We start from the raw sequence: 94,512 nt of genomic DNA, 5'->3' as shown, positions 1-94,512 counted from the left end.
TTCCAGTCCGCCGTCCAGATACAGGTCCGCTCTGTCTCCATTCAAGGTTCCGTAGCCGGTTGTAAACATACCGCTCGACACGCGGACTTGTCTTGCTATGCGGCCATCCAGGGCCTCACGTACAATGACGTCCCCCGTTCCCCACTGCACCGGTTCGTTAAACGTCATGCTCAGCCCTGAAACTAACATCGCTCCGCTGCCTTCCGGACTCTTGCTCACCATCTGCGGGGCCGTTTGGTCCGCCGTCCGGAAGCTCCACAATCCGGGTCCATAGATGCCGCCAAACCCTTGCCCCGCTCCATCCCGGAACATCCCCGAGCTCACTTGGACGTAATACGAAGTGTCATCCGCCAGCGGACCATTCAAACTGATCATCGCCACGCTTCCGCTCAGACGCACGTTCCCGCCGCTCAGACGTTCCACCACCTGGTTGTCCGATTTCCGGTTCACCGTAATCTCTCCGCTCCCAAGCCGAATCGCTTCGCTAAAGAGAATGGTCAGTTCCGGCTGTAATGTCGCACCGCTGCTTTGCGGCGACAGGCTCGTATAATACGGGGCCTCATCCCAGGTCGTAAACGTCCACTCGCTCGACCCCAGGATGCCCGCAAACGGGTTGCCGCTGTGGTCCATAAGCGTTCCCGGCGTCACTTCCACGTAGTACGATGTTCCGCTTTCCAGTCCGCCGTCCAGATACAGGTCCGCTCTGTCTCCATTCAAGGTTCCGTAGCCGGTTGTAAACATACCGCTCGACACGCGGACTTGTCTTGCTATGCGGCCATCCAGGGCCTCACGTACAATGACGTCCCCCGTTCCCCACTGCACCGGTTCGTTAAACGTCATGCTCAGCCCTGAAACTAACATCGCTCCGCTGCCTTCCGGACTCTTGCTCACCATCTGCGGGGCCGTTTGGTCCGCCGTCCGGAAGCTCCACAATCCGGGTCCATAGATGCCGCCAAACCCTTGCCCCGCTCCATCCCGGAACATCCCCGAGCTCACTTGGACGTAATACGAAGTGTCATCCGCCAGCGGACCATTCAAACTGATCATCGCCACGCTTCCGCTCAGACGCACGTTCCCGCCGCTCAGACGTTCCACCACCTGGTTGTCCGATTTCCGGTTCACCGTAATCTCTCCGCTCCCAAGCCGAATCGCTTCGCTAAAGAGAATGGTCAGTTCCGGCTGTAATGTCGCACCGCTGCTTTGCGGCGACAGGCTCGTATAATACGGGGCCTCATCCCAGGTCGTAAACGTCCACTCGCTCGACCCCAGGATGCCCGCAAACGGGTTGCCGCTGTGGTCCATAAGCGTTCCCGGCGTCACTTCCACGTAGTACGATGTTCCGCTTTCCAGTCCGCCGTCCAGATACAGGTCCGCTCTGTCTCCATTCAAGGTTCCGTAGCCGGTTGTAAACATACCGCTCGACACGCGGACTTGTCTTGCTATACGGCCATCCAAGGCTTCATGTACAATGACGTCACCCGTTCCCCACTGCACCGGTTCGTTAAACGTCATGCTCAGCCCTGAAAGTGAAATCGCTCCACTGCCTTCCGGACTCTTGCTCACCATCTGCGGGGCCGTTTGGTCCGCCGTCCGGAAGCTCCACAATCCGGGTCCATAGATGCCGCCAAACCCTTGCCCCGCTCCATCCTGGAACATCCCCGAGCTCACTTGGACGTAATACGAAGTGTCGTCCGCCAGCGGATGAGTCAGACTGATCATCGCCACGCTTCCGCTCAAGCGCACGTTCCCGCCGCTCAGACGTTCCACCACCTGGTCGTCCGATAGCCGGTATACCGTAATCTCTCCGGTTCCAAGCCGCAGTTCCTGATCGAACAACAAACTAAGCAAGGGGGTCAATGAAACCCCGCTTCCGTGTGGGAGTGTTTGCAAAAGCTCCATCGGATCGCTCGACATCATATAAAAAGTTTGAGGGATGTCATGAGGTAAATCATACGTCGAGTCCGTAACAGTTAATGCGCGGTCCGAGTAAGATTGATTTGCTTGATCTTGTTCTATCTTCCCACTCGCGCTGGCATAAAATGGGCTTGTCAAATTTATCACTTGAGTAGTCAACAAAGTAACTTTTATAATATGGTCTACTTTCTCCAGCTTTCTTTTTCTTCCGGCCATTACTATGTCTCCTAACCCCTATTGGAAATATGAAAACGACTTATAATATCTTTGGACTGCGCATAGTCCTGCTGACAGCTCCACACGAAATCCCCGAAATGTAAAACAACTTTTTGAGCCCTACTTAAAGCTTGGCGCTCATTTCTAATAGAATTCATCTTGCTGTATAAAAACTCGTAACCCGACCGATTTCTCGGTAATATGTATAACTTGAAGTACGGATTGCCTATCATCTCCGCAAATAGATCGTCGAACTCAGCCAAAGCCACATTCACCTTCTCATCCAGCCCAAACTTAACCCAATTAGCCAATTCCATCAACTTCTGCTGCAGTTGTCCAAAAATCTGCTGAAACAGCTCCCCCTCCCGCTGTAGTTTATCTAAGCTTCTCTTAAACTGAGCTATATCGTAACCGGAAGAAGCGTTGTCGAACATCCATGCGGCATCGACTGTTTTTGCTTGGAGCCTCAGTTTGATAACCTCATCCAGATGAAGGAATTTTGTTCCTGTAATTTGAGCGCCATCCCGGGTTGTATTAATAAACTCAATCCCCGGACTAGAATGAATGTAAAACTCCATTTCTCTCTTCATTTTTATAAAAGACGGGTTGCTGATGACCTCCCCCCCGTTTACGCCTTCCATTTGGGTCATTCCTTCCCCGTAGGGAATGCCTGTTGAATTCGTTATTCCGGATGCATAGTACTTCCGGTTGCGGTAAGCCAAGTTTTGCCCAACCAGAATAATCAGTCCCGCCTTCATACGAATCATACATTGTAACGCAATCACTGCGACTGAAGGAGCATCATTGATAAGAGGAGGCGTTTCGCCGGATTTGCTGCGAAGCAATTGCATCGATACTTCATCCTGGGTAATAATAACGTGCATTTTGGGGCCCGGATAAGAATCCAGCGTATTTCTGCCTACCGTACTTCCAAAAACGATAGGGATCTTATCTATCCGTTTATCAATTATTTTCTTAATTACATCAACATTATAAGGATTTGGATCGTAGCTGAAAGTAGCATGCGGGTAAATCCCATGTTCTATTAATGCATTCACGGCCGAACCTACCGAAAAAATATAGGCAAGCCCTTTCTCCTTAATCGTTCGGAGATGCTCTATTTCATCATTCAGTGAAGGCCCGGCGGAAACGATGACTACGGGCTTGCCTTCAAGGTGAGACTCACCCTTTTTCAGAAAATTGGGGGTATTCAATACAAAAGGCATATTATGTAAGCTGTTTAAGGCCCATTCTTTTTCATAGAACTGATTGACCTTGATTCTATGTTGCTTATAATTCACCAGTTGTCGAAGAGTATTATTAAATTGCTCGAGTTCTTTCGGAAACATCCGCATATAGGCGGGCCAAACGACAACCAGGATTCTGGAAACGCGGTCGATCAGCCCTGCAAGCGCCGGCGCGGCTTTCTCAAACGGGTCACCCAACATGATTTCATCAACCGATGATAAAATCTCCCACTCATTTGGAGAACTATGCTCTAAGAAAGCAGACATAATACCTGGACATGGCTCAAACACGGAAAAGGGAATCTCAGGATGCTTTCGTCGAAATGCCGAGATATGACCTCCAAGACCTACACCAAAAAATAGGACATGCGATTCCTTCATCACATGTTCAAATTGGGTCATCCAATTCGCTATTTCTACCTTGGGACTCACTTGGTCGTACATATAGTTTTCGACACCCTTATGAACCATCATCAAATTGCAGTCTCCCTTGCCCGCAGGGAGAATTTGAATTTCATCATTAGATTTCAACTGTAATAAGTGTGGAAACCTCTGCTGAATTATGTATTTAGGTTTAATTTCCATCGTCCGTGATTCTCCTTTGTATTCCATAAAAACAGTAAAACTGACTCACTCGCTGAATTTGACTTTACCCCATTTGGTAATTTCGACCTATTTCGAAAAAATCCCTTCTTTTTCGCGCTTATTTTTAACGACTCATTTTACAGAAAGCGATAAGAGACTATTTCCCTGAAAGCCTAGTGTCTTTAGTGATCATTTTGGCGAGTCAGTTGGCAATGGACTGCTGCCTGAATGGTCTTTCTCGCCCCCCAAACAAAAAAACCTCCTCTCCCTCCCGCAAAGTGCGGGACGAAAAAGAAGGTTGCGGTTTTCCGGGCGAGGCCTTTTGGATCACCGTCAGATTTTTAACTCCCCAAGCTTGATCAGCTCGACTACCGCTTGCGCACGACCCTTGACGTTAAGCTTTTGCATAACATTGGAAATATGGTTCCGGACGGTTTTCTCGCTGATAAACAGCTGGCCCGCAATGTCGCGCGTCGTTTTATCCTGCACGAGGAGTTCGAAAACCTCCCGTTCACGATGTGTTAACAGATTGCTGTTCCGATCGCTGCTCTTCAAAATGCGTCACCCCTCCTTGCTCGGGTTTTATGGTTTAACAAGGTTAAGGGATACAGTCAACACATCTTATGAAGAAACGGAGGCAACGGTGCCGTAACCGGATAAAATGGGCGGAGCACTGCGGAAATCCGCGCTGCTCGGAATGGACGATCTCCCCTTTGCTTCCTTCTCCACCCGACGAATGACGAAATCGCTGCCTGCACTACTCTTTTTCCGGCCGGGCCTGGGAATAGGTCTTCCGGAGAAAATCAACCGATTGGCGAATCAAAGCCTCCAGAATCTCTATACGAATATCCGCCACCTTACTAATATAAACGCATCCTTTCCCCGCGGTATGCTTGCCGAATTGCTGCAAGAGCCGTTCCCGCTCCGGATCCCCGGTCGCAAAATACAGGCTGATCTTGGACTTCCTGGGCGAGAAGCCGACGAGCGGCGCGTCTCCTTCATGTCCCGATGCGTACTTGTAATGATAGGAGCCGAATCCGATGATGGAAGGCCCCCACATTTTGGCCGGATACCCGGTCGTTTCCGAAAAAATAGCCAACAGCTTCAGGGCGTCCTCACGTTTACCCGGATGCTCCACATTTTCAATAAACTCCAGCACATCCTGGTCGGTTTCCTTCGTCTTTGGTTCATACATTCGCGATGTCCTCCTCCGGAACAATAGGCATGCCGATCTCCGGCATGAAAAAAGCTTGCCGAAAGCCAGGCAAGCCGCTCTATTCCGTTTGTGGTTTACGCCTCTTCGCCGTCCGGTTCGTCTCCTCCGGCAAATTTCTCTATCACGCCGATCAGCACTTCGAGCTCATGAGGCTCCAGGCCCGAAAGATACGATTTGAGCACATTACGCGACCGTTTTCTCGCCTCTTCGTATACCTCGTCACCGAGTTCGGTCACTGACAGCAGCACCGCTCGCCGGTCCTGGTCATCATGCCTGCGCTCCACGTATCCGCTCTGAACGAGACGGTCCGCCATCACCGTAATCGCGCTGGGCTTGACCTCCAGCTTGTCCGACAAATAGCTGACATTGCAGTTTTTGTTCTTGGCGATCAACGCGAGCATATGAAATTGAGGTCCGGTCAGCCCCAATTCCCGGTGGTGCATAATCTGGCTTTGCATTTTGCGGAACGTTTTGGACCACGCGGACAAGAGCCGCTCAATATATTCATCAAGATTAGAATCCACTATCCCTTTCACCTCTTCGGTTCATTGATGCTTACACTCAGTGTAGTATGCACCCGATGAAATGACAAGAAAATCTGTGAGTTTCCAGGAAAATCTTGCTTTCCGCCAGAGAAACGATTATGATGAAATCGAAATAATTTTCATTGATTTATAATAATAACCAAAAATAATTTTCATATCCGAAAAGAGGCGACGCCTTTTGCAGACACCCATCCTGCACGCGCTCTCCAACCATTTGGAAACGCTGCCTCCCCAGGAAAGACGGCTGGGGGAATATATTTTAAAATCACCGGCCTCCGTCATCCACCTCGGCATCACTGAGCTGGCTTATACCTGTGGAATCAGCCCCTCAACGGTGACCCGATTCTGCAAAACATTTCATTTTAAAGGATTTCCCGATTTTAAAATGAAGTTGGCCGGGGAACTGGCGCATCAGCCTTCGCAGGCCCAGTATCAGGATGTGATCGCGGGAAACGACCTGCACAAAATCGTGCAGGCGATGGAAGCCAACCATCTGGCCTCCATCACAGATACGACGCGCCTTCTCGACATGAACGAGCTGCGCCGCGCCATCGACGCCCTTTGCCGGGCCGGACGCATCGACCTTTACGGCGTCGCTACCTCATCGATCATCGCTCAGGATTTTTATCAGAAGCTGGTGCGGATCGGGAAGCACGCCACGGCGTTCGCCGATTCCCATATGCAGATTACCTCCGCTTCCTCACTCGGGAGCGGCGATATCGCTTTTGCCGTCTCCTACAGCGGCGAAACGCCGGAGACGATCGATGCCCTTCGCTGCGCCAAAGACAGCGGGGCTTTGACGGTATCGCTGACCCAGTATGGGAGCAATCCGCTCGCCTCCCTGGCCGACATATCGTTATTCTCCTCATCTTTGGAAGAAGGTATGCGCCGGGGAGACATGGCTTCGCGAATCGCGCAGCTGCATGTGATTGATATTTTATTTACGGGAATGGTAAGCATGGAATTTGAAGATTTCATTCCGAAGCTGGAAACTTCTTACCAGAACGTGCAAATATACAGAAAACAAAGGGAGGGCAATACGCATGCTTAACATTATCAAGGTAAAAGACGAACTGCAGTTCAATGAAACCGGGGCCGGCATTATCGCCAGTCTGCTTCAATCGAATCCCCGGGCCATTCTGGGACTCGCTACAGGGAGCACCCCGGTCGGAGTGTACGGCAAATTGATCGAGCTTTACCGGGAGGGCGTGGTCAGCTTCAAGCAGGCCAGCAGTTTTAACCTGGATGAATATATCGGGCTCGATGAGCAGCATCCGGAAAGCTATCGCCGGTTTATGAACGAAAAGCTGTTCAATCACATCGATATCCTGCCGGAAAATACCCATGTTCCCTCCGGAAGCTCGTCCGATCCCGAACAGGCGGCCGCAGGGTATAACCGGCTGCTGGAACAGGCCGGGCAAATCGATCTTCAACTGCTCGGCTTGGGGCATAACGGCCATATCGGCTTTAACGAACCTGCCGAGGAATTGACCGGGCCGACGCATATCGTCAAGCTGGAGGAAAGAACCCGCCAGGCCAATGCCCGGTATTTTCCTTCGATCGATGAAGTACCGACCCATGCGATCACGATGGGGATCGGTACCATTTTGCAGGCCAAGCAAATTTTGCTGATGGCCAAGGGAGCCGATAAAGCGGAGGTCGTGGCCCGGGCGCTGCGCGGACCGATCACCACCAAATGCCCCGCCTCGCTGCTCCAGACACACCCCAATGTCGTCGTGGTGCTTGACCAAGCTGCGGGAGGGCTGCTCTGATGCGGCCGGGAGCGGTGCAAATCATCCATGCTAACATCGTAACGCCCCGAGGGCGCATATCCGATGGAGCCGTCACCGTCAAGGACGGCGTCATCACCTACGTCGGCTCGACCGCCGGCGCGCCCGCGGAAACCCCCGGCTCCGTGGAAGTGGTCGATGCCCAAGGCGGCTTCGTCCTGCCCGGCTTCATAGACGTCCATGTCCACGGCGGCATGCTGCATGATTTTTCCGAACCGGGACAAGAAGCCTTCGACGCGATCACCAAGCTTCATTGCAGCCAGGGAACGACCTCGATGCTGGCCACGACGATGACGTTACCGAAGCCGGTCATCGAACAGGTGCTGGAGGAGGTTCAGCGCTACATCGAAAACGGAATGCCTTATGCCAAACTGGCAGGCGTCCATTTGGAAGGCCCCTTTATCAGTCCGAAATGGCCGGGGGCGCAAAATCCCGCACATATCGTTCCGCCAAACGCCGAGTGGATCGAGGCCTGGGAGGAGCGGTACCCGGGATTGATCAAACAGGTTACTTTTGCTCCGGAGCGTGAGGGAGCCCATGACTTGATCCGGTTTTTACGCAAAAAAGGAATCGTCGCGGCGGCGGGTCATACTGACGCGACCTACGAGGAAATGATGGCTGCCGTTGAAGTCGGACTGCATCACGCCGTGCACACGTTCAATGCGATGACGCCGCTGCATCACCGCAAACCCGGCGTAGTCGGGGCGATCCTCAGCTCTCCCGCCATCAGCGGGGAGATCATCGCCGATGGTATTCATGTGCATAAAGCCGGAATCCAACTGCTTGCCAGCGTAAAAAAGAACCATAATCTGATCCTGATTACGGACGCGATGTCCGCGGCAGGTCTCGGCGACGGCGAATATAAACTGGGCGATTTGCCCGTTGTCGTCAAGGATCATGTTTGTACGCTGCGTGACAGCGAGGGAACGCTGGCCGGCAGCACCTTGACGATGATCCGCGGGTTCCGGCATCTCGTCCGGGAAATCGGGCTTTCCGTTGAGGAAGCCTCGGAAGCCGCCAGTTTTAACCCGGCCAAACTGATTCGAATCGACCACCTTACCGGGTCGATCGAAACCGGAAAGCTCGGCGATCTGCTTCTGCTGGACCGGGAGCTTGAACTTCAACAGGTCTGGGTCGAGGGACGTAAGTTCAAAGAATAAGTTTAAAAGCGTGGCCGCAAGGGATATCTTTTCCCGCAGGCCACGCTTTTGCTTTAAATCGCCAGTTACCTTGTGACCCCGCCGGAGAAGCCGCCCGTATTCATCCCGCCGCGGTTCGCACCGCCGGTAAATCCGTTAGGCGTCGTAGGCGCATACCCGTTCGGCCCGGTCATCGTGCCGGCACGTCCCGGAAAGATCCGGTTGATCATGTTCTCAAAATCAGCAATATATCCTCTCAGCGTATCTCCCGTTCCCCCGTCGCGGGATTGGGTGGCGTAATTCCCGACCTGCGTCACGAAATCGGAGTTGCCCGAAACGTAGACGTTGCGGATATGAGGGGCTGTTCTTTTGACGGTTTCCGATATTTTGTCTTTGAGGCGCTGCGGTACATTGTCCGTCACCTGGCCGGCTTCGGTACCGTTGCCCAACCCGTTAAACGTACCGGTACCGGTTCCCGTTCCGAATCCGCTCATCCGGCCAGCCCCCGATCCGTATCCGCCCATCCCCATACTTCCATATCCTCCGGTCCCCGCCGTTCCAGGCGTACCCGCTCCGTTCATGTCGTTCAATCCCATGTTTCCGTTCGTGCCGCGCATCCCGGTTCCGGTAGTGCCGTCCATCAATCCGTTGCCCCGGGTCATATCGAACAGGCTGCCGGCGGTCCCCGAACGGCCCGTCAATCCCAAAGCCAGGCCATTGTCCCCGGCGCCGCGGGTTCCGTAATCGGCACCGTAAGGCCCGCCCATATTCGCGGTTCCCCGGTTGCCGCCGATACCGGTCGACATGCCCGTGGACATGCCGGTCATGTTGCCGCCAAGGCCGCCGGCGTTACTTGCACCGTGCATTGTAAGCGCCACATACGCATCACGGTCGGTGACTACAACGTGGGCCGTCTGCACGTCCCGAAGCTGGGCTACCTTGTTGCTCAAAGCAGGACTGTATCGGAGCGATTTAATCCGCTCACTCTGACCGTTACCGGCGCTGCGGGAAAAGTTTCGGTTGCCCTCAGGCAGGGAGTTCACGTCAAAGTTGCGCGCATTTTGCTGACGCAGGCCCTGAGTCCGGACATTGTTATTGTCCGTTCGGTTCCCGCAGCCCGTTATCCCCACCATACCGGCGATCATTGCAGCGGATAATGACAAGCTTACGATTTTGGCTCCTCGCATGAAGTCATCCCCTATCCATATAAAATTATGATGAACAGGACTTAGGATGCACCTCCGGGTTCTCCGGAATACAGGTAAACTTACCCGATCTCCTCTGTTGTCCCATGCCAAATTTAACCTTCGTTCATACGATACGTATTATGCGCTCATTCAAGGGAGGCCATGGGAATTGAAGACCGCAGTCGTTACCGGCGGAGCGGGATTTATCGGTTCGCATCTCGTCAACCGGCTAATCCGCCAAAACTTGAAGGTCATTGTCATCGATAACTTAAGCACGGGGCAAAGGAAAAACGTGCCGGAGCAGGCAACGCTTCATGTCGCGGATATCCAAAGCGAACGCACCCGGGAAATCATCCGGGAATCAAAGCCGGATTTGCTGGTCCACCTGGCGGCCCAGATTGATGTCCGGCAATCCATCGACCGGCCGTTTTTCGATGCCGATGTTAATGTGGCCGGCACCTTGAACCTGTTGGAGGCTTGCCGGGAAAACAAGGTGAGCAAGTTCATTTTCGCTTCCACTTCCGGTGTATACGGAGACCTTGCCAAAGAGGTGCTGACCGAACTCGATCCGGTGAAGCCGATTTCTTTTTACGGGCTGTCCAAATGGACCGCGGAACAATACATCAGGCTCTATGACAAATTTTACGGCATCCCCTACACCATCTTGAGGTTTGCCAATGTGTACGGGCCCGGACAAACCATAAAGGGAGAGGGCGGTGTGGTTGCCATATTTATGGACCGGCTTAAAAAAGGGCTTCCTCTTCCCATTTTCGGAGACGGAGAACAAACGAGGGACTTCGTTTATGTTCGGGATGTCGCGGAGGCCATTCTCGCTGCGGCGGAACACGGGTCGCGGGACACCATCCATGTGAGCACCGGAAAAAAGACTTCGCTGAATCAACTGATTGCGTATCTGCATGAGCTGCATCCCGAAGAAGTCGAGGTGCTGTACCAAGCGGGGAAACCGGGAGATATCCGGCACAGCTGCCTATCCAATCTTAAGGCACGCAACGACTTACACTGGAAGCCCTCATACGCGATTGAGGAAGGCCTCGCGGAAACCTACGCGAACTGGCCCGCTTTGCCCTCTTTATAATCCGTAAACATACCAAAAGGCTGACTGTCGCGATTCTGCGGGAGTCAGCCTTTTGGTATCAGCTTACGGGGAATACCGACCCTTGAAGCGAGTACGGCCCTGTAATGATGGCCCTGCTGTCCGGGGAACACGCGGTCAAATAGAAGTGCTGAACCGGGACGCTCCCGGTTTCCGTCACTATCTCCATCGTGTAGGCTTTTTCAAGACAAGTTTCCAGCGTCCGATAGATCACGGAACCATCGTGGGTATCCTTGCGAATCCTCAGCTCGATTTCCCCCTTATCCCATTGAACCGGCTTCTTCCACCCCACATCCAGCCTTAGAGTAACCCGGTCGCCGGGCGAGATGCTCATCAAAGTCACCGAAGTTAACACAATTTCCTCCTTGCCCACCAAAAAGGGCGGAAAGGTTCCGGCTGCCGTCCCTACTTTATGCGTATATTTCAAAGACCGTTCCCCTCCTTCCTTAAAGAATTTGGTCGAGCATACCGATAAAATTCCGGCAGTATACCTCCGCGTTAAACTCCGTCTGCACATGCAGCAACGCGGCCGCTTGGATATTTTGACGAAGCGGGCCGTTATCCATCAGTTCGATGGCTTCCCTGACCGCATGGTCGACATCCCCCAGTTTATAGTTCTTGCCGGTGACATTGTGAACAACGGAGGCAAACACGCCGTCACAATCCGCCGCCAGGACGGGGCACCTGCAGCTCATCGCTTCCAAAATGGCCAACGGGGAGCCTTCCGCTTTCGAGGTAGAGCACAGGAATCCGCCGGAATCTCCGATCTGTGAAAAGTAATGCATCATATGATCATTAGGCACATTGGAGCGGAGGATCAACCGGGGACTCAATTGCAAAAGCTCCACAATGCGGTCGAACTGTCCCCTTTCCTCCGGATTGGCTAAATTGGAATCTTCGAACATCCAAAGCTTGAGCTTGGGATAATGCTTCAGGAGTGAATACCCGATATACAAAAATTCCCGCCAGTTTTTGTTGTCTTCAATTCGACCCAGCCAGGCCATGATCGGCGAATCCATATGACGACCCGCCTGCTCCCGATAAGTGAACCGCTCATAATCAAAGCAGTTGTTAAATTGGAACAACGGGATTGCCGGATACATTTCCTGCAATAAAAAAGCGATATGAGGCGTATTGGGGTTGATCAGGGCGGAAGCATGGGGCTGGATCGACGAAGCTCCCTCCGTCAGCCTGTGACGAGCCAGCTCCGGCGGGCCGTATCCTTGAATTTCCAGCGCCATTTTCCCGTTGTAACCCAATTTTCTGAAACGCTCAAAACAAGTATAGTCCGAAGTCACGACGATAAAGTCATAGTTTCTTGACCGAAGAATATGCGCGGTTTCTTGGTCATCCCGGGTCAAGTAGACCGGAAAATCCTCCAGGCTTTGAAATCCCGCCCCCCAGTCGTAATACAGGCAGTCCGCCTGGATCCCGTTTCGACGCAGGGCGAGGCAACGCTGACGGTTTAAGGAATGGACGCCGCCGCTGGGTACGTAAAAAACGAACAGCACCTTCACCATCCCACCTCCCTGATGTTAAGTTTCCCGTATCGCATCATCCTGAGTAAAGATGGCCACGGTTTCTTGCTGGTTTCGGGCGAACATGGTCAAAGCGGTCGTGTGATAATCCAACGCGTTGGTGACCACGAGGATTTCAAAGGGAGCATATCGGGTCTTGATCGTCGGAATCGTCACGGTATCTCCCTGCCCCAAATGATAAAGCCCACGGTGAATCAGCCCTTGCGGCGCATATCCCAACAGTAAAAATTCAAAGCTGTCCCCTCCCAAATTGGTCAAAGATATGTCAACAGCTTGAATATATCGAGAATCGATTTTTCCGTTTTCCATCGCCTTGATTCTTAAAGTAGACATGCCAGCCCTCCAATGCAGATGTGCTTCTATAAGCCATGTTATGCTTTTCCTCTTCAAAGGGAAGGGCTCCGTCCCGCCCGGGTACAACCTTTTCTTCAGAGGCGTAACTCTTCTTCGGATGCGGGGATTTAATAGAACGACTTCGGAGTGCCAGTGGAAAGTAAACCCCCAGGCTGTCCCTGATGACGGGTTCAGACTGGGGTTTTTCGCTCAAAGATTTAGCGGGTGAGCTCCAAAACCTCCGAATCGTAGAGTGTATACTTTTGTGGAAGATTCTCCAGGATCCGGTTCCACACCGCGGAATCGACCAAAATTTCAGGATGAGCGGAGGGGACCGCAAAAATCCGGTTGTATAGATCGCCGCTTACTTTATGAGAATTGATAGGAGGGCTTGCAGCTTTCTCCGTCCGCTTATGGATAGGTTCAATTAGCGCCAAATGATAGACGGACAGCAGTCTTTGAATCATTTCATTCATCGACCAATGGACATTCCCCCAGGTCTGTGCGTTTCTTCCAAGTTCCCTGCGGAGGGCTTCATTTTCCAGCAGAAGCGACAACTGGGAGGCCAGGTTAGCGGGATCGTTTACCGGCGAGATCAAGCCGGTCTTCCCGTGTTCCACCATCTCCGGCAGTCCCCCTGCGTCCGAAACGCACACCGCCAGTCCCGCCATCTGCGCCTCCATTACCGAAAACGGCTGATTATCCTGGATGCACGAATGGACAAATATATCGGAGATCGCAAGCAGTGCGGGCACATCATCCCGTTCTCCCAGAAAACGGACGTCTTCCCGCAACTGCAGCGCGGCGACTTGCTCCTCCAATTCCTTGCGCTTCTCCCCTTCTCCCACGATCCAGCAAACCCAATCTCTCCGTGCGGACTTCAGGATTCCCAGCGCCGAAATGAGCACGTCGATGCCTTTTACCGCGGTCAGACGCGCCGGAAAAATAATCACTTTCTTTCTTTCGGGGCGTCTGATGGAGGTTCCGCGCATCACACTCTGCCGGAAAGCCTCGGCATCCAGTCCGTATTGAAAGGCGGCGATTCGTGAAGCGGGGACCCAGTATTCATGGATCAACTTGTTTCGCTGCACATGGTTGGCGGTAATCGCCAGATCTCCGGACATCGCTCCATAATGCTCCATGATCTCAAAATACCTCCAGGCCGGCGAGCCTGCATTCACATTCAAATGCGGGTTCTGAATGAAATGGTTTTTTAATTCCGCGGCTACCGACCCATGAAGATGAGCGATCAGGGGAATGTGCGGCGGCTTGACCCTGGCAAGCGCCCTGGCGGAAAATATATCCTGAGTATGAATCACATCGTATTGGTCCAAGCCAAAGTAGGCAGCCGACAGCTCCATCATATAGCGATCCAGCTCATAGAAATCGATGGGACTTTGCGCATGAAGCAAGGGGGCTTTGTTTTTGTCCAGCTTGGCAACCAACAGAGGGCGGAGTTCCGATTTGGAGAGCTCTTTGCCCCGGTTCCAAACATGGTATTTGCTATAATCCGGGCTGTTCCCCATTAAATCGACTTCATGGCCAAGCTCCTCCAGGTGCTGCTTGACCTGCATCATAAATTTCCAGACTCCGCCCACATGCGGGACGAGCCAATAAGTTGCAAGCAGGATTCTCATGCCTTCTCCTTCCCGGGCGATCAGCCTTCCGGCAGAGCGCGACTTAAGTGAATTTATGCGATAGTACAATATATTTCCCACCGTGAACCCACGGTCACGTCATTGGCCTTCCCCGGCGAAAAATCGCAGAAAAAACCGGCCCCCTTGATAGGGACCGGCATAAGAGAAAGTCGGGAATTGGACAAGAGGTTAAGCAGCGGGCTCGGAATAAGCGGCGGCGATCAGACTTTCCGGACCTACGCGAGTCGGCGTAGCCGTCGTGCTATCCACGGAAACAACCGCCTGGTAAATCAGGAATCCATCGGGATTCGGCGGCTGGTAATCGGCTCCGGTAATCGTGAAGGCAAATTGCCCGCCTTCGGCTGTGATATTCGGGAAGCCTTCCGTAACCGTGTAAATCGGCACTGTTCCCAGCGACGAAATCCGGTTAATCGTAATTGTTACATCGGTGGGTGCGGCACTTGCAACGGAGATCGTCACCATGGCGGAGAACTGGATTTCCAGGTCGGGACCCGCGTCGGAAGTATCCAAACCGAGAGTACCGAAAATGGCCGGTGTCGTAGTGACTGCGGTACCGCCCGTTGAGTTGACAGCTACCTTTGCATCGAGAAATTGATTTGGCATTAACATTCTACCTCCTTTCATAATGCTATATTATGCTGATAGAGAGACGATGCTTGGACGACTTTCCGTATAGCGAAAAAGAGGCTGTTTAATAGAATAGATTCGCGATTCCTTCCCTAATTAAACGGAGAACCGCCGGGATCAAGATCCCGGCGGTTCTTTGGGGAATGCGTTAAACAGGGGTCGGCAAGTCGGAATAGGCCACAGCCTGGAAGCTTTCCGGACCAACCCGGTTCGGGATGACGGCCAAGCCCGCTGGAATGCTGACAAAAGCTCGATAGCTAATGAAATCAGCAGCCGGCGGGATGTCGATACCACTAATCGTAATGACATCCGTCGTCAGCAGCAGCGTTCCGACCGGCAACGTTTTGGTGGCCGTATAGACCGTTGTCGAAACACCACCTATAACTCGGTTGATCGTGATCGTTACAGGGACAAGAATGGCGATGGTGGCGCTCAGCGTAACGGTAGCGCTGAAATGGACACGCAGGTTGGGGCCTGCCTCCGACGTGTCCAACCCGAGCGTGCCGAACAGCGCCGGCGTCGTTGACGCCGGTTCTGAAATGGCATTCGCGAACGAAGCGTTCTGAGAAAGCTGACTGTCTACTAAAAAGTTTGGCATTTGTTTTCTACCTCCTTTCTAGTCCTATTCTATGCAGTGTGCTAGAAAAGGGTTGGACGAATTCTCTAAGAATAGCAAAAGGGGCGAAAGGAGGTAGATTAACTTCTTGATTTGATAGACTGCTATATATCCGTTCGTGACAATAGCTGAATTATCGCTTCTCTAAAACGGCTTTGCGTGCTCAAGTACTCCGGCATGACCTTCTCTTGATGCCGCAGCGTCCCCATAGCATCGTGCCAGCGGTAGGCTGTCAGCGTTTCGTTCAAGAACGGAAAGCACGTGCCGCTCTTAATCGCCCTAATCCAAAAATCAAGGTCATGCGTATAAGGAAGCCCTTCGTCAAACAAGCCGATCGCCTGAAACAACTCCTTCTTCACCATCACCGTGCATCCGTTAACAGGATTCGCATTCAAAAAACTGCGGTAGAAATCGGTCATAGCCTTGAAACCCGGAGAAACATGATACTCAGTCACTTTTCCGGCTTGATCGATATAATTAAAATTCGTATGTGAAATTCGTGCGCGCTGCTCTCTCATAAATGCTACTTGACGAGCAACTTTATCCGGGTAGAACAAATCATCCGAGCTGAGCCAGGCGATATATTCGCCTGAAGCATGCCGGATGCCGTGGTTCAGCGCCGTGGCCGTGCCACCATTCGCTTTCCCCAAATAACTGATGGAAGAAAGATAGGGGGCAAGACGGTCGACATGCCGGGTGGAACCGTCATCCACCACGATGATTTCCAAAGGCTTATAAGTTTGGTTCAGCGCGCTCTGTATAGCCTGATCGATATAGGCACAATTGTAGAAAGGAATGACGATGGTAACTACGGGAAGCATCTCATTCTCCTCCTTCCTCCGTATCCCGGCAGTATTGGATTATATCTTCCAGGGAAGTCCGGAGGGAGAAGAGGGGGGCCCATCCTATCCTTTCCAGATACTCCGGCTTGATCGCCTCGGCCGTGGAATCGGCCGTCGGGCTATCCCCCCATTCCACCGCCATCCCGCTGCCTGAAAGGCTTATCATCATGTTCGTCACTTCTTCGAGCGTTCTGGGCTTTCCCGAGCAAACCTGATAGATTTCCCCGCTTGAACCATGAGCCAGCAAAAAGGCATAGGCCCTTACGGCGTCCCGGACATCCAGGAAATCCCTGCGTTCTTGCCGGGAGGAGACGCGAAAAGGGGGATTCCCCCCTCCTCTTTCCTCCTGCGCGATGCGGCCGCCCAGCAGCGAGCAGAAGCCCGTCGAACGGCCGGGGCCCATCAAATTGCCGGGTTCGGCCAGAATGACGTTCTGGCCGAACAGCTCTTTCCAGGACAGCGCGACCAGCTTCTGCAAACTTTTGCTCAGCCCGTAAGGATGGTGGGGACGATAGGAAGAAGAAATCGGCGGCCCGGATAACCGCGATCCCACCAAAAGCGTACGGCAATCGGGATGATCCCGCAGCGCGTCGAGTAAATACAAAACGGGGAGCACGTTGGATTCCATGTAAAGAATCGGGTCTTTCCATGACTCCGGCACGGAATTTTTGCCTCCCAAATGCAAAACGTAATCCGGCCCGATCCGGCTCACCGTTTCCCGAACCTGTTCGGACGATAGCAGGTCGCAGCGGTGGTAGGTGACCCCGCCCTGGTTCGCCTGCCCGGGATCCTCCCGCACCACCGCGGCCACCCTCATGCCTATGGAAGAAAAGTAGCGGCAGGCATGTTGTCCGGTAAATCCCGAGGCGCCCGTGATGAGAATCAGCTTGCCGCGCAGTACTTGCGTTCTCTCATCCATCTCTCCAACTCCTTCAGCATCTCCCGGTAAGGAGGGACTTGGTAGGTCCAATCGGTGCGGGTCGATACCAGCGTCCGATCCTGGACGGGCGTATCGCTTGGAACGACGGTGATATGCTTAAGATTCCAGGTCTCCCGGATCAACAAAAGCAGATCATGCTTGCTGACCGGGGCCGGTTGGGCCAGGTGAATCAGCCCGGAGAGGGACGAATCCATCACCGCATCGACCGCCTTCGCCAGCTCCAGTGTGGTAACCCCGTTCCACATGACACGCGTATACCCGGACACCTCGCCGCTTGAACTCATGAACCAGTTCATGAGCCCGATGCGCCGGGTCCGGATTTCCGGACCGATAATCGAGGTCCGGATCGTTAAATGGCCGGGCGCCCGGATTTCCCCGAGCGCTTTCGTTACGGCATACACGCTGCGGCCGTCCGGCTCATCCTCCTCGTTGTAGGCGCCCCGCGTTCCCTCAAAAACGCAATCGGTGCTGATATGAATCAGCCGGGCGCCCGTCAAGTCCGCCGCCCGCTGCAGGCGGTGCGGCAGAAAACCGTTGATATGGTAGGCGTTGATTTTATCCCGCTCGGCAAACTGGTTGAGCACCCCTACCGCATTAATTACGATATCCGGACGGACGGTTTCGACTACTTTTTCCACCATAAAGCTGTCGGCCGCATCCAGGTAGAGCCCTTGGGGATCCTTCGGATCCCGGCTCGTATAAAACACGTGGTGTCGTCCCTGGCGCCGGAAATAGTCTACCAGCACGTGGCCGGCCATTCCGTTCCCCCCGACAACAAGCAGCTTCATGACAGGAACCCCCCGCGCCGCAAAATGCCCCGGATATCCTCTTTGGACATGAGATTATGCTCCGAGCTGAAGCTGCTGAAAGAAACCGGAGAACAATGGCGGTAATGCTCCCGCAAGCCCGGGATGTTCAGCGTCGGCAAAATGACCAGATAGGCGTCATCGTAAACAACAGTCGTCATACTTTCGAAATCGCTCATCAGAATCTCATGAATTTTCTCCCCGGGCCGAATGCCGCTTTCCGTAATCTTCACACCCAGCACACCCGAATCCTCGATCAGTACCTCCGCCAGGTCCACAATCCGGCAAGTCGGCATCGTCATCACGAAAATCTCGCCGCCGACGCTTTCCACGGAAGCTTTAAACAAGAGCGATATCGCGTCGCGGAGCGTCAGGAAGAAGCGGGTCATTTTCATATCCGTAATCGTGACCTGCCCCTTTTGACGGATCTGACTCTTGAACAGATGGACCACGCTGCCGTTCGTACCGAGCACGTTGCCGCCGCGTACGGTGACAAAGCGGGTTTTGCTGCGGAGCAGGTTGGCGTAAACGATCAGCTTCTCCCCGATCGCTTTGGTCATTCCGTAAAAGTTGGACGGATTCGCCGCCTTATCCGTAGAGATGTAGATCACCTTATCCACTTCATTGGCAATCGCGGCTTCAATCACGTTTTGCGTCCCGATGACATTCGTTTTCAAGGCTTCGTAAGGCTGATCCTCGCACACCGGCACATGCTTCAAGGCCGCGAGATGAAACACGTAATCCACGCCCTGGGAGGCCTGGATGAGCGCCTCTTTGTCGCGAATATCCCCGATGCAGAACTTCAACCGGTCATCTTCAAATTGGCGGCTCATCGCTACTTGAGTGGACTCGTTCCGGGAAAAGACGATCACCTCCCGGGGCTGCTGCGGAAGCAGTTGCGTAATTAACTCATGTCCCCAGGAACCGGTACCCCCGGTTACCAAAATACGTTTATTCTCAAACATGCCGTTTCCCTCCAAGCAGAAATTTAACAACCTTCTCCGACACCTTTTCCGCCAGGTATCCCTCCGGACATTCCCACTTCCGATCCATCTCCGTCATGAGCGCCACCGACCGGGCGATACGCTCGGCATCCAGACCGGAAACGATGTTGCTTCCGCAGTCCACGGTCTCGGGACGTTCGGTCGTCCTGCGCAAGGTGACCGTCGGAACCTGCATGATGCAGCATTCCTCCTGCACCGTGCCGCTGTCGGTCAAAGCGCAGGAAGCCTGCTCCTCCAGCCGGACGAAGTCAAAAAAGCCGAAGGGCTCGTGAAATTCAACGAGCGGATGCATTTCCATCCGCAAATCGCTTGCGATTTTGGAGCGGGTGCGGGGATGGATGCTGCATATAAGCCTCCGCCCGTAAGTCTCGGCCACCTTATTTAAGCCGGACATGATTTCGCGTAAATGCTCCGGCCGATCCACGTTCTCCGCCCGGTGGGTCGTCACCAGGAAGTAGTCGCCGGGCCTGAGGTTCAAAAGCTCCAAAATGTCGCTGCTTGCGATTTTTTTCTCGTAATGGCGCATCACTTCGTAAATCGGATTGCCGGTCAGTACGATGTTTCGGCTCGGATAGCCCTCGGCGATCAAATGGCTTTTGCTTTGGGCTGTATATGGCATATTTATAGAGGAGATCGCATCGATAATTTTCCGGTTCTTCTCCTCCGGCACTTCCAAATCAAAGCAGCGGTTGCCCGCCTCCATATGCACGACAGGATAGCCCATCCGTTCCGCAAGGATGGCGCACAAGGCGCTGTTCGTATCGCCCAGGACCAGCACACGGTCCGGCTGCTCCTGCTGCAAAATGCGTTCCACTTGGGAGAACATCGCCGCCAGTTGCCCGCCGAGCGAAGCCTGGCGGTCCTGCAAAACATAATCGGGCGAACGGAGACCGAGCTGCTCAAAAAAAATACCGCTCAGGCTGGCCGTAAAGTTTTGGCCCGTATGAACCAGAACATGTTTGCTCGCATACCGGTCCAGCAAGGGAATAATCAGGCTTAAGCGGATGATTTCCGGACGCGTCCCCAGGATCGTCAAGACCTTCACCTTAATTCCCACCCCCTGAAGTTAAATGGTTTAGTCTGCCTTTACGGTTACCTTTTGGCCGACGCTTTGCGCCGGGAACGCCGCCGCCTCACCGCGCGGCGGCTCCGTCGCGGTTTTCGTCTTGCCCTCCGGATTGCGGAGGAACGGGCCCTTCTCCTTCGCAGCCATCCGGCGCGTCTCCCCCTCCGGCGCCGCCGATTTCGCGGCGCCGGCTCCGGTGCTGACGGTACGGGCCCGATCGGCTCAGGCAAAGGCGGAGAATCCTCCGGAGCAGTATATAAAACTTCCTCGATCGGAACGATTTGCCCGGAGAGGGTCGAAATATGTCCCAATATGCTGAGCAACCGGTTCTCATAAGCCACCGAGCCGAATATCGACTCCACTCGCCTTTGATTTTCCAAACCGACTTGCTGCAATGCATCCGGCAGTTCCAGCAGTTCCGAAATCTTGGCCGTTAACCCTTCTTTATCCCCGGTCGGTACAAGGTACCGCTCATTTCCCGTAAATTGGAGAATTTCCCGAAGCCCTCCGGAGGCATAAGCCACCACCGGTTTGCCGAAGATCATCGCTTCCATCGCCGTCATACCGAACCCTTCGCTGAGCAGGCTCGGGATGACCACGATATCCATCGCGGAATAGGCTCCTTCGATATCCTTCTCGTAATCAATGAAGATAAACTGAGCGCTCCGTCCCGAATCGGCGGCGGTCTTCCGGAGGGAGACGTAGTAGGTCCGGTCCACCTCGCCTCCGATTACGACAAAATACAACTCCGGGTGAAGCTTCGCCAGCCGCGACGCCGCTTCGACGAAATGATCCGCACCTTTCTCGGCGATCAGAAACGAAGAGATATAGCCGATCACCTTCGCATCGGCGGAGATGCCCCAAGCCTTCCGTTTGGCCAGCCGTTTGAGGGGCCATTGGTCCGGATGGAACTCCTCTCCCCAGGAGGGGTACAGCAGACTTACTTTGGATTCCGCGGGCTTACCTTGAAAAGGGCGGACCGCGGTTTCCGAAATCCCGATAATCCAGTCGCTGTATCGATCGATAATCGCCACGGCCCCATCCGTATGGGCATTCTCCCGGATGATCTCCGTAATGTGCCAGATGACCGGGATTCCCTGGGATTTTGCGGCCATCGTCGGCACAATGTTCACGCTCGTATTGACGAACACGTAAGCGGGAGCTTCCTGAACGAGCAGGCCCGCCAGTCCCGCCGTGGCCGGATGGCTCTTCAATCGCTGGGCATCCCGGTTCAGAAGGGCGTCGGGGGCGCACATGGTATAAAGCATAGGCGTCTCATAATAAAGGACCCGGATGCCGTATTCCCCGGCGAGTTTTGACAAGATACCCTCCTGCGGAACTACGATGACGCAATCGAAATGGAGCGACAGCTTCCTGGCCAGAAACAAGAGCAGTTTTTCCGCGCCCGTAATACTCCGGGTATTGCATACATGTGAAAAAAGCATCAGCTTTTTTCGTTCCGACATCTTCGATCACCTCTGAATCGTTGTGAGGATCTGCCGCCCCCTGATCAGGTCCGTCTTCGCGCAAAGTTACCCGAAGATTATGCGAAGCATCTCGTCGATCCGGTTGCCGTACGTGTGCTCCCGATACGTTCGCTCCAGGGCCCGGAGGGCGATTTCCTGTCTCTCCTTTTCATGGGTCAGGTAAAAATCCACTTTCTCAAGCAGTTCTTGCGGCGACGTGAACGTCTCGATTTCCACGCCGGGCACATAGAAGGAGGCCAGATCGTCCCGGGCATCCACCATTTGCAGCGTCGCGCAAGCCGATATTTCAAAGGTTCGGGGATTCGGAGATACCGCGGTAATGCCGGCCGCGTTCTTATTCGTATCATCTTCAAAAGGAGAGCGATGGAGATTGATCATGATTTTCGTGCTGCCATATACTCCCGACGTCTCTAACGGCCCCATCCATTTGCCAAGCTCGATCCGGTCGGAATACGCTTCGTATTCCGGAAGACGGTCCCACCAGATCCCGTTGATATTCAACCCCCGATCCATCAGCGGCCCGATGATCGGCTGAAAGAAGTTCACCCGGTTCCAATAAGCGGAGCCGATGAAGCCGACGTTCCGAGTATCGGGCACCCGCGTTACAATCGGCCGGTAATGATCGGGAAACGCTCCAAACGGCAAATAATGTACATTAGGGCATCCCATGGAGCGGTATAAGTCGATACAGTTGCGTTCCAGGGTGAACACATAATCATAATGGGGAGCCATCGAAAAAGTGATGTCGGTGTAATATGGATCGTCGGTCATCCATACGGCCGTCCGGATGCCGAGCGAACGCACCTGATCGATTTGCTCCAGCGATTGCTCCATTCCGTCCAGGACGAGCACCAGATCCGGCCGGGTTGAAGCCGCAAGCTCGGGCAGGGGAACGCCCGAATCGCAGATGATCGTCTCCGCGGTCAGCTGGCGCAGAGTGGATATTACGGCCTCATCGATCGGCGAGTAAGGAAAGCCCTTGCCGGAACCGACATATAGCACTCGGACCGGACGGAACGGAAATTGCGGTTTGACCTTCTCCACAATCGCATTGGAGCGCCCCCGCAAGTATCCTTCGAAGTATCCGTCTCTCAACCCGTTTTGTCTTCCCCGCTCCTGGGAGGTCAGAAGTTCCCCGCCCGCAGGCGAATAAACTATTGTGGTCATTTCGTCACTCCTTCTGTTATTTTTGCCAAAGCTTCCGCCCTCAGGCTAGCACCGCCCCGAGCAGCCGGTGGAGGCGGTCGGTGAACGTATGATATCTTCTCGTCGTCCAGAGAGACCGCCAAGCGATCTGAAGCCGTTCGTGCTCGTGGGTCAAATAGTACTCGATTTTGTTCCGAAGTTCGTCCGCGTCCTGAAACGTCTCGATGTCATATCCGGGCCGGTAATAGGTGGTCAGATCCTGGCGGATATCGGTGATCTGAAGCGTTCCGCATCCGCTGATCTCATAGGTTCTTGGATTGATTGAGGAACCCGGCACATTGTGGGAGTTGCGGTTGTCGTGACCGGCGTCGGTTGGCCGGTGCATATTGATCACGATCTTGGCTCCGTTATAGAACGACACCGTTTCTTCCACGGGAATCCACCCGTTGCGAATAAAAGGAGACAGCGGCTCATAATTAGGAAGACGATCCCAATGTCCTCCGGCGATCAATACTCTCTTGCCCTGCAAGTACGGCGCCAATTGGTCAAACAGCTCCACCCGGTTCCAAAACGCGTTGCCGATAAAACAGATGTCATACTGATGCTCCCGGGAAACCTGCAAGGGGCGAAAGAGTGCAGGGTCCGCGGCGAGCGGCAGATAGTGCACGTGCCCGCACCCGGCTTTCCGGTATAACGGGACGCACTCCAGTTCGTGGGTGAATACGGCGTCGTAATATTGCGACAGACGTACCGTATCTTCGGTGAAATAAGGATCGTCCACGAACCAAACCGCCGTCCGGATCCCCATTTGACGAATTTGCACAATCTGATCGGCATGGTTCTCCGGGAATACATGCAGCGCGTTCATGACAAGCACCAGATCGGGACGGTGGCTGGCGGCGGCCTGAAGCATCGTATCGGGGGAAGCCACTATGCATTCTTCCGTAATCGTTCGAAGCGCCTCGGCCACACCACCGTCGATCGCATCAAACCCTTGCTGAACATAGAGCACGCGGAGGTTCCGTTTGAGAATGGGGGAATACGGAATGCGGGCGAGAACCGCCTTGCATCCCCCGAAGCGGTAGCCTTCGGTATAACCGGCCCGGTATTCGTCTCCGGATCTCTCATCCATTACGTTGTTCAAGGCATTCATCCTATCCTTTTTTATTTCCTGGGTCCCTATAAATATATGCTCCACGGACACGTGCATCATGGACGACTACCCGGTAGCCTGAGAAATTGGCGAATGCCTGAATAGGCCAAAAATAAAGAACCCCCTATCCCGAAATGATCGGAATAGAGGGCTCCCTGACGGAACGCTGCCGATAGCCGGACTAAACGCGCTCGGTATAAGCCAGCGTATGCCCGTCTTCATATCCTTTGGCAAAGCCGGAATTGAATCCTTCCTGGTACGCTTCGTTGTAGGCCTGTTCATAAGCGGCCGGATCTTCCGGAACGGCGGTCGGCGTCGGCGGGGGCGGTTCCGGAGCGGCGGGCACGCTCTGGGGCAATGGCTGCTCCGGAACGGGCGGAAGTGCGACAGGAGCGGGGGCGGGAGCGGGAGCCGAATACTGGCGGCGTTTGCGCCGAAGCTGTCTTTTGCGTACCCGCTGCAGGCCAAGCCTCCGGCTGCGCCGCACAAGCCGTTTACGCTTGGGCACCCGTCCCTTAACCAGCTTTCTTGTTTTAAGCCGGCGTCTCCGCCGCAATTTCGTCATCGTTGTCATGTTTTCACTGATCCTCCTGTTCTCCTCGGGTAGCGGATGCTGCTGGATAGCACAAGTTCATAATCCATGGCGATGAAGGAGTTCCGTAATTTACCCGATGCACGCGGATGCCGCATACCGTCCGCGCCATCGCGTCTTGGTATTTTGCCAGAATGGAGATATTGGCGGCCAAATGCCGGGCCGTTTCCCCGGAGTGGACGGAGACATCGGCCAAGCTATCCAGAATGCGGGCCATCGCCATCTGGCTTTTCGCAATCGACTCGATTAATTTGAGTTTCACTGCTTCTTCTTCCTGAAGGTTCCAGGTCATTTGTCCGAATCCTCCAGGTCAAAGTTGCCGCTGAACAAGCCGCCAAAACCGCCTTCGTCCCCCCCGGATTCCTCTTCTTCCGGAGGAAGAACCGTCTTTAAATTGCTGCACAATCCGTTCTGCAGCTTGGTGAGCCCCTCGATCACCTCCACGAGCTGTTCATGGACATCCAGCGGGTCGGATAACTGCTTCTCATGCGTTTCGAAGCTGTGCGCGTGCACATGATTCAATATCCAGTTGCGAACCTTCTCCGCCTCCACCGCCTTCGCTTCCAAAATCATCGCGACATTCCACTGGATTTTGGAGGCGGCGTCCAGTATTTGCAAATACGCCTGTTCTCTGCTCATCCCATCATCCCCGCAATCCTCATCCTACTCTTCCTCCTGCCCCCGAATCTCCTTCAGAACGAGGCCGAGATTTTCGGCCATGGCCTCCTGAAGATCCGCAATGGCATTCAAATAGGAGATCACGCTCTTGTTTACGCGACCCGTATTTTCCAGCAAGCCCGGCGTTCCATCGAAAGCCGGTTCCCCATCAGGAATGGCATGCACAATCTGAGCCATGCGGACGGCGACTTCCCGTTCGGCATCGATGATTCGCGCCATTTGCTGGTGGGAATTTGACATATGAACGATGATCTCCGATATTTTTTGCTCCATCCTGATTCCTCCAACTAAGAGCTCGGATTTCCCCGCAGGAACCATGACCTTCCGCCGGTACGATCCTTTTTTAACATATGCCGAAAAGAACGGGGCCGTTCCTTCGCCCTTCTGGGTTACAGCACATCCGATGCCAGAACGACGGGAGGCAAAACCGGATGGCCTTCGGGTAACTCGGACAACCCGGGGCCGGTAACCGGTGAAGGCGAAGACGGCAGCGGCAGCCCCCAGACCCGGCTGGTATAGGCCGAAACTATTTCCCGGCGCGTTCCCCGGTCGTTTATATAGAGTCGCTCTTCCGCATCCTGAAATACCGCCAGTTGCTCCCTTTGCTTCCGCTGCAAGCCAAACAGTTCCTCCGGGGTTGAAATTTCGGGCCCGACGGGAATCTGCAGCAGATCAACGACGGACAACCGCACGGCCTGCTCTCGGATGCTCCCTGTCATCAATTGCGGGGCCAGAAGTCTGCGGGTACCGGCTTCAAGCCAGTAAATCCGTCCCGTAGCGCTCCGGACCCAGCAGAATGGCGGATAAAAATCGGGCATGCGCAGGAAACTTCCGCCTGACCTCAGCCCCTCTTCCCGGCTTGACAAATACGCATGGATTCGGCCCCACTTTTCCTCGAAAAAACCGCCGTTCTTGACGTTCACCTCGGCAAACTTCCGTTCGCCCAGTTCCTTCATCGTCATGCTCCCATAGTGGTGAACGAAGGTGTCCCCGGCGATTTTCAGCTTTTTCCCTTGAAGCCGCAGCCGGAGAATCCAGTCGTCGTCCTCGAAATTACCGAGTTCATAACCCTCGTCAAAATACCCGATTTGTTCAAAAGTACTCCGCGGAAAAAGCAGGCAAAATCCAACTAGCCGGTCCGCATCACGCCACTTTCCCGGATCGCTCCGGTTATGGGCGGCCGCGAAGGCGCGCATTCCCGTGATATCGCCGTACGCCGTCTCAATCTGCTGTTCGCCGCTAATGTAATTTGTAACCGGACCGACGGCGGCGGCATCCGGGGATTCCCGCAGGCATCTTAACAGTTGGACGATCCATCGCTCCGTAACCAGCACATCATTGTTCAGCAGAACCAGATAGCGCCCCTTGGCCATCATCAGGCCGATATTGACCGCGCGGGCAAATCCCAGGTTGGCCTGGTTAACGGCAAGGCGAAGCGGACCGCGCCGCCTCCGCAGTTCCTCCGCCGTACCGTCCCGTGACCCGTTATCAACGACGATAAGCTCGTAGGGGTAATCGGTAAACGCCTCGATGCTGTCCAGGCATTCCAGCAGCATTTCTTTCTTGTTGAAAGTGGGGATAATGATGCTGACCCCGTCAAAACGCTCGCCGAAGCCTTGCCTCCCTGCCGCGACCCCTTTGGCGTACCCCGCTTCATATCCTCTGTGAAAATCAGCCTGTCGATCCGGCATCCGGCCCTCCACCTCCATTCATCAATTCAACGGGACCTCCCCGCTCACGAGTTTGTCGGCCAGATGGCCGAAATCCAGCGCGGTCTTTCCACACTCGGCGGCGATGCCGACGCACACGCTCACGGCGGCGATGCCGGCGGCCACGAGGGCAAGATCGAATTCGATCCCCGCCGCCTGACTGACGACCCGGTTTGCGTCATGGACCCCGTTGACCGGGGAGATCACGCCACTGATCCGGAAGCCTTCGCCCGACAGCCGCTCGGCCAAAGCCGGCGCGGTGTTGCCGACGAGGAGCAAGCCGCGCCCGGCAATCAGTCTTCGGAGCCAGCCTTCCTCATTCAGCGCATAATTGATCGTTGATGACGTCATCATCAGCGTTCGATAATTCAGGCCGTAATGCCGGAGAACCGGAAACAGCAGACCTTGAAAAAAAGGGTGCCTCGACTCCGGCACACCGATCACATCGGCTCGGCGCAGCGCGCCGGCAAGCGCCTCCCGAGCCGCAGGATCCGGCAAATGAACCCCGGCATAGGGGAGAAACGAACCGTACCGCTTGACCAGTTCGGCCGGGAGGACGGTATCGTGAGCCAATGTGAGCAGTTCTCCGTCGCCCAAGCGGACGAGGGAAAGCGGTTTTCGCGCGAGCAAAGCCCGATCGAAGGCGTCATACACTTCGGAAGGTGATTTGAGCCGTACCAACAAGGAAGACAGCGCTCCCAGCCCCGCGTAAATTACGTCATCCAGTCCAAGCTCGGGCAGGATCATATGACGGGGAAGCTGACGTCCCACCCGCGCTTCGCCGCCGTCGAACAGTCCCTGACGGTAACCTTCATCATAGGCTTCGGCCCTGACCGACTCCAGCAGGGCAAACTTCTTGCCGTTAGCCGATGCGGAAGACCCGTCCGGCGGCAGGCCGGCGGTTATGCCGGAGGGCGGATCGGAGGGCGGTGGCGGCCCGGCGCCGCCAGCTCCTGCTCCCCCCTCGCGGTTTGCCGCTTCCGTTAAAGCGCCGCCCTCCTGCTCTTTCCTCCGGCCCCAGGCCCCGCTTCCTTGCCGCGAGCCGGCCCGGAGACTCCCGTTCCGGTTCCGTCCGGACCTGCGGCTTGCGGCGCGGCGATGTTTGCGCCACGCTGCGGTCAGGCCGGGCTTCCTTCGTCCCGGGCGGCGCCGCGAGCCGAGCCTGGGTAGCCCCCTGGGGTGTCTGGCTCGCATCCACATCCTCCTCCCTTCCTTTGTTAGGGCAGTACCCCTTTCATATGCTCGGCGGCCTCCTTCAGCGATTCGAAGGTCCCGGCATCTCCCCACCACAGCTGCAATACGTCGTATTCCAGCTTTCCGTCACGGGCATACCGATTGTTTACATCCGTAATTTCCAATTCTCCCCGCGCGGACCGGCTAATTCCCTGAATCCACCCGAATACCGCGTCGTCATACATATAAATACCGGTGACCGAATAATTCGATTTCGGGTTCTGGGGCTTTTCCTCGATATAGGAGATCAGATCCGGACGGTCCGGGTCAAAAACCGGAACCCCATACCGCTGAGGATCCTTTACCGGTTTAAGCAAAACCCTGGCGCTGCCCGGCGGCTGCCGTTTAAATTTATCCACGTAGGACGTCAAGTCGTCCAGAAACAGGTTGTCGCCCAGGAGAACCACGAATTTTTCGCCCGAAGCGATGAATCCTTTCGCCAGTTCCAGCGCCTCCGCGATGCCCCCCGCCGATTCCTGTACCCGGTAAGTCAAGTTCACTCCAAAATGTTCCCCGCTCCCGAAATATTGGGTGTACAATCCACCCGACTGCTTTCCGATCACCATGAGAATATCGGTGATTCCGGCTTGACGCAGCCGTTCTATCCCGTAACTAACCATGGGATGATTCCCGACAGGAAGCAGATGCTTGTTGATCAGCCGGGTTAGCGGGTATAGACGTGTACCGGTGCCTCCCGCCAAAATCACACCTTTCATGAGTTTCCCTCCCAGTGAAGTTCCTTGATATGGGGGCGGGTTTCCCCAGGATTTCGGACTACATGAGCTCCCACGGATCCACTCCCCATTTATCGATAAACAGCTTTCGGTTTCTCCTGATCAGGTTGTTCCAGCTCTCCGGATTCTCGTTTTTAAAGCTGGCGCTCCCCGCATGGTAGACCAAGGTATCCCCGCATACGAGCAGCTTGTAACCATACTGTCTTGCCCTGTAGCTGTAATCATCATCTTCATAATGCCCCGGTGAAAAGCGTTCGTCCAAATAGCCGACTCTTTCGAGCACCTCCCGCTTCATTAAAAGACACATGCCGATAAGACGGCGGACCTCCTGCCATTTCGTAGAATCCGGCCGGTTCAGCCGCTCCGCGAGCGCTGTAAAATCCGCTTCTCCGGACCACGGCAGATCGATTTGCTGCTGGCCGCTGGCGAAATTGGTGACCGGGCCGACAAGTCCCACCTTCCCGGAGCTCCAGAGCGCCGCCAACATGTTGGAGAGCCAGCGCGGCTGCACCTGCACATCGTTATTGAGCAGGAGCAGTTGATCCCCTGAGGCGATCGACATTCCCCGGTTGCAGGCCTCGGGAAATCCCTTGTTCCCGGGAAGTGCAAACAGCGCCAATTTCTCCTGCACCGCGTAAGCCACCGTTTCATCGGAGGAGCCGTTGTCCACGATGATGATTTCATAAGGAACTTCCGTGTGGCGCCTGATCGACTCCACGCAGGAACGAAGCAGATGGAGCCCGTTATAGGAAGGAATGATAATGCTGGTCAGACCGAACTCACTCATCTAAAATTCCTCGCTTTCGCCAGCTCGCTTCGCGACAGCCGCGTTGTATCGAGCCGGATTCCCTTCCATTGCATCACCGTCCCCAACGCCTCGATATGGTCGCCCACGATCAGCTTCGCCACAGCGTTCCCGGCGCCCGTATTCCCGGCGCGTATCCGGTTTTTGCGCAGGACGTTGACCGCGGCGGGAGCCGTTACCTCAAAGCCGCCGGCTATCGCCAGAGCCTGGGCTTTCGGGGGAACGGCCAAGGCCGAGGTTCCGATGGCGTCGAGCAGCTTTCGGGAAAGGGCATGAGGCACCGCCGTCAGCGAATTGGCCTTCAAATCCGGGCGACCCAGCGACAGATTGAGAAACGTTTTGCTTCGGGTTACCTCATCATGTTGGGAAAAGGGCGGGAGAAAGGGTGAAATATCGTTCAACGCCATATCCGCCCCACGGTCGACAGCCAGCAGAAACGATGCCAGTTCCTCGGCCTGGACGGGAAGATCACCGTCGACGAACAGAATCGTTTCCCCTCGAACCGCCTTGGCTCCGACCGCCCGGCCGACGTCATGGCCGAGACGCATCGGAAAGTTGAGCCTCAGCACCCCAGGATGGCGGGAAACGGCTTCGAAGCTCCTGTCGGTGCAGCCATTGAGCACCACAACAATCTCCTGAAGCGGCAGCTTTTCCAGTTCGGAGAGCACGAGAGACAATGTCTTCTCCTCATTGCTTGCGGTGACGACCGCCGAAGCGGGGTTTTTCAGCGGAAGCGGGACCTCCTTCCAAAGAATGCCCGAGCCTTGGGAATACCCCTGACGAAAAGCAAGAGCACAGTCCGTGGTTTCCCGGGCCCATCCGCTCCCCTCCCGCGGCTCGGCCGCTGTGGAAAACCAATCGTTAAAGGCCTCCTGGAGCGATCGTCCGCAGCTTTCCGGAGCGGCGCTGCGGGAGCCTGCCATAAAACCTGCTTTTCTCGCGGCTGCTTCCATCCGTCCCCGCCGTCCGGTTTCATCGGGCGCCGCGCGTTTTTTTTGCAGCGGAGTTCGGCCGGGTCCTTTCCGATTCCGTCCCGTGCCATGGGCACGGTATGCCGGCGGGGTCCGGCGAAATCCCTTGCGGTTCATGTGATCACCTAACCTTATCGCGCAATCGTCCAAGATCGTCATAACCGCCCCTTGGGCCCTTTTCCCGAATCAGCCCGTGGATGGCCTGCAAGTGATCCCCCAAAACCAGCGAGGTCAGCAGATCGCGTCGGCCCTTCCGGCGGCGGCGGGGGTTTAATTTGCCCACCTGAACCGTATGCATCGCCCGGACCTCCAACCCGCGGGTCACCGCCAGCGCCAGCGCCAGAGGCGGCACATCCAGTGCGGATAAACCGATCGTCTCCAGCGCTTTCCGGCTTAGCGCGTGGGGGACCGCGGTCAACGAGGCGCCCCGGAGGTCCGGGCGGGCAAGCCAGGCGTTCAGCACATGCTTGGCGATGACCACCGGGTGGGGTTCCCGCCGGTCCGTCGGCCCGGAATACCCGTTAAGTGCCACGTCTACACCGCCTTCAAGCACGGCGTCCACGAAGGGGCGCAGCTGCCCGGCGGGAATGACCATATCGGCGTCAATGAAAAGGAGCGCACGGCCTTTGGCCGCCTCCGCCCCCACCCGACGCCCCACGTCATGGCCGAGCGGGTCAGGACTCCAGATGACCTTGGCGCCGAGCCTCTGCGCCACACCCGGCGTTCCGTCGGTCGACCCGTTCGCCACCACAATCGTCTCGCTTCTCGGATGAACCCGTCCCGCTTCACGCAGGACAGCAGGAAGCGTGGCCTTCTCGTTCAAGGCCGGAATAATGATAGAAACCAGGGGCTCGGGATGATTGACGAGCGGCTTCCGCTTTTTTGGACGAATCGTTTTTTTCCGGATCGTTCGGATGCGGGATGTTCGCTTACGAATCAAACCTGTCACCTCCCAGTCCTGTTTATACTGAGCATATACCTCAGTGTATGTCGCTTCCGAGGGGTTGCAACGGCAAACGTACAGCCGCACGGCTACCTTTCTGCACAAGAAAGACGCGGGGGACATCCCCGCGCCTTAAACCTCCAGACTCCTGTAGAAGGCAGGAATCCCGTTATATTCAGCTCTCGCGAATCAGTTGGACCCAACGCTCCGCGGTATGATCCCAGCGAAAATGCTCCCTGGCAAGCTCCCTGCCGAAGCAGCCCATTCTTCTTCGTAAATCCCGGTCTTCGAGCAGGTGCGCTACGCGTTCGCTCAATTGCTCTCTCCAGGCTGCCGGCGAATAAAGCAATCCGGATTTCCCGTCGGCCACGACTTCGGGAATGCCCCCGACCCGGGCCGCCACCACCGGAACGGCCGAAGCCATGGCTTCAACATTGACCAGACCGAACGCCTCGTCCTCCCCCGAGGGGACGACGAGAACATCGGCCAGATTGTACCAGTCGGCCACTTTCGGATACGGGACGAACGGCAGAAAACGGACCGAACCGCCATAGGTCGCAGCCATCGCCTTTAGCCTCTTCGTATATCCCGTCTCCCGGTCATCCCCGTAAAATGCACTGCCGATAATAAGCAAAATAGCTTCAGGCACCGCCTTCACGATCTCCTCCCAGGCCATGAGCAGGTGATGTCCCCCTTTGGAAGGAATGAGCCTGCCGACGAACAAAACGATTTTGGCGCCTTCCCAGCCGAAATCCTTCAACCTGGCCTCCCGCAGCGCTTCTCCCGCCGGGGTCCAGCGGGGAACGAAATCATCGAGACTGACTCCCAGCGGGTTGACATTAATTTCCCTGGCGAGGGAAGGGAACCTCAGGCGGACCTCCCGCTTCAGATAATCGCTGTTCACGATCAGGCCGTCCAGCGCTTCCAAATAACGTAAAGCCCGGTCGGACCGAAGGCGGGGCGGCGAAATGAAAGTCGTCGAATGGAGTGTGAGAAGAACCCGGGTGTGCGGAAGTTTTGCCTTTAACCGGTAAGCCAGCGCGGGGCGGTTGTGGACTTCCACCGTATCCGGCCGCCATATTCTCAAGTGGTGTAATATGGAAGGGATATACCGTGATCCTCCCGGCAGCCGCCAGCATGGGACACCGGCTACCTCTCCTCTCGTCGGAAGCCCCGAGCCGGCCACTCCGTAGATCCGCACATCAAGCAGCCCGGCCGCCAGAGGCGCCACCTTTTCCACCACCCGCTCCACCGAGCTGCTGCGCCCGGAAGGAATGACGAAGGACCCCGGGGTAACGATCGCCACCTTTCGATTTGCCATTTTCATCCCCCTTTTGAGATCCTTTATCCATAAACCCGCGCCCCCGCCACGGACCGCACATATGAAAACAGGCTGCCGCCGGAGTACAGTCGTCCACGCTTTCCGGCCCATACCACATATAGTAAAAAAAGAAGCCGTATCGAGGAGGAGACACCTATGGGACAGAACCATGTCGGTATTCTGCTTAATTCCAGCATGTACAGGGGGATCCCCCGGCGAAAGACCGGTCAGGAGTCGCTTAGCAACTATGAAGAAGCCGCACGGAGATACGGACTAATCCCCTGTTTTCTTCGTCTCGGGGATATGGACTTAAGACAAAACAAATGCATCGCCTATGTCTGGAACGGCCGGGACTATGCCAAAACCGTCATGCCCATCCCGTCCGTCATTCATAACCGGGCGCTGTACAGCGAACAGATCGCCTTTCGCAAATTGGCGGCGTTAAGCGCTCGGGGAAAAATCGTATTCAACACGAATAATCGTTACGGGAAAGACGTTATTCACCGGATTTTATGGAACGATCCCGATCTGCGCCCCTACCTGCCCGAAACGGTAACCGCGTCGGCCGGTTCGCTGCAGACGATGATGAGAGGGTATTCCGACCTTATTTTGAAACCGGTCCGCGGATCGGTCGGCCGGGGAATCATGAGGCTGCGGGACGCCGGCGGCGTGTGGGAGGTTCTGTATTCCTCCTCCAAAAAGGCAGCCTTTCCGCAGCCGTCCACCCGCCTGAAGCGGGAGGATGCCGCAGCCTGGTTCAGACGCCAGAGGCTCCCGGTTCCTTACCTGATCCAGGAGCGCATCCCGCTGGCGGAGGTGGAACGCCGTCCCGTCGATCTTCGCGTAACCGTGCAGCGCGGGCTTCGGGGCACCTGGACGGTCACCGGCCTCTTCGCCAAAGCCGCGCCGCCGGGCAGCTTCGTCTCCAACATCGCCAGAGGCGGCGGCGCTTATCCCGCGACGGAACTGCTGCCCTCGGTACTCCCGGCGCATCTCGTGCCCGCCATCATCAACCATGTGGAGGCGCTGGCCTTGGCGGTGGCTCGACGCCTATCCTCCAGTCTGCCGCTGCTAGGAGACCTTGGGATGGATATCGGGATCACCTCCAAAGGCCATCCTTACTTTATAGAATGCAATGGTCGAGACCAGCGTTACGGTTTCCGCAAAGCCGGGATGGAAAAAACCTGGAAGGAGACTTACATTCAGCCCATGGCATTTGCCGGCTACTTGCTGGAGCAGCGGGGCTTATGACCCCCGTTTTCCCCGCGGTGACCGGGAGCCCGGACAGCAAAATGGCTGCCTCCTGTAATGGGGCAGCCGTTTTATATTTCGGGATGAAGCAAATGACGAAGAAGTTGGACCATGTCCCGCCAGCTTGGGATAATCCCGATTACTGCGGATAGAAGCTTCTGATATCCGCAATATGGAAAACCGGCAGCATGCCGCCGAGCAGCAGCGCCAGGCCTAAAGCGCCGAGCAAAAGCGCGGCGATCAACAGATCGAACCGCGTGAAGACCGAGGGATAATAGTAGGTTCTTCCTCCTTGGCCGTCGAACGCTTTGGCTTCCATCGCCACGGCCACCCGGTGGGCCCGGCGGATGCTTTGGGAGAGCAGCGGCACCGCGTACAGCTGGATCGCCGCCATCCATCCGCGGGGGCCCCGCAGCCGCTGTGCTCCCCGGATTCGCAGCGCATTTTTGCGGATAAGGAGCTCCTCCCAAACCATGGGAAGAAGACGGATGGACGCCATGAAGCTGTATGCGAATTTGGATGGAAGCTTTGCATTTTGCATCAAAGCGTAGAATAAGCGCACCGAGGATGTGGTCAAAACAAAGAGCAATCCCTCCGCAGCCAAAGTGACCGACTTGAGCCCGATATGGATCCCCCGGTAAAAGCTTTCTTCCGTGACCCGGATAAGTCCCCATTCCCACCACAGCGTCTCCCCCTTGCCGAACAACATCATGGTGGAGGAAGACGAGACAAACACCAGCAAGAACGACAGGACCACCAAAAGGATTTTCCAGAACACATATCCGCTTTGCCAAAACAACAGCAAAATGAACACGACGGCCTGGTACAGCATAAAATCGGGGCGATGCGTAAACAGGGCGACAAAGAACAGCAAAATCGATCCTCCCAGCTTCAGAACCGGATTGGCGCGATGCATCCAGGTCCGGTACGAAGGGGTAAACAGGCCTTTCATCATACGCTCACCCTTTCGCCCTTCGGGATGTCCGTTCCCAGAGCGGAAGCCGGATCGGCGTCGTCCAGCCACATCCCCATCCGCATCCCGCTCCGCTCCGTCAATCCGCAGTCGGTCAGCACCCCGTCTCTCACTTCCCACTTCCGGGTGGCGACCGTCTCCGCGATTTTTTCTTCGTGCGTGACCATGAGGATAGCCGTCCCCTCACGCCGAAGCTCTTCGCATAGATCCAAAATCGCAAAGGTATTCACCGCATCCTGCCCAAAAGTAGGTTCATCGAGCAGCAGCACCGGTCTTTGCAGCACGGCGGCGCCCGCCACGCTCAGCCTCCGCTTCTGCCCGAGCGACAGCTGATACGGATGGCGCATCTCCAAACCGGCGAGTCCGAATCGGATCAGCGCCTCATCGACCCGGCGCGATACTTCTTCCGCACCAGTCTTCTCTTCCTGCAAGGAAAAGGCGATTTCCTTGGCTACCTGGTTCTCGACAAACTGAAACTCCGGATTTTGGAACACAAAACCGATCTCCCGGGCGGCGGCTTGAACAAACTTTTTGCGGAGCTTGCTCCAGCTCATGTCTCTGCCGGACAGCCGATAGCTCCCTTCCGAGGGGAGCAGTCCCATCAGGCTAAGCAACAAGGAGCTTTTCCCCGCCCCGTTCGGCCCCGTCACCGCGATAAAATCCCCAGGGTATACGCTAGCCTGCCCGGCATGGATGACCGGCCGACCTTGGCGAAATCCGCGAAAGTCCGACAGGACGATGACGGGTTGCTCCACGGCTGCCCTCCGCATCAACGGAACGGCTTGCCCCTGCTTTTCCGCGACTTGCCCCGGCCCCCGGACGACTATCGCTTGCTCATGCGGGTTCGCCACCCGCTCACACTCCTTCGGGATGCAGCGCCCATGTGCTTCCGGGAAAGCGGAAATATAGCCGTTCCATACCCCCGGATGCCAGATCCCGTACGCCAGCAGCTCCTGGCGGTAATGGCGGAACAGCTCTTCCGGGGTTCCCTGTCCCAACAGACGGCCCTCCGGACCAAACAAGGCGACCCGGTCGACGAGCTCCAGCTCCAGCAGTTCTTCAATCCGATGCTCGACGATGATCAGCGTCCGCGCTTCGGCCACCTCCCGCACCGCCTGCCAGATCTGCCTCCGTCCATCCGGATCGAGCAGGGCGGACGGCTCGTCGAGAAACAGCACCTCCGGCTCCATCAGCAGAATGGACGCCAGGGCCAGCCGCTGCTTCATCCCTTGGGACAGCGTGTCGATCGGCACATGCAGCTCTTTCAGCCGGAGTCCCACCTTCCTCAGGACATCCAGCATCCGCGGCACCATTTCTTCACGCGGCACACGCCGGTTTTCCAACACAAACGCCAGCTCCTCATCGACATAAGGCATGCAAAACTGGGTGTCCGGGTCCTGGAACAGCATGCCCCAGGAAGAGGGAAGCACCCGTTCCGAATACCGCAAAGGGACATCGACAAGCTCGGGGATCATGCCGGAAAGCACCTGCAGGAGGGTGGATTTCCCGCTGCCGCTTGGTCCGAGCAGCAGCAGCTTCTCGCCGCGCCGCACCCGAAACGTTAGATCTTTGAAGACAAACGCTTCTTCGCCGGGGAACTTTAACCGGAGGTCCCTTACCTCTACTGCCGTCGGCTCGGAAACCGGCGTTTCCGCTTCATCCGCCGGCAGGAGATCCACCTTCAGGCCGGCCATCTCAATCGTCCAATGCCGCCACGTCTTTGGCGGTAACGGGACGGAGCAGCGACGTAACCCCGGTGGCCTCGACCGCCTTGGCCAGCGCATAAGCCAGATACCCGGCAAACAACATGGAGCTTATGGCGCGCATGCCATATTTGGCGAACAGCATCCAGGTTTCATAGTCTGCCACATAACCGTAGTAGATATCGGGAATGAGCGAACCTATGGCCGATCCGACCCCGGCTATGGCCGCCACCGTCCCCGAATAGTTGCGGTAGCGGAACAAAGCGAAGACCAGTTCGGCTCCAAGTCCTTGCAAAACGCTGTAGAGAACGAGTTGGATTCCCCACTCGCTGCCGAACAAAATCTCCACATGGGCGGCCGCCACCTCCGCCAGCAAAGCGACCCCGGGTTTGCGAATCAGCAGAAACACAAGCGTCGCCGCAATAAACCACATGCCGTAAACAAGCTCATCCGCTTGAAAAAATACCGGAGGCACCAGGCTGTAAACGGAACTCCAAAAATGATAGACGACCCCGATCACCAAAGAAACGAGCACGGTGACCAGAATATCGCTCAGCTTCAAACCTTTTTTTGCTGCCGTACCCCCCGGGGTCGATTGAATGCTTTCTTTTCCATTTTGATTCATGCTCTACCTCTCTCCTTTTTCGTAAACATATCGTTCGGGATAAAACAAAAAAGCCGCCTGAATAAGCTCAGGCGGCTGCTAAGTCACAGGGAAATACATCCTAAAGCATGCATTTCGGACGACAGATTCTCTACGCTGGCATTATCCAGTTCAGATTAACGGTCCGCAGCGGAATATGCTGCCATCTCAGCCTGATTCACTCAAGCCCCCGTATCCCTTATGCGATTGCCAATAATATACTCCAGATGTTTCCGCTTAGGCAAGGAAAATTTTAAGCAACCGCTTCCATGGTTGATTTCGAGCCTATTCTGTGTCAATATAAGCGGAAGTGGAAACGGGGTCCCGGCGACCCCGTTGAACCTGATTTTTAGGAGGAAACAACTTGGCTGCACACTGGATGAAATGGATGACTGAACTAACCTCCCGGAAGTGGATCTCCGGGCTAATGGGCAGGTTCTCGCATTCCGGGGCGAGCCGCCACATGATCCCGTGGTTCGCCAAATCCTATCGGATTCCGCTGCATGAAGCGGAAAAGGAACTGAAAGAATACCGGACGTTAAACGAATTTTTTACGCGCAAGCTCAAGAGCGGGATGCGCCCGATCCACCCGGAACCCGGGGGACTGATCAGCCCGGTCGATGCACTCATCACGTTTATGGGCGAGATTCAATCCGGCACGATCTTTAATGTAAAAGGGCAGGATTACACCCTGGACGATTTGTTGAATCATTCTCCCCGAACAGAAGCCTACGCGCACGGATATGCCTTCGTGCTCTATTTAAGCCCGACCGACTACCACCGGATTCACGCGCCGGTAGCAGGTACCCGGCTGGAAAGCGAGCACATCAAAGGAAGAGTCTATCCGGTTAACGACTTCGGGATGAAGCATATGAAAGGCGTGCTCAGCCGGAATGAAAGACTGATTACTTATCTGTCCCATGAACGCGGCGAGATCGCCTTGGTCAAGGTCGGGGCGATGAACGTCAGCAGTATCCGCTACAGCGACGAAACCGCCTCGGCCTGGAATCAGGGCGATGATCTGGCCTATTTTGAATTCGGCTCCACCGTCGTCCTGTTGATGGAAACCGGCACTTTCGAACCGCTGCCCGGCAGGGCCGTCGGCCAAAAGGTCCGGATGGGCGAACCGCTGGGACGGTTTTTCGCGCCCTCGACCAACCAACCCTAATGGGGCTGTAAAAGGGGAAGAGCCATTACTGTACCGTAATGGCTCCCACGGAAGCGTTCAGCGACAACAGCGGTCCGCCGCTGCCCCGCCGGCTCCGGCCATCCGAAACCCCGCTGATTCCGCCCAATTCGGCCTTGGCCTCGACCTCGCAGTTCAAGGAATCGGCCAGCTTCGCTTCGATGCTGCCGATTTCCGCCTCGACCTGCAAATCCGCCGTTTTGTCCATCCGTGCAATTCCGAGCTCAATGCTTCCCGTGGAAGCGTTGATAGCGGAAGCTCCCGTAATTCCCGCTTCCGCCAATTGCACGGAGCCTACTTCACTCTTGATGCGGTAACTTCCTTCAAGCCCGGTCATGGTCACATCGCCAACCTGGCTTGTAATATCGTAGGAGACGATGTTCTCCGGAAGCTCAAGCGTATAATCGATGCTGAAATCCGAGAACCCGTATTTCTTTTCGGCCCATTTCCACAGATTCATACCGGGGTCTTCCTTGGCTTGTACGGCGATATACAGGTCTTGGCCTTCGGAAGTCACCGTAATCTCCGCCTGGTCGAACACCTTAGTCAACACATCCTGGTTAGCCGGCTTGTTCGCCGACCAGATTTGTGCCTCGATTTTGAGGTCGCTGCCTTCCGCGGCCCGGATCGCGATATCTCCCACCTCATTCTCCATCCGGATTCCGGTCGCCCCGCCCGGTTGTGCGGTTGAGGACAAGGACAGAGAAGCACCGTCCTCTTTCAGTTTTCCCACATGGGCGTCCACCGTATTGCTGACGGCTTGCTCCAAGCTTCCCGCCGTCTGGCTTACGATTTGCTTCACATGCTCCTCCACTTTCGCGGATTCCGTACATCCGGCCAACAAAAGCAGTACGGCTGCTGCTCCCGCCAAAGCCGCGGGCTTGTATTTCGTTTTCATTTTTGTCCTCCTAACCAGGATAAGGTCGGGTCCGATGCGTCCACGATTTTCCGGCCCCGCCGTTATGTATTTCCTCTCACAAAACCGATACCCCTATCATAATTGTTCTCTAGCCCGCCGGACACAGCCTGCGGACCGGAATCCACCTGGACTTAAGTCGGAACCCGTGCCTAACTTGCTAGACTAGAAAAAATCATGCAGACGTCTACCTCAACACTGGCATTGCATTAAGCAACTTGAACGCCTTGCAGATAAGGGCATGATGCGGCGCGATTTTGTCAAATTCGGCTGAGCGGCGTGAAATAGAGGCTTTTCAGGTCTTTTCAGGTCTTTTCAGGTCTTTTCAGGGCCTAATTTCTGGGGAAAAGCGAACCAAACCTGATTTTGGGGTCCACACCGGGGCAATAACGGCCATTCTGACCGCTAAGATTCCCCCGCAGCCGAATCGGGTCAAAATAACGCCCCAAAACGCACTGAAGTTGCATCAAACCTGACAGGGCGCTGCTTATTTTGAAACTTGTCGCCTCGGTGTGGCGAGTTGGTTCCGGCGTGCCCCATTTCCCTAACCGCCGTCGCATGAGCAGCCTTGCAAGAAAGACGAAAATTGACGCTAACGGTTGCCACAGCCGTTATTTGTCCTGAAAACGCCGATCTCCCATTCTAACGGTCGCCACGGCGCTTATTTTCGCATAAACAGGCTGTTAAGGCGAGAATCCAAGAGAATAACGGCGCTCACGACCGTTAGATTTTCGAAAGGGCTACTTTTCGTTAAATAGCGGCTGCTACAGCCGTTAGAGTCCTCTCAGACGTTAGTACCAGCCGGAAAGCCTGACCTTTTACAGGAATTCATACTCGATTACATCAATGCAGGTAAGTCTTGGAAGGCAAAAGGAAATTCCCCGAAAAAAAGAAAGGCTACGCCACGCGTAAGATAGGGCTCCCATTTTTAACCACACTCTTCTTTCATGTTAGAGTTAGTGCATCGCTAGTGCCCAAAACGCCGCTATTTCGGCGGGAGGCTGAGGAAATTGCGATTGCGGGACGCCGCAGTAACCAACCGGCCCCCTGCTCATAACTCACCGTTCGTTATACAAATAAAGACGGCCGGCAGGTCCCCCCGCACGGCCGTTTCTTTCGGTTTATTACTTATATGAAGACCGGGAAATACGTCCCCGACTTAATATTAAACTGTATTAAAACCAGGTTTCTTCTTCCCGTTCGGGACGTCTCCAATGCCGGAAACGATATCTGAATATGCTGCTGCCCGGCACCGAAATTCCCCGGTTGCGCATCCGCCGTCTTTTCCCCATAATGTAACACCTCCTCCCAGACTCCGGCTATAAAATGGATTTACCCGCCAAGAATTGGGGTGAAACAGCCCGGGAGAAATTTTTTTGCGAATCAGCGAATTTCGGAGGGACTTTTGCCGGTGTACTGCTTGAATTGGCGGCTGAAGAAGAAGATATCCCGGTACCCGAGCGCATCCGCCACCTCGGTTACATTCATGCCCGCATGCAGCAGGAGATGCTGCGCCCGGTCGATCCGCGTCTTGATGATATAAGACTGGACGGATTGCCCGATGATTTCCTTGAATTTTATGGAAAAATACCGCGGGGACAAGCCGGCCCGGGCCGCCAGGTCTTCCACTTTATGCGGTAATCCGGGATGCTGGAGGCAATAATTGGCTACCTCTTGAATCACTTCATTCAACTGGTTGCTGACCTTCTTCTCTTTCGGCGTTTCCCGTTCGGCACGCAACAGGTAAATGAGCAGCTGCTTCAGAATCAGCCGGGCCTCTTCCTCGGCGCCATACGCTTTGACCAGAAACAAACGCACGTACCGGGAAAGCATATATTCAAAATCAAGCGTCTCCTCCAGCTTGCGATAAGGGCCGGGAATTTCATGAACCGGTTCGTCGATATCAAAATGGATGTACGTTAACACCAGCGGACGCTGAGGATTATGCGTGGCGCTGGTATGGTCCCCTTTCCGGAACAAAAAGCAGCTGCCCGGGCCGACCGGAATCGGTTGATCGTTCAACACCACCGTGCCTTCTCCGCTCCATACATAAAACAAATCGTAGTTTTGCAGCGGCTTTTCCCGCTTATGCCATTTCCAGCCGGGCTCGCACACGATTTTGGCAAAGGCCGGCTTCAGAATAAATGAAGACGGGGATATGTGAAGCATCTCCTCACCTCCTTGGATTTAAACGAAAGAGTTCATTACCTGGTCTTAAAACCGGATTAAGCCGATTATACTCTTATTTTTTCATTTCATAAATATCTTTCCACGCTTGGCCCATGCGGTATACCCCCTCGACCAAAGATGCGTCGTCCAGGTGGGAAAGACTGAAACAGGCCGCGGGGGGTCCCGGAGTCAGCCTGTACAGCTCACCGTCGCGAAATGTCACTCCCCGCCGTCTGGCCGCTTCCCGGAACGCTCTGTACTCCGGCGGGGACTGCTTCCAGTCGGCATAGACGAGCAAGCCGGCTTCGGCCATCCGCAGCCCAAACAGTTCCGGGATGACCTCGGCCAGCGTTTGACGGAACAGCTCGTGCTTGGCGCTGTAGATCCGGCGCATCCGGCGCAGATGGCGCTCGTAATCGCCCCGGCGCATAAAGCAGGCGAGCGCGCGCTGCTCCAGCCGCGCGGGGGAAACCGGCTCGTACAGGGCTTTGGCCCGTACGGCCGGGCCGACCAGGCCGCGCGGCAGCACGGCATATCCAATCCGCAGCGAGGCGAACATCGTCTTGGAGAAAGACCCGATGTACACGACCCGATCCTCGCGGTCCAGCGCCTTGAGCGGCTCCAGCGGGCGGCCGCGCCAGCGGAACTCGGTGTCGTAATCGTCCTCGACGATGACCGCGTTCCGCTTGGCCGCCCAGGCCAGCAGCTCCTGCCGCCGCGCCGGCGACAGCACCGCCCCGGTCGGGAACTGCCGGCCGGGCGTGACGTACAGCACCCGCGCGTCCCAGTCGCGCGGGATGATGCCGTCCCCGTCCACGGGGGCGGGGACGGCCACCCCTCCGCAGGCGGCAACCGCCCTGGAGATCCCGTGGTAGCACGGGTCCTCCAGCACGGCCGGCTCGCCCTCCCCCAGCAGCAGCTGGGTGAGCAGCATAATCGCCTGCATCGAGCCCTGGAACAGGCAGATTTGCTCCGCCTCTGCCGCAATGCCCCGGCTGCGCCGCAGATGCGCGGCAATGGCGGCGCGCAGCTCCGGGTCGCCGGCGGCTTCCGCCGCGCCGGCCGCGCCCGGGGCCGCGGGCGCGGCAGCCCGCTCCCGCGCGGCCCAGGCGAGCGCGCTCTTCCAAGCCGCCTGTGGGAACCCGGCGGCGGGCGGCCCCGCATCCTTGAACGAGATGGTCCCGGCCGGGTCCGGACCATGCGGCGGAGCGGATGCGGCCAGCGCCTCCGGCGGCCCCGCCGGCTCCATCACCCTTTGTCCCCAGGGGGACAAAGGAATGGCCGCGGCGGCCCGCCCGGGCAACGTCCGCCGGGGCTCGGCGCGGGTCACGAAGGTCCCGCTCCCCAAGACGGAACGGACGTAGCCTTCCGCATGAAGCAGGTCGTAGGCATGCGCCACACTTCCGCGGGATAAGCCATAGGCTGCCGCCAAATCGCGGGAAGAGGGGAGGCGGGTGCCTTCCCGCAGCGTCCCGTCCAGGATCGCCGCCCGGATCGCATGATAGAGCGCCTCGTATTTGTAGCGGTATTTCCGGCCTTGCGTTTCCAGCGGAATCGAAAAATTCAACGGATGGTCCTCCATTCCTTAATTATGTTGCTATATAGGTTAAACAAAAAATTGGCGTTAGATAAGGATGTGAATTGGTTTCGGAGATACAGATACGTTGCTAACATCCACAATTGTAGATAAAAAGCGCCAGCGTCGGGGTATACACACTAACGGGAAAACCTCCCGTTAATATACCACTCTTGACCCTTGGATCGGATTTAGCTGGAAAAGCTCCATCTATATCGCGGCCCAATGGCAGATATACACAATTTCAAGCGGATTAGCGGGAGGTTTTCCAGCTAAATCGCCTCTGCCGCCGCATAGGCACCGAATTAACGGGAAGATTTCCCTTTAATTTGAACCAAACCATGGGCTGTAGGGCCAAGAGGGTGAAAAGAACCCTATACACCGCTGTCTAATATGCAATAGCTCAACCTATATAATTGGACTATTAAAAATAGTGTAGATTGGTTCTTTTTTTATGTCAATTAAACGACTAGACTGGTAAAAAACCTATAAACAACCAGCCAGGAACCGGATCAGGTTCAAAATCAGGAGGAACTACAGATGAGAAGAAAAGAATTTGCCGTGGAAGATGACAGGGAGGTCGAACAATTTTTACGCGAGATGAGCTTCGGGTTTCTTGGCACCGTAGGCGCGGACGGCTGGAGTCGGGTCACGCCGCTTAATTTCGTTTATGACGGCCGCTGTTTTTATTTTCACGGCAGCCTGTCCGGCGAAAAAATGAAGCACCTGAAGCAGGATCCCCGGGTCAGTTTCACGGTTGCCAAGGAGTATGCGATTATCCCCTCTTATTTCACCGATCCGCAGCTCGCTTGTCCGGCTACGGCTTTTTTTAAGAGCGTTATGGTCCGAGGGCTCGCGGAGCCTGTGCAAAGCCCGGAGGAGAAGGCCGCCGCGCTCACGCTCTTCATGCAGAAGCTGCAACCGGAAGGGGAATACGATCCCATCACCGTCGAAGACCCTAAGTATATCGGCCAGCTCAAGGCGGTTTCCCTCTACAAAATCGTTCCCGAGGAGATCAGCGCCAAGTTTAAATTCGGACAAAATCTGAACGAGGACCGTTTTTCAAATATCGTGGCCGGGCTGGAACACCGAAATCTGGAGTTGGATTCCGAAACCGCCGCGCTGATGAAGCGGTTTTGTCCGAAGCACGCCGGCGGCGCCCCCGGGAATACGTGAATTGACCGTGACGGTGGAGGGACGAAATGATATAATGTTGGCAGTCAAAACGGCATTGTCCCTTAAAAACCGATTGGAAGGATGAACACGTGATGAACCCACTTGCGGAGCAGTTAAACGAGAATCTGAAAGCCGGCAATATCCATGTGTACGAAATGCTGTCCACCCTGGGGAAGGAAATTTATTTTCCGAAGGAAGGCATTTTGAGCCAATCCGCCGAAGCGGCGGCCGGAGCGAAAAAGTACAATGCGACGATCGGGATCGCCACCGAGAACGGCGGACCGATGCATTTGGCGGCCATTCAGGAAACCTTGTCCGCATACAAACCCCAGGATTTGTACCCGTATGCGCCGCCGGCCGGAAAACCGGAACTCCGCAGCGTCTGGCGCGAGAAAATGGTCGCGGAAAATCCTTCGATCGCGGATAAAAGCTTCGGCAACCCGGTGGTTACGAACGCGCTGACCCACGGCCTCAGCATCGTAGCCGATCTGTTCGTGGATGAAGGCGACGCGGTTATTTTTCCGGACAAGAACTGGGAAAATTATGAACTGACCTTCGGCATCCGCCGCCATGGCGCGATCATCAACTATCCGCTTTTCACGGAGGACATGAAGTTTAACAGCCAAGGGCTTCGTGAAGCTCTGCTGTCCCAAAAGGACAAAGGAAAGGCCATTGTCATCCTTAACTTCCCGAACAATCCGACAGGCTATACGCCGGGAGCGAAGGAAGGCGATGAGATCGTCGCTGCGGTAACGGAAGCCGCCGAAGCGGGCATCAATGTTGTCGTGGTCACGGATGACGCTTATTTCGGTCTGTTCTTTGAAGATTCCTTGTCCGAATCGCTCTTTGGCAAACTGGCCGGACGCCATCCGCGGATCCTCCCGGTGAAAGTCGACGGCGCGACCAAGGAAGAATATGTCTGGGGCTTCCGGGTCGGGTTCATCACTTATGCCGCCGAAGATGCGGCCGTGCTCTCCGCGCTTGAGCAAAAGACGATCGGCATCATCCGGGCTACCGTATCGAGCGGCGCCCATCCTTCCCAAACCTTTGTGCTGCATGCCTTGAAATCCCCGGATTTCGATGCCCAGAAGGCGGAAAAGTTCCGGGTCATGAAAGGCCGGGCCAACAAAGTCAAAGCGCTGCTGGACAGCGGCAAGTACGGGAATGTATGGGAATACTATCCGTTTAATTCGGGATATTTTATGTGTCTGAAGCTGAAGACCGTAAACGCTGAGGCACTGCGTCAACACCTGATCCGCGAGTACGGCGTGGGAACGATCGCTTTGGGCGATACCGACCTGCGGATCGCCTTCTCCTGCATTGCCGAAGAGAATCTGGAGGATCTGTTCGATCTGGTGTACCGCGGCGTCCAGGATCTCCAGGCGTAAACCCAATTGTGGGAGAACGTTATGTACGCCCAAGCATGCTTTACCCCCGGCTCATAGAATACTGTGTACTAAATGATCACAGTGAGAAAGGGGAATTGTGCAATGAGCGGTATTGGAGAAGACAGAGGTGGATACGGCGGCGGCGGCTTATGGACCAGCACTGCTGTTATTCTGGTGCTCTTCATCCTGCTGGTTATCGTCAGCCGTTCGATTTTGTACTAATTGATATGCCGAAAACCGTCGGAGCTTCGTGCTCCGGCGGTTTTTTTAGGTTCGGGAGTAGTTGGTTTCCTCCGAGCATCTGAACTGGAAACTGCACAAACTCTAGGGGATTTGCCCGTCTTGAATACCGCATGGCGGGGTAAATATAACGGGATTTCCTCCCGTTAATTTGGTGCGTATGCGGCTGCAGAGGCGATTTAGCTGGAAAACCTCTCGCTAATTCGCCTGAAATTGTGTATATCGGAAATTGGGGCGCGAAATAGATGGAGCTTTTCCAGTTAAATCCGATCCAAGAGCCAAGAGCGGTACATTAACGGGAGGTTTTCCCGTTAGTGTGTAGACTCCGACGGTGGCGCTTTATATCTCCCGTTAATGGTTGCCCGCTCCCTCACTCTTCCTCTTCCTCCTGCCATTTGCGTTTCCAGGTGGAGTGGAGGCCAAAAACAAAGGCGACTCCCAGGCCGAGGCTGCCGAGCAGATACGTTAGGTTACTGCCGGGGCCGAAGATCATCGGAATCCACAGGATCACGGTAATTCCTGAGAGGACGCGGGTCGCGAGATTCACGATTTCCTTCGGGCGGGAGCCGGTCGGAATCGGGTAGTAGGCGTCCGCGGGAGTATCGCTATGAACATGCCGCAGCGCGCTTAGCTGGGCTCCGATAAGAAAGATGAAGAACAAATAAATCGTCGCGCCTAGCCAGGTCTGTCCGTTCCAGCCCACAATCAGCATCCCCAGCAGGGTCAAGCGGGCGATGATGCCCAGCAGTTCGCTGCGCAGGAACGTCTTGGTCAAAAGGTACCGGTAAGCCCCGGTCCGATTCCACGGGATGCGGTTCCCGATCCCGGAGAGCCAGCGGCGGCGAATGACTTTTTGCCCTTCCGCGGGCACCTCCACAAACCAGCCGAGCAGCAGCATGACCCGGGCGGCTCCCGCTTTTTCCGCGGCGATGAGATTTTCCCACGGCACGTTGTGCTTCATCGGGAATCGTAAAGCCAGGATATAGTTGACCCCCACCAGCACCGTAAACAAGGCGCTTTTCCACGCCGGCTGCCATAACCAGGCGGCCAGCATCAGCCACAGGAAACACCAGCGCAGCAGCTTGTAGCCCATGCGGGCACGGGCGGTCGAGATCCGTAGCTCCTGCCAGGCGCCGTAGGCGCTGAGCAGCTTCAACCCAAACAATACCAGCATGATCAGCCAGAGCGGATGCCGCATTTCGAGTTCCGACCGTACATAAAGCGGCCACAGGATCAAGAGAAGGATATAAAGGCCGATTAGTTTATATACGATTCCGTTGCGGTAAGCAGGCTTGAAGTATTCGCCCATCTCCGTTTCCCGAGGCCGCAGAAAGATTACATCGGCCGGCTGCATGTAGGTCCGGAAACTGGAATACACCGTCAGCGGCCCAAGCAGAATCAGCAGAATCCAGAGTGCGGGAAGATCCGGCGGCAAATTCCGTAAAAAATTCGTATACCAGGCGGAGAAAACAATCAGCAGCAGCAGGAACAGGACCGCCACTCCGCTCTGGAATATATAAGGCACAAACGGGAGCACTTTGCTCCAAAAAGACGATTTACGCTGCCTGTACAGATCTTGAAGCTTCATTTTCTAATCTCCGCCTTTAACTAAGCTATAGAAAATATCTTCAAGCGCGGCCCCGGGCATCCCGGCCTGCTGTGCGATCTCTTCCAGGGTTCCCCGGGCGATAACCGCCCCCCGGTGAAGCACGATAAACCGGTCACAGTAATTTTCGATCGTGGACAAAATATGCGAGCTGAGCAGAATCGAAGCCCCGCTCTCTTTCATCTCCAGCATGAAATCAAGCAGGGAGCGGATTCCCAGCGGATCAAGGCCCAAAAAGGGCTCGTCGATGACGTATAGCGAAGGCCGGGCCACAAAGGCGCACATGATCATGACCTTCTGTTTCATCCCTTTGGACAGATGGATGGAGAGGCTGTCGGCCTTTTCCTCCATATGGAACAGTTTAAGGAGCCGCTCCGCTCTTTCCCGGTAATCCTCGGGATTGACCCCGTAGGCGCGGGCGGCGAATTCAAGATGCTCCCGAACCGTCAATTCCTCGTACAAAAGCGGTGATTCCGGGACGAACGCCAGGGAAGACTGATAGCCTTCCGGGTCCTCCACCCTCGTCTTCCCCCGGACGGCCACCCCGCCGCGATGCGGTGTCATCAGTCCGAGGATATGCTTCATCGTCGTGCTTTTGCCGGCACCGTTCAGGCCGATCAGGCCGACCATTTCGCCCGGCATCACCTCGAAGTTGATATCGTGAAGGACCGGACGTCCGAGACTGTACCCCCCGGTTAACTCTTCTATTTGCAAAACGGGCGTTTCACTCAACACAGGCTCCCCCTCTAACCAAACTCGTACTACCGCCGGAAGCGGCGTCTAGCGTCCTCAGCCGACTAGCTCCGCGACTGCTTTTCTTTCAGCCATCTTGGAGCCCCTTTGTTCTTTCCGTCCTTTTTCCGGTCGTTCTTGCGGGAAACCGGAGGTTTCGGCGCGGCTTTGCCCGAACGGGCGGACAGGCCGGGCTTTCCGCGTCCCGGTGAAACTCCCGCCGTCCGGTCGGAGGCCAGAATGCCTTCTCCCGCCTCACCGGCTTTAAGCGTTTCTCCGCCACCGGGCTTCCCGCTTCCGCCGTCTCTCCGCTTCTTCCCGGCCGCCGCCGGTGCCGGACTGCTCCGTCGCGCTCCGTGCGAAGCTTGCGGATCCACCACTTGTCCGCCGTACATGCCGCGCTGCCGGATTTCTATACCGAGCTCCTTCGAGAATTTGCGCATGATGAACTCTTCCTTCGGCGCGATAATGGAGACGGCAAGACCGCTTCGTCCCATCCGCCCGGTCCGTCCCACCCGGTGGACATAATGCTCCGCATCGATCGGCGGATCGAGATTGACCACGAGCGATAAATCCTCGATATCGAGCCCGCGTGCCGCCACATCCGTAGCGACCAGCACCCGGATTTTCCCTTCGCGGAATTTACGGAGCGTCACGCTTCTTACGGTTTTGTCCGCATCGCCATAGAGAGCTCCCGCACTTAGGCCCATAAAGTTCATCTTCGCCTCCACCTCGGCAATATCCGAGGTATTGTTGATAAACACGATCGACCGCGCAGGTTCATAATGACGAAGAACGCGGCGAAGCAAATCGATTTTGTCCCGCTCGCTGATGAAGTAAACATGCTCCACCGTTTTGGAGGTCCGCTGCTCCGGCTCGATGCCGATCTCCACCGCGTCCTTCATCTCCTGTCCAGCCAGTTTGCGGATTTCCGGGTTGATGGTCGCGGAGAGAAACATCAGCTGCCGCTCGCGCAGCGTACCGCGCAAAATATGTTCCAGGTCGGCGGTTCCCCCCAGTTGGAACATCTGGTCCACCTCGTCAACGACAACGGTACGGAGCGTGTGGAGCTTTAATTTGCGCAGCGCAAGCACCTCCCGGATCCGGCCCGGCGTGCCGACGATGAGCTGCGGATGCTGTTTCAGCCGCTCCAGTTGGCGCTTGATGGCAGCGCCTCCGATCAAGGCCTGTACCCGGATGCCCAGCGGCTCGCCGTATTTCTCCGCCTCCCGGACGATTTGCATCGCCAGTTCCTGGGTCGGCGCCAGAATCAGCCCCTGCAATTTTTTTTCGTCGGGGATGATGTGTTGCAGCAGCGGGAGAAGGTAGGCCAGCGTCTTGCCTGTCCCGGTTTGCGATTGCGCCAAAATATTCCGGCCTTCCAGAGCGGCGGGTATGCACTCGGCCTGCACCGGGGACGGTTGTGTAATTCCGAAGTCGGCTAATCTCGCAGTCAGCGCCTCGTCAAGGCCCAGACCGGTAAACGTAGTTATCGTCATGTAAGTTCATCCTTTATCAATTCAATCATTATTCTCATTATATGCGAAAAAACCGCACCAACCAAATCCATCCAACCTTTCGAGGCTTGCCCGACCGAAAAATAAAGGGACGCTGCGCAATTAACGCGCAGCGTCCCTTTCCATCGGCACTATTTTATTGGATTAGTGATCTGGCGTGTACGGACGAACCACCCATACGCTGGCTCTGTAAGTATGTCCGTTAAAAGTTGCCGTGATCTGCGTTACCCCGGGGCTAATTCCCCGAATATTCCCGGCCTCGTCCACGACGGCGACGGCAGGGTTATCCGCAGCAAACACGGTATCTTCCGTAACCTTGGAGGTCAGGCCCGTTTCATCCGTGTAAAAGGCGGCTATATCCAGTTCGGTTCCTACCGACAGGGAATATTCGTCAGAATCGAGGAAAAAGCATCCGGGGCCCGTTTGTCTTTCCGCCACTTCCACCGTTACGCTGGCCTGCAATCCTTCATAGGTTGCCGTAATTACCGTCGTTCCGGGGCTGATGCCGGTAATATTTCCGAGCGGGTCAACTTTGGCAATGCCCGGGTCCTGCGAATTGTAGCTCGAGGAATAGGTTACGTCCGTTACCGTAGCGTCGGAGTAAACCGCCTCAACGACGCTATCCGTGGATTGTCCGACGGCTACTTTAAGCTTATCCGTTTGAAACCGGAGCTTGGAAAACTTCGGGTTAGTCGGGGCTTGGCCGGGCACGGCGATTTTTGCCAAAGGAAACGTTGTTTTAGAGCCCGTTTCCGTTATTGTTAGGAGGGTCCCCGTGTAGACAAGGCCGCGGTCATCCAGGGAGATGCCGCCTTGTGAAATGTACAATTCGGGCGTTCCGAACAAGTATTTTTTGATCGGAATCGCATTTTCATCCGTCAAGGTGACTTGATATTTATAAGACTTTCCGGCATGTTCCGCAGACTGGTTGGAGATTACGGCAAACCCGTCCTCCATAGGCTGAGCTTGAACTATATCGCCGATCGCTGAAGCGGATAACGCATCCGAAACTTTTTCCCACAAAATGTCCCCGGTTTCGGTCATATTTTGAAGATAGTATTTCTTCTCCTCCAAATTGTATCTGGTCAGCAAAAAGGTTCCGTCCTCGGAAGGGACCACCGCGCGAATTTCGTCGGTCTCCTTCATTTTTTGCCACTCCTGATCTCCATCCGGGCCGAATTTGGTTATGAACCAATGACTATTCAGGCCCCATCTGGAGCTTACCTTCTCACCGGTTACAATAACTCCGTCGTCGGGAGTGACGACCATGTTATGAAAATAGGTATAGAACCCGAATGAATAAGTTTCGTACCAGGCTGCATCTCCATCCGCATTTATTTTTAGAAGGAATGTGTGCGTCGGATACCAGTTGTCTGTTCTGGCCTCCCCGCTGATGATCGCCCCTCCATCCGAGGTTTTTTGGATCAGCTCCGCCTGTTGAATGTAGTATGAGAGGTCAGGATAATTTTTTTCCCACAACAATTCCCCGTCGGGACTCAGCTTAAAGACAAACGGAACCGAACGGCTCCTCCAGTCAATATCTTCCCGGATTTGTTCTCCGGCGATCAGGATACTTCCGTCGGAAGTCTCCGTCACGGCAAAGGCTCTATTGGTTGAATATTCTCCGTGTTGATCCAACACATCGATGTCTTTTTTCCAAACGATCTCACCGTTGCCGTTTACCTTAACGACATGGGAAGCCCCCTTCTCGGTGAGTGAGGAACCACGATAGCCTACGAAAACATAGCCTCCGTCTGAGGTCTTAGTGACAGCGCTTCCCTTCGCATCTGTTTTCGAGACATCGATGCCTTCCAACTCATGCGACCATTGCACAGAAGCTGCTTCTTCCGGAGCCTCGGCGTGACCGCTTCCGGTCCACCCCATCCAAAGTAGAACGGACGAAAGCATTACGACAAAGGGCTTGTACAGGTATTTCCGCATGAACTGCACTCCTCCTAAAATGGAATATTTGGGAATAACAATGTAATGCCATTCCATTATTCACAAGGATATAAAGTTATGGAAATCCTTCCAATTACTCAATTTTTTAGGACTCTCCCGCGAGGTCCTGTCGTGCCGATCCTAGGCCTTCCGGATAACCCGGGATCCGTGGACAGAAGGCCGGATAGCCCCTTCCTTAACCACCCGAATCATCGCCATAGACACGGCCCTTGCCTCAACGGGACCATGAGCCCGCAAAGGGCCTTTGAAATAAAGGGGCCAAGGTTACGTCCGTTAGAGCAACCACCGTGAGCGCTGCAACCAGCCCGATGGCCGATCAAAAAATCTAACGGAAGCCATAGCGGCTATTTCGGCCTATCAGGGCGAATGGCAATTCTAACGGACGCAGTAGCTGCTATTTCGGCAAAATGAGCTCAGTTAGGCGATGAAATCCGCAAATAGGCGCTACTATTTCCGTTAGGATCCAACAGAAGCCTTTTCTGACGAAATAGCGTCTGTTACGTCCGTTAGAGCAACTGTCGTGAGCGCTCCGCCCAGCCCGAAGGCTGATCGAAAAATCTAACGGAAGCCATAGCGGCTATTTCGGCCTATCAGGGTGAGCCGAGCCGCCGGACCGAAGCGGCCAAAAGGCCGCTAATCCGCATTGCGGGCGGACCAAAAAAACACCGACTGCTACCAGCCGGTGTTCACTCTATTTCTTATTCAACATGCGATAACTGAGACGATCCGCCAAACGGGGGAACATCTGATAAAATTTCGCTCCAGCCCCCGCGATCCACGGCAGATTGATTTCCGTCGTTCCCGTGCGAACCGCATGAACCATCGCCTTCGCCACCCGTTCGGGCTTCATCATGAACCATTTGACATTGTTGACGTAATGTCCCTCGGGGTCGGCCAACGAGAAAAACGACGTATCGATCGGACCCGGATTGATCGTGGACACAGTGATGCCGTAAGGGCGGACTTCCTGGCGAAGCGCGCTGCTGAAGCCCAGCACGGCATGCTTCGTGGCCGTATAGGCCGTAGATTTCGCCGTTCCGATCTTACCGGCAATGGAGGCGATATTCACGATCCGGCCGGACCCGGCCTCCTTCATCCGCGGCAAAACCGCTTTCGTGCAGCGGACCATGCCCATATAGTTCACGTTCATCATGGCTTCAAACTCATGAAGCGGCATCTCGTCAATGGCGGTGAATTTCCCGTACCCCGCATTGTTGACGAGGCAATCGACCCGCCCGAACTCGGCGTAGATGTCCCTGAAGCCCGCTGCGACGGATGCCTCGTCGCCGACATCGAGCTCCACCGTCCTGCTGGGTCCCATCATTCCCGCACTGACTTCCTTCAGCTTATCCGCCGACCTGGCCGCCAGCACCAGCGTAGCCCCCTGTTCCGACAGCATGCGTGCGGCCAAAGCCCCGATGCCGCTGGACGCGCCCGTGACGACGATTACTTTATTGTTGAGCGACATGCTACCCTTCCCTTCAGATCAGTTACCTCTATTTTAGGAGATCATGACCTGAATATCCAATTCGCCGATTCCGTCCATCAACAGCGGAATACAAAGCGCCTTGCGGGGAGCGGCCGGGTTGCCCTCGCTCTTGATCACCTTCGGCGGCGTAATATCCACAACATATCCTTGATTGGACAAAATCGTGCTGGCATTGCCGCTGATCATATTACCCAATTCAGAGATCGCGCTTTGACCCATTTCGTCCATTTCCGTCAGCACAAACCCGCCCATCATCGCCGAAACGATCCGGAGGGCTACTTCTTCCTGCAGTCCGAAAACCACCATCCCGCTAAAATGTCCCGTCATGTCGATTTGAATCCAAATATGATCCTCCACCGGGCGGATTTCCTTGACCCCCAGACTTCCCGTGGAAGGAGAGACCTGAACGACTTGCTGAATTACTGTACGAGCCGATTCCAGAAAAGGATTGATTACTTCCGCTTTCACTATTACGCCCCTTTTCGCATAGAAGTTTAACGGTGTATTACAAAAGTCCCGAGCAAGTTTGGAATTTATTATACTTTATTCCTAGGTATAAGTCATTAAAAATCGAACAATCGATATCGAGTAAGTCTTATATCCTGAAATTCCTGCGAAAGGTTGTCATCTCCGCGTCATTGATTTAGCCTAAAAAAATCCTCTATAATTAATGAATACGAAGAGCCTTGAGGAAAGGAGGATTCGGGTGAATATCAGTCAATTGGAAACGCTGATCACAATTTCGAAAACAAAGAGTTTCCGTAAAGCCGGAGAACTCCTGAATTTGACGCAGCCCGCCGTTTCCGCCCAGATCAAAAGCCTGGAGGATGAATTCCGCACGGTGCTGGTCGACCGGAATCAGCCGGTCACGCTAACGGACCGGGGGCAAGTATTTCTGGAGAAAGCGGAGCAAATACTGGATATTGTCGAAGAGCTGAAGCAAAAACTGACCGATTTGGAACATACGCCACAAGGGCATATCGTCCTGGGTACAACAACCTCCATTGCCATTCAAATTTTGCCGCGTATCCTGTCCTATTTTCAGGACCAGTTTCCCCTGATCAAAACAACGATTCAGTCGATGCCCTCCAGTTTGATTTATCAAAATGTGGAGCAGGGTCTGGTCGATATCGGGATCGGCTATTTGATCGAGAACAACCCGCAGGTGCTTTCCACGGTGCTCTATTACGACACTTTTGAGCTCGTCGTCTCTCCGCTCCACCCCTTGGCCGGCAAAACCATTCCCACGCTCGATTCACTGCGCGAAGTGCCGTTAATTATGCTGTCCCCCGACACGGTCGGACGCCGCTTCGCGGATGAAGTATTCCGGGAGCACAACATCGAGCCGCATATCGTGATGGAGCTGTCCAGCAGCGAGGAAGTGAAACGGATGGTGGAGATCAACCTGGGGGCGGCCATTATTTCGAAGCAGTCCGTCCTGAGGGAGCTGCGTCAAGGCTCCTTAAAGGTCGTGCCGATACCGGAACTGGAAGTCACGCATCCGGTGGGAGTGATCTACAAATCGAGCAGATACGTCAATTCGGCCATGCAGCAATTTCTCGGAGACTTGAAAGGCATGCCGGAGAACCGCTTTATCAGTTCCGAGTAAATTTCAGCCAGAAGGTTAACCAGGAAGGAGCATAACAGCATGAAGTTTGATTTGCATACCCATCACTTTCGCTGCGGCCATGCCGACGGCAACATCCGCGACTATGTGGAAGCCGGGATTGCGGCCGGCCTGGCGGTGATCGGGATCAGCGACCATACGCCTTATTTCGGAAACCTTGAAGAGCACCCTTTTCCGCATATCGCCATGGCCAAGAAGGAATTCGTCAATTATGTCCATGAAGTGCTGAAGCTGAAAGAGGAGTATGCCGGGAAGATCGATGTCCTGCTCGGGATCGAATCCGATTATTTTCCGGCTCATGCCGAGACTTACCGGCAAATCCTTGCCCAATATCCTTTCGACTACGTTATCGGGTCCGTCCATAGCGTGAAGGAAGTCAGTATTTTCAACAAAAGACGCTGGAAAGGTCTGAATGAACAGCAGCGTATTGCGGATAAGGAAGCCTACTATGCGTTGATTCGGGATTCGGCCCGCAGCGGCATGTTCCAGATTTTGGGCCATATCGATGCGATGAAAGGGAATTATCCCGCTTTTTCCGACATTCCGGCCGCGGTGGCGATCGATGAAACCCTGCAGGTCATTGCGGATAACAAAGTGGCGATCGAAATTAATACGTCAGGCAAAACCAAGCTGTCCGGGGGCTGGTATCCTTCCGATGAAATTCTGGAGCGCGCGTTATTTTTCGGTGTGGATGTCACTTTCGGGTCCGACGCCCATACGCCGAAGCGTGTCGCCGATGAATGGGAGGATGTGGCCAAGCGTCTGAAAGAGATCGGCTTTACCGAATGGGTGTATTATAAGAACAAAGAGAGAATGCCCGTCCCGCTGTAGGCAAAAAAAAGGGAACCCGTACGCTACTCGCCGGATTCCAAGAGACAAATATATTCAAAAGGGGGTCATGTAATAAGTTTACCCTCTGACTATTAGAGATTGATCACAGATATATTTCATTTGTGTAACAAATGCTCGCCGGCTTGCTTAAATAAAAGAAAAGGATCTCATCCCCGGGTGCGCTGCCGTACTCCAAATCGGGTTGAATTCGCCCGCCCGCGTTCCTGCCCGGCGCAAATCCGCACTTTCGCAACACCCTTTCCGATGCCGGGTTATGAATGCTGCATCTCGCCTCGATCCGGCTTAATCGCAAGGTGTCAAATCCGAATTGGACCACGGACCGGGCCGCTTCGGTGGCAAGGCCCCGGTTCCAACGGCTCGGAGCCAGCAGATAGCCCAATCGGGCCCTGCCGGCCTCCCGATCCCAAAACTGCAAGGAGCAGATGCCGATCAGCCCCTTCTCATTCTTTCGTTCGATCCCGAAGTGAAGGTCACGCAGACTTTGATAAGTTTCGTCAAAATACCGAAACAGGCGGTCGGGAAACAGTAACGTCCCCTGCCGAAAGGAAGAATGGCGCCTTACCAAAGGGTCGTTAACACAAGCGAACAGCAGTTCCGCATCCTCCCTCTCGATTTTTCTTAGCCGCAGACGTTCACTTTCGAGCACCGGAAACTGTTCCCTCAAGCGATTTCGCAAATCCAAACCGACCGTCTCCTCTCCGGATTTTTCGGGCTATGCCCCGGTGTCTTCCTCAAGCTCCCTTTCGTTGCTCATCCGATCCGCGGAGCTGTTCCCCATCTCCTTATTGAAAATTTGCCGAAACACCCCGATCATCGAAAGCGCGTAGGCGACCGTAATAAAGCTGAAAAAAATCTCCATCACCACGATCAGCCGTGACGTATTGTCCACCGCTTTGATATCTCCGTATCCTACCGTCGTAAATGTCGCTACGCTGAAATAGAAGAATGTAATCAATTGGGAAAGCGTATCCTCCCCCATATGATCGCCCGCAAAGCTCGCACCTTGGAACAGCTTGTAAATCGAAGTATACACGACTGTAAAAAAAACAATGCAGCTCATAGCGGCAATGCTGATCCGAATCACGGCGGACTTGAGACTGACCTCCCGCTTTACGGCCGACTCCGCGATCTCATGAAAAATGAAGAGAATATAGAAGATGACCGATCCCAGTACAAACAACAAGATCACGGCTCTTAACGCCGCCTCGGATTGAAAAACCGCACCGAAATCAACGAAGCCGAGCAAATCCTCCAGCGAGACGGCGACGTAAACCAGAATCGGTGCCAGCAAGATCACCCGGCTGGACAGTTTTTTATCGAGCAGGTAAAAGAGCAGGATCAGGCCGATTAGGCCAGCCGCATTGATCCATAGCACCCAGGATTGCAAAGAAATCCCCTCCCCTATTATCGCGTTTGGGAACCTAGTTATCATTACCCAAACAGGGGAGGGAAAAATCCGGAGCATCCCGCGCGTCTTTTATTTCTGTTCCGGCGGCGGAACCGGCTGCCGCTTGAGGCGGAAAGCGCCAAAAAAGTAGGCAACTGCGTAGCTGAACGCCGTAATAAGAAACACCCATTTGCAAAAAGTCAAAGCGTGCCATAAATTGTCCAAATTCGTGAAATAGACGACCATTTCCCTGAGGACATAGAGGGGACGGTGCCAAATATCCCAGCTGTTGAACCGGATAAACCGGCCAAGGTAAATCCCGAAGCTGCTGAGCAGCAGGACTGAGATCGCAAAAATCCAACCGGCGGCCGGTCCGATCCAGCGCCGGACCAGTCCGTGAACGGAAGCCAGCGAAACGGTTCCCAGCGCCAATCCCAGCAGCGCCGTGAAAAGTACCGTATACAAATGATCCCAGAACAGCATATCCGACCAGAATCGTCCCCCACCGGAGACCGGATAACGGGCAAACGGATGCAGCAGGTCGGTCACCATATACGCCGCATTGGGATAAAAAAACAGCCACAATAGCCCGATGAACAATATAACCGCGCTCTTCAGCACGCGCTGGCGCATCAGGCTGGCCAGGTCAAGCAATACCGCAAGCCCCGCAGGGATCCAGGCCAAAAACGTATTCCAGACGAGGAAGAGATAGGGCGGCTTTCCTCCGCTCGGCAATCTTACTTCAATTACGTATTTCATGCCGATCATGGTGGCGGCCAGGAGAATAACATATAATATCCCTTTTTCCGGATAACCCAATTGTCGAAGCGGATGTTGCAAAGTCGTTTCCTCCCTTGTCAGCCTTGTTTGTAACGTCCATCGCTTATTTACAGCCTATATACGTCTGGGCAAGGCCGAAAGTTACGGCTAAAGAGGGAGCAGCTTGGCCATGTAAAGCTCGTCGACATACCGGTCTCCGAGCCGTATCGCATGCTTTCGAACACCCTCGACCTCGAATCCGCATTTCTTGTACAGGGCGATAGCCGCCTCATTGTGAGCCATCACCGTAAGCTCCAGCCGGTGAATGCCCCGTTCTCGGGCCCACAGTTCCAGTTCGGCAAACAGGCGCGTCCCCACGCCTCTTCTCGAATAGGCCTGCAAAATGCCCAGCACCAGGCTTACCGCGTGTTTGTTTCGCTTATAATTCGATCCGAATGCGCCCAAATAGCCGATCCATTGCCCCTGCGCTTCAGCCGCAAAGATCATGGAGGTCCCCTGCTCCAACAGCGAAACCAGTCGATTTCTCTCCTGCTCCAGCGTAGTTACACGCTCGTTCGGCATAAGCAGCATAAACTCCGTTTCCCGGTCCAGACGACAGCGCAGTTCCAGATAGGCCTCGGCATCCGCTTCAGTGACTTTGCGAAACTTAATTTGTGGTTCCTCTCTCATATCAGGTTTCCTTCCCCTCTCCCAAAATCCATTGTTCCTATTCCAAGGCCTCGTTCCGCAAAACCATGTGAAGGTGATCCTCCCATTTCCTATGGATTTTCAGATATTTCAAGGCCAGTCCTTCGTTATAGAAGCCCAGCTTTTCGACAACGCGGAGGGAGGCCGCATTCCTCGGCATAATATTCGCCTCGATGCGGTGCAGCCCCAACGCTTGGAAGGCATATTGGACGGTGGCCTCTACCGCTTCCGTCATGAACCCCTGCTTTTGTTCCTCCCGATCCAGCCTGTATCCGAGATGGCAGGACAGAAAGGCGCCGAATACCATATTGCTGAGCGCCACGGAACCGATGATCCGCTCCGGCCGGTCCTTCCGGTAAATCCACATTTTGTAGAAATCCCCTTTTTCATGTTGGTGTCGTTCTTTGGCCAGCAGCTCTTTTTGATAATCCAGCGTGTAATAATCTTCCTCTTTCTCCCGCTCCCATGGCTCCAGGAATTCACGGTTGCGCCGGACATAGTCCAAAACCTCCGCAGCGGCGGCTTCATCCAACACTTTCATCAACAGGCGTTCCGAGTGTAAAATAGATTCCATAGTTTTCCCTCAATTCTATCGTCAACATTATTTTCTCTCACCATAAATTGAAGGAGTATCCAAATGCAACCTTTTACCGCACAAGTGATTGAAATCATTTCCGCCATCCCGGCGGGCAAGGTGATGACTTACGGTCAAGTCGCCGGAGCCGCGGGGAGTCCCAGAGCCGCCAGACAGGTCGTTCGAATTCTGCATTCGATGAGCGGCAAACACGGCCTGCCTTGGCACCGGGTCGTCAACGCCCAGGGGGAAATTGCGATTCGCGAGGAGGAAGGCTTTGTTTTGCAAAAAATGTTTCTCGAAGGAGAAGGGGTCGAGGTGACCGGGGAAGGCCGCATTGATCTCGCTGTGTATCAGCATCATCCCTCCTAGCGGATATCGTATCGACGCAGTGCTTCCACAATGCCTGCATTTACGGCTTTCTGATCAGGCCCCTGTGCGGGCCGGTCGGTCAAGCCGTATTTTATTTTCAGCTGTAAAATCGGGTAGACCCGTTCGTCCAGCATTTTCCCGCTGATCTCCCCCTGTTCGACCGCCCGCATGATCGCCCGGATCACGGCCTGCTGCCTGTCCGGATCATGCCCAACCAAGGCGATATTCCCGCCGGCCTTGATAAAGCGGACCGCCGCTTCATCGATTTCGTAATGCTGCGTAATTGCTCCCATCGTCAGATCATCGGAAATGACCACGCCTTGAAAATCCAGTTCCGTGCGGAGCAGGTCATGAATGATCGGCTCGGAGAAGGAGGCCGGGGCTTTCGGGTCCAGCTTCGGCAGCAGCAAATGCGCGATCATCACGACGTCGGCCCCTTCGCGGATCGCATCCCGAAAAGGAAGGAGCTCAAGTTCGCGCAGCCTGTTCAGATCGTGGGAGAGCACGGGAAGCCCAAGATGGGAGTCCACCGAGGTGTCGCCGTGACCGGGGAAATGTTTGATGACGGGAATCACGCCTTCCGCCTTCAAGCCGTTCATGGCGGCTACCCCCATTCCGCTGACCCGCTGGGCCGTACTTCCGAAGGAACGGTCTCCGATCACCGGATTGGCGGGATTGCTGTGAATATCAAGCACCGGGGCGAAATCCATATTCAGGCCAAAGCCGGCCAATTCCTCCCCGATCAGGCGATAAAAAGCTTCCGACGCTTCCACTTGTTCCGTTCCTCCGATGACCGCGGCGGACGGAATGTCGCCGAAATCGCCGGGCATCCGGGAAACCCGCCCGCCTTCCTCATCCACGCTCAAGAACAGGGGAACCGGGTTGGCGGCATTGTCTTTTTTGAGCTGGTTGAACAAGGCCAGGGATTGGCGGCTCGTTTTGATATTGTCCTTGTAAAAAATAAAACCTCCGACATGATAGTCCTCGATAAATGCTCGGGTATGCTCATCCGTCTTCGTTCCTTCCAGGCCGACGAGGATCAACTGCCCGATTTTTTCCGCCGTGGTCATCCGCTTCAACAGTTCCCTGGCGGCATCGGCTGGACCTGGCTCCGGCTCCGGCGGATCTTGGGTCTCCGGCCGGGGGCTCGTCGCTTCGGGTTGGCCCGGCTGGGCGGCATCGGCCCGCTGCGAAGCCGCCCTCGTTCCATTCCGCACCGGTTCGGGAGCCCCCCGGTCCGAGCAGCCGCCAAGGGCCAGGACCAGTGCGAAGAGGATAAGAATGGCGTACCTAAGTTTCCCACTTGGTGTCATAACCATATCCTCCCTCCTTTATTCCCCGGAAGCGACACTCCAACGGTGGCGGAATTTTTCCAGCCGGGGATGAAGCGTCTCCGGTTCTTCCGTGAACAACAGCCGGATGTTTACGATCCATTCCTCGAAGGAGGAGAACGACGCAAACAGGTTCCCCATCTCCGGTGTGAGATAAAGAAAGTAAGGAGATGGATACTTCTCCGTTAAATATCGGAGCGCCGAGTCGATCGGCGTGTACTTTTTGCGTTTGCCTTCCCAGCCTTCGATGGAAATGTCGGGCCTGTTCTGCCCGCGCTTCCATTCATGCAACTCGTCCTCTCGCTTATAAAAAGAACGCACCGGATCCTTCGTCATTCTTCTGACGGTTTCCTCGTGGAGCGGGTAAAGCACCAGCCGCTCAAACGCCCTTTGCTCTGCCACCGCCGCGGCCGCATCCAAATCTTCCGATGTCACTTGTTCGAAAGCATCGTAAAAGATCAGCGTGCCTTTGCGCTGCCGTACTGGCGGTTCATAGCCGTAGGGAACCTGAATGTTATTTCGTCTCATCGCCTCGGTCCTCCAGTTCATTTTCGTTAAAATATATTCTGTTTCGTTATCTTGCTATTCTATCCCAAAGCGCGTACATTCGCACGCGGATCGAGGTATAATGGGGACCAGAGAGGTGAACGAAATGAGCGAGGTTACGCATGAACGCTGGCGGGCCATTATCGAAAACGACGCCGCGAGCGACGGACAATTCTATTATGCGGTCAAGACGACGGGGATCTTCTGCCGTCCTTCCTGCAAGTCCCGGCCGCCCAAAAGGGAAAACATCACGATCTTTGCCAGCCCGGATGAAGCGATCTCCGCGGGATTTCGCCCGTGCAAACGCTGTAAACCCACCGGCAGCCGGCTGCCGGATGAAGAGTGGGTGGCGGTCGTGACGGAATACATCGACGAGCATCCTCATGAAGCTTTAACGCTCCATTCGCTCGCCGAGCTGTGCCACGGCAGTCCTTATCATCTGCACCGGACTTTTAAAAGGGTGAAAGGAATCACCCCGCTGGAGTATATACAGACGGTACGCGTGGAACGGGCCAAGACACTGCTGCTGGCAACGGACCTGCCGGTTTCCGACGTCGGGTGCCATGTAGGATTGGCAAATACTCCTTATTTCATCACCTTGTTCAAAAAAAACACCGGCCATACGCCGGCCGGTTTTCGCCATTCGTCAATTCCGCCGGTTCAAGGAGGCTTTTAAAATGAAACTTACCCCGTCCATCTACTGGATGCATTATCAATTTGAAGATTGGGGCCTTTATCTCGCGGCCACGGAGCAAGGGCTCTGTTACGTAGGATCACAGGGCGCGGATTTTCAAGAACTGGAAGACTGGGTCAACCGCCGGTTCCCCCGCGCCGTCCTGGTCCATGACGAAGTGCGGCTCCGACCTTACGCCGCGGAGCTTACGGCCTATTTTCAAGGACGCCTCAGCCGCTTTAGCGTTCCTTACGATCTGCGGGGTACGGCGTTTCAGTCGGCGGTCTGGGCCGCGCTGTGCCAAATCCCTTACGGGCAGACCTCGTCCTATTCCGACATTGCGGCGCTCATCGGCAAGCCTTCTTCCGTTCGCGCGGTCGGGTCGGCCATCGGCGCCAATCCGGTGCTCATTACCGTACCTTGCCACCGCGTCGTGGGCAAAAACGGCGCCCTGACCGGATACCGCGGGGGCCTCGAGATGAAGGCCAGGCTGTTGGAGTTGGAACGAAAGTGAGGCTTTGAGGCTTTATGATTATGCCCCCCAACCAAACGGTCGGCTAGACCGACAGCTCCCACAAATAAATGGAGGCCACGGAGCCATAGGGCGAATACCGCGCGCGATAGGCGTCGAACTGGGGCTTCGTCAAGGAGGTCAGCCCGTACAGCCTCATCATTCCCCGGCGGATCGCCAGGTCACCCCAACTGACGACATCCGGCCGCTCCAGACTGTGCAGGAGCAGCATTTCCGCCGTCCAGCGGCCAACCCCTTTTAACCGCATTAACTCGAGGATGACTTCCTCATCTCCGAGCCGGGAAAAGCCGCTGAAATCCAGTTCGCCTTCCGCGGCCTTTCGGGCGATTTCCCAAATACAAATCGCTTTTTTCATCGTCATGCCGCAGCCCTGTATCTCGTCCGCCGAACGGGACGCCAGGCTTGCCGGGGAAATCCCGCCAAACCTCTCCTGCATGCGGCCCCAAATCGTATTTACCGCCTTCGTTGAGATCAACTGGCCGATGATGGCGTGTACAAGCGCGGTAAACAGGTCCGGGTTGACGGGTCTCTCCGGGCGGCCCAGTCTGGCTATCGCTTCCCCCAAAACCGGATCCGCCCGTTTCAAGTAATCGATTTGCTCCTGACCATAGTCGAAATATTGAATAGGTGGGGCACTCATCTCACGATCTCCTCCTCTTATATCTCTAACTATAACGGATCATGGGATGGAAAATACCTTTTGGCGAGTAAAAAGGCAAGATAACGAATTTCCTGTTCCCTCCGGTTCTGTGGTAAGCTAATGAGCGCAAACGAAAGGCTGGCCTCTATAAGTTGGCGCCAGAAGGGGAGGAAAACTAGAATGGACGTGACCGCATTTCAAGAATGGGTGAAAGACTACTATGAATCCAGAGGCTGGTCCGAGCTGGATATTTTTATTAGGATCGGCTTTTTGGCGGAAGAGACAGGGGAGGTAGCCCGGGCCATCAGAGCTTTGGAAATCGGCAGAGACCGTCCGGATGAAGCCCCGGGCTTCTCAGCTGGCAAAATACTCGAATAGGCGCTATCATTTCCGCTAGAATTCCGGGTCCATCAGCGATTCCGCCGCGGCAGCCAGATAGTAAGCCAGGCCGGTTTGCTGTCCCTCCAGCATACCTCTGTGAAAGTCGTCCTCCCGGAAAAAGCGGGTCTGATGCACGAAATCCGTTACCGAGGCGGGAAGACCATGCTGCTCCAGAAAGACCAAATGACGGCGAATCAGCCGCCCGACCCTCTCATCATTGTGCTTAAGTCCCTCCTTAAGCGCTTCGGCCATCCGGGCCATAAAATCCGCCGCTTCCGCAGCCTGCTCGTTTAACTCCGGAACATCGATCCGTCCCTGTTCCAACAAATCCACGCCGTAATTCTCTTTTAAATGCCGATTTTGCTCCTCCAGCGCCTCGGCCCAAGCCGCTTCGCTGTCAAAACCGCGGAACATATTCCGCCGATCCATCGGCTCGCCGCGATCCGCCGCAACGATCGATTGTTCCAAAGTCGAAAGAATGGTTCCCAGTTTCTGTTGCTTCCGCAAGAGCAGTTCTTTTTGCTCCGTCAATATGGCTCTCCGATTCGTCCGCTCCGCAAGCAGCTCCTTGATTTGTTCCAGGGAAAGGTCCAATTCCCGATAAAACATAATTTGCTGAAGCCGCTCCAACTCCTTATCACCGTACAATCGGTAGCCAGCCTCCGTGATTTCCGCCGGGACCAGCAGTCCGATTTTGTGATAATGATGCAGCGTTTTTACCGTGACCTTCGCCAATTCGGCGACTTCTTTTACTGAAAGATACATCACGCCTCACTCCTTTCGATATCCAGCTTAGCCCCTCCCCTAAGGTAAGAGTCAAACATTTTAAAATCATCCGTCTCTCCCCTTGACCCTCCTCTTGGGTCAGAGCTTACGCTGATTCGGACAAAATAACCGAGTAGGCCGTTTATTATGTTGAAAACCAACCCCTTTAAGCTGTTCCGGAGCCGGTACGTCAGCCAAAAAAAGGGAGGAATCTTCGCGGATTCCTCCCTCTTCCAGTTTATTGCATGACGGATTGATCCATCTTGCCCTGCAACTTCACCAAGGTCATGATCACCGACGCGGCCTCGGCCCGGGTGACCTTTCCGGCGGGGTTAAACCGGCCGTTTTGTCCCTGCAGAAGCCCCAGCTTTATGGCCAGGGCCACCTCTCCCTTATGCTTGATGTCTTCTTTATCGGCGAATGTATTGAGGCTCTCATCTTCCTTCAAAAATGAGGCCAGCTTGTTATACTTGGCAATCGAGGCCAGCATGACGGCCAGCTGTTCCCGTGTCAGTTTCGCCTCGGCATCGAATTCCTCCTCGGGATTAATCCATTTCCGCTCCGCGGCATAGACTGCCCCGTTATAATACGGACTGTCGGCAGGGATGGCGGATACAGCCTTCGATTGCGCCGGTTGGTTAAGTCCATAATTCAATTCATAAGGAGATACGGCCTTCGCCATCATCGTCAGCCACTCTCCGGCCGCGATTTCTTCATCCGGCTTGATGTGCCCGTTCGGGTCGGGAGAAATAATGTTGTATTGAAGCAGTGCGGTTAGTTCTTCTTCCGCCCGATGCCCTTTCAGATCGGAAGGTTCGGACTTGGAACCGGCTCCGGCTCCATTCTCAAACACCGTGACCCATTGCCCGGTCATTGCATCAAGAATCTGGCCGTCCTTTGCGGGGCCTTTGAGTTCGGTCACATAAGCCAACCTGATCTTTTCTTTCACATAGGTGTTATCCGCGTAATGACCGCCCGTTTGTAAATACTGCAGTTTTGCGCCATATTGATCCTGGAAGGCCTTAAGGGCCTCTTCTTTCGAGATTTTGGCCGCCTGTTCCCCGGTCAATTTCTCCACTCCCGTCTCGCGGCCGATGCCAAAATACTGCAGTTCGCCGTTCAGATCCAAGTTCACTGTCAAGTCTCGGCTGTTCACCGGAATGTCTTTGATGAAGCGTCTGAAAGAATAGCGGTAGCCTGCTTTATTTTCCGTGAGATGATCCTCGCCTTCCTGCTCCACCAGTTTATAAAGAAGGGTGGCGTCCGGGACCAGTTGATTCACCACTTCAAACGCTCGCCGCTTCGCCGCTTCCTTCGACAGTGTGGACGCTTGCGCCGCCTTGGAGGCCGCCGTCGTTCCAGCGGTTTGCGCGCCGAATTCTTCCATCCGGAATTCAAGCAGTTGCCCGGTTAAGGCATCGACTTCCGCAGTGGTCTGTGCCGGAGTCGTGTTCACGTTGTACTTTCCGCCTTGTTCATCCCAGGTGATCCGCCAAATCTTCCGCTCGGAATTCATGTAATCCGTATCGAGTCTGGAGTAGGATAGCGTACGCCCTTCCGGAATCTTGGCCGCCTTCTTCACCACATTTACCGCCTCGTCGGCGGTCAGTTCTTTTCCCGTTTTATGGGGAGCAAAAGTCTTCTTTCCGGCCGGAATCGGCGTATAAACCCGAGGTGCCTCCGATATGTCCGCGCCTTGGTAATCGAAACGCTTCCCGGTGATGGCATCAATGGGATAAGACGAGGGTTCGCTCGGCTGCCAGCCAAGAACCCAGCCCGTGATTTCCGAGTTCTTATAGACAGGATGATAGGCCAACTCCACGTCCAATTGTTTTTTGAAGACCTGCTCCGCCTCCGTCGGGGCGACTGTTGGTGCGGCTTCGGGGTACACCGGCCGTTCCGGCGATTTCGAAAAAGAAGTGACCTGTCCGTTCCCGTCAATGACTACATATAAGTATTCGGATGAGGTCGGTATCCCCTTATGCAGCAAATTGAAATGAAAATTGTATTCCATCGGGCCAAACAAGGATGACCCCCTGCCCCACACATCGGTGTCCTCCGCCTTCAAATCCTGGAGCGAAACGGAGGGCGCGGCTTTGGATATGAACGCCTTGGCTTTCTCCAACGCTTCTTCCCGCGTCAGCTTGTGCGGGTAGTACGTTTCGTTCTTATCGTTCGGGATCGAAAGATATGTACTGATCAAATCTCCCGTTATCGCGTCCACCTGCGAATCAAACCCATGATAGGTGTTACCGTCGCGGAAACTCCAGTTGATGTTCCACACCATCTGATTGGCCGGACGAGGAAAAACGTTCGTGATCCCCAGTTCAATCCGTTCCGCCTCATAGTTTTTTAAATCCGGGAAAAGCTCCTTGATTTTGGCCACGGCCTGTTCCTTGGAAAACTTGGCCAATGCGGGGTCCGGCGTCTCCGTGCCCGGCATCGGTACTTCCCCGGAGGCGATCTTTAGCTTCATCCCGTCGGAGAGATGATCCAAGGGAATACCGCTTGGCGCACTGGCCCCGTCGTCTGTCACCGTTATAGATGTGGTTTTCGTGCTTTTATGCACGGCCTCGGCTCCAGCCCAACCCGCAGGCACCAGCAAGGAAATCGCTACTATTCCGGTGCACGCCGCTTTGGCAGCGAGCTTATAGTCTTTGGACCTTTTCTTAGTCACATAATCCCAACCTTTCAAAATTGCTTACTCTCTTCCATTTTAGCGGGATTGGCACCGGATTGCCATAATTATCCTACGGGATGCAAAAAAGAAAGACCGGCAGGCTCCTGTCCCCCGGTCTCATAGCCAAGATGGCTCTATCCGTTTCCGTCCCGTCGCCGCAGCAACCGTTCAACAGCCGCCGCCGCTTCATCTACACTTTGCGCCTGAATTGTTATAAATTCGGCTCCTTCATACTGTTCCTCCGTATAGGCGTAACGCGGATCGTAATAATACAACAACAGCAGTTCCACCGCACGCTCGTAGCTGCCGTTCCTCAAACATTCACCGATCTCCACGGCGACGGGCCGATGGATGCGGGAAGCGATTTTGTCGAAGGCTTTAAGACAGGATTCGGGATGCTTCCAGGGCTGATAGTCCTCCAAAATATTTTGCACTCTCGCCTCGATCGGAAGCTCGATCCGAATAGGCGTGCCTTGTTCTTTTTTGGCCATCACCAGCTCGGGGATCACGACCTTCCCGATCCGCTTGCTTTCCGCCTCCATCAGGACATAAGGCGCGTTGGCGGTCTCGATCAGTTCGTCCAGCAGCAGAGCATCGAACGTCTTTTGGTTGTGCGCGCGCAGCCCGATGTCACCGAATACCGAACCGCGGTGCCCTGCCAATCTTTCGAGGTCGATGACCGGATAGCCCCTCTCCTTCAACAACCTTAGTAAAGCGGTCTTGCCGTTGCCGGTATGCCCGTGGATGACATAGGCCGGAGGCTCGTAAGACATGCTCTCCAGCATGGCGACCACCCATTGCCGGTAGGCGCGATAACCGCCGGTCAGCCGGTAAGAGTGAATGTTCATCAGGGAGAGCAGCGTCGCCGTCGTCCGGCTGCGCATCCCGCCCCGCCAGCAGAATACCGCTTTTTTCCCGGGGACCGCGGCGAATTGTTTAATAAATCCCGGCAGCTTGGCCGAAATGATCTCAAGCCCACGTTCCTGGGCGGCGTCCACGCTGACCTGCTTGTAGAGCGTGCCGATTTCCGCCCGTTCCTGGTCGTCAAAAAACGGGATGTTCAAGCTGCCCGGAATCGTCGACTCCGCATACTCGGACGGAGAACGGACATCGATCAGAACAAGCCCCTTTTCCCTCTGCTCTGTCAATTCTTCGATGCTGATATCCTGAAACATGGGGTTATCTCCTTTATTCGACCACGATGCGGCCCGGATGGGCTTCCGTCGTTTCGCCGATCAGGCTGGCTTCGACCCCAGCCGAAATAAGCGCTTGAAGCAGCTCGTCCGCCTGTGGGGCATCGACGGCAATCAGCAGTCCTCCCGAGGTCACGGCATCGCATAAAATATAGCGGCCGATTTGATCCAGCTCCGCCGGAAAATCAATGTCCCCCTCCACATGGGCAAAATTGTTCTTCGTTCCGCCCGGAACGAAGCCCTGTTCGGCCAATTCGCGAACGCGCGGCAGCACGGGAACATCCCTGTGGCGAATCTTCACGCCGACTCCGCTCCCCTTGGCCATTTCCAGCGCATGCCCCATCAGCCCGAATCCGGTGACATCCGTGCAGGCGTGCACCTCATACCCCTGCATCGTTTCGGCCGCCGTTTTGTTCAGCGTGGCCATGACACGGGTTACCCGCTCGATCTCTTCCGGCGTGAGCGCGTCTTTTTTAATCGATGTCGTCATAATCCCGACCCCGATCGGCTTGGTCAAAATCAACCGGTCCCCCGGTTTGGCCCCGGCGTTGGTTCTGACTTTGCCCGGATGAACCAGCCCGGTCACGGCAAGGCCGAACTTCGGCTCCTTGTCGTCGATGGAATGGCCGCCGACCAGCGTGGCTCCCGCTTCGCTCACTTTGTCCGCGGCCCCCCGCAGAATGTCCGCCAGAATGCTTTTATCCAGCGTGGAAATGGGAAAAGCTACGATATTGAGCACCGTCAGCGGCTTGCCGCCCATGGCATAAATATCGCTGATCGCATTGGCCGCGGCGATTTGGCCGAACGCGTACGGGTTGTCCACGATCGGCGTAAAGAAATCCACCGTTTGGACGAGCGCCATTTCGTCGGTTAACCGATAAACGCCCGCATCATCGCTCGTATCCAGACCGACGAGCAAATCGGGATTCGGGACGGGGGCGGGCAGGCTGCGCAGCACCTGGGACAAATCGGCGGGACCGATCTTGCAGCCACATCCTCCCTTGCTGGATAAAGACGTCAGTTTGATTGCATCGGATGCTGACATATATAAATCACATTCCTTCCAATGATAAAGATGTATAAATCCGTCGTCGTACTTTTAAATCGTACTCCTCTGTTGCCGGGAAAGCAATGTCCCCAACTTCCTCCGGCTTTGTGATATACTAAAATGCGTTTCTTGAAATACTGAACTGCGGAGGTTACATCCATGTCATCAACATCTCGTTTAAACCCGCAACGTCCGCCCCACATGAACCGGGGCAAAACGCTGCTCTTCGTCGTCCTGTTTGTCATCATTGCCATCGTCGGTCTAAGTTATGTCAAATGGTGCCCCTATTATGAAAAAGCATTTAAAGCCGCGACCCAACATACGATCGGCTCATCGATTCTCGGGTCGGACGCGGCTATTGCCCCTTCCTGGGGAGCCGCTATAGAATATGCTGCGGCTTATTTCAAATCGGTCTGGAAAGCCGCGGTGCTGGGCATTCTGCTCGGTTCTCTCGTCCAGGTGCTGCTTCCGGCCCAGTGGTTGTACAAAGTTCTGGGCAAAGCGAACTTCAAAAGCACGCTGCTGGGCGGTGCCGCTTCGCTCCCCGCGATGATGTGCAGCTGCTGCGCCGCTCCGGTCGCCTGCGGGCTGCGCCGCCGCAACGTCTCGATTGGCGCCAGCCTCGCCTTCTGGATCGGCAATCCGGTTCTGAATCCCGCAACCTTGATATTTATGACTTTCGTGCTGTCCTGGAAATTCACGCTGCTCCGGGTAGGATTCGGATTGCTGCTGACGTTCGGGGTCAGCTACCTGGCGAACCGGTTTGCCGAGCAAAATACCGTGCCGGACAAGCTTGCGGCAAAAGCGCCGATACCGGCCGAGGATGAAGATACGGCGAAGCTGCCGTTCGGCCTCCGCTGGCTCAAAAGCCTGGGCCTGATGATCCTTAACATCGTCCCGGCTTATTTGATCTCCGTGCTGCTGCTCGGCGCTTTTCAGCATACGATGTTCCCGGTCGCTCTGGGCGGCGGGATTCTCGCCATCCTTGTCTTTGCCTTCGTCGGTACCCTGTTCGTGATTCCGACCGCGGCGGAGATTCCGATCATCCAGTCGTTCGCCGCCATGGGACTCGGTGCCGGCCCGGCGGCCGCCCTGCTGCTGACGCTGCCGACCATCAGCCTGCCATCCCTGTTGATGGTGGCCCGCGACTTTCCGCGGAAGGTGCTCCTGTTTGTCTTCGCTGCCGTCGTCCTCATCGGAATTGCGGGCGGACTGATCGGCGCGTTCGTGCTTTAAGGCGGCACCGGCTTATGAAGGGTGAATTCCTCCCGTCATGAGCAGGCCTTTGCGGGATAAGGCCGGCCTTTGCGGGAAGAGCCGCTGCATTAACGGGAAAACCTCCCGTTAATGCAGCACTCTTATCCTCCCGGTTGAATTTAGCTGGAAAAGTTCCATCTAATTCGCGGTCCCATTGCCGATGTCTCCCATTTCCGGCGAATTAGCGGTAGAATTTCCAGCTAATTCGCTTCGGCAGCGGCATAGGCACCAAATTTAACGGGAGGAATTCCATCTAATTGCCCTACGGCAACAGCCTGATGAGTAAACCTAATAATAAGTTTTTTACAGCTGCTTATAGTAAAAAACCGTAGCCTCCAGCCGTCCGACCGAGGATCGCGCATACCCCGGAATCCGTCCGGCCGTCCGATATCCCAGCGATTGATAAAGCTGATTGGACGGGTCGCCTTTCCTCGTAACCAGGATGAGCAAGCTTCTCCGGGCTTCGAGCGGGTCCGCTCCGCCTGTTCCATCAACCGGCGGCCAATCCCCTTCTTCCTGTAACCCGGGGTACCATCAGTTTAGCCACTTCCGCGCGGTGGGCCCCGTTCGCCTTCATCGCCAGATGCAGTTGAACGGTCCCTACTACCTTTCCGTCGATCACGGCAGTCCAGAGCAGCGCATCGGGACCCAGGACATGATCCCAATAATCCAACGCTTCATCCATGCTTAAAGGCGCCAGAAAGCCCACGGACGCGCCGTCCGCCACGATGGAGATCAGCAGTTCGGCCAATTGTCCCCTCTTGGGTTCGTCCAATCCCTCAACTTTCATGATTTCTACTTGTTCGCTCATGACCATCCTCCACCTCCACCCTTCTGTTGAGACCTATCCCCTTTGTTTTTATCAGGATAAATAGGACTAAATTCTTGTATTTGGGTAAAAATGCCTCTTGGTTCTTCCGATAATATCGCTAGTGCCCTATCAAGCAACCTTGAAAACATTGAATTCCTGCAAATCTGCATGTTTTTTTCTTGTTCGGAACACAAATTTGAAAATTCCTGCATTTCTGCAGGAATTTTCGACGAAACTGACTCGTTTCTCTAAAATCGCTAGAAATACCTGCAGATTTGCATCTTTTTTCGCATACGCTCGTGGACCGGCTTAAATACCTGCAGATTTGCATCTTTTTGGAGTCGGGAGTGTTGGAAATCTTGGAACCGCTGGAGATATTCTCATTTTCTCCTACTACGATGTCTGATGAGGCACTAGTAACTACCTGGCTCACTGCAATCAGGTTCACTTTTACAGGATAGACCTAGGAGGGAAAATACCCGAATGAAGACCAAAATCTTTATCGCTTTCTTTATCATTGGGCTGCTAGTTCTTTGCAATCAACATGCCAAACTAAAGCCGGATTCCTTTTCGGCTAAGGATATGTGTATTCGATCTGATCGGGGATCAAAAATTTGTTATGGAATGAGCCGAGATCGAGTAGAAAAAATTTTAGGCCAAGGCGACGGGAACACGGAAGAGTATTACGATGCCGGAACGATTTATTACCGCAATGATAAAGTCGTCGGAATTTCCCTAAGTAAAGAGAACGGGTTCCAGACACCGCGAGGGATTCGCATCGGGTCAACGAAGGATGAGGCCGAGAAAAAATACGGCACCCAACATAAAGTTGACGCTGCCCCGAACGGATTGTTGTACAGCTTCTACCGATTCAACCGGAAGCCGCTGGAAATGCAAGCCATAAAAAGTGAGAAGTCAGACAAAAAAAGGGAGGGAATTTACCAAATATGGATTATGTCCGACGATCGGGATTTTGTCGATGAGATCATGCTATTTGATGAACGACTATGGATGGATTTGCGGAATTGGTGAAATTAACATCATGGCACTTTAGGATCAAGGGAGAACGATCATCGCAAAAGCCCCCTATCGATCGGATTTTATTCCGGGAGACAAGGGGCTTCTCTGCGACATCAGCGGGAAGGAGGAATGGTTGACTCTCTTACAACCAGCTCGGCAGGGAATGTTTTATGGGCATGCGTCGTTTTTTTATGAATCAGATCGAACAGGATTTTGATCGTCTCTTCCGCGATTTCCTCAACCGGCTGACGGATCGTGGTAATCGACGGATTATAGTAGTAGGCGATATCCAGCCCGTCGAAGCCGGCCACCGAATAATCTCCGGGAACCGATTTTCCGCTCTCGAAGATCGCCTTGCAGGCCCCGACGGCCAGACTGTCCGACACGGCAAACAGCGCGGTAAAATCCTCCCCCGAAGCCAGCAACTCCTTGGTAACGACATAACCGTTCTCCATGGAATAGCTTTCGATGTCTTCTTTCATGGAAAGCACCAGCCTGTCATTCAGTTTCAGGCCATGGTCCTCCAACGCTTTCTTGTATCCTTCATACCGGAGCTTTCCGATGCTCACGTCATCCATGGAAGCCGTAAGGATCGCGATCTTCCGGTGTCCCTGCTTGCACAAATAATCCACGATCTTATAGCTCTCCTTGAAGTCATCGACCGAGACGGAGGAATATTCGTGCGGATCATACTCCGGGGTCATGCCGATCGTACTTAGCACAAAAGGAACCGTCAATTGCTCCAGCTTCTCCTTCGTATGCAAAAAATAACCGCCGAGAAAGACGATCCCTTTCAACCGTTTCTCCTTCTCCAGTTCGATCGCCACTTCGATCTCGTCCTGGTTCTCGTCTACCCGTTGAAGGATGAAGGAGTACTTCTTGCGTTGAATTTCTTTCTCAAACACTTGGATCATCCGGTTGAAAAAAGGGTTGGTAATCCCCTTAATCAGCACGGCGATCGTTTTGGAAGCGGAGCGCTTCAAATTCCGGGCGCTGTTGTTCGGAACGTAATGATTCTCCTTGATGACCTTCATAATCATCGCTTTCGTTTCTTCGCTGATATCGGGATGATTATTGATGGCCCGGGAAACCGTCGTCACGCCAACCCCGCACATCTTCGCAATATCGATAATTGTCATTGAAGCCATATCCGATCTTCCCTTACCTCGTAATTTCTACATTCCCTTAGAAAATATAGCAATTAAAAACCTGGAAGACAAGGGCGGCAGCTTCCGAATTAGCCTTTAACCGCTCCGGCAACGACCCCTTCGATGATGTATTTTTGGCACACCAGATAAAATATGATGATCGGCAAAATAGCCAGCACCAGCATCGCCATCATGGCCCCCATATCAATGGAACCGTAGCCTCCCTTCAAATACTGGATAGCGATCGGAATCGTTCGGTATTCGGTTCCGATAACAAGCAATGGCAGAAGATAGTCGTTCCAGACCCACATGACGTTCAAAATCGCCACCGTAATCGCAATCGGCTTCAAGATCGGCAGCACGACCAGAAAAAAGGACTGAACCGGGTTGCAGCCGTCGATTAAATCGGCCTCCTCGATTTCCAACGGGATCGATTTGACGAATCCGCTGAACAGGAAAACCGACAGCCCCGCGCCGAATCCGAGATAGATGACGATGATACCGATCGGGTTGTCCAGATGCAGCACATTGGCCGTCTTCGTCATCGTGAACATGACCATCTGAAAAGGAACGATCATGGAGAAGACAAAAATATAGTAGAGCAGCTTAGTAAATCCGGTTTTCACCCGGGTGATGTACCATGCCGTCATGGCCGTAAGGAGCACGATCACCGCGACGGAACAAACCGTAATGAACAGCGACATGCCAAAGGCGTTGAAAAACCCCGTTTTGACGACGCCATCCGTATAGTTCTTTAAGCCGACAAACATCTGGCCGTCCGGAAACAGAAACGGGGTATCGCTAATGAAAAATTTTCCCTTGAAGGAGTTCATCAGCACGATCAGAATCGGCGCAATGAAAAGAACGGCGAGAACCAGCAAAACCGTGAACAGCGCCGCGTCTTTTCCTCTCGTCTTGGGCATCAGTTCTCCACCTCCTTTCTTCTCGTCGCGACAAGCTGAATCAGGGCGATTAAAGCCACCAGCACGAAGAAAACGACCGCTTTGGCCTGGCCCACGCCTTCCCAGCCGACATTGCCGTAGAACGTATTATAAATATCCAACGCCAGCATCGAGGTTTCCTTTGACGGGGCCCCCGCCGTAAGCGCCAGGTTCTGGTCAAACAACTTGAAGGAATTCGACAGGCTCAGGAACAAGCAGATCGTAATGGAAGGCATGACCAGCGGCAGGGTCACGTTCCGTAATATCCCGAAACGGGTGCAGCCGTCGATTTTGGCGGCTTCGATGACATCCTTTGACACGTTCTGAATGCCCGCGATATAAATAATCATCATATACCCGATTAATTGCCAATTCATAAGAATCACGAGCCCCCAGAAGCCGTATTTGGCACTGGTTGTCAACGTAGCTTCAAATTTGATCAGTACGCCGTTGAAGATCAGCTGCCAAATGTAACCAAGCACGATCCCTCCGATCAAATTGGGCATAAAAAAAATCGTCCGGAACAGGTTCGTCCCCCTCTTCCCCCGGGTCAGCATCATCGCCAGGAGGAAAGCAAACAGGTTAATGCTGATGACGGCTATCACCGCAAATTGAACAGTAAACCAGAGCGCATTTAAAAAATCCTGATTCGAGAAGGCTTTGATATAATTGCCGATGCCCGTCCATTTTGCATCCGTCACGGTCGTAAACTCTGTAAACGATAAATAGACGCCGAGCAGAAACGGAATGATAAAAATGACCGTAAACGCCAGAATCGTCGGCAATGCAAAAAGGGCGAAATATCTTTGTATCGATTTTTGCATGGTTTTGTTCTTCTCCTTATCCGGAATTGGAAGGGGCGAGGCAAAGGCCCCCCGCCCCCTGTTCATCTATCGGTTCAAGTCTTACTTGGCTCTCTCGGTTTTCCAGCTGTCTTTGAAGATCGTGACGACTTCTTCCCAGGTTTTGTTGCCTTGGGCGTACTGCAGCAGCGCATCGCCGAACATGTTTTTGAATTGCTCGCTAGGGAAAGCCGCAAAGGTCCATGGCACCGAAACGATGCCGTCCTTGGCCATCCAGTTCGTGACTTCCTTGGCCAGCGGGTCGGCCGGCTTTTCTTCTTCCTTAAACGTATTGAAAGGAGCGATAAAGCCCAACTCGTTCGTGACGTAAGCCTTGCCTTTGTCGCTGGAGAACAGCCATTCCAGGAACGCGATCGAGGCCTGCTGCTTTTCCGGAGAAACCTTGCTGTTTACGGCCAAATAGTTTTCCGTACCGATCGCCAAGCCTTGTTTCTCTTCTCCGCTCATTCCGGTGTAAATCGGCAGGAATTTGACGTCCTCGGCTTTGACGACATTTCCCCCCACCTCATTGATTTGCGACCAGGCCCAGTTCCCGTTTTGCACCATCGCAGCCTGGCCGAGCGCAAATTCCGCCATGGAATCGGTTACGGATTTGCTGCCGAGCAGCGTGCCTTTCGTGACCGAATTTTGCAGGTAGAGGTCGAACGTATTTTTGTAGTTCTGATTGTATTTGAATTCGACCTCTTTGGTAGCCAGGCCGGCCAGCACCGTGTTATCGAAATCCTTGTTGTCCTTGAACTCATAGTAGAGCGGAAGGTTGGCCAGATGCGTGTGCCATCTCCATTGCTCGCCCGCCGCCAGGGAGGTGGAGGCGAACACGCCTTTAATCCCCAATTGCTCCTTCTTCGCGGTCATGTCTTCTACAACCGCTTTCAATGTAGCGAAGTTGTTCACCTCGGCCATCGAGGAGACGGAAGCCGCCTTATCCGGCAATGCGAAATACTTCTTCATGATGGCGTCATTGTAAATAATGCCGTACCCTTCGACGACGTAAGGAATCCCGTAAACGCCCCCTTCACTGGTTACGGCCAGGCTTTGGTCCGACAAGTAGCTGTAGAGCTTGGTGTCCTTCAGATCCAAGGTGTAATTCTTCCAGTGTTGATAGCCCACGGGACCGTTCATTTGAAAAATGGTAGGAGCGTCGGATTTGGAGATTTCCGATTTTAAGGTCGTCTCATACGTACCTGCCGCGGCCGTAACCACCTTCACTTTGACCCCGGTTTCCGCTTCGTAATCCTTGGCGATTTTTTTGTAGACCGCCTCAATTTCGGGCTTGAAGTTCAGAAAGTAAATTTCTTGGGCCTTTCCGGACTTACTGCCTCCCCCGGATCCGCCGGCATCTTCTTTACTACTGCAGCCAACTGCCAATCCGGCAACCAAAGTCAGGGCAAGCATCAAAAAAAACAGCTTCTTCAATTTCATCCTCTCGTTCCCCCTTGGATTCATCTTGTGATAACAAGGTAATGAAGGCGCTTCCCGAAAATTCGACATCGTTCTCGGTAACGATCCCGAAAACAATACCGGAAACTTTATCGGTAACGTTTTCAATTACATGCTCATAGTAGCACATCGCCTTGAACTTCGGCAATATGAAAATTCAAAAGCACCTATAGGCACAAAAAAGAGAGCGGCCGCCCTCTTATATTAAAGCTCTTTATAGTAATAAATCGTAGCTTCCAACCGTCCGTCCGTTGACCGTGCATAGCCCGGAATCCGGCCGGCCTCCCGGTACCCCAGGGATTGATAAAGCAGGTTGGAAGGGTCCCCTTCCCGTGTATCCAGAATAAGCAAGCTTCGTTGCTTCTCCACTGCGGCCTGTTCCAACCTCGCCATCAGCAGGCGCCCGATTCCCTTCTTCCTGAAATCCGGATGCACCATCAGCTTGGCCACCTCCGCTCGGTGCGCTCCATTTGCTTTCGCGGCCAGATGCAACTGCACCGTTCCCAAGATCATCCCGCCGCTCGCGGCTACCCAGAGCAGCACCCCGGGCTCAAGGGCTTGATCCCAGTAATCCGCAGCCTCCTCAAAGCCTAAAGGAGCGAGAAATCCGACAGAAGCGCCGTCCGCCACGACGGAGATCAGCAGTTCCGATAACTGCCGCCGCTGCATTGCATCCAATGACTCCACGCTATATATTTCTACCTGTCCGTCCATAAAGCTCCTCCCGTTTTTCAGTTGGCGGCGGCCTCCTGCCTCCTGCCGAGTTTTATAATTATTCTAATCTTTCAGCTTCGAATACCGCAAGACTTCCATTAACCCCTTTTAAATTACATGAAAAAAGACCGGGATTCCCCGGCCTTCTTCCTCCGCTTTACGCGGACTATACCCCCAACCAGCGTTTAAACATATGCTTGGTCGTGGCTTTGTTCATTTCGGCGATGGAGGTCGTCAGCGGGATGCCCTTCGGACAGGCGCGAACGCAGTTCTGCGAATTGCCGCAGCCCTCGATACCTCCGTCCTCCATCAGCGCTTCCAGCCGTTCCTCGGCATTCATCTCCCCGGTCGGATGCGCGTTGAACAAGCGCACCTGGGAAATGGCGGCCGGCCCGATGAAGTCGGTCTTCTCGTTGACGTTCGGGCACGCTTCCAGACAAACGCCGCAGGTCATGCATTTGGACAGCTCGTAAGCCCACTGCCGCTTCTTCTCCGCCATCCGCGGCCCCGGCCCCAAATCGTACGTTCCGTCAATCGGAATCCAGGCTTTCACGCGTTTCAGCGCATTGAACATCCGGCTCCGGTCAATGACCAGGTCGCGTACGACCGGAAAAGTCCGCATCGGCTCGATACGGATCGGCTGCTCCAGGTTGTCGACCAGCGCGGCGCAAGCCTGCCGCGGCTTGCCGTTGATCACCATGGAGCAAGCCCCGCACACCTCCTCCAGACAGTTGGACTCCCAACAGACCGGAGCCGTCGATTCTCCCTTTACATTGACCGGGTTCCGCTGAATTTCCATTAAAGCGCTGATCACGTTCATGCCGGGACGGTAATCCAGTTCGAATTCTTCCGTATAGGATGCGGAGTTCGGGTCGTCCTGGCGTGTGACGATGAACTTGACTCTTTTCGCTGTTAATTTCGGTTCCGCTGTAGCCATGGTTTTCTCCCCTCCTATTTATCCTTCGAGTAATCACGAATCCGCGGCGGGATCAAAGAAACGTCCACTTCTTCATAAGAAATCTGCGGTCCGTCCGGCGTCCACGCCGCCTTGGTCGTCTTGAGGAATTCCTCGTCATTCCGTGTCGGAAAATCAGGCTTATAATGTGCGCCGCGGCTTTCATTGCGCAGCAGCGCCCCCAGCGTCATCGCTTCGGCCAACTCCAGCATGTTCCACAGCTGGCGGGTAAACGAGGCGCCGGTATTGTTCCACCGCGACGTATCGTTGATGTTGATGTTCTTGTAACGCTGCTTCAGTTCCTTAATCTTGCCGATCGTCGCTTCCAGCTTGCTGTTGTAACGGACCACCGTCATATTATCGGTCATCCACTCGCCAAGCTCCTTGTGCAGCACGTACGGATTCTCCGCGCCATTCATGGCGAGGAGCCCCTCGTACTTCTCCTCCTGCCGTTTCCGATATCGGTCATATACCGCCGGGCTGATGTCCTCCGCCGACTTCTTCAGGCCGCGGATGTATTCCACAGCTTTCGGTCCCGCGACCATTCCGCCGTAAATGGCGGAAACCAAAGAATTGGCGCCCAGCCGGTTCGCCCCATGGTATTGGTACTCGCATTCCCCTGCCGCAAACAAGCCGGGTATGCTGGTCATCTGGTTAAAATCTACCCACATGCCGCCCATGGAATAATGGACCGCCGGGAAAATCTTCATCGGAATTTTGCGCGGGTCGTCCCCCATGAATTTTTCATAGATTTCAATGATCCCGCCGAGCTTCACGTCCAGTTCCTTCGGATCCTTGTGCGAAAGGTCGAGGTAAACCATGTTCTCCCCGTTGATCCCCAGCTTCATGTCGACGCACACGTGGAAAATTTCCCGGGTCGCGATGTCGCGCGGCACCAGATTGCCGTAGGCCGGGTATTTTTCCTCCAGGAAGTACCAGGGCTTGCCGTCCTTGTACGTCCAGATTCGGCCGCCCTCTCCGCGCGCGGATTCGGACATCAGCCGAAGTTTGTCGTCCCCCGGGATCGCCGTCGGGTGAATCTGGATAAACTCGCCGTTCGCATAATGAACGCCCTGTTGGTACACGGCGCTGGCCGCCGTCCCCGTATTGATGACCGAGTTGGTCGTTTTGCCGAAAATGATGCCCGGGCCGCCCGTCGCCAAAATCACCGCGTCGGAAGCGAACGTGACCACTTCCATGGAACGCAGATTTTGAGCGCAAATGCCGCGGCAAGCGCCCTCGTCATCCAGCACCGCGGACAGGAACTCCCAGTTTTCGTACTTGGTCACGAGACCTTCGGCTTCGTAGCGGCGGACCTGTTCGTCCAGCGCATACAGGAGCTGCTGCCCTGTCGTCGCTCCCGCAAAAGCCGTCCGGTGGTGCTTTGTGCCGCCGAAACGGCGGAAATCCAGCAGCCCTTCCGGCGTCCGGTTGAACATAACCCCCATGCGGTCCATGAGGTGGATGATGCCCGGAGCCGCTTCGCACATCGCTTTGACCGGCGGTTGGTTAGCGAGGAAATCGCCGCCGTAAACCGTATCGTCGAAGTGCTCCCAAGGGGAGTCGCCTTCGCCTTTGGTATTGACAGCTCCGTTAATCCCGCCTTGGGCGCATACGGAGTGGGATCTTTTGACCGGAACGAGCGAGAACAGTTGAACCTGTACCCCGGCTTCGGCCGCCTTGATCGTGGCCATGAGCCCCGCCAGACCGCCGCCGACGATAATGATGCTTTGTTTAGCCATCTCTATTTCAACTCCTAAACGAAAGTGTGTAGCGTGATTTTTTTAGCCGATAAAGACTCTAAAGGTTTCCAGCAGCGCGGTGCCTTCCGCCTGAAACTCCGAGCCGCGGAACGCAAACATCGACCAGGTAAACAGTACGGCCGTGATCACAAACAATCCCATGCAGATATAGGAAGAAACCCGCTGAGCCCGCGGTCCGACCGTAATTCCCCAACTGACCATGAACGACCACAATCCGTTTGAGAAATGAAAAGCGGAAGCGATGACGCCGATCAGATACAGAATGAAAAACACCGGAGTCGTCAAAATATGGTGCATGACGCCGCCCAGTTCCTCGTGCGTCACGTTGCCGAGCGCCACCTGAACCCGGGTTTCGTACAGATGCCAAATGACGAAGACAAACACGATCACGCCCGTCACCCGCTGAAGCAGGTAGCGCAGGTTCCGTTCATTCCGAAACCGGTTGTTGTTGGGCTTCGCCTGAAAAGCGATGTACATGCCGTACACCCCATGATACAGCAGGGGGAGCCAAATCCCGAAGGTTTCCAACACGATAACCAGCGGCAAGCCGTTCAGGAAAGCGACGGAATCCTTAAACCCTTGCGGCCCGCCCTCCACGGCGGAAAAGTTCGTCAGCATGTGTTCCAAAATAAAAAAGCCGAGCGGAATGACACCCAGGAGCGAGTGCAGTTTTCTGGAATAAAACCCTTTCATAAGTCCATATACCCCTTTCCCGTTTCCAACGTTCCTCATATCTCTTTTCATTTCACCATACTTCGACTGCTGGACGTATATGATAAATTACACGTTGCCGCAGCCGATTCCCCTTGTTACAAAAGTAACATGTGAACAACTTGTGTCACTTTTCATGTTACTCCTTTTTATCTTATAATGGAATTGCAATATACTTATTAATTGTTATAACTTTTTCGCATAAGAGGAGGAAAGCGGCAATGCTGGAAGATTTGCTGGTTTTCACCACGGTCGTCGAACAGTCCAGCCTGAATAAAGCGTCCAAACTGCTGAATTTGTCCCAGCCCGCTCTGTCCAGAAAAATCACTAAACTGGAGGAAGAATGGGGCGTATCGTTGTTTACGCGAAAAGGGAAACGGCTCGAGTTGACCCGCGTCGGACACGAGGCCTATATCTATGCCCTGGAGCAGCGCCAGCGCCACCACAATTTCCTTCAGTCCGTCTCCCGGTTCAAAGCGTCCGAGCGCACCGTTGTTACATTAGGCGCGAGTCTGACGACCATTCAAACGACGCTTCCGCCGCTCGTCAAAGCCCTGATGGAGAAATTTCCCGACATCGAGCTGAAACTTGTGACCGGAAAGACGCATGAAATTGTGGCTCACATCCGCGACCGCAAGGTGGACTTGGGGGTGGTCGCCTCTTCCATTAGCGAAGCGGGCCTTCGCTGTATCCCGCTGTTTCAGGACCATCTGGAACTTGTCGTCCCCCGGGGGCATGAATTGGCCGAAAACCGGCACGCCGGAATGGAGGATCTGAACGGCCGGTCTATGATCGTCTTTTCCAAGGGAACCTGGTACCGGAAACTGATCGACGATTTGTTCGGGCGCTACGGGATCATCCCCGATATCCGCATGGAGATCGACTCGTTCGAAGCGATTGTCCGGCTGCTGCCTACCTGCAAGGCCGCGGCATTGCTGCCCAAATCATATCTCCGCAAGCAGTTGCTGCAGGATAACGGACTCGTCTCGCTTCAAATGAAAGAGCTGGACCAAACCCGGCGGGAAACCTGCCTCGTTTACGGGGATAAATCCGAACTGAGTACAGAAACGCAGGAATGGATTTCGAAAATAAAAGAAAGCGTGGTGGAAACACTTGCCTTGTAGCTTGCGAGGGTAGCGGGCTTGGAGCCACTTGACGTGCTGCCGGCTGGCGAGACCGGAGGGCTAAGGGCTACCAAGGCGTGAGACTGGTATGGAAGCCCGGCCGATATGGAGCCTTGCGGCTAGCTCGCAGGATTAACGGAAGAAAATCCATTGGCTCGAAAGTCCTTGCCCCTTGCTCCCGTTTGCCTTGCACGCCATCTTAAGTAAATTCCGCCCACAGTCCGGGGCCTTGGCACGCAGAAGCCAGATGTGTTGGTTGAGTAAAATGATCTGTTCGAATATGGGGAGGTACGTGGTGGTTGGCGTCCGTTTTGAGAGGTTCAAAGTGTTGTACTGAAGAGTTAAGTAGTCTGCTGTACGGTGAGCCAGATTTGCGTTGTCCCGTGTCTGATGCGGCTACAGAGCCAGCAGTGTGTGTGATACGTTACTAGTTGTGCGGGGCCGGTGCCATTTCATGCGACAATAACGGGAAAAACTCCTGTTAATTCGGCCCCAAAAACCGCGGTCAGCTAGTTAACTGGAAAAACACCCGTTAAATTTCGGCTAAACGGCCAATTTACCGCTTAGGGCGCCGAATTAGATGGAGAAATTCCAGCTAATCCGGTTGAAAGCGGGGACATCTCTAATTTAATGGGAGAAATTCCAGCTAATTTTATACCGACGGGTTAACCCGCGGGGAAGTTCGATTCCCGCTTCCTGCCTCGTTGCATTTACGGCCTGGCCGCTGCTTCCTCCCGGATCTCCAAGCCCAGCTTTCGGGCCACCCAAGCGGTGGTGCTAGCCTGGACGACGATGGTCAGCACGATCGCCATAAACGTAATCGCCGAGATCACCTCGGCATGCGGAATCCCCATGCCGACGATCATCCCGGACAGGGCGGCCGGAATGACCCCGGTCTCGCGGACCCAGCACATAAACAGCAGCTCCCGCCAGCTCCACTGTACGCTCCGGTCCGGCAGAGCGCAGAGCAGCACCGTCAGCGGGCGGGCCACAAACATAAGCACCAGCACGGCCCCCAGGCTCTGCCAGAAATAATGGCCCAGCGTCCCGAAATCGACCTGGCTGCCCAGCAGAACAAAGATCAGCATGCGCAGGATCACGGTCGTATTTTCGGCGAAAGCGCCCATCTCCAGCTGTTTATCGCCCATCGATAAGCGAAAGACCCCGGCGTTCCCCCAAATCAAGCCGGCCACAAACGTAGCCATAAACCCGCTGACATGCAAAAGATCCGCAACAAGATAACTGGACAAGGCGCAGACCATCATCACGATCGTCGTGTACTCTCTGAGGACCCCATATTTCACATGTCCCGTGAAAAAGGCCAGCACGCCGGAAATGACCAGTCCAACGGCAATCCCTCCGCTTGCGGTCGTCAGAAAATCCCCGGCCATTCCGCCAAAATCCAAAGTCCCGCTGCCTCCGGCCGCGGCCAGCAGAGCAAACGTGACGATCGAACCCGTCGCATCGTTGAAAGCCGATTCGCTCTCCACTGTCTCCCGCACGCGCTCCTTGATCTTCACCTGCTTGAACACGGGGATGATCGAGGCCGGATCAGTAGAGGCAATGACCGCGGCAGCCAAGAAGGCGATGATCCAATCCACACCAAACAGAAAGTGAACGCCCAGTCCGACGACGAGGACGGAGATAAGCACCCCCGGGATACTGAGCAAAGTTAGGGTCATCCAGACCTTCCGCAGCCCGCCCAGATTTAAATTCCGACCGCCGTCAAACAAAATCAGCGCCGAGCCGACCGTCAGAATCAACTGGTTGATCAGCGAACCGCCGGACTCGTGAATCAACTTGAAGCCGGGCCCCATTAACATGCCTACCGCGATAAAAACGGCGACGTCAGGCAGCTTGAACAGGGAAGCGAGCTTGCCCGATACCACTCCGATGCTCATCACCAATAAAATTAAAATAAGAAAATGCCGGATCGCTTCCGCCGCTGCCGATTCCATGCCAGGTCACACTCCAAATTTTTTTACGCTATATTAGGTTGAACTATAAAATTGGCGTTGGGCAAGGGTGTGAACTGGTTTCGCGATATGTTGCTAACATCCACAATTGTAGATATAAAGTGCCACCGTCGGAGTCTACAACATTACCGGGAAAATCTCCCGTTAATGTATCGCTCTTGGCTCTTGGATCGAATTTAGCTAGAAAAGCTCCATCTATTTCGCAGCCCTTTTGCCGATATACACAATTTCAGACGGATTAGCGGGAGGTTTTCTAGCTAAATCACCTCTGACGCCGCATACGCACCAAATTAACGGGAAGAATTCCCGTTAATCTGAACCAAACCATCAGTTGCAGGCCAAGCGTGTAAAAGGAGCCCTTTACACGGAATCAATCGTTCAACTTATATAGCCTTATTTTCTTAAATAAAGGGGAGATTAATCATTTATGATAGCTTCGAATTCCTCGATGTTCTTGTTGGCGCCGATAATCACCATAATATCGCCGGCGACCAAATGATCCATTGCCGTCGGGGCGATGATAATGCCATTCTCCCGATGGATCGCCACGATGCTGCAGCCGAAGCGGGCGCGCGGGTTCAAATCGCCCACATTTTTACCGTTCAGACACGTTGGCACCTTCAACTCCACGATGCTGAATTCTTTGGACAACTCGAGATAATCGAGCAAATTGGGGGTCACAAGCTGATGGGCCACGCGAATCCCCATGTCCCGCTCCGGAAAAATCACCCGGTCAACCCCCAGTTTCTCCAATGCGCGGCCGTGTAGAACCGAAATCGCTTTGGCCACTACCGTCTTGATGCCCAGATCCTTCAGAAGAATCGCGCTCAAAATGCTCATCTGAATGTCGTTACCGATGGCGACAATTCCGCAATCGAAGTTCCGTACGCCGAGGGACTTAAGCACCTCCTCATCGGTCGCGTCTGCTACCACGGCATGCGTGAGCAAATGGCTCCACTCTTCAACGACGTCCTCGTTGCGGTCCACGCCCAATACTTCGTAACCGAGTTCCATCAGCTCCAGTGCCAGACTGGAACCGAAGCGCCCCAATCCGATCACGACAAACTGCTGTGTCTTCATCTTGTCCTTTTCCCCTTATCCGATAATCATTTTGCCCTCAGGATGCCTGTATAATTCTTTACCCTGCTGTGGTCCCAGCGCATAAGCCAGGGTGAGCGGCCCGAGCCGCCCGGCGAACATGGTAAAGCTGATAATGATTTTCCCCATGACGGTCAGTTTGCCGGTCAGTCCCATCGTCAAGCCGACCGTTCCGAACGCGGAAGTCGCTTCAAACAGGATGCTCAGAAAGCTGGCGTCCTCCGTCGTGGACAGCACCATCGCCACAGCGACGACGAGAAAAAGCGCCAGCATAGTGATCGTAACCGCCTTGAAAATACGCTCTTGGGCCAGCCGGTACCGGAACAGCACGAGATCCGACCGCCCCCGGATCATGGAAATCACGGCACCCACAAGAATCGTGAATGTCGTCGTCTTGATGCCGCCCCCCGTCGAGCTGGGCGAGGCGCCGATAAACATCAGAATAATGATAAAAAACTGGGTGGCCTGCCGCAGCGCCCCGATATCCAGCGTATTGGCTCCCGCCGTTCTCGGCGTCACCGACTGGAAGAAGGAAGCCAAAAACTTCCCGTCCCATCCCAGCGGCTCAAGCGTCTTGGGGTTGGTAAATTCAAAAATGAATATCACCAGAGCCCCCACCAAAATCAAAGCGGTGGTCATCGAAAGCACCACTTTGGTATGCAGCGAGAACTTGCGGCGCTTCCGGAACTCGATCAAATCCGATACAACGATAAACCCGATTCCCCCCGACACGATAAGAAACATCGCGACGAAGTTGACGACCGGGTCGCTAACATATTGGGTCAGGCTCCGGTATTCCCCGAACAGATCAAATCCGGCATTGTTGAACATGGAGACGCCGTGAAAAATCCCGTAATAAATCGCCCGGCCGAGCGGCATATCGAAGGACCAGCGAATCGCAAACACAAGAGCAGCGCCGGACTCAATGATCAGCGAGTAAAGCAGGACTTTGCGAATCAGCCGGACGATGCCCTCCATCGTATTCTGGTTCATCGCCTCCTGAAGCAACAGACGGTCCTTTAGCGAGATTTTCCGCTTCAACACGAGAGAGAACAGCGTGGCCATCGTCATAAACCCCAGGCCCCCGACCTGAATCAGCAACATAATGACTACCTGTCCGAACGTGGAAAAATAAGTGCCCGTATCCACCACCACAAGTCCGGTTACACAAGTTGCCGAGGTCGCGGTAAACAGCGCATCGATCCAGGGAAGCGATTCTCCGGTTGTACTGGAAACCGGAAGCATCAGCAGAAAAGACCCGAGCAGGATAATGGCCGCGAATCCCAGCACCAGAACCTGCGGCGGGGAGAATTTAAACCATTTGGAAAGCAAGGCGGTTCACCTCATTTTGTATATTGGACAAAAAAGTACAAAAGAAAAAAAAAGCACTGGAAATCCAATGCCTTTTGATTGGTCCCTGCAGCAAAGGCCTACGAGGTTAGCTGACGGATTCGGGCTTGCTAGGTCTGCCCTATTCGCCGTCGCAACAAGCGAGAATGCTTGCCGGAAGCGAAATTCACCCCTAAAGATCGGTTCCCCCGTTTTCAAAAGAAATTCGGCCAATTTATGAAGTTTCATTATTTTCATTGCATTTTCGTCAAAAGGATTATAAGCCTTATTCGGCCGCACTACAAAGTGATATTTCGATGAAATTATGCGATAAACGCCGAAAAGGGAGGAAACAAGCTTTATGGTATCCCTTTATCTAAGCCATGCTTTGCTTTCCCAACGTTATTGCGCATTTTCACATTTTCTCCTCCATCTGTGGCGAAGCGCCGCCCCCTGTGTTATCTTTTACTGTGACATCGATTTGTCAAAATCATACGGATTCCAAAAAATCAAAAAGGAGTTTTGACATGTATTCCGACCTAAAACCGCGGCGCCGGATGAAGAACGGAACCTTGTGGGGGCTTGCCGCCCTGGGATTGATTTTGTTTGTTCTTCTCCAAATCTACCCTTCAACGGCCTCCGAAACCCTGCAGCTGGAACAATCGGCGCAGGTGCTCACCAAGGACCAGGCCAAAGCGGCCGCCCTTAAGTTTGCGCAGGACGAACTCGGGGTTTCTCCCGGAGAAGAAGTCATCGTCACTTATCAGACCCGGGCCGACGTTTACGGTTATTTGACCAAAGAGAAGTTAATGAAGGATTACCTGGAGAAATATGACAAGCAGTTTCCTTATGATGTGTTCCGCGTTTATTTCGGCCTGTCCGACGAAGGGTGGGACGGGGTTACTATCGACATACATATGACGACGGGAAAGGCGGTCGGATTTAAAAAGATTCCGAAAACCGACTTCCTCGCCCCGCCAAATGAGCTGGAAAGCAGCGAGGGACTCTTGCTTGGCCTGGACGAAAAAGTCGAGCTGGCCCAGCCCTATCTGAAGGCGCTCGGGTACGGCGAGCAAGGCGCTCCTGCGGTAGACGAAACCGCCTCCGGGCTCCGGTTAACATTTAACGATTACAAAATCGGCGACGCCCGGGCCCAAATGGATATCAGCTTTAAAGATCGGCAAGTTGCGGAAATCACCAGCTATTTTGAGGTACCGCAAAACCATACCAACTATGTGAAACGGCAGACGACCATCGCCAATTGGCTAACTTATGCGGGCTATGCCTTGTTCACGTTCGTACTCGGAATTCTTGCCATTGTATACAGCGCCCTAACGCGAGCCTATACTTCATTCAAACGCGGGATCGTGCTCGCTTCTGTCTATTTTCTGATCTCGATGGGCTCGGCTTTGAATATGCTGCCGTTCCTGGAATCGGAAGGCGTTGACGGTGCGCTCCTGATATTCGGACTCGTTGTTCAAGGGCTCGTCACGCTGATTCTGGCCGCGTCGATCTACTTCTCTCTCGTCGGCGGTGACGGACTCTGGCGCAAGCAGGGAATCAACCTGTGGGCCCGGGCCAAAGAACGCGGATATGGGCGGCATGTGCTGTCATCCATGGCGGACGGCTATGCCTGGGCGTTGATCCTGCTCGGCGTGCAATCGGTCATCTTCTTCATTCTTGAACGCACGATTCATACATGGTCCACGACCGATGCCACCCAGTCGCCTTATAATATGCTCTATCCGGCACTCCTCCCGCTGCTGGCCTGGGTAGCTGGAATTGGGGAAGAGGCCGTCTACCGGCTGTTCGGAATCCCGATGCTGAAAAAAATGTTCCGCAGCACGCTGGCCGCCAGCATCATCACCACGCTGATCTGGGCCTTCGGCCACACGCTGTATCCGATCTATCCGGTGATTTCCCGGCCGATCGAGCTGCTGTTCATCGGCTTGCTGTTCAGTTATATTTTCCTGAGATACGGCTTTATCGCCGTCATGTTCGCCCATGTTATCTTCGACAGCATTCTGATGTCGCTCAGCGTCATGTTCATGGGCGGAACCCTCAACATGGTGTCCGGCCTGTTCTTTATTGTTCTCCCGGCCATCGTGGCTTATGTGATTTATTTGTTCAACCCTTCGGGCAAAGAGCGGCCTTCCGCTTCCGGGGCACAAAAAGAGGAGCCGCTATAAGCTATAGCGACTCCTCCTCCCGCAGGGCTTGAATGATTTGGTTGGCGAGCTTATCGCCAATGGAAAGGGGCCGGAAGTCTTCGACGGAGGCCTCTTTTATTTTTTTGAGCGAGCCGAAATGCTTCAACAGCGCTTTCCGCCGCTTCTCCCCGATGCCGGGAATGGCATCCAGCTTCGAAACGACCATCGATTTGCCGCGCTGCTCCCGGTGAAATGAGATCGCGAAGCGGTGGACCTCATCCTGAATCCGCTGCAGCAGATAGAACTCCTGGCTGTCGCGCGGCAGGTGCACCGGCTCGGGCGGTTCGCCCACCATGAGCTGGGCCGTCCGGTGCTTGGCGTCCTTGACCAGACCGCCCACCGGAATAAACAGGCCGAGCTCGTTCTCCAGCACGTCGATCGCCGCGGAAATCTGCCCTCTGCCGCCGTCCACGATGATCAGGTCCGGCTGGGGTAGATTTTCCTTCAGGACGCGCTCGTATCTGCGGCGAATGACCTCGCGCATCGTTTCGTAATCGTCCGGACCCTGAACGGTCCGGATTTTGTATTTCCGGTATTCCTTTTTGGCCGGTTTCCCGTCGATAAAGACAACCATCGCGGATACCGGATTGGTCCCCTGGATATTCGAGTTGTCGAACGCCTCGATCCGTGACAATTGCTCCAGGCCGATGGCCTGGCCCAGGTTCATGGCCGCGCCCATCGTCCGCTCTTCGTCCCGCTCGATCAGGCGGAACTTCTCTGCCAGCGCCACGCGCGCATTCTCCTCGGCCATCGTCACCATCTGCCGCTTGAGACCACGCTGCGGAACAAGCGTCTTCACGCCGAGCCACTCCTGCAGCGCCGTAGCACCGCTGTCCGCGTCCAACAGCGTTTCCGCGCCACCTCCGCCTTCGCCGCCGTCCGAGGCGTTCCGCCGCGTCCCGCTTTCCTCAGCGGCGTCCGCGGACTCCGCCTTGTCCGGAAGCAGGATTTCCTTGGGCAGCGCCGGGTTGTCGCTGTAATACTGCGTCACGTAGGACAGAAAATCGCTGTACGCCTCCCCGTAAAAAGGAAATACCGAGGCATGGCGCTCGATCATTTTTCCCTGGCGCATATAAAGAATCTGTACGCACATCCAGCCTTTGTCCACCGCATAGCCGAACACGTCGCGGTCCTTGGCGTCGGCCGTGGTGATCTTCTGTTTTTCCATCAGCGCGTCGATATTCTGGATTTGATCCCTTAATTCTTTGGCACGCTCAAAATACAGCTCTTCAGCGGCTTCATGCATTTTCCGCTCCAAGTCTTTACGGATTTCCTCATGACCGCCGCTCAAGAAAGAATGGATCTCCTGCGTCATCTTCTCATATTCCGATGGCGGGACTTCTTTTTCGCAGGGCGCCAAACACTGGCCCATATGGTAGTACAGACAGACTTCCTTCGGCATCACATTGCATTTGCGCAGCGGATACATCCGGTCAAGCAGCTTCTTGGTCTGTTGGGCCGCATAGGCGTTCGGATACGGTCCGAAGTACTTGGCTTTATCTTTAACCACCCGGCGGGTGACTTCCAGGCGCGGATGGGTTTCATTCGTTATTTTGATATAAGGAAACGTCTTGTCGTCTTTTAGCAATACGTTATAACGCGGATAATGGGTTTTGATCAGGTTGCACTCCAGAATCAGCGCTTCCATGTTGCTGCCGGTCACGATATATTCGAAATCCCGGATTTCGGAAACCAGACGCTGGGTCTTGCCGTCATGACTCCCGGTAAAATAGGAACGCACCCGGTTCTTCAGCACCTTCGCCTTGCCGACATAGATAATCTTCCCGTCTTTGTTCTTCATCAGGTAACAGCCGGGCAAATCCGGCAGCAGAGCGAGCTTATGGCGGATGTTCTCCATCGCCTTCTCCTTGTCCTGTTCCCGCTCCTTCTCCTGCTCCGGAGCTTCATTCGATACGGAATCCATGCTTTAAAGCCTCCTCCCCCACATGGAACAAATTGCCTACTTTTACGCAGAAAGCGCCCCCGGGACATGCCGGAGGCGCAGACCAAGCGTTCAAGGATGCATTCTTCTTGACCTTATTGATGTTTGGCGATCAGACTCTTCAGCTTATCCTTCGGATTCAAGCCCACGACTTTGTCCACGGGTTGACCGTCCTTGAACAGAATCAAGGTAGGAATGCTCATTACGCCGAAACGGGAAGCCGACTCGGGATTATCGTCCACATTGACCTTGGCGATCTTCACGGAATCGCCGATTTCACCGTCCAACTCCTCCAGAATCGGAGCGATCATTTTGCAGGGACCGCACCAAGGAGCCCAGAAATCCACCAATACGATGCCTTGCCCTTCGACTTCGTTATTGAATGTTTGATCGGATACATTAACAATTGCCATTTGCAATCTCCTCCTTATATTTGTGCCCGGAAGTCAACACGGTTTTCCGAACATATTCTCTGGAATTAGCATTAAAGAGCACTACCATCTAAGCAGGCGTGCGTGTTGACAATTATACCACATTTTTTTAGTAAAAGAAAAATCGTAATGAAGACGCCTTCTTTACAAATTTCAGCGATTGGTTATACTAATAATAACCCAAAAACGAATTGTCTATGATGTTTATTATTGACAACGAGTTTATTTTGCGAGGAGGCCGCGTCGCCATGGATGCAAATACGCATGTGAACGATCCCCGGGAGCATATCAATGAAGAACCCCGTAACGATCTCTTCGATTTGATGAACGGTTTCTTCGGAATGCTCACGTTTATGGCCGTTGTGTTCTTCGGTATGGTCATCGTGAAATTTATTGCCGGCTAAGGCGCAAAAGATGCGAAAAGAGCCGGGCTCTCCTTCAGCGGGAGAGCCCGGCTCTTCGTTATTCCTTTAATCGCGTCCGCGTTTATTCGTCCCTCTGACGGTGACGACATCCACAAACGGGGCGATCCGGTCCATCAGCCGCTGCCCCTTGTGCAGCTCCTCGCCGTCCTTGCTGGTAAAGCTGAGGTGTTTCTCAAGTACGTTTAAGGAATAGTTCGATGTATAAAAAGTAGGCTTACGGTTCATCCGATAATTCAAAATCGAGCCCATCACATGGTCCCGCACCCACGGATTCAGATTCTCCGCGCCGATATCGTCGAAAATCAGCAGATCCGCCTGCTTCATAACCTCGGTCGTCTCTTTCAGCTTTTGGCTGTCCTGCAGCATGGACTTCAGGTCCTCCACGAACTCGGGCATATAGACGATCACTCCGGAATAGCCTTCCTTCGCCAATTCATGCAGCAAATAACACATCAGAAAGGTTTTCCCCGTGCCGAAATGACCTTCCAGATACAAGCCCCGCGTCTTTAAACCCGATTCTTTCGTCTCGTTGATATACTTGAAAATCTGGCTCACGGCCGGAGCCCTCATGCTATCCTTGGCCATAATCTCCACTTCGTCATAGCCTAGCTGCAGGGCTCTTTCATCGACATAAAAACTGCGAATCCGTTTCTTGACGGAGATTTCATGCTCATGGCGCAACTGTTTGGGACAGGGAACCTGATGATCCACCAATTGGGGCCCGGTTCCGACTTGCTCAACGGTTAATTTGGTAAAATGCCCGGGAAAATCGTTTGGGCAGCGCTCCAGCCCGGGACAATTCGCACAACGCCGGCTGTCGTTCACATATTGGTACAGCTTGGCCATCCCGCGAATCAGCTGCTCTTCCTGCAGCTCGGGGTGGCGGATGCATAAATCACGGACTAAAGGCTCGTTCAGCATCCTTGCGTTTAATTCCTCCGACCGGCGCCGCAGCTGCGGACTTTTGATTTGCGACAGCAATTCCCCGAGGGACTCCATGGTTGTTCACCTTCTTCCTTTCGTGAGTTTAATTACCTACAGCCTCCGCGCCATAAAGGTTAATAAAGGGGGAGTCTCGTACCTCATCAGACATCGTAGTAGGAGAAAATGAGAATACGCTGCTTCAACTATGATTTGGAGTGAGATTCTTGATAAGTACGCAGTCTCACGCCTACAGACATCCAAATCGTATTAGGCCCATGGGCTATCAAGGTCCCTAGTGCAATTCCAACACTCCCCATCTTTCCAACTCCAAAAGATGCAAATCTGCAGGTATTTACGCCAATTCACGAGGGGATGCGAAAAAAGATGCAGAATCTGCAGGAATTTCTATTGCGATTTTAGAGAAACGAGCCGGTTTCATCGAAAATTCCTGCAGAATCGGCTAGGCCCCCTTAATCCGGAGTCCTACCCTACAATGTTTATGAATTCACAGGATTGCTCCTTATTCTGCCGTATTACACCGCTCTATGAAAGGCAGAGGTGTCTTCCAGTGTCCTCACCCATATCGAGAACTTCGCTGGAGACATTTTTCTTAAGTTACCGTGAATTTTTCGGTTGTTGTAAAAGTCCATGTATTGGTCCAGCGCCTCATAAGCTTCATCGAGGGTCATAAAGTCCCTTTGGCTAAACAGATGGCGCTCCAGGACGCTGTGAAATGACTCAATGTAGGCGTTCATATTGGGGGACCGAGGTGGTATACGCTCATGAATAAGATCCAAGCTTTCACAGGTATCTCCAAATAGCTTGCTGACGAACTGCGGACCATTGTCTGTACGAACCACCGGCATGGGCTCGCCGGGCTCTATACGGTCTTGCAAGGCATACCATAAGGTTTGGACGACTTGTTTAGCTTCGCATACTGGGCCTCTATACTGCCCTACTACCATTCGGTCAAACACATCTATAATGCTGAGTACAAAAAAGAACCGTTCCTGCCCGATCGCGTATCCATATTTAATGTCCATTTGCCAAAGTTGGTTTGACCCCGTTATAACTCGATTTCTCGGTAATCGGCGAGGGTGGGAACGTACGCGCTTTCTAGGTTTCTGCAATATGTCTAACTCTTGGCAAAGTCGATAAGACTTCTTTTTGTTGAAGATGAGATCATACTTATCTCGAAGGGATTGGGCCAAAAACTTATAACCATAGACAAACTCTTCTCCTTCAAGGAGTTCGAGCAGCCATTCTTTGATTTGTGCGTCGCTAACTTTCTCACCTGTAGCCGTGTAAGAGTATCCAGGCACGGGACGACCTGCACGGCTTTCGGTTGGACGTTCTTCGCCTTTTTCTGCTGACTGGGCCAGTCGCTTTTTACGGTCGTAATACGTTGATTCTGACAACCCAAGAATGCGCAGCACAACAGCTGCCGGTTCCCCCCGCTTAATGAATGGGTCGGCTATTTCAAATTTTTCAGATAAGCGGGGTTTTGCTTTTTTAGCAACTCTCGCAAAATTTCGATTTCGAGTTCTTTTTCACCAAGGACCTTAACGGCCTTTTGGTAGCGTTGCTCTACCTCCTGCAGGCGTTGCAACTCTTGAACATGTTCGTCTGCCGCAGGAATTTCTTCAGGCGAAATAGAGTCCCGATGATCTCTAATCCAAC

At 54.4% G+C, this 94,512-nt stretch carries 90 protein-coding genes, 3 pseudogenes and 1 riboswitch; of the genes and pseudogenes, 21 read left to right on the top strand and 72 right to left on the bottom strand.

Annotated features, from left to right (window positions below):
- The 5 genes from V4U84_RS23830 to V4U84_RS23810 form a co-directional block, all read right to left on the bottom strand.
- A partial coding sequence (locus tag V4U84_RS23830; RefSeq protein WP_334075742.1) for an Ig-like domain-containing domain occupies positions 1 to 2,130 on the bottom strand: 2,130 nt, incomplete at its 3' end.
- 11 nt (positions 2,131 to 2,141) lie between these two features.
- Positions 2,142 to 3,962, bottom strand: coding sequence for a motility associated factor glycosyltransferase family protein (locus V4U84_RS23825; protein WP_334075743.1), 1,821 nt, complete (start codon positions 3,960 to 3,962; stop codon positions 2,142 to 2,144).
- A gap of 333 nt (positions 3,963 to 4,295) precedes the next feature.
- A complete protein-coding gene (locus V4U84_RS23820; protein WP_263639291.1) occupies positions 4,296 to 4,517 on the bottom strand; it encodes a helix-turn-helix domain-containing protein in 222 nt (73 codons plus the stop codon).
- A 202-nt stretch (positions 4,518 to 4,719) separates the two neighbouring features.
- The gene (locus tag V4U84_RS23815; protein WP_334075744.1) at positions 4,720 to 5,157 is read right to left on the bottom strand and encodes a DUF1801 domain-containing protein; all 438 of its coding nucleotides are present in this window, start codon (positions 5,155 to 5,157) and stop codon (positions 4,720 to 4,722) included.
- Positions 5,158 to 5,252: 95 nt separating this feature from the next.
- Positions 5,253 to 5,702 carry a MarR family winged helix-turn-helix transcriptional regulator gene (locus V4U84_RS23810; RefSeq protein ID WP_334075745.1) on the bottom strand — a complete coding sequence of 150 codons (450 nt, stop codon included), beginning with the start codon at positions 5,700 to 5,702 and terminating at the stop codon, positions 5,253 to 5,255.
- Positions 5,703 to 5,901: 199 nt separating this feature from the next.
- Between V4U84_RS23810 and V4U84_RS23805 the strand changes: the two genes are divergently transcribed.
- From V4U84_RS23805 to nagA, 3 genes are read left to right on the top strand one after another with little or no spacing between them, the layout of a single operon-like run.
- Positions 5,902 to 6,774 (top strand): MurR/RpiR family transcriptional regulator, encoded by an 873-nt coding sequence (locus V4U84_RS23805; protein WP_334075746.1) that lies wholly within the window; start codon positions 5,902 to 5,904, stop codon positions 6,772 to 6,774.
- A complete protein-coding gene (gene nagB / locus V4U84_RS23800) occupies positions 6,767 to 7,495 on the top strand; it encodes a glucosamine-6-phosphate deaminase (protein ID WP_334075747.1) in 729 nt (242 codons plus the stop codon). The genes V4U84_RS23805 and nagB overlap by 8 nt, the downstream gene beginning before the upstream one ends.
- Entirely contained in the window at positions 7,495 to 8,673 is a 1,179-nt protein-coding gene (nagA, locus tag V4U84_RS23795) for an N-acetylglucosamine-6-phosphate deacetylase (protein WP_334075748.1), read from the top strand. Before nagB ends, nagA begins: the two co-directional genes overlap by 1 nt.
- 65 nt (positions 8,674 to 8,738) lie before the next feature.
- Here nagA and V4U84_RS23790 read toward each other — a convergent pair whose 3' ends face one another.
- Positions 8,739 to 9,839, bottom strand: coding sequence for a YhcN/YlaJ family sporulation lipoprotein (locus V4U84_RS23790; RefSeq protein WP_334075749.1), 1,101 nt, complete (start codon positions 9,837 to 9,839; stop codon positions 8,739 to 8,741).
- Between the two features lie 169 nt (positions 9,840 to 10,008).
- On the opposite strand from V4U84_RS23790, the gene V4U84_RS23785 reads away from it, so the two are divergent.
- Positions 10,009 to 10,935: an NAD-dependent epimerase/dehydratase family protein gene (locus tag V4U84_RS23785; RefSeq protein ID WP_334075750.1), complete on the top strand. Its 927-nt coding sequence runs from the start codon at positions 10,009 to 10,011 to the stop codon at positions 10,933 to 10,935.
- Between the two features lie 58 nt (positions 10,936 to 10,993).
- On the opposite strand, the gene V4U84_RS23780 is transcribed toward V4U84_RS23785, so the two are convergent.
- From V4U84_RS23780 to V4U84_RS23660, 25 genes are all read right to left on the bottom strand, one after another.
- A complete protein-coding gene (locus V4U84_RS23780; protein WP_334075751.1) occupies positions 10,994 to 11,380 on the bottom strand; it encodes a hypothetical protein in 387 nt (128 codons plus the stop codon).
- A gap of 19 nt (positions 11,381 to 11,399) precedes the next feature.
- Entirely contained in the window at positions 11,400 to 12,473 is a 1,074-nt protein-coding gene (locus V4U84_RS23775; protein ID WP_334075752.1) for a glycosyltransferase family 4 protein, read from the bottom strand.
- Between the two features lie 15 nt (positions 12,474 to 12,488).
- Complete coding sequence (locus tag V4U84_RS23770) at positions 12,489 to 12,824, bottom strand: hypothetical protein (RefSeq protein WP_334075753.1); 336 nt, start codon at positions 12,822 to 12,824, stop codon at positions 12,489 to 12,491.
- A 218-nt stretch (positions 12,825 to 13,042) separates the two neighbouring features.
- On the bottom strand, positions 13,043 to 14,530 hold the full coding sequence (locus V4U84_RS23765; RefSeq protein WP_334075754.1) for a glycosyltransferase family 4 protein: 1,488 nt from the start codon (positions 14,528 to 14,530) through the stop codon (positions 13,043 to 13,045).
- 120 nt (positions 14,531 to 14,650) lie between these two features.
- Positions 14,651 to 15,085, bottom strand: a complete 435-nt coding sequence (locus V4U84_RS23760; protein WP_334075755.1) for a hypothetical protein — start codon at positions 15,083 to 15,085, stop codon at positions 14,651 to 14,653.
- Positions 15,086 to 15,257: 172 nt separating this feature from the next.
- Complete coding sequence (locus V4U84_RS23755) at positions 15,258 to 15,707, bottom strand: hypothetical protein (protein WP_334075756.1); 450 nt, start codon at positions 15,705 to 15,707, stop codon at positions 15,258 to 15,260.
- Positions 15,708 to 15,829: 122 nt separating this feature from the next.
- Entirely contained in the window at positions 15,830 to 16,546 is a 717-nt protein-coding gene (locus tag V4U84_RS23750) for a glycosyltransferase (protein ID WP_334075757.1), read from the bottom strand.
- Between the two features lies 1 nt (position 16,547).
- Positions 16,548 to 17,486, bottom strand: a complete 939-nt coding sequence (locus V4U84_RS23745; protein ID WP_334075758.1) for an NAD-dependent epimerase/dehydratase family protein — start codon at positions 17,484 to 17,486, stop codon at positions 16,548 to 16,550.
- The gene (locus V4U84_RS23740) at positions 17,450 to 18,295 is read right to left on the bottom strand and encodes a dTDP-4-dehydrorhamnose reductase family protein (RefSeq protein WP_334075759.1); all 846 of its coding nucleotides are present in this window, start codon (positions 18,293 to 18,295) and stop codon (positions 17,450 to 17,452) included. Before V4U84_RS23740 ends, V4U84_RS23745 begins: the two co-directional genes overlap by 37 nt.
- Complete coding sequence (locus V4U84_RS23735) at positions 18,292 to 19,278, bottom strand: polysaccharide biosynthesis protein (protein WP_334075760.1); 987 nt, start codon at positions 19,276 to 19,278, stop codon at positions 18,292 to 18,294. Before V4U84_RS23735 ends, V4U84_RS23740 begins: the two co-directional genes overlap by 4 nt.
- A complete protein-coding gene (wecB, locus tag V4U84_RS23730) occupies positions 19,271 to 20,362 on the bottom strand; it encodes a non-hydrolyzing UDP-N-acetylglucosamine 2-epimerase (RefSeq protein ID WP_334075761.1) in 1,092 nt (363 codons plus the stop codon). Before wecB ends, V4U84_RS23735 begins: the two co-directional genes overlap by 8 nt.
- A gap of 47 nt (positions 20,363 to 20,409) precedes the next feature.
- Positions 20,410 to 21,849, bottom strand: a complete 1,440-nt coding sequence (locus tag V4U84_RS23725) for a glycosyltransferase family 4 protein (RefSeq protein ID WP_334075762.1) — start codon at positions 21,847 to 21,849, stop codon at positions 20,410 to 20,412.
- 66 nt (positions 21,850 to 21,915) lie between these two features.
- Positions 21,916 to 23,037, bottom strand: coding sequence for a CgeB family protein (locus V4U84_RS23720; protein WP_334075763.1), 1,122 nt, complete (start codon positions 23,035 to 23,037; stop codon positions 21,916 to 21,918).
- Positions 23,038 to 23,077: 40 nt separating this feature from the next.
- Positions 23,078 to 24,160: a CgeB family protein gene (locus V4U84_RS23715; RefSeq protein ID WP_334075764.1), complete on the bottom strand. Its 1,083-nt coding sequence runs from the start codon at positions 24,158 to 24,160 to the stop codon at positions 23,078 to 23,080.
- 190 nt (positions 24,161 to 24,350) lie between these two features.
- Positions 24,351 to 24,743: a hypothetical protein gene (locus V4U84_RS23710; RefSeq protein ID WP_334075765.1), complete on the bottom strand. Its 393-nt coding sequence runs from the start codon at positions 24,741 to 24,743 to the stop codon at positions 24,351 to 24,353.
- 4 nt (positions 24,744 to 24,747) lie between these two features.
- On the bottom strand, positions 24,748 to 25,053 hold the full coding sequence (locus V4U84_RS23705) for a hypothetical protein (protein ID WP_334075766.1): 306 nt from the start codon (positions 25,051 to 25,053) through the stop codon (positions 24,748 to 24,750).
- Positions 25,050 to 25,400 carry an alpha-helical endospore appendage domain-containing protein gene (locus V4U84_RS23700; protein WP_334075767.1) on the bottom strand — a complete coding sequence of 117 codons (351 nt, stop codon included), beginning with the start codon at positions 25,398 to 25,400 and terminating at the stop codon, positions 25,050 to 25,052. Before V4U84_RS23700 ends, V4U84_RS23705 begins: the two co-directional genes overlap by 4 nt.
- 24 nt (positions 25,401 to 25,424) lie before the next feature.
- Positions 25,425 to 25,712 carry a nucleoside-diphosphate sugar epimerase gene (locus V4U84_RS23695; RefSeq protein WP_334075768.1) on the bottom strand — a complete coding sequence of 96 codons (288 nt, stop codon included), beginning with the start codon at positions 25,710 to 25,712 and terminating at the stop codon, positions 25,425 to 25,427.
- Between the two features lie 116 nt (positions 25,713 to 25,828).
- Positions 25,829 to 27,130, bottom strand: a complete 1,302-nt coding sequence (locus tag V4U84_RS23690; protein WP_334075769.1) for a glycosyltransferase family 2 protein — start codon at positions 27,128 to 27,130, stop codon at positions 25,829 to 25,831.
- Between the two features lie 21 nt (positions 27,131 to 27,151).
- Positions 27,152 to 28,342, bottom strand: a complete 1,191-nt coding sequence (locus V4U84_RS23685) for a GT-D fold domain-containing protein (RefSeq protein ID WP_334075770.1) — start codon at positions 28,340 to 28,342, stop codon at positions 27,152 to 27,154.
- Between the two features lie 23 nt (positions 28,343 to 28,365).
- On the bottom strand, positions 28,366 to 29,097 hold the full coding sequence (locus V4U84_RS23680) for a sugar phosphate nucleotidyltransferase (RefSeq protein WP_334075771.1): 732 nt from the start codon (positions 29,095 to 29,097) through the stop codon (positions 28,366 to 28,368).
- A 58-nt stretch (positions 29,098 to 29,155) separates the two neighbouring features.
- Positions 29,156 to 29,902: a glycosyltransferase family 2 protein gene (locus V4U84_RS23675; protein WP_334078075.1), complete on the bottom strand. Its 747-nt coding sequence runs from the start codon at positions 29,900 to 29,902 to the stop codon at positions 29,156 to 29,158.
- A complete protein-coding gene (locus tag V4U84_RS23670) occupies positions 29,899 to 31,008 on the bottom strand; it encodes a glycosyltransferase (RefSeq protein WP_334075773.1) in 1,110 nt (369 codons plus the stop codon). The genes V4U84_RS23675 and V4U84_RS23670 overlap by 4 nt, the downstream gene beginning before the upstream one ends.
- 4 nt (positions 31,009 to 31,012) lie before the next feature.
- The gene (locus V4U84_RS23665) at positions 31,013 to 31,831 is read right to left on the bottom strand and encodes a glycosyltransferase family 2 protein (RefSeq protein ID WP_416367292.1); all 819 of its coding nucleotides are present in this window, start codon (positions 31,829 to 31,831) and stop codon (positions 31,013 to 31,015) included.
- 178 nt (positions 31,832 to 32,009) lie between these two features.
- Entirely contained in the window at positions 32,010 to 33,155 is a 1,146-nt protein-coding gene (locus V4U84_RS23660; protein ID WP_334075775.1) for a glycosyltransferase family 4 protein, read from the bottom strand.
- A 156-nt stretch (positions 33,156 to 33,311) separates the two neighbouring features.
- On the opposite strand from V4U84_RS23660, the gene V4U84_RS23655 reads away from it, so the two are divergent.
- Both V4U84_RS23655 and V4U84_RS23650 read left to right on the top strand, forming a co-directional pair.
- Positions 33,312 to 34,406 carry a YheC/YheD family endospore coat-associated protein gene (locus V4U84_RS23655; protein ID WP_334078074.1) on the top strand — a complete coding sequence of 365 codons (1,095 nt, stop codon included), beginning with the start codon at positions 33,312 to 33,314 and terminating at the stop codon, positions 34,404 to 34,406.
- Positions 34,403 to 34,558: a hypothetical protein gene (locus V4U84_RS23650; protein WP_334078073.1), complete on the top strand. Its 156-nt coding sequence runs from the start codon at positions 34,403 to 34,405 to the stop codon at positions 34,556 to 34,558. Before V4U84_RS23655 ends, V4U84_RS23650 begins: the two co-directional genes overlap by 4 nt.
- On the opposite strand, the gene V4U84_RS23645 is transcribed toward V4U84_RS23650, so the two are convergent.
- From V4U84_RS23645 to V4U84_RS23635, 3 genes are read right to left on the bottom strand one after another with little or no spacing between them, the layout of a single operon-like run.
- Positions 34,546 to 35,361 (bottom strand): energy-coupling factor transporter transmembrane component T family protein, encoded by an 816-nt coding sequence (locus V4U84_RS23645; RefSeq protein WP_416367291.1) that lies wholly within the window; start codon positions 35,359 to 35,361, stop codon positions 34,546 to 34,548. The genes V4U84_RS23650 and V4U84_RS23645 overlap by 13 nt on opposite strands.
- Entirely contained in the window at positions 35,358 to 37,073 is a 1,716-nt protein-coding gene (locus V4U84_RS23640) for an ABC transporter ATP-binding protein (protein ID WP_334078072.1), read from the bottom strand. Before V4U84_RS23640 ends, V4U84_RS23645 begins: the two co-directional genes overlap by 4 nt.
- 1 nt (position 37,074) lies before the next feature.
- Positions 37,075 to 37,707, bottom strand: a complete 633-nt coding sequence (locus tag V4U84_RS23635; RefSeq protein ID WP_334075778.1) for an ECF transporter S component — start codon at positions 37,705 to 37,707, stop codon at positions 37,075 to 37,077.
- Between the two features lie 382 nt (positions 37,708 to 38,089).
- Here V4U84_RS23635 and asd point away from each other — a divergent pair, with 382 nt between their 5' ends.
- A complete protein-coding gene (asd, locus tag V4U84_RS23630) occupies positions 38,090 to 38,893 on the top strand; it encodes an archaetidylserine decarboxylase (RefSeq protein WP_334075779.1) in 804 nt (267 codons plus the stop codon).
- Positions 38,894 to 38,918: 25 nt separating this feature from the next.
- Here asd and V4U84_RS23625 read toward each other — a convergent pair whose 3' ends face one another.
- The 3 genes from V4U84_RS23625 to pdxR form a co-directional block, all read right to left on the bottom strand.
- Positions 38,919 to 39,809, bottom strand: coding sequence for a DUF4097 family beta strand repeat-containing protein (locus V4U84_RS23625; protein ID WP_334078071.1), 891 nt, complete (start codon positions 39,807 to 39,809; stop codon positions 38,919 to 38,921).
- Between the two features lie 1,401 nt (positions 39,810 to 41,210).
- Positions 41,211 to 41,996, bottom strand: coding sequence for an AraC family transcriptional regulator (locus V4U84_RS23620; RefSeq protein WP_334075781.1), 786 nt, complete (start codon positions 41,994 to 41,996; stop codon positions 41,211 to 41,213).
- 73 nt (positions 41,997 to 42,069) lie between these two features.
- Positions 42,070 to 43,578: a MocR-like pyridoxine biosynthesis transcription factor PdxR gene (pdxR, locus tag V4U84_RS23615; protein WP_464686148.1), complete on the bottom strand. Its 1,509-nt coding sequence runs from the start codon at positions 43,576 to 43,578 to the stop codon at positions 42,070 to 42,072.
- Positions 43,579 to 44,112: 534 nt separating this feature from the next.
- On the opposite strand from pdxR, the gene V4U84_RS23600 reads away from it, so the two are divergent.
- From V4U84_RS23600 to V4U84_RS23590, 3 genes are all read left to right on the top strand, one after another.
- Positions 44,113 to 44,748 (top strand): pyridoxamine 5'-phosphate oxidase family protein, encoded by a 636-nt coding sequence (locus V4U84_RS23600; protein ID WP_334075782.1) that lies wholly within the window; start codon positions 44,113 to 44,115, stop codon positions 44,746 to 44,748.
- A gap of 92 nt (positions 44,749 to 44,840) precedes the next feature.
- Positions 44,841 to 46,136: an aminotransferase class I/II-fold pyridoxal phosphate-dependent enzyme gene (locus tag V4U84_RS23595; RefSeq protein WP_334075783.1), complete on the top strand. Its 1,296-nt coding sequence runs from the start codon at positions 44,841 to 44,843 to the stop codon at positions 46,134 to 46,136.
- Between the two features lie 102 nt (positions 46,137 to 46,238).
- The gene (locus tag V4U84_RS23590) at positions 46,239 to 46,358 is read left to right on the top strand and encodes a sporulation protein YjcZ (RefSeq protein WP_334075784.1); all 120 of its coding nucleotides are present in this window, start codon (positions 46,239 to 46,241) and stop codon (positions 46,356 to 46,358) included.
- Between the two features lie 388 nt (positions 46,359 to 46,746).
- On the opposite strand, the gene V4U84_RS23585 is transcribed toward V4U84_RS23590, so the two are convergent.
- From V4U84_RS23585 to V4U84_RS23560, 6 genes are all read right to left on the bottom strand, one after another.
- Positions 46,747 to 47,964 (bottom strand): ABC transporter permease, encoded by a 1,218-nt coding sequence (locus tag V4U84_RS23585; RefSeq protein ID WP_334075785.1) that lies wholly within the window; start codon positions 47,962 to 47,964, stop codon positions 46,747 to 46,749.
- Positions 47,965 to 47,967: 3 nt separating this feature from the next.
- Positions 47,968 to 48,714, bottom strand: coding sequence for an ABC transporter ATP-binding protein (locus tag V4U84_RS23580; protein WP_213507797.1), 747 nt, complete (start codon positions 48,712 to 48,714; stop codon positions 47,968 to 47,970).
- 65 nt (positions 48,715 to 48,779) lie between these two features.
- Positions 48,780 to 50,213, bottom strand: coding sequence for a DEAD/DEAH box helicase (locus tag V4U84_RS23575; RefSeq protein ID WP_334075786.1), 1,434 nt, complete (start codon positions 50,211 to 50,213; stop codon positions 48,780 to 48,782).
- Between the two features lie 162 nt (positions 50,214 to 50,375).
- A complete protein-coding gene (locus V4U84_RS23570) occupies positions 50,376 to 52,172 on the bottom strand; it encodes an Ig-like domain-containing protein (protein ID WP_334075787.1) in 1,797 nt (598 codons plus the stop codon).
- A 712-nt stretch (positions 52,173 to 52,884) separates the two neighbouring features.
- On the bottom strand, positions 52,885 to 53,661 hold the full coding sequence (locus tag V4U84_RS23565; RefSeq protein WP_334075788.1) for an SDR family NAD(P)-dependent oxidoreductase: 777 nt from the start codon (positions 53,659 to 53,661) through the stop codon (positions 52,885 to 52,887).
- Positions 53,662 to 53,694: 33 nt separating this feature from the next.
- Positions 53,695 to 54,150 carry a chemotaxis protein CheX gene (locus tag V4U84_RS23560; RefSeq protein ID WP_334075789.1) on the bottom strand — a complete coding sequence of 152 codons (456 nt, stop codon included), beginning with the start codon at positions 54,148 to 54,150 and terminating at the stop codon, positions 53,695 to 53,697.
- Between the two features lie 238 nt (positions 54,151 to 54,388).
- On the opposite strand from V4U84_RS23560, the gene V4U84_RS23555 reads away from it, so the two are divergent.
- Positions 54,389 to 55,291 (top strand): LysR family transcriptional regulator, encoded by a 903-nt coding sequence (locus V4U84_RS23555; protein WP_334075790.1) that lies wholly within the window; start codon positions 54,389 to 54,391, stop codon positions 55,289 to 55,291.
- Positions 55,292 to 55,330: 39 nt separating this feature from the next.
- Positions 55,331 to 56,140, top strand: a complete 810-nt coding sequence (locus V4U84_RS23550; RefSeq protein WP_334075791.1) for a histidinol-phosphatase — start codon at positions 55,331 to 55,333, stop codon at positions 56,138 to 56,140.
- Between the two features lie 103 nt (positions 56,141 to 56,243).
- Here V4U84_RS23550 and V4U84_RS23545 read toward each other — a convergent pair whose 3' ends face one another.
- The 5 genes from V4U84_RS23545 to V4U84_RS23525 form a co-directional block, all read right to left on the bottom strand.
- Positions 56,244 to 56,843, bottom strand: a complete 600-nt coding sequence (locus tag V4U84_RS23545) for a GNAT family N-acetyltransferase (RefSeq protein WP_334075792.1) — start codon at positions 56,841 to 56,843, stop codon at positions 56,244 to 56,246.
- 30 nt (positions 56,844 to 56,873) lie between these two features.
- Positions 56,874 to 57,548, bottom strand: coding sequence for a potassium channel family protein (locus V4U84_RS23540; protein ID WP_334075793.1), 675 nt, complete (start codon positions 57,546 to 57,548; stop codon positions 56,874 to 56,876).
- Positions 57,549 to 57,638: 90 nt separating this feature from the next.
- Positions 57,639 to 58,388 carry a DUF1361 domain-containing protein gene (locus tag V4U84_RS23535; RefSeq protein WP_334075794.1) on the bottom strand — a complete coding sequence of 250 codons (750 nt, stop codon included), beginning with the start codon at positions 58,386 to 58,388 and terminating at the stop codon, positions 57,639 to 57,641.
- An 87-nt stretch (positions 58,389 to 58,475) separates the two neighbouring features.
- Positions 58,476 to 58,997: a GNAT family N-acetyltransferase gene (locus V4U84_RS23530; RefSeq protein WP_334075795.1), complete on the bottom strand. Its 522-nt coding sequence runs from the start codon at positions 58,995 to 58,997 to the stop codon at positions 58,476 to 58,478.
- Positions 58,998 to 59,034: 37 nt separating this feature from the next.
- The gene (locus tag V4U84_RS23525; RefSeq protein ID WP_334075796.1) at positions 59,035 to 59,589 is read right to left on the bottom strand and encodes a GNAT family N-acetyltransferase; all 555 of its coding nucleotides are present in this window, start codon (positions 59,587 to 59,589) and stop codon (positions 59,035 to 59,037) included.
- Between the two features lie 63 nt (positions 59,590 to 59,652).
- Between V4U84_RS23525 and V4U84_RS23520 the strand changes: the two genes are divergently transcribed.
- Positions 59,653 to 59,961 carry an MGMT family protein gene (locus tag V4U84_RS23520; protein ID WP_334075797.1) on the top strand — a complete coding sequence of 103 codons (309 nt, stop codon included), beginning with the start codon at positions 59,653 to 59,655 and terminating at the stop codon, positions 59,959 to 59,961.
- On the opposite strand, the gene nagZ is transcribed toward V4U84_RS23520, so the two are convergent.
- Together nagZ and V4U84_RS23510 are read right to left on the bottom strand one after the other, a co-directional pair.
- Positions 59,958 to 61,274 (bottom strand): beta-N-acetylhexosaminidase, encoded by a 1,317-nt coding sequence (gene nagZ / locus V4U84_RS23515; protein ID WP_334075798.1) that lies wholly within the window; start codon positions 61,272 to 61,274, stop codon positions 59,958 to 59,960. The genes V4U84_RS23520 and nagZ overlap by 4 nt on opposite strands.
- An 18-nt stretch (positions 61,275 to 61,292) precedes the next feature.
- Positions 61,293 to 61,820, bottom strand: coding sequence for a hypothetical protein (locus V4U84_RS23510; protein WP_334075799.1), 528 nt, complete (start codon positions 61,818 to 61,820; stop codon positions 61,293 to 61,295).
- A gap of 124 nt (positions 61,821 to 61,944) precedes the next feature.
- Between V4U84_RS23510 and V4U84_RS23505 the strand changes: the two genes are divergently transcribed.
- On the top strand, positions 61,945 to 62,514 hold the full coding sequence (locus tag V4U84_RS23505) for a bifunctional transcriptional activator/DNA repair enzyme AdaA (RefSeq protein ID WP_334075800.1): 570 nt from the start codon (positions 61,945 to 61,947) through the stop codon (positions 62,512 to 62,514).
- 1 nt (position 62,515) lies between these two features.
- A complete protein-coding gene (locus V4U84_RS23500) occupies positions 62,516 to 63,025 on the top strand; it encodes a methylated-DNA--[protein]-cysteine S-methyltransferase (RefSeq protein WP_334075801.1) in 510 nt (169 codons plus the stop codon).
- A 43-nt stretch (positions 63,026 to 63,068) separates the two neighbouring features.
- Here the strand turns inward: V4U84_RS23500 and V4U84_RS23495 are convergent, their stop codons facing one another.
- Complete coding sequence (locus V4U84_RS23495; protein ID WP_334075802.1) at positions 63,069 to 63,683, bottom strand: DNA-3-methyladenine glycosylase family protein; 615 nt, start codon at positions 63,681 to 63,683, stop codon at positions 63,069 to 63,071.
- Between the two features lie 180 nt (positions 63,684 to 63,863).
- Here V4U84_RS23495 and V4U84_RS23490 point away from each other — a divergent pair.
- Positions 63,864 to 64,034, top strand: a pseudogene (locus V4U84_RS23490) (MazG-like family protein); the annotation flags it as partial.
- Between the two features lie 42 nt (positions 64,035 to 64,076).
- On the opposite strand, the gene V4U84_RS23485 reads toward V4U84_RS23490, so the two are convergent.
- The 4 genes from V4U84_RS23485 to selD form a co-directional block, all read right to left on the bottom strand.
- Entirely contained in the window at positions 64,077 to 64,829 is a 753-nt protein-coding gene (locus tag V4U84_RS23485; protein ID WP_334075803.1) for a MerR family transcriptional regulator, read from the bottom strand.
- 238 nt (positions 64,830 to 65,067) lie between these two features.
- A complete protein-coding gene (locus tag V4U84_RS23480; protein WP_334075804.1) occupies positions 65,068 to 67,506 on the bottom strand; it encodes an S-layer homology domain-containing protein in 2,439 nt (812 codons plus the stop codon).
- Positions 67,507 to 67,643: 137 nt separating this feature from the next.
- Complete coding sequence (gene mnmH, locus V4U84_RS23475) at positions 67,644 to 68,684, bottom strand: tRNA 2-selenouridine(34) synthase MnmH (protein ID WP_334075805.1); 1,041 nt, start codon at positions 68,682 to 68,684, stop codon at positions 67,644 to 67,646.
- Positions 68,685 to 68,697: 13 nt separating this feature from the next.
- Positions 68,698 to 69,747, bottom strand: coding sequence for a selenide, water dikinase SelD (gene selD, locus V4U84_RS23470; RefSeq protein WP_334075806.1), 1,050 nt, complete (start codon positions 69,745 to 69,747; stop codon positions 68,698 to 68,700).
- 162 nt (positions 69,748 to 69,909) lie between these two features.
- Here selD and V4U84_RS23465 point away from each other — a divergent pair, with 162 nt between their 5' ends.
- Positions 69,910 to 70,986, top strand: coding sequence for a permease (locus V4U84_RS23465; protein ID WP_334075807.1), 1,077 nt, complete (start codon positions 69,910 to 69,912; stop codon positions 70,984 to 70,986).
- Positions 70,987 to 71,310: 324 nt separating this feature from the next.
- Here V4U84_RS23465 and V4U84_RS23460 read toward each other — a convergent pair.
- Positions 71,311 to 71,818 (bottom strand): annotated as a pseudogene (locus tag V4U84_RS23460) (N-acetyltransferase family protein).
- Between the two features lie 483 nt (positions 71,819 to 72,301).
- On the opposite strand from V4U84_RS23460, the gene V4U84_RS23455 reads away from it, so the two are divergent.
- Positions 72,302 to 72,850 (top strand): hypothetical protein, encoded by a 549-nt coding sequence (locus tag V4U84_RS23455; RefSeq protein WP_334078070.1) that lies wholly within the window; start codon positions 72,302 to 72,304, stop codon positions 72,848 to 72,850.
- A 101-nt stretch (positions 72,851 to 72,951) separates the two neighbouring features.
- Here V4U84_RS23455 and V4U84_RS23450 read toward each other — a convergent pair whose 3' ends face one another.
- The 8 genes from V4U84_RS23450 to V4U84_RS23415 all read right to left on the bottom strand — a co-directional run bounded on the left by V4U84_RS23450 (position 72,952) and on the right by V4U84_RS23415 (position 81,355).
- Positions 72,952 to 73,986, bottom strand: coding sequence for a LacI family DNA-binding transcriptional regulator (locus tag V4U84_RS23450; protein ID WP_334076116.1), 1,035 nt, complete (start codon positions 73,984 to 73,986; stop codon positions 72,952 to 72,954).
- 89 nt (positions 73,987 to 74,075) lie between these two features.
- Positions 74,076 to 74,909 (bottom strand): carbohydrate ABC transporter permease, encoded by an 834-nt coding sequence (locus V4U84_RS23445; protein ID WP_334076117.1) that lies wholly within the window; start codon positions 74,907 to 74,909, stop codon positions 74,076 to 74,078.
- The gene (locus V4U84_RS23440) at positions 74,909 to 75,751 is read right to left on the bottom strand and encodes a carbohydrate ABC transporter permease (RefSeq protein ID WP_334076118.1); all 843 of its coding nucleotides are present in this window, start codon (positions 75,749 to 75,751) and stop codon (positions 74,909 to 74,911) included. The genes V4U84_RS23445 and V4U84_RS23440 overlap by 1 nt, the downstream gene beginning before the upstream one ends.
- A gap of 81 nt (positions 75,752 to 75,832) precedes the next feature.
- The gene (locus tag V4U84_RS23435) at positions 75,833 to 77,212 is read right to left on the bottom strand and encodes an ABC transporter substrate-binding protein (protein WP_334076119.1); all 1,380 of its coding nucleotides are present in this window, start codon (positions 77,210 to 77,212) and stop codon (positions 75,833 to 75,835) included.
- Positions 77,213 to 77,434: 222 nt separating this feature from the next.
- Positions 77,435 to 77,944, bottom strand: coding sequence for a GNAT family N-acetyltransferase (locus V4U84_RS23430; RefSeq protein ID WP_334076120.1), 510 nt, complete (start codon positions 77,942 to 77,944; stop codon positions 77,435 to 77,437).
- A 166-nt stretch (positions 77,945 to 78,110) separates the two neighbouring features.
- Positions 78,111 to 78,881, bottom strand: a complete 771-nt coding sequence (sdhB, locus tag V4U84_RS23425) for a succinate dehydrogenase iron-sulfur subunit (RefSeq protein WP_334076121.1) — start codon at positions 78,879 to 78,881, stop codon at positions 78,111 to 78,113.
- A 14-nt stretch (positions 78,882 to 78,895) separates the two neighbouring features.
- Positions 78,896 to 80,641, bottom strand: coding sequence for a succinate dehydrogenase flavoprotein subunit (gene sdhA / locus V4U84_RS23420; protein ID WP_334076122.1), 1,746 nt, complete (start codon positions 80,639 to 80,641; stop codon positions 78,896 to 78,898).
- Between the two features lie 42 nt (positions 80,642 to 80,683).
- A complete protein-coding gene (locus tag V4U84_RS23415) occupies positions 80,684 to 81,355 on the bottom strand; it encodes a succinate dehydrogenase cytochrome b558 subunit (protein ID WP_334076123.1) in 672 nt (223 codons plus the stop codon).
- A 239-nt stretch (positions 81,356 to 81,594) separates the two neighbouring features.
- Between V4U84_RS23415 and V4U84_RS23410 the strand changes: the two genes are divergently transcribed.
- A complete protein-coding gene (locus V4U84_RS23410) occupies positions 81,595 to 82,497 on the top strand; it encodes a LysR family transcriptional regulator (protein ID WP_334076124.1) in 903 nt (300 codons plus the stop codon).
- Positions 82,498 to 83,207: 710 nt separating this feature from the next.
- On the opposite strand, the gene V4U84_RS23405 is transcribed toward V4U84_RS23410, so the two are convergent.
- From V4U84_RS23405 to V4U84_RS23395, 3 genes are all read right to left on the bottom strand, one after another.
- Entirely contained in the window at positions 83,208 to 84,455 is a 1,248-nt protein-coding gene (locus V4U84_RS23405; RefSeq protein WP_334076125.1) for a cation:proton antiporter, read from the bottom strand.
- 435 nt (positions 84,456 to 84,890) lie between these two features.
- Positions 84,891 to 85,553, bottom strand: coding sequence for a potassium channel family protein (locus V4U84_RS23400; RefSeq protein WP_334076126.1), 663 nt, complete (start codon positions 85,551 to 85,553; stop codon positions 84,891 to 84,893).
- 15 nt (positions 85,554 to 85,568) lie between these two features.
- Positions 85,569 to 86,903, bottom strand: coding sequence for a TrkH family potassium uptake protein (locus V4U84_RS23395; RefSeq protein WP_334076127.1), 1,335 nt, complete (start codon positions 86,901 to 86,903; stop codon positions 85,569 to 85,571).
- 79 nt (positions 86,904 to 86,982) lie between these two features.
- Positions 86,983 to 87,142: riboswitch (cyclic di-AMP (ydaO/yuaA leader) on the bottom strand.
- Between the two features lie 285 nt (positions 87,143 to 87,427).
- Here V4U84_RS23395 and V4U84_RS23390 point away from each other — a divergent pair.
- Complete coding sequence (locus V4U84_RS23390) at positions 87,428 to 89,089, top strand: CPBP family intramembrane glutamic endopeptidase (protein ID WP_334078069.1); 1,662 nt, start codon at positions 87,428 to 87,430, stop codon at positions 89,087 to 89,089.
- A gap of 1 nt (position 89,090) precedes the next feature.
- Here the strand turns inward: V4U84_RS23390 and uvrC are convergent, their stop codons facing one another.
- Together uvrC and trxA are read right to left on the bottom strand one after the other, a co-directional pair.
- Positions 89,091 to 91,034 (bottom strand): excinuclease ABC subunit UvrC, encoded by a 1,944-nt coding sequence (gene uvrC, locus V4U84_RS23385; protein ID WP_334076129.1) that lies wholly within the window; start codon positions 91,032 to 91,034, stop codon positions 89,091 to 89,093.
- A gap of 113 nt (positions 91,035 to 91,147) precedes the next feature.
- Positions 91,148 to 91,465 (bottom strand): thioredoxin, encoded by a 318-nt coding sequence (gene trxA / locus V4U84_RS23380; protein WP_334076130.1) that lies wholly within the window; start codon positions 91,463 to 91,465, stop codon positions 91,148 to 91,150.
- Between the two features lie 266 nt (positions 91,466 to 91,731).
- On the opposite strand from trxA, the gene V4U84_RS23375 reads away from it, so the two are divergent.
- Positions 91,732 to 91,887 carry a YqzM family protein gene (locus V4U84_RS23375; protein ID WP_148456859.1) on the top strand — a complete coding sequence of 52 codons (156 nt, stop codon included), beginning with the start codon at positions 91,732 to 91,734 and terminating at the stop codon, positions 91,885 to 91,887.
- A 66-nt stretch (positions 91,888 to 91,953) separates the two neighbouring features.
- Here V4U84_RS23375 and dnaI read toward each other — a convergent pair whose 3' ends face one another.
- From dnaI to V4U84_RS23360, 3 genes and pseudogenes are all read right to left on the bottom strand, one after another.
- Positions 91,954 to 92,907 carry a primosomal protein DnaI gene (gene dnaI / locus V4U84_RS23370; protein WP_334078068.1) on the bottom strand — a complete coding sequence of 318 codons (954 nt, stop codon included), beginning with the start codon at positions 92,905 to 92,907 and terminating at the stop codon, positions 91,954 to 91,956.
- A 458-nt stretch (positions 92,908 to 93,365) separates the two neighbouring features.
- The gene (locus tag V4U84_RS23365; RefSeq protein WP_334074351.1) at positions 93,366 to 94,268 is read right to left on the bottom strand and encodes an IS3 family transposase; all 903 of its coding nucleotides are present in this window, start codon (positions 94,266 to 94,268) and stop codon (positions 93,366 to 93,368) included.
- A 38-nt stretch (positions 94,269 to 94,306) separates the two neighbouring features.
- Positions 94,307 to 94,512, bottom strand: a pseudogene (locus V4U84_RS23360) (transposase); the annotation flags it as partial.

Source organism: Paenibacillus sanfengchensis, from assembly GCF_036864765.1.
Taxonomy (GTDB): Bacteria; Bacillota; Bacilli; order Paenibacillales; family Paenibacillaceae; genus Fontibacillus; species Fontibacillus sanfengchensis.
The sequence above is the reverse complement of the archived record's forward strand: the minus strand, read 5'-3'. Positions and strand labels throughout refer to the sequence as shown.

Excerpts from the sequence above, each read along its gene's own strand:
- V4U84_RS23825 (WP_334075743.1), bottom strand. The coding sequence starts at position 3,962 with ATGGAAATTAAACCTAAATACATAATTCAGCAGAGGTTTCCACACTTA.
- V4U84_RS23815 (WP_334075744.1), bottom strand. The coding sequence starts at position 5,157 with ATGTATGAACCAAAGACGAAGGAAACCGACCAGGATGTGCTGGAGTTT.
- nagB (WP_334075747.1), top strand. The coding sequence starts at position 6,767 with ATGCTTAACATTATCAAGGTAAAAGACGAACTGCAGTTCAATGAAACC.
- nagA (WP_334075748.1), top strand. The coding sequence starts at position 7,495 with ATGCGGCCGGGAGCGGTGCAAATCATCCATGCTAACATCGTAACGCCC.
- V4U84_RS23790 (WP_334075749.1), bottom strand. The coding sequence starts at position 9,839 with ATGCGAGGAGCCAAAATCGTAAGCTTGTCATTATCCGCTGCAATGATC.
- V4U84_RS23775 (WP_334075752.1), bottom strand. The coding sequence starts at position 12,473 with ATGGTGAAGGTGCTGTTCGTTTTTTACGTACCCAGCGGCGGCGTCCAT.
- V4U84_RS23770 (WP_334075753.1), bottom strand. The coding sequence starts at position 12,824 with ATGTCTACTTTAAGAATCAAGGCGATGGAAAACGGAAAAATCGATTCT.
- V4U84_RS23760 (WP_334075755.1), bottom strand. The coding sequence starts at position 15,085 with ATGCCAAATCAATTTCTCGATGCAAAGGTAGCTGTCAACTCAACGGGC.
- V4U84_RS23755 (WP_334075756.1), bottom strand. The coding sequence starts at position 15,707 with ATGCCAAACTTTTTAGTAGACAGTCAGCTTTCTCAGAACGCTTCGTTC.
- V4U84_RS23750 (WP_334075757.1), bottom strand. The coding sequence starts at position 16,546 with ATGCTTCCCGTAGTTACCATCGTCATTCCTTTCTACAATTGTGCCTAT.
- V4U84_RS23745 (WP_334075758.1), bottom strand. The coding sequence starts at position 17,486 with ATGGATGAGAGAACGCAAGTACTGCGCGGCAAGCTGATTCTCATCACG.
- V4U84_RS23740 (WP_334075759.1), bottom strand. The coding sequence starts at position 18,295 with ATGAAGCTGCTTGTTGTCGGGGGGAACGGAATGGCCGGCCACGTGCTG.
- V4U84_RS23735 (WP_334075760.1), bottom strand. The coding sequence starts at position 19,278 with ATGTTTGAGAATAAACGTATTTTGGTAACCGGGGGTACCGGTTCCTGG.
- V4U84_RS23725 (WP_334075762.1), bottom strand. The coding sequence starts at position 21,849 with ATGTCGGAACGAAAAAAGCTGATGCTTTTTTCACATGTATGCAATACC.
- V4U84_RS23720 (WP_334075763.1), bottom strand. The coding sequence starts at position 23,037 with ATGACCACAATAGTTTATTCGCCTGCGGGCGGGGAACTTCTGACCTCC.
- V4U84_RS23710 (WP_334075765.1), bottom strand. The coding sequence starts at position 24,743 with ATGACAACGATGACGAAATTGCGGCGGAGACGCCGGCTTAAAACAAGA.
- V4U84_RS23705 (WP_334075766.1), bottom strand. The coding sequence starts at position 25,053 with ATGACCTGGAACCTTCAGGAAGAAGAAGCAGTGAAACTCAAATTAATC.
- V4U84_RS23700 (WP_334075767.1), bottom strand. The coding sequence starts at position 25,400 with ATGAGCAGAGAACAGGCGTATTTGCAAATACTGGACGCCGCCTCCAAA.
- V4U84_RS23695 (WP_334075768.1), bottom strand. The coding sequence starts at position 25,712 with ATGGAGCAAAAAATATCGGAGATCATCGTTCATATGTCAAATTCCCAC.
- V4U84_RS23690 (WP_334075769.1), bottom strand. The coding sequence starts at position 27,130 with ATGCCGGATCGACAGGCTGATTTTCACAGAGGATATGAAGCGGGGTAC.
- V4U84_RS23685 (WP_334075770.1), bottom strand. The coding sequence starts at position 28,342 with ATGCGAGCCAGACACCCCAGGGGGCTACCCAGGCTCGGCTCGCGGCGC.
- V4U84_RS23680 (WP_334075771.1), bottom strand. The coding sequence starts at position 29,097 with ATGAAAGGTGTGATTTTGGCGGGAGGCACCGGTACACGTCTATACCCG.
- V4U84_RS23675 (WP_334078075.1), bottom strand. The coding sequence starts at position 29,902 with ATGAGTGAGTTCGGTCTGACCAGCATTATCATTCCTTCCTATAACGGG.
- V4U84_RS23670 (WP_334075773.1), bottom strand. The coding sequence starts at position 31,008 with ATGAACCGCAAGGGATTTCGCCGGACCCCGCCGGCATACCGTGCCCAT.
- V4U84_RS23660 (WP_334075775.1), bottom strand. The coding sequence starts at position 33,155 with ATGGCAAATCGAAAGGTGGCGATCGTTACCCCGGGGTCCTTCGTCATT.
- V4U84_RS23655 (WP_334078074.1), top strand. The coding sequence starts at position 33,312 with ATGGGACAGAACCATGTCGGTATTCTGCTTAATTCCAGCATGTACAGG.
- V4U84_RS23650 (WP_334078073.1), top strand. The coding sequence starts at position 34,403 with ATGACCCCCGTTTTCCCCGCGGTGACCGGGAGCCCGGACAGCAAAATG.
- V4U84_RS23645 (WP_416367291.1), bottom strand. The coding sequence starts at position 35,361 with ATGATGAAAGGCCTGTTTACCCCTTCGTACCGGACCTGGATGCATCGC.
- V4U84_RS23640 (WP_334078072.1), bottom strand. The coding sequence starts at position 37,073 with ATGGCCGGCCTGAAGGTGGATCTCCTGCCGGCGGATGAAGCGGAAACG.
- V4U84_RS23635 (WP_334075778.1), bottom strand. The coding sequence starts at position 37,707 with ATGAATCAAAATGGAAAAGAAAGCATTCAATCGACCCCGGGGGGTACG.
- V4U84_RS23625 (WP_334078071.1), bottom strand. The coding sequence starts at position 39,809 with ATGAAAACGAAATACAAGCCCGCGGCTTTGGCGGGAGCAGCAGCCGTA.
- V4U84_RS23620 (WP_334075781.1), bottom strand. The coding sequence starts at position 41,996 with ATGCTTCACATATCCCCGTCTTCATTTATTCTGAAGCCGGCCTTTGCC.
- pdxR (WP_464686148.1), bottom strand. The coding sequence starts at position 43,578 with ATGGAGGACCATCCGTTGAATTTTTCGATTCCGCTGGAAACGCAAGGC.
- V4U84_RS23600 (WP_334075782.1), top strand. The coding sequence starts at position 44,113 with ATGAGAAGAAAAGAATTTGCCGTGGAAGATGACAGGGAGGTCGAACAA.
- V4U84_RS23595 (WP_334075783.1), top strand. The coding sequence starts at position 44,841 with ATGAACCCACTTGCGGAGCAGTTAAACGAGAATCTGAAAGCCGGCAAT.
- V4U84_RS23590 (WP_334075784.1), top strand. The coding sequence starts at position 46,239 with ATGAGCGGTATTGGAGAAGACAGAGGTGGATACGGCGGCGGCGGCTTA.
- V4U84_RS23585 (WP_334075785.1), bottom strand. The coding sequence starts at position 47,964 with ATGAAGCTTCAAGATCTGTACAGGCAGCGTAAATCGTCTTTTTGGAGC.
- V4U84_RS23575 (WP_334075786.1), bottom strand. The coding sequence starts at position 50,213 with ATGACGATAACTACGTTTACCGGTCTGGGCCTTGACGAGGCGCTGACT.
- V4U84_RS23570 (WP_334075787.1), bottom strand. The coding sequence starts at position 52,172 with ATGCGGAAATACCTGTACAAGCCCTTTGTCGTAATGCTTTCGTCCGTT.
- V4U84_RS23565 (WP_334075788.1), bottom strand. The coding sequence starts at position 53,661 with ATGTCGCTCAACAATAAAGTAATCGTCGTCACGGGCGCGTCCAGCGGC.
- V4U84_RS23550 (WP_334075791.1), top strand. The coding sequence starts at position 55,331 with ATGAAGTTTGATTTGCATACCCATCACTTTCGCTGCGGCCATGCCGAC.
- V4U84_RS23530 (WP_334075795.1), bottom strand. The coding sequence starts at position 58,997 with ATGAGAGAGGAACCACAAATTAAGTTTCGCAAAGTCACTGAAGCGGAT.
- V4U84_RS23525 (WP_334075796.1), bottom strand. The coding sequence starts at position 59,589 with ATGGAATCTATTTTACACTCGGAACGCCTGTTGATGAAAGTGTTGGAT.
- V4U84_RS23520 (WP_334075797.1), top strand. The coding sequence starts at position 59,653 with ATGCAACCTTTTACCGCACAAGTGATTGAAATCATTTCCGCCATCCCG.
- nagZ (WP_334075798.1), bottom strand. The coding sequence starts at position 61,274 with ATGACACCAAGTGGGAAACTTAGGTACGCCATTCTTATCCTCTTCGCA.
- V4U84_RS23510 (WP_334075799.1), bottom strand. The coding sequence starts at position 61,820 with ATGAGACGAAATAACATTCAGGTTCCCTACGGCTATGAACCGCCAGTA.
- V4U84_RS23505 (WP_334075800.1), top strand. The coding sequence starts at position 61,945 with ATGAGCGAGGTTACGCATGAACGCTGGCGGGCCATTATCGAAAACGAC.
- V4U84_RS23500 (WP_334075801.1), top strand. The coding sequence starts at position 62,516 with ATGAAACTTACCCCGTCCATCTACTGGATGCATTATCAATTTGAAGAT.
- V4U84_RS23495 (WP_334075802.1), bottom strand. The coding sequence starts at position 63,683 with ATGAGTGCCCCACCTATTCAATATTTCGACTATGGTCAGGAGCAAATC.
- V4U84_RS23485 (WP_334075803.1), bottom strand. The coding sequence starts at position 64,829 with ATGTATCTTTCAGTAAAAGAAGTCGCCGAATTGGCGAAGGTCACGGTA.
- mnmH (WP_334075805.1), bottom strand. The coding sequence starts at position 68,684 with ATGTTTCAGGATATCAGCATCGAAGAATTGACAGAGCAGAGGGAAAAG.
- selD (WP_334075806.1), bottom strand. The coding sequence starts at position 69,747 with ATGTCAGCATCCGATGCAATCAAACTGACGTCTTTATCCAGCAAGGGA.
- V4U84_RS23465 (WP_334075807.1), top strand. The coding sequence starts at position 69,910 with ATGTCATCAACATCTCGTTTAAACCCGCAACGTCCGCCCCACATGAAC.
- V4U84_RS23455 (WP_334078070.1), top strand. The coding sequence starts at position 72,302 with ATGAAGACCAAAATCTTTATCGCTTTCTTTATCATTGGGCTGCTAGTT.
- V4U84_RS23450 (WP_334076116.1), bottom strand. The coding sequence starts at position 73,986 with ATGGCTTCAATGACAATTATCGATATTGCGAAGATGTGCGGGGTTGGC.
- V4U84_RS23445 (WP_334076117.1), bottom strand. The coding sequence starts at position 74,909 with ATGCCCAAGACGAGAGGAAAAGACGCGGCGCTGTTCACGGTTTTGCTG.
- V4U84_RS23440 (WP_334076118.1), bottom strand. The coding sequence starts at position 75,751 with ATGCAAAAATCGATACAAAGATATTTCGCCCTTTTTGCATTGCCGACG.
- V4U84_RS23435 (WP_334076119.1), bottom strand. The coding sequence starts at position 77,212 with ATGAAATTGAAGAAGCTGTTTTTTTTGATGCTTGCCCTGACTTTGGTT.
- V4U84_RS23430 (WP_334076120.1), bottom strand. The coding sequence starts at position 77,944 with ATGGACGGACAGGTAGAAATATATAGCGTGGAGTCATTGGATGCAATG.
- sdhB (WP_334076121.1), bottom strand. The coding sequence starts at position 78,881 with ATGGCTACAGCGGAACCGAAATTAACAGCGAAAAGAGTCAAGTTCATC.
- sdhA (WP_334076122.1), bottom strand. The coding sequence starts at position 80,641 with ATGGCTAAACAAAGCATCATTATCGTCGGCGGCGGTCTGGCGGGGCTC.
- V4U84_RS23415 (WP_334076123.1), bottom strand. The coding sequence starts at position 81,355 with ATGAAAGGGTTTTATTCCAGAAAACTGCACTCGCTCCTGGGTGTCATT.
- V4U84_RS23410 (WP_334076124.1), top strand. The coding sequence starts at position 81,595 with ATGCTGGAAGATTTGCTGGTTTTCACCACGGTCGTCGAACAGTCCAGC.
- V4U84_RS23405 (WP_334076125.1), bottom strand. The coding sequence starts at position 84,455 with ATGGAATCGGCAGCGGCGGAAGCGATCCGGCATTTTCTTATTTTAATT.
- V4U84_RS23400 (WP_334076126.1), bottom strand. The coding sequence starts at position 85,553 with ATGAAGACACAGCAGTTTGTCGTGATCGGATTGGGGCGCTTCGGTTCC.
- V4U84_RS23390 (WP_334078069.1), top strand. The coding sequence starts at position 87,428 with ATGTATTCCGACCTAAAACCGCGGCGCCGGATGAAGAACGGAACCTTG.
- uvrC (WP_334076129.1), bottom strand. The coding sequence starts at position 91,034 with ATGGATTCCGTATCGAATGAAGCTCCGGAGCAGGAGAAGGAGCGGGAA.
- trxA (WP_334076130.1), bottom strand. The coding sequence starts at position 91,465 with ATGGCAATTGTTAATGTATCCGATCAAACATTCAATAACGAAGTCGAA.
- V4U84_RS23375 (WP_148456859.1), top strand. The coding sequence starts at position 91,732 with ATGGATGCAAATACGCATGTGAACGATCCCCGGGAGCATATCAATGAA.
- dnaI (WP_334078068.1), bottom strand. The coding sequence starts at position 92,907 with ATGGAGTCCCTCGGGGAATTGCTGTCGCAAATCAAAAGTCCGCAGCTG.